Source organism: Rhizobium grahamii CCGE 502 (genome assembly GCF_000298315.2).
Lineage (GTDB): Bacteria > Pseudomonadota > Alphaproteobacteria > Rhizobiales > Rhizobiaceae > Rhizobium > Rhizobium grahamii.
In genome coordinates, this window is record NZ_AEYE02000015.1 from 279,181 (window position 1) to 386,143 (window position 106,963).

Sequence of the window (106,963 nt, forward strand, 5' to 3'; positions counted from 1 at the left end):
GTGGCGGACGCCATCATCGAGCCGGTGCCACTCGCCGTAGGACCATTCAGCCAGCGCGGCTTCGACTTCTCGATCATGCCAACGGACGACGGCTGGCTCCGCTTCAACAACCATGTGCGCGGCATCGCGAAAAGCTTCGATTTCCAGGCGAACCATAGCGACGAGTCCGCAATGGTCGCAACGCATGGCTGGCTGATGCAGGATCCAGCCTCCCCCTTCACAAATGCACTCGCGGTCCTGCGTCACACGGCCGACGGTTATGTCGCGCTTCAGAACGACCGTCTGAGCCATGTGACGGCAACCAGCCTCACCGAGCAGCGTATCACGAGCGCCGAGCATCTCTCCGACACGTTCGAGACCGTATTCGATCTCGATATCCCACAACCCGGCTGCGTCTGGGAGCGCCTCCAGGCCATCAGCCGCGACAAGGCGGCTTGAGCCGATGCGCCGTATCATCCCACATCCGAGGAAAGATCCATGCTTCGCATAACAACATTCGCCCTTGCTCTTGGTTTGAGCACGACGCTCGCCCTTGCCGCCGCCACCGATCCGGCGCCGACCGGGACCTATAAGACCGACCCCTCGCATTCGAGTCTCAGCTGGTCCTTCGACCACTCCGGCCTGTCGCACTACACCGCGCGTTTCACCAAAGTCGATGCGCGGCTCGACTGGAAGCCGGAACAGCCGGAAACCTCCACGCTCTCGGTTGCCATCGATCCGCTCTCGGTCCGCACCGACTATCCCTGGCCGGAGAAGGTCGACTTCGACGCGGAAATCGGCACAGGGGAGACCTTCCTGGCAGCCAAGCCGATCACTTTCGTTTCCAAGACGATCCACGTGACCGGCGAGAACACCGGCACGGTCGAAGGCCTCCTCACCTTTCGCGGCGAGACACACCCGGCAACGCTCGACGTCACCTTCAACGGCTCGATGGCCAAGCACCCAAGGATGGGTGTCCCGAAGATCGGCTTCTCGGCAACCGGCAGGATCCGCCGCAGCGAATGGGGACTGGATTTCGCAATCCCCGAACTCGGTGACATCATCACCATCGCCGTCGAAACGCAGATGGTGCCTGCTGATCACTCATTCTAGTGAAACGAATGCGATGCAGGTCCGGCGGATCTGCATCTCTTCACTGGGCAGGCGCACCTGTCGCCTTGATGGGATCGCCCAGCACACCCGTTTCCGATTCGAAGATAAGAACCGGAGTTTGGTCGCCGGAAAGCTCAAATATCCCTTTCATCAGGTCATCGAGTGGTTTCGATGGTCGCACGATTTGAAGAAAGGACTTCCCATGAGCAAGGAAGAAGACAACAAGGCCGTCGTGGTTCGCTGGTTCACCGAATTCTGGGGCAAGGAGGTCAATCTTGCTGTTATCGATGAGATCGCGGCACCCGACATGCTCCTGCAATATTCCCTGCATGAACCGCGCCGCGGCCGCGAGAACATCAAGGCGTTCATGACCGACTTCCGAGCCGCGTTCCCCGATCTCAACTTCTGGGGCACCGCCGACCTGATCGCCGAGGGCGACTATGTCGTCGGCCAGTGGGAAGGCGGCGGCACGCACACCGGTCCGGCCTTTGATGACTTCCTTCTCGGCGGCTTGCCGGCCGCAACCGGCCGCAAGATGCGCTTCACCGGCAAGACCGTGCTGAAGGTCGTCGATGGCATGATCGTCGAGGAAAATGGTCTCGACGATGGCCTCACTGCAATGATGCAGCTCGGTCTGATCGATAAGGCCTGAAACCTAGCAGCGCTTGCCCACGAGGCTCGCACAGCCCCTGTGCGAGCCTCATCTGCTTTCGCCTCGAAGCGAACCAGGCGCTCTGTCGACAACCTGCGCAAGATCCGGGTGGTTTTTGTTTCATTCGAGAGCAAGGATCGGAGTGTGGCCCCTTGTGGATCCAAGGCACGGTCGATCTGGAACGAATTCGGGTAGAAACCATGAACATGAACATCCGCCCCGCGCCAACCCTTCGCACGTCGCACCCTTTGGTAGCGGACGATCCTCGCTGGGCGCGTATTGTCACTCGCGACAAGTCCGCCGACGGTCAGCTCTGGTACTCGGTTTCGACGACCGGCGTCTATTGTCGGCCCTCGTGCCCGTCGCGCACGGCGAACCCGAAGAATGTCACCCTGCACGAGACGATCGAAAGCGCCCGCGCGACCGGCTTCCGGGCCTGCCGGCGCTGCAATCCCGACGGTCCTACACTCGAACGCGAGAAGGCCGCGCTCGTCGCGAAGGCCTGCCGGATCATCGAGGACAGCGAGGAAGAGCCCTCGCTGGAGGATCTCGCAGCTGCTGTCGATCGTAGTCCGAGCTATTTCCATCGCATGTTCAAGGCATCGACGGGGCTGACCCCGAAGGCCTATGCCGTTGGCCAGCGCGCCAAAAAAGTGCGTGAAGGCCTCGAGACCGGTACGAGCGTCACCGAAGCAATGTACGATGCCGGCTTCAACTCCAGTGGCCGCTTCTATGAGAAATCGAACGGCATGCTTGGCATGAAGCCGACCCAGTATCGTGACGGCGGTACCAACGAGGACATCAAGTTTGCAGTCGGCCAATCCTATCTCGGCGCGATCCTCGTGGCGTCCAGCACGAAGGGCGTGGCCTCGATCCTGCTCGGCGACGACCCGGATGCGCTGCTTCGCGATCTTCAGGATCGTTTCCCGAAGGCGCGCCTGATCGGCATGGACCGCGACTACGAGGCGCTGGTCGCCAAGGTCTGCGGCTTCGTCGAAAACCCCGGCATCGGCCTCGATCTGCCGCTCGACGTTCGCGGCACGGCGTTTCAACGCCGAGTATGGCAAGCCTTGCAGGAGGTTCCGGTCAGCGAGCGCATATCCTATTCGGAAATCGCCCGCCGTATCGGCGCGCCGAGCGCCAGCCGGGCGGTCGCCGGTGCCTGCGCTGCAAACAATATCGCGGTCGCCATTCCCTGCCATCGCGTGGTGCGCAACGACGGGGCGATTTCCGGTTATGCCTGGGGCGTTGATCGCAAACGCGCACTGCTCGACCGGGAAGCGCTGGACGCGGCCTGATCCCCACCCGCGACATCGCCGCCACCATGGACGACGAAGCGCTGATCGAGCGCATGACCGTCATCAAGTGCGGGCCCGCTGCGAGCGCCTGACCTTTTCCGTGTTTTCCCGGGCGAAACTTCGATTTGAAAGCAAGGATCGGAGTTTGGCGATGCGGCCCCGGCGGTAGGTTCGATCATCCGATCAAAGCAAGGAGTAACGGCAGTGAACCTCATCGTCGAAACGCACACGCCGCGGACAAAGCTGCAGCTGAAGCCCGCCTCGCCCCCCACCGATGTCCTATCCTATGCAGTCGCCGCTTGCGACTTCGGCAAGGTGTTGGTCGCACGCAGCGCCAGCCGTGTTTGCGCGACCTTGCTCGGCGACAAAGCGGAGGAGCTGACGGTCGATCTCGCCATCCGTTTCCCACAATCGACACTCGTTGCAAGTGAGGATGCCGTGAAGGACGATGTCGCAAAAGTCCTGCAATATATAGAAAAGCCTTCCGGCGGGCTCCATCTGAAGCTCGACTTGAGAGGCACCCCGTTCCAGCGCCGCGTCTGGGAAACGCTGAAGACCATCCCGGTCGGCAGGAAGGTCAGCTACCGGGAACTGGCGAGTTGGCTCAGCCCGCTCGCCAACGCCCGTGCCGTCGGCAGCGCATGCGCCGCCAATCCGCTCGCGCTGGCCGTTCCCTGTCATCGCGTCGTGCGCGGCACTGGCGCGCTTGCCGGCTATCGCTGGGGCATCGAGCGCAAGCGTGCCCTCCTCGAGAAGGAAGCCAAGGCATGAACAACAACGCGATCGACATGGTACCGGCCTCAACGGATGCATCCGCGGAAGCACGAATTGTCGCCTACGACTGGAAAGCGCTTGCCGGCGAACTCGACGGCTTCGGTTGCGCCGTTCTTCCCGGGCTTCTCACGCCCGAGGAATGCAGCACTGTTGCGTCTTTCTATCCCGACGAAAGCCACTTCCGCAGCCATGTCATCATGGCGCGGCACGGCTTCGGGAAGGGTGAGTATCGCTATTTCAAATATCCGCTGCCCGATCTCATCGGCGGCATCCGCACGGCGCTGTATCCCCACCTTGCCGTTGTCGCCAACGCATGGAACGAGCGGATGGGACTGGAGCAGCGCTTCCCCAGCGAGCACCCCGCATTCCTGCAGCAATGCCACGACGCCGGGCAGACGCGCCCGACACCGCTTTTGCTGCAGTACGTCCCAGGCGACTTCAACTGCCTTCACCAGGATCTTTACGGTGACCTCGCGTTCCCGATTCAGGTGGCGATCCTGCTCTCAGAGCCGGGCCGTGACTTCACCGGCGGCGAATTTGCACTGACCGAACAGCGGCCGCGCATGCAGAGCCGCGTCGAGGTCGTACCGCTTCGCCAGGGCGACGCTGTCGCCTTCGCTGTCCACAATCGACCGGTCCAGGGCACCAAGCGGAATTACCGCGTAAACCTGCGCCATGGTGTCAGCCGTGTGCGCTCTGGCATGCGTCACACCGTTGGGATCATCTTCCACGACGCGCGTTGATTTCACAATTCTGGCGACGCGCTGCCGCAGCGCCGGAATTGAACTTTGATTGGCTCTGCCAGCGCCAGAGGCCATCCCGTCGGCGGGCCATCAACGACAACGATCGCGTTGCCAACGCAAAACGCTGACGTTGACCTTTGCATCTGACTTTCCGCGGCAGAACCCTTTGAATTGCCTATTGCTGCGCTGCAATAATCGCCATAGGGTAGAGGTGCTGAAATGGGAAGGTCCCTATGCCGCCAAGACCACGCAGCAACTCTCGCCCCGCGCGATCCGGCAAAGAGCCAATCGCTATCGATCTCGCCCTGCAGGGTGGTGGAGCGCACGGCGCGTTCACCTGGGGGGTCATCGAGCGGATTATCGACGAGCCCGGACTAATCATTTCAAGCATCACCGGCACATCCGCAGGGGCGATGAATGCTGTCGTCCTTGCCCATGGCTTTGCAGTGGACGGAGAGACGGGTGCAAAACTGGCGCTGGAGGCGTTCTGGAGCCGCGTCGGCGAGGTTGCGCGCTTCAGCCCATTTCAACGCACCGCACTTGACGTCCTGACCGGCAACTGGTCACTCGACAATTCCCCGGCCTATCTTTTCTTCGACCTCATGAGTCGGCTGTTTTCGCCCTATGAGATTAATCCGGGCAATATCAATCCGCTTCGGGATATCCTCGAAGAAAGCGTTGATTTCGAGCTTCTGAAACACTCTCCCATCAAACTGTTCATCAACGCCACCAACGTGCGGACGGGTCTGCCACGGGTCTTTCGCAACGCTGAACTGAATGCCGATGTCGTGCTGGCCTCCGCGTGCTTGCCGATGTTGCATCAGGCGATCGAAATAGACGGCGATCCTTATTGGGATGGCGGCTTTTCAGGCAATCCGCTTCTCACGCCGGTGGTTCGCGAAAGTGCCGCGCGGGATATCCTGCTTGTTCAGGTCAATCCGGTCGAGCGCGCAGGCGTTCCCAAAACCGCGCGTGAAATTCTGAACCGCGTCAACGAAATCTCGTTCAACTCCAGCCTGAAGAAGGAACTGCGAGCGATGGCCATACTTCAGCGGATGCTTTCGGAGAGCGGCGTTGCACCGGATGAGATTGCCTGGGCAAAGGAATGGTCGAGTGTCCGCCTCCACCGTATAGCCACGCCGCCGAGCATGGCGGAATTGAACGCGTCATCCAAGATGAATGGCGAATGGGAGTTTCTATCCATGCTCCGGCAAGAAGGGCAAGCAACCGCGCACGAATTTCTAGCGCTGCATGGGGCAGATATTGGGACGCGGGCGACCTTCGATATTGAAAGTCTGCTCGATACGGTTCTGCAATAGGCGCTAGGAACCGTCATGGATATCGTTGGCGTCCTGGTTGCCCTTGGTGTCTTGGTCGCGCTCGCGTATCGCGGTTGGAGTATCCTTCTCCTGGCGCCGTTTTGCGCGATGCTGGCTGCACTGCTCGCTGGCGAGCCCTTGCTTGCCAATTGGACACAGACCTTCATGCGCAATGCCGCCGACTTCGTGGCCCAGTTTTTTCCGATCTTTCTGCTGGGTGCACTTTTCGGCAAGCTGATGGAAGCCAGCGGCTCCGTTGAGGCGATCGCCGCGACGATGACCGAAAGGCTCGGCGCGGAGCGAGCGATACTCGCCGTGGTGCTTGCCGGAGCCTTCGTCACCTATGGTGGCGTCAGCCTGTTTGTGGCCTTTTTCGTCCTTGCGCCCATGGGGCATGCTCTTTTCAGGGCCGCCGACGTTCCGCACCGATTGATGCCGGCGGCAATTGCTCTTGGCACATCGACGTTCACGATGTCAGCCATGCCGGGCACGCCGGCAATCCAGAACGCGATCCCGATGCCATTCTTCGGCACCAACCCATTCGCCGCCCCGAGACGGAAGGCCAAGCGGGCAGGCGAAACTTATCTTTATGCCGGCGGCAGCGCCGCAGACGCCGTTGCTGGCGATGATACCTTGCGCGAACGCGGGGCGGTCGCGCATGATTTTGATCCTGGCGAAATCGAGCGCGGCGGTCATACTCTGGCTCGACCTCGGTCTATGATCGCGGCTTTGCCGCTGCTGGTCGTCGTCATGACCAATCTGGTGATGTCGTTCGCGATATTGCCGCATGTCGACGCGAGCTTCCTTGCCGAACCAGGCTGGGGCGCTACCTCGCTTTCGACCGTCGCTGGGGTCTGGTCTGTGATCGTGGCGCTCTCGGCAGGCATCGTGACCCTGCTTCTCTTCAACTCTCGCAAACTGGCGGGCCTTCGTTCGCTTATGGATGCCGGCGCCACTGCCGCGGTTTTGCCGATGCTGAGCGTGGCCAGCCTGGTTGGATTTGGGGCAGTCGTTGCCGCACTTCCCGCGTTCGAGCAGGTGAAAAACTGGGTCCTCGGTATCGAAGGCGGCCCGCTGGTCTCGCTGGCTGTTGCCACGAACATCCTGGCAGCACTGACCGGTTCGGCATCAGGCGGCTTGACGATCGCGCTCGATGCGCTGGGGCCGACCTACATGCAGATCGCACATCAGACCGGTCTCAATCCCGAACTCATGCACCGTGTTGCGGTTATCGGCGCAGGAACATTGGACAGTCTCCCGCATAATGGTGCGGTGGTAACGCTCCTGGCGGTCTGCGGCGTTTCGCATAAGGACGGTTATGTCGATCTCGCCATGGCGGCTATCGCAAGTGCGCTTGTCGCCCTTGTCGCCGTGATCACGATCGGAAATCTCTTCGGATCATTCTGACGGCCCGAAAGCAGCAGCGCTAAGCAAATTCGATCGACAATTGGGGGCGCTAAGCAATTCGGTCTAACATCCGCACGATATCTACGGGGTCGTAGGGTTTTGCAAGACGCAAGCAACCTCGGAACTTCTCGGGCATGCTCTCGGCCCCATATCCGCTGAGAAACAGGAAAGGGATGCCCCGTTTTGCCAGTTCCTCGGCAACAGGATACGACCTTTCACCATCCAAATTGATGTCGAGGATCGCGGCGTCGCACGGTTCATCGATGGCTGCACGAAAAGCAGTCTCGAGATCTCGGAACGGGCCAACGGCCACGTAGCCGGCCTCCACCACATCCTGCTCGAGCATCAGGGCGAGGATCGCCTCGTCTTCGACTAGGAGAATTCGCCGTGGTGTATCGCTAGACTTCGGCACAATGCACCTTAACCCACTGCTCGCCGGCGGCTTTGGCGACGATCGCGAACCGGCAGCGACAATGAACACCGAACTCCTTGCTTATCGTAGTCGATGTCCACTTTTCCGTTCAGATCAGCGGCAAGAATCTTTTCTAACAGTAGTCGGCCAAATCCGGACCGCGTCGGTGGATCGACCAAAGGTCCACCATGCTCAGTCCACTGGATCCGCAACCCGTCGTCGTGCAGTTCCCAGTCGACCGAAACATAACCATTCGCGTCACTGAACGAGCCATACTTCGCCGCATTGGTGGCTAGCTCGTGGAATGCGAGGCCAAGTGCCAGAGCGGGCTTTGGCGGTAGGGAAACGAGTGGACCAGCCATACGTATGTTTTGGCCGTCCTCACGCCGAAAGGGTGATAGCTCGTCATCCAGAATGGTCCGCAACGACACGCCGGACCACTCTGTCTCAGCAAGTCTTCCATGTGTCTGCGCAAGTGCCCTGATCCGGGCCTCGAAGGAACGGCAGTCCTCCCTTGCACTGGAGGAGAAAGACTGCCGCGCAATAGCAGTGACTGTAGCGAGCGTATTCTTTACACGATGGCTAAGCTCGGCAACGAGTATCTCTCGCTGCTCTTCGGCCTGCTTTCGCGCAGTAATGTCCATGCAAATGCCACTAAGTTTCTTCAGCGCGCCGTTGCTTTCCTCGAAGCAACGACCAAAGGCTTCAAGCCAACGTTGCTCCCCATCCGGAAGCAGCGCTCTGTAAATGGCGTGATAGGGCTCTCGTTTCGCCGCCGCGGTTTGGATAGCGGACTCGACCTCGGCGATATCGTCCGGATGGATGTCTCGCTTGAAATCAGAGAACGACCCGTCGAAAGAACCAGGCTGACGTCCATGGATCAACTCCAATCCAGGCGACCAGATGATCTTGCCAGAAGTGAGGTCCCATTCCCAAGCGCCCATACCTCCAGCCTCAAGGGCCAACTGCAGTCGCTGCTCACTCTCCCGCAGTCCTGCTTCCGCACGTAGGCGGCTTTGCTCGGAACGAACCCTCTGTATGGCGAAGCCGAGTTGCCGAGCGATCGCTACGGCGACAGTTTCCTCCTCCGTGCTGAACGTATGCGGTTGATCGTAGTAGGCCATGAATTTCCCAGTCACCCTCCCCTCACCGAACAAGGGGATGAATGCGAGCGCCCCAATCTTCTCCGCCTCAATAGTCGCTCGCAACTCCGCTGTTAGATCGGCCTCGTCGAGGGTCGACACATACATCGGCGTCGCATCGGTTGTTTCTGCCGTCCACGGGGAATGGCCGTCGACAGCGTGCCTGTATGTCTGTGACAAGCCCCGCCACGCGACGAAGCGCATCACCTTTTGGTCATCGAAAAGCAAGATCGACGCTCGAGCGCATCCCAATGCGCTAGTGATTGCATCGAGCGCAGCATCAAAGGCAAGCTGCAGCTCTGACCCGTGATACAGGCGGTCCGTCATGCGATGGAGCACCGCCTGCTCCGCCGTTCGCTGCGCCAAAGCTTCCTCGGCCCGTTTCCGATCGGAGATGTCGCGGGCAATCTTCGACGCGCCGATGATCCGACCTTCCGCGTCCTTGAGAGGAGAGATGGTGAGCGAGATGTCGATAGGTGTTCCGTCTTTGTGTATGCGGACCGTTTCATAGTGCTCGATCCGCTGGCCGCTTCGGATGCGGTCGATGATATCCGCCTCTTCAGCAAGCAGCTCGTCGGGGAACAACGTTGTAACCGGTCTTCCGACAATCTCCGCCGCCGTGTAACCAAACAGTCGTTCGGCTCCTTGATTCCAACTCGTAATGACGCCGTCGAGACCCTTACTTATGATTGCATCTTGCGAAGACTCCACGATAGAAGCCAGCCGCCGAGCCGCGAGTTCCGCCTGTTGGCGATGCTCAAGTTCATTTTGAACGGTGCGCAGAAGGCGGGCGTTATCAATTGCCATAGCAGCATGTGCAGCGATCCCAGCCACTATCTCCTCAGTTTCCTTGGTAAAGACACCCGGCCGACTATGGCCGAAAAAAAGACCGCCAAGGACTTCGCTACTGCGTGATACCACCGGAACCGCCAAATAACTGACGACTGGCAGGTGTCCCTTGGGCATGCCGTGATGCGGCTCGTTGTGCCCGTAACGCGCATCCTTCCTGATGTCGTCAGAGCGAACGATACCCTCCCCGCGGAAGGTAGGCTCAAAGACGCTCGTATTCCGCGGCACTCCGAACCTCTCGAACGCTTCGCGCGGCGCCCCTGAGAGCGTGTAAAGCGTCAATCGTTCGCCTTTTGCGTCATTGAGATTGTAGAAGAAGGCGCCGAATTCGGCACCCGAGAGGCTCGTTGCGTTGTCAGTCACTGCCTGGACAACTCGTTCCAGTTCGAGGTCGCTCGACACGATGTGCGCTACGTTGTTGAGCGTTTGAAAGCGTCGCTGTACCGCCTTTTGCCGAGAAATATCGAGAATGCTGACAAGTGAATGCTCGCAGTTTTTGCCCTCCCAGGCGATCGTCAGGAGGATCTCGAGATGCTGCCCTTTGAGCGTACGGACCTGAGCCTCGCTCTCAAAGCGCTTGCGGCCCTCCCAGAGGGCGACGATCTCGTCGAGGAAAACTTCCGACGTTTCCGGGAGGAAAGTTGCGCCCAGATCACCGGTAAGCTCGACTTTGTCGTGAGCCTCGAATAGCTCCATGGCGTAGACGTTGACGTCTCGCACGTGAACCAGCTTGACCGCATCCGCAGTCGCTTCGGGATGCATTTGAAAGTAGCCACGTATGTCATCAACCCCGTCCGCGCGAAGCTCTTCCAATCGTGCTACCAAGCGAGAGAAGTCCTGATCCCACAATGCGACATGGGCACCATCGAAAATCCGACGGTAGTGCGCCTCGCTTTCATCAAAACCCTTCCAAGCGGCGCGCTGTTCCTGGACATCGAGAACCGAGCAAGCCTCCGTAACCATGAAGTCCCCCATCGAAACGATATACAACGCAACTTGCTCCAAATAGTTCCGCAGTCCGTGAGCGAAGGGGGGTCACTCAAGGACTTCATAAATCAGGCGAGAAGTCGGATCGCAATTCCGCGCTGGGCAGCACGGATCAAGCCAAACGACATGTAAGCCAGGACCTCGTAAGCTTCTGGACCATGAGGACCATTTCCTAGCCGACATAGGTGTCGGCCGAAGCTGGTTCGACTGGCACTGCGAAATCGCAACGGTTGCCCCTCCGGCAAAAAATCACCTACAAGCAGGACGCTGTCACAACATCGTCATGAAACAGACGAACAACTCGCTTCGTGTAGGTGGCGGAGGCTCAGATGGATTACTTCAGGCGCTTCACTTTTTTGTTCGCGACACCAGCTTTCGACAGCGAGGATCTGGAAGGGGCACGCTACAACCAGATCGTCGAGGAGATTGAACGCTCGGGTTTTGAGGTGGTGCGCGCGCGCAATCTCGAAGACGCCGAAGTGGCCGTTCAGACCGATGCGGCCATCGGCTGCATGATGGTCGATTGGGGCAAGAAGGGGATGGAGGGAAAGACCGCCTCCCTCATCAATCTGATGCGACGCCGCGGCCTCGAATTCCCCATCGTCCTCTTGATCCGTCGCAAGCGCTTCGAGGATGTGCCGGTGGAAGTGCTCGATTTTATCGACGGCTATGTCTTCTTATCCGAGGAAACCCCCGCCTTTATCGCAAAGAACCTCATCAGCAGACTTAAGCAATATGCCGAGACGATGAAGACACCGTTCTTCGGGGCTCTGGTGGACTACGCCGAGGAAGGTAACCAACTGTGGACCTGTCCCGGTCACAATGGCGGTGTCTTTTACAGCCGCAGCCCAGTCGGCCGAGTTTTTATGGAGCATCTGGGCGAAGCAGTATTCCGCGACGACCTCGACAATTCGGTTCTCGACCTCGGCGATCTCTTGACCCATGAGGGCCCAGCACTTGCGGCGCAGAAGGAAGCGGCCAAGATCTTCGGTGCGGAGAAGACCTATTTTGTCCTCAACGGCACCTCGACCTCCAACAAGGTCGCACTCTCCGCCCTCGTCACAGATGGCGATCTGGTGCTATTCGACCGCAACAATCACAAGGCCGCGCATCACGGCGCGCTGATGATCTCCGGCGGCATACCGATCTACGTGCCAACAGCGCGAAACGCCCACGGTTTGATTGGACCTATGAATTTTGCCGCCTTGAGCGAGAAGGCACTGCGGGAGCGCATCCGCACCCATCCACTCGTCAAGGATCCCGAGGCCTGGCAGAAACCGCGCCCGTTTCGAGTGGCTGTTGTGGAGCAGTGCACCTATGACGGCACGATCCACAACGCTGAGATGATCCTGAAGGCCATCGGGCATCTGTGCGACTACATCCTGTTCGACGAGGCCTGGGCGGGCTTCATGAAGTTCCATCCGCTTTATGCCGGTCGGTTTGCCATGGGTCTTGCCGAACTGGGGCCCGAAGCGCCGGGTATCATCGCCACGCAATCCACCCACAAGCAGCTCGCGAGCTTTTCGCAGGCTTCGCAGATCCACATCAAGGATCGGCACATCACGGGCCAAAAGCGCCGGGTAGAACACCGGCGCTTCAATGAGAGTTTCATGCAGCACGCTTCGACCTCGCCCTTCTACCCGCTCTTCGCCTCCCTGGATGTCGGCGCTCAGATGATGAAGGGTCGGTCGGGCGAAGTGCTTTGGGACGACACGATCCGCCTCGGCATTGAACTGCGTAAGAAGATACGGGCTGTGCGCCGGGAGTTCGAGGAGAAGGAGCTTCGACCGGAACGCCGGTGGTTCTTCGAACCCTTCGTGCCAGATCGGGTGGCGATCCCCGACGTTTCAAGCCCCGGCGCCGTCCACGACGTGCCGTGGGAGAGCATCGCCACCGATCAACTCGCCACCAATCCGGCTTTCTGGCATCTCACCCCTGGCAGCGCATGGCACGGATTTTCCGACATGGCGGCAGGCTTTGCGATGACCGACCCCAACAAACTGACGCTGCTCACCCCCGGATTCGACCGAGTGACCGGCGAATATGCCGAGCATGGCATTCCGGCACCGATCGTCGCGCAATATCTCCGCGAGAACCGGATCGTCGCCGAGAAGAACGACCTGAACTCCCTGCTGTTTCTGCTCACACCCGGCGTCGAGGCAAGCAAGGCGGGCACGCTGATCAGCGGTCTGGTCGCCTTCAAGAAGCTGCATGACGACAACGCGGCACTCGAAGACGTCATCCCAGAATTCTATCGCCGCCGGCCCGGCCGCTACGCTGGAGTACGGTTGCGCGACCTGTGCGGTGATATGCATCGGTTTTTCCGTGACGCCAATGTCAGCGCGCTCCAGGCCAAGCAGTTTTCTGCCATGCACCTGCCCGATATCGCGCTCTCACCTCACGACGCTGCGCGCTGCCTAGTTCGTAACGATGTAGACTACCTGCCGATCGACGCGATCGCTGGGCGCATCGCGACGACGCCATTCGTCGTCTATCCGCCAGGTATCGCAACCGTGGTGCCGGGCGAGCGGCTGACAGAGCGGGCACAACCGATGATCGACTATCTCAAAATGTTCGAGGTCTGCTTCAACACCTTCCCCGGCTTTGACGTCGAGATCCAGGGCGTCTACCGTGAAACGGACGCGTCGGGCCTCGTACGACTACACACCTACGTCGTCGCGGAATAGCGACGGGAATTTTCGGATCCCTCATGCCGCAGGATGCAGCAATCGCAATTCGCCCGTCACGGGACGGCGACGTGGACGCCATGCTGGCAATCTATCGTCGCCACATCCGGCGTGGCATCGAGGAAGGTGTCGACGAAGGCGACACACCTCAGCCGGACGATTTGCGCGAGCGGCGCAAGAACTTGAAGAGCCGCCGCTTTCCGCATCTTGTCGCGATCAAAGACGGCACGGTTGTGGGGTATGCCTACGTCGTCCTGTTTCGCAAGCGACCTGCCTACCGTTACACCGTCAAACATTCGATCTATGTTCACCACGAGCATCTCGGCCAAGGCATCGGTCGTCTACTGATGCGCGGCCTGATCGACGCTTGCGCCGCCGCCGGCTTCCGCCAGATGATTGGCTACATAGACGCCGACAACAATGCTTCACTCGCCCTGCACGAACGGTTCAATTTCGTTCGTGTCGGTCTGCTGCCGGGGGTCGCATATCGTTATGGCCGCTGGGCAGACAGTGTTATGGTACAGCGCTCGCTCGGTCCGGGCACAACCGCGCCGCCACCTCCCCCGCCGCTCTCCACCCGTTAAGGCGCAATGCCAAAGCCGCTGACGGACCGCGACGCGAGCGACGTCGCGGCCTTCCTCGCCCACCACTTGAGCACTTGTGCGGCCAACTTGCAGTCGGACGCCGCTGAGGCGGGGAGCAACCTGATGAAATCCGACGCTCGCAAACAATCCGCCTCTTTATGCCTCTACGAAATCAGTGCCCCGTGTGATCGCCTCCCATGCGTCGATCTCCTCGGCGACCTGATCGATTTTGCTTCGTGCGCGACGCAGAGCATCGCTTCCCAGCAGGAGATGAAGAGGAGGGTTGTCAGAGTTCACAAGTTCCAGGATCGCCTCCGCGGCCAAGACCGGATCGCCGGCCTGCCGGCCATCGGCAGCGTCAAAGGCCGCCGAACTTTTCCCGATTGTTTCAGCGTAGGCTTCACCGGCGGCGTCGCTCTTGCGGATTGAGTGGGCCGACAGGAAATCCGTTCGGAAGGCACCCGGAGCGACCGCGGTGACTTTAATGCCAAAAGGCTTGACCTCCGAGGCAAGACCTGCGGACATGCCCTCAAGGGCTGCCTTGGCGGCGGAGTACATCGCGGTTCCGACACCGGGCGCGCGGCCTGCGACGGACGTTACATTGATGATGTGACCACGTCCTTGCGCTCTCAAATACGGCAGGGAGGCCTTGATGATGCGAAACGGGGCGAAGACGTCGACGGCAAAAAGTCTCGCGACGTCCTCGTTGGCGGCCATCTCGAGCGCACCGAGCAGGCCGTAACCGGCGTTATTGACGACGATATCAATCTGATCCGCGATCTCAAACGCCTGGCGGGTGACAGTCTCCGCGGTCTCACCATCGCTCAGGTCGGCTGAAAGAACGTGCAAACGACCCGAACCGTCTTCTACCGGCCGATCGGTCCCCCGGACCGTGCCAATGACAGTATCGCCCCTTGCCAGCGCGGCGTCGGCCATCGCTTTTCCAAGCCCGCGTGAAATGCCGGTAATGAACCAAGTGGTCATGAAATACTCCTTCGCTTTCGGTAAGAAGGAGCTTGCCACACCGTCCGACGCTGTATAATCCGCAAAAAAGTAAATGTCCTTGTTAGGTGGACTTAACAATGCAAGACATGTTGGCGGACAGGCTCCCGGCGGGGAACGACTACAACCAGATGCGCGCCTTCATCGCCGTTGCCGAATACTTGAGCTTCAGCCGTGCCGCAGAGGTGCTCGGCGTATCACCGTCGGCACTCAGCCAGATGATCCGCAGCTTCGAGGAGCGGGTCGGAATGCGCCTCCTTCACCGAACGACGCGCAACGTGTCATTGACAGAGTTTGGCGAGAACCTCTTCCGACGGGTGCGACCGGCGGCGTTCGAACTGGGGGACGCCCTCGCACAGACAAGGATTGCTGGCGAGCGGCCGGCGGGCACTGTCCGCGTGCACGCGTTCCGCTCGGCCGCACAGAAGCATATCCAACCAATCCTCAAGAGCTTTGCCGAACGCTATCCCGACGTCGTGCTGGACATCACGATCGATGATGAGACGGTTGACATTGTGGCTGGCGGCTATGATGTCGCGGTGAGGATCGGCGAGGTCATCGAACGAGATATGGTCGCCGTCCGTCTGGGGCCCGAATTGCGGCAACTGGCTGTCGCGACACCCGACTATTTCAGCCAGCACGGTCGCCCCGAGCATCCACGTGATCTTGTCCACCACCGATGCGTACGGTGGCGCTGGCCTGGACATCAGTCACCCTATGCCTGGGAATTCTTCGAAAACGACGCGTGGTTCGGCGTCGCCGTCAACGGTCCGCTCATCTTGAACGACAAGGAGACGGCGTTGAATGCTGCTCTTCAAGGGGTCGGAATAGGATTTGCGGTCGAGGACACGGTAGCGGATTATATTGCGCAAGGGCGGCTAGTCAGCTGCCTCGAAGCTTGGTCCGCACCGTTCCCGGGTTGGTTTGTTTGCTACCCGCAGCAGCGGCAGATGGCGCCTGCCTTGCGAGCGTTCATTGATGCCGTCAGATCAGGTCCCGATGCTGGCCTATCAGGAGAAGCAGAGTTTGTCGTTTGAGCAAACGACGACCGCCGTCGAGTGAAGGTAACGCAGACGCATATTTGGAAGTCGATTGCTTCCGAATGTTCGCCCCTAGCGGGACGATTGATCTCGCAGTCAGTCCTCTCTGTGCTCTAACGGCCGGATGACCGCTTCGAACCGAAAGCAGACGCCCGGATCGTCCGCAATCTCAAATACCGAGGCTTGATGGCAGCGGCTAGGAGCCTAGGTTTCGACTATGGGCATCTTTGACGTCGGGGACGGCACGCACCGAAAGGATTTGAGGCAGGGTCTGCGCCGGATCGAACGAGCCGACGGCCGGCAAGCATTTTTGCTACAGGCCGCGTTTGCTCTTGTCGATATCGCTATCCTCGCCTTCTTCATCTTGGGGCCATACCTCCGCTCAGGCCCCTCTTATCTCATTATCGATTACTCTATTGCCGTTTGGATCGCCGTGGAAATGATCGCCCGCGCGATTACGGCGCCGTCCATTCGCCAATGGATCCTTCGCCCAATGACGTGGATTGACGTGATCGTCCTGGCAACCCTCGCCTTCCCGGATTTACTGTTTAACTTCGCGTTCCTCAGAGTCCTTCGACTTTGGGCGATCGGTCGAAGTCCGCTGATCAAAGAAGCTCTCAGCAGGGCTGGTTACGTCCATCTTCTCGATGTTGTGAGAGCGATCATCAATTTCCTGGTATTCCTCTTCCTTATCACCGGCTTCGTCTATACCTCGTTCTTCTACGACAAAGTTGGGGGAGAAGGGTTCGTCGATGCGCTTTATTTCACGGTCGCGACCGTCACGACGACGGGCTTCGGAGATATCACGCTGCCCGGCACTGTTGGAAAGCTCACATCCGTCGTAACGATGATCGTTGGCATCTCGCTGTTCGTCCGACTGGCCCAGGCGGTGGTCCGACCCCATAAGGTCACATATGCCTGCCACCGATGTGGATTGCTGCGACATGACGCGGACGCCGTTCATTGCAAGGCCTGCGGCGAAATCCTAAACATTCCTGACGAGGGCTCGTAAGGCTGCAGGCGATCCAGAACATCCGATGGCGACTGGATCGCGGCCGCGGGATCAAAAAGCGGATGCGCCGCGGCGAAATTCGACTTTTCCTGTAGATCGGTTATACCCCGGAAGGTGTTGGGCCCTACCGCAATCAATAGGCTAGCTTCAGTTCTCGAAGCGGTTCGTTTTGCGCCACTCCTCGTACTCTCCGCGGGCATCGTCATGCAGTGGATAGTAGCGCTGCAACGACCCACCCTCCATAAGCTTCATTCGCGAGAACTCCTCCCAATCGTGATGCTTTTGCGATTCTTCGATCACCTTGGCGGCCATTGCGACTGGAAGCACGACCACCCCGTCGTCGTCTGCGACGATGATGTCTCCGGGGATTACCGTGACACCACCACAGGCAATCGGGACGTTGACGGCATTGGGATAGATGCTGGTCTGCACATGATAGTTGGGCGTCCAGCCGCGCAGCCATAGGGAGAGACCCAGCTTCTCGACATTGGGTCGATCGCGCATGCACCCATCGATCACGATGCCGGCGCCGCCTCTGCCTTTGAAATACGTCGACATCATGTCGCCGAAGACGCCCGAGCTCATGTCGCCGCGGGCGTCGACCACGACCACATCGCCCTCTTGCGCGTGATAGAGCACGTGGCGGTGCAACTGCGTCTCCGGATCGGCATATTCTCCCTCGCTGAAGAGGTCCGGTCGCTGCGGCAAGAATTGAAGCGTCAGGGCCGGCCCGACGATCGATTTCCCGCGGTTCTGCGACACGGGACCGAGCATGTGCGGATTGCGGAAGCCCATGTGGCCAAGTGTGCCGGCAACCGTCGCGGCGCCGATGTCCTTCAATGCGTCGATCAGCTCTTTGGGCGGTCGCGTAATGTCGGGTGTATGCGTCATTTTAGACTCCGGTGGATGAAACTACCAGTTTGTGACGGAACCGTCGCGGCGCTTCAGGTGAGGCGCTTCCCAGAAACGAAAGCTCTCCGCCTTGACCGCCTCTTCGTTGACCTCGACACCGAGCCCCGGCAGATCGCTGACCGGGTAGCTGGGGCCGTCGAGGCGTGGTTGCACGGGGAAGAAGTCGGAGTTATCGAAGCCCAGCTTTGCTTCGGGCGCCCTGGTCTCGAGCCAAGCGAAATTCGGCACCGCTGCAGCGAGATGGATGGTTGCGGCCGTGCAGACTGGCCCAAGGGGATTGTGGGGCATCAGGTCCACATAGTGCGCCTCGCTCCAACCAGCGACCTTCAGCGCTTCGGTGAGCCCGCCCACATTGCAAACATCGAGCCGGTTGAACTGATGGATGCCACGTTCGATGTAGGGCAGGAATTGCCACTTGCTGGCAAATTCCTCGCCGATGGCGAACGGGATGTCGGTCATCGTGCGCAGGGACTCGTAGGCCCCGGGTGTCTCGTCTCGTATCGGCTCCTCGAGAAAATCGAGCACGCCGCGGCCGAGCTTGTTACAGAAGCTCGCCGCCTCGGCCACCGACAGCCGATGATGATAGTCGATGCCGAGGACGACGTCGTTGCCCAACGCCTCGCGCGCCTTGTTCAGCATGGTTGCCGTGGGCCCGATCGACTCGCGCGGCTCAAAGATGTCTTTGCTGCTTTGCCCGATGGGGAAGAAGCGGATCGCCTGCCACCCTTGCGCGCGTAGTTCGCGGGCTCGCTCAATGGCAACATCGCCCTCGGCCTCGTCTCCGGTGGAGGCGAAGGTAGGTATGCGGTCACGCTGCTTGCCGCCCAGTAGTTCGTAGACCGGCACGCCCAGCGCCTTGCCCTTGATGTCGTGAAGGGCAATGTCGATCGCGGAAATCGCCGCCTGCAGAACGCGCCCGCCTTCGAAGTATTGGCTGCGGTAGACTTCCTGCCAGATCCGACCAATCTGCATCGGGTCGCGGCCGATGAGAAACTCCCGATAGTGCTCGATCGCGCCGGCCACGGCCCTCTCGCGACCGCTCAAGCCGCTCTCGCCCCAGCCGAAGATGCCGTTGTCGGTCTCGACCTTGACCAGCATCTGGTTGCGCGTTCCGACCCATACCGGATAGGGCTTGATCGCCGTGATTTTAAGCTTCGTGGTCATCCACGCCCTCGTTTCACACGCATCCGCTTGGTCTCAGTTGGCCTTGAGGGCCATTTCTGTTTCACCGTCGAACAGATGCATCCGCTCCTGATCGAATTCGAGCCAAATCTGTTCATCGGGCGCGACGGCGATGGTCGGCGGCACGCTGACATTGACGATGGCGCCGGACAGAAACGCTTGAACGAAGGTGACATCTCCGGTCGGCTCTACCGTGTAGGCCTTGGCAGGGACGCTTCCGGGCATCGCACTCTTGTGCAGCTTGATCGTCGAGTGACGTGCGCCGAGCACGACTTTCCTGGTTGTTGCCCTTTCGACCTTCCGGGCGTTATTTGGCGAGAGCTCGAGACGCCAGCCCTCCGCGCTGGTCAACACAGTGTTTCCGCTTGCCGTTGAAGCCTCTAGCGGAACAAGGCTCATTGCCGGGCTGCCGACGAAGCTGGCGACGAACATGTTGACCGGGTGGGCAAAGACCTGCGCTGGCGAATCGTATTGCTGGAGGTAGCCGCCGTTCATCACCGCCATCCTGTCGGCCATGGTTACCGCTTCGAGCTGGTCGTGCGTCACGTAGATGATCGTCGCCTCGAGGTCCTGGTGGAAACGCTTGATCTCCGATCGCATCTGCACGCGCAGCTTTGCGTCGAGGTTGGAGAGTGGTTCATCCATCAGGAATACCGCCGGATCGCGAACGAGAGCGCGGCCCAGGGCGACGCGCTGCTGTTGCCCGCCCGAAAGTTCGCGTGGCTTGCGCTCGAGCAGCTGCGTCATGTCGAGCACTCGCGCTGCTTCCTTGACCTTCTTGTCGATCTCGTCCCTTGGCAGCTTGCGCATCTGCAGCGGGAACGCGAGATTCTTGTAGACCGATTTCTGCGGATAGAGCGCGTAGTTCTGGAACACCATTGCGATATCCCGGTCCTTGGGATCCAGGTGGTTGACCACCCGGTCGCCGATGACGATGTCGCCAGATGTGATGGGGATGAGCCCCGCCACAAGATTGAGCGTGGTTGTCTTGCCGCAGCCTGACGGGCCGACAAGCGCAACGAATTCGCCGTCGTTGACCGTCAGCGAAACATTGTTGACAGCTTTGAAGCTGCCATAGGTCTTGACCAGATCTTTGAGGACCACGTGGGCCAACGGCAACTCCCCTAGTGCTTGACTGCGCCTTCCGTGAGGGCGCGTACGAAGTATCGTTGCAGGACGAGAAACAGGACCACGACGGGCACGCTCATCATGAAGCTGGCCGCCATCAGGCCCGGAAAGTCCGTCGTATTCTCCGAGAAGAAGCGCTGGATGCCGACCGGTAGTGTCAACTGCTCGTTTTTGGAGAGGAAGGTGTAGGCGTAGATGTACTCGTTCCATGCGCCGATGAAGGAATAGATCGCCGTGGCAATGATTCCTGGCGCCGAGAGCGGCATCACGATCAAGACAAAGGCCTGGAACCGCGTTGCGCCGTCGATGCGCGCCGCCTGCTCGAGTTGCACCGGGATGTTGTCATAGAAGCCCTTGAGGAGCCAGATTGCCAGCGGCAGGCCGAATGTGAGGTAGGTGAGGATGAGCGACCCATGCGTGTTTACCAGCCCGATCGCGCGCATCAGGATGAAGAGCGGCACGAGAAAGATCACTGCCGGGAACATGTTGCGAAGCAAGACGGCGAAGAACAGAAAGTTCCGCCCCGGAAAGGTAAAGCGTGAAAACGCGTAGGCCGCGGGAACTGCCACGATCACCGAAAGGATGGTCGTGGCGGTGGATACGAAAAGGCTGTTCCAGAAGAAGCGCAGGAAGTCCTGGCCGACGCTGTTTTGCGGATCGAGCAGCTTCTGGTAGCTGGCGAGCGTGGGTTGGTCCGGCCACCATTGCGGCGGGAATTGCATGGCCGCGAAGCCGGACTTGATCGAGGTGATCAGCATCCAGATCATCGGTAATGCAGTGTAAAGCAGCATGAACACCAGGAAGATACGTCCGCCCCACCGCCATCCATCGATGCGCATGCGGCGACGCCCCTGATCTCGATGAGGAGTCTCGGCCATTGTGCTCATTCGCTCGCATCCCTCTGCTCGTTGCCGCTCAGCGCACGGACGTAGAAGTAGCCGAGCGACATCAAGATCAGGAACAGCAGCACCGAGTAGGCCGATGCCACTCCCCAGCGCTGGCGGCCGAAGGCGAGCTCATAAATGTGGGTGATCCAGATATGCGAAGCGTTCGACGGCCCGCCGCCGGTCATGATCCAGGGTATGATGAACGAATTGAAGTTGGCCACGGCAAGCAGAAGGATCGTCACCGTCGAGACGTTTCTCAAGTGCGGAAAGGTGACGTGCCAGAACCGCTGCCATGCATTGGCCCCGTCGACCTTTGCGGCGCGCAGCAACTGGTCAGGAACCGTCTGCAGGCCAGCCATCATCATGATCATGGCAAACGGAAACTCTCGCCAGATATTGACGACGATCAGCGAGGGCAGCACGGTGCTGACGCTGTCGATGAAATTTGGCGGCCGGTCCGCCAATCCGAGGCCGACCAGCACCGCGCCGATGATCCCAAAGTCCGAATGGTAGATCCACTTCCAGATGTAGGACGCGGCGACCGCGCTGATGACCCAGGGAATGATCAGGACGGCGCGCAGGATGCCACGGCCGATAAAGTCACGATGGAGCGCCAAGGCGCAGGCAAACCCCAGGACAAATGAGATGAAAGTGGACCCGAGCGTCCAAATGAGAGTGTTCGAGGTGACCTTCCAGAACACCGGACTTGTGAGGATGGCGATGTAGTTGTCGATGCCGACAAAAATCTTGTCCCGGAGCTGCAGGCCGGGAGGCGTATTGAAGAACGACAGTTCGATCGTGTAGTAGATGGGATAGGCTATGACGATGAGCATCACGGCGATCGCAGGCAGCACGTACGCGTAGTCAGCGCGATGCTCCCAGATCTTTTGCAGCACGCCCGGCCTATCGGGTTGCAGTCTTCGGCGAGTCTCGGCCTTGCCAGTCAAGATCGTCACTGTGCGGTGCCCTTGTTCGTCGGAACAAACCGGCTGCGATTGCGGCGCAGCCGGTCAGATCTTCAGGCTTGGACTAGAGTCCGCCGTCCATCAGGTCTTTTACCTTCTTGGCTGCGTCGTCCGCTGCCTGGTCGACCGTCATGGCTCCGGTCAGGGCATTCTGCAGCATGTCCGGGACGATGATGTTCATGATCTCGGGGGACTGCGGCAGTGCCGGGAACGGGATACCGTATGGCAGCATCGAGGTCGTGACATCGAGGAACTTGATGCTGTCCAGACGTTCCTTCATCCATTTGGTCTTGAAGCCGTTGAGGTTTCCCGGGTTCGAGCCGGCATAGGCCATCTTCAACGACCATTCGGGGCTCGTCCACATGCAGATGATAGCCTTTGCAGCCGGCTCGTCTACCTTGCCGCCCTCGACATATTCGGGCTTCAGGATGTGAATGTTGGAACCGCCAAACACGACGGCGCGCTTGCCGTCCGGGCCAGTCGGAATCAGGCCGTAGCGCATGTTGTCGATGACCGTCTGCGCTTTGACCTTGTCCGTGTCCGTCGCCTTTTTCTGCAGGTCGAGCATGACGTTGTAGTCGGACGGGTGCGAGATCATCATGCCGAGCTGGCCAGCGAGGAAGAGGGGTTGGTTGTCGGCCTGCTGGTTGGTGAGCGCCGAAACCGGAACCGACTTGTCGCGAACATACATGTCGTAGGAGGCTTGCAATGCCGCCTTGCTCTGCGGGCTATTGAGCTCGACTTCCTTGTAGGCCGGGCTGGCGGTTGCTTCGTCGAAGACGCCGCCGCCATAGGCCCACAGCTGCGGCATGAAGCGGTACGGCGTATTGCCGGCATTCTTGCGAGCCACGAGGCCGTAACCTGATATGCCGAGCTTGTCGTGGATCTGCTTAGAATACTTGACGACATCGTCCCAGGTTGCCGGAGCCTTCTCCGGATCGAGGCCTGCGCGCTTGAAGACGTCGGCGTTCCAGATGAACGCCATCGTCTCGTTGTTGGTGGGAATGCCGTAGGTCACCCCATCCCAGGTCACGGCCTTCATTGCGCCTGGCCAGAAATCCTCGGTCGAATATCCTACGTCCTCGGGTTTGAGTGGCTGCAAATAGCCCTTGGAGGCGAACTCGGTACCACCCAGGATTTGCAGGCGGACCGCCATCGGCGCTGCATTGCCAAGGAGCGCGGTCCGGAACTTGTCCAGCAGGTCATTATAGGTGAGGGCTTGTTCCTCAAGCTGGATGTTTGGGTAGGTTTTGCGGAAGGTCTCGAAGAATTCCTTGTAATACTGGCGCAAGAGATCGGGGTCGCCCTCGAACACGCCTTGATACCAGAAAGTCAGTCGCCCCTTGTAGTCGAGCGGGGTGACCTTGGCGCAATCGGCTGCCGTGTCGAAGTTCTGTGTGCCGGCAATGGAGCGCACATATTGCGGCGACCACTGGCTCAAGTCGACCGACGCACCCAGCGCCGACGCGGACATCAACGATACCATCAAAGCAGTGGAGACAGTGCCGCGCAGGACGGCACCTCCGAGTGAAATCCTCGTCATAGGCATCCTCCAGGTTCTCCCATGCCGCTCTGCCTCGAGGCGAGCGGTCTTTGCTCACCGGCCGTGGCGTTTTTCAGCCAATGTATCCGCTCGAGCTAATGATACGTTTTCAGATCACGGATTGCCTGTCAATCGGAGAAATCGTACATTGTTTGTGGAAAGATCGCATGATATCCGAGCAATCTATGTATTGATTGGAGACATCCTTGGCCGAAACGAGCGATTTTAAAGCACAGCCGCCCGACGGGATCGACGCTATCGGGGCCTCCAGCGAGGGCGCCTCGCTTTACCAACTGATCAGGGATGACATCATCGAAGGGCGGCTCGCTGCCAACGAACGGCTTGTCGTCACTGATCTCGCCCGGCGCCACGGCACCTCGACCAACCCAGTGCGCGAGGCTCTGCAACTGTTGCGCGGGGAAGGTTTTGTTACCTTCGTTCCCAACCGCGGAGCGCGCGTCCGGCCTATAGATCAGGACTTCGTTCGGGACATCTACGAGATAGGAGTCTTGATCGAGCCGGCACTGACGCGATGGTTTGTGAATATGGCCACCGTCGAGGACATTGCTGAACTCGAACGCATCCAGGGGCTAATTGAAGAGAACGACTTCGCCGATACGTTCAGGCATAGCGAACTGGACACCGCCTTTCACACCGTAATGTACCAGAGGCACTACAACCGCCACGCCGCTGAGCTTTGGTGGAAGCATCGCGAAGTGCTTCGAGCCGTGAGCCGGCGTTTCGATTTCACGCTCGCCCGGCGGGCCGCGATCCTTCGCGAGCATCGCGAGCTCATCGAGCATGTAAAGGCGGGAAACGCAAACGAGGCGGGCGAACTCATTGCTCGCCATGTCGAAGGCTCCGGCCGACACATCCTGGAACACATGCGTGCGCGTAACGCCGCTCGGGCAGGATAAATACCTGACCCCTGAACATCGCTATCCCGACCACTTCTGACAAAGGCAGTTGAGATGAAAATCACCAGCGTTCGGCCGTGGCTTATCAAGTCCGATGCTTCTTATTGGGGAGAGTTTCTGTTCGTCGAGGTGACGACCGACGAGGGGGTGAGTGGCTGGGGCGAGATCACCACCACGACAAGGCTCGCCAATCGCGCCCTCTGCACGATCCTGCGGCAGATCGGTGCCGCTGTGACGGGCGAGGACCCGGCGCGTATTGAGTACCTGTGGCACAAGATATTCCGCAGCTTCACCTACATGGGCAGTCGCGGGGCCGCGGTCGAATGCGTCAGCGCCATCGACATAGCCCTTTGGGACATCCGAGGGAAAGTCCTGGATAAGCCGATTTACGAGCTGTTGGGTGGGCCGGTACGCGATGAGATCGCGCTCTACACCCACCCGAACCAGGCCAAGTTCACCAGCAAAGAGGCTGTGGTCCGCGAAATTCGAGACATCGTCGAGTCCGGCCACACTGCGCTCAAGTTCGATCCTTTCCCCTACCAAGGCCGCACTGCCGAGGGCCAGCCTCGCGAACAGCGAGACGGATACCTCGATGGCAGCATGTCCCGCAAGGATGAGCGCGAAGCCGCCGAACTCACGGCTCTTATCCGCGAAACGGCGGGCACTGATGTCGACATCCTCATCGATGCGCATGGCCGGTTCGACGTTCCCACCGCCATTCGCCTTTGTCGGAGCCTCGAGGAAGCCGGCCAGATCGATTGGTTCGAGGAGCCCTGTCCGCCGGAGAGCCTCAATGCTCTGAGACAGGTCCGTGAGAAGGTCAGTGCCGCTATCTCGTGGGGGGAGCGCGGCCATACGAAGTGGGATTTCGTGCCGGTGCTCGAAAACAAGCTCGCCGACTACATCATGCCTGATGTCACCTGGACCGGCGGCATCACTGAACTCAAGAAGATTTCTGCCCTATGCGAAGCCTACTACATCCCGGTTTCCCCGCATGACGCCGCAGGGCCGATCAATGTGGTTGCGGGAGCGCAGGTGATGATGACCGTTCCTAATTTCTACAAACTCGAAACGTCGGAGTGGAACCTTGGCAAATACGATCACCTCATCGACCGACCACTCGATGTATCGAACGGCACCCTCAAGGTCACGCCCAAGCCTGGTCTCGGCGTCGAAATGAACCGCGACTACCTTCAAAGCCACGAGATAGAGTTGGACTAGCAACGCTCTACGTCGCCCCAGCGACGAACCCCACGCACCAAAACGAGGATAAATCATGCCAGAGGCAGATGGAGCCGACGAGGCGCTCAATCGGGTGAACACGCATTCCAAGCCGTCCGACCTTCGCATCACCGACATGCGGGTAGCAGAAATTGTCGGCGCGCCGTTCACTTCAGTGCTGCTTAAGATTTACACCAACCAGGGCATTGTCGGGCTTGGCGAAGTGCGCGACGGCGCCAGCGCCACCTACGCGCTGATGCTGAAGAGCCGGCTGCTCGGCGAGAACCCTTGCAACATCGATCGACTGTTTCGCCGGATCAAACAGTTCGGCGGGCACGGCAGGCAAGGTGGCGGCGTATCGGCGGTTGAAATCGCGTTGTGGGATCTTGCCGGCAAGGCCTATGGCGTCCCGGTTTACCAGATGCTCGGCGGTCGGTTTCGAGACAAAGTGCGCGTCTATTGCGATACCGACGCCACCGTGCCGAGCGGCACCGAGACCGGCAAGCGCCTCAAGCAGCGCATGGAGCTCGGCTTCACCTTCCTTAAGATGGATTTGGGACTGATGCAGATTGCGGATGTGCCCGGTGCGGTCGTGTTTCCCGCCGGCTCACTGGAAGGATACCGGGACCATCCCAGTCGCGGACCGTTGAAGACCAATGAAGAGCGGCGTGTGCGCAATGCTGCGTACGATTTGCATAATGTCCAGCACCCGTTTACCGGCCTCCACTTTTCCGACAAGGGCCTCGACCTGCTTGAGCAATACATCGCCGAGGTTCGCGAGGTCATCGGCATGGATGTGCCGCTCGCCATCGACCATATCGGCCATATCTCGATTCAGAACGGCATTCGCCTTGCCCGGCGTATTGAAAAATACGTGCCAGCCTGGCTCGAGGATGTGATCCCATGGCAGTATACCGATCAATACCGCCAACTGCAGGACGCCACCACGGTGCCGATCTGCACTGGCGAGGACATATACCTCAAGGAGGGCTTTGAGCCTCTGCTCAACAGCGGCGGCGTCGCCGTCATCCACCCGGACCTTCTTACCAGCGGAGGCATCCTCGAGACCAAGAAGATCGGCGACATGGCGCAGGACAAGGGTGTCGCCATGGCCATCCACATGGCGGAAAGTCCAATCGCCGCAATGGCCGCGGCACATGTCGCGACCGCGACCGAAAACTTCATGGCGCTTGAATACCATTCCGCCGATGTCGACTGGTGGGACGATATCGTCACGGGCCTTCCCAAGCCGCTGGTGAAGAACGGCTTCATCACAGTTCCCGACAAGCCCGGCCTGGGGATTGACGACGTTGTCGATGAGGTGATCTCGCAGCATCTGCAACCGGGTGTCACCGGCATTTGGCAGCCTACGGATCACTGGAACGATGAATATTCCTGGGATCGCACCTGGAGCTGAGGCAAAAAGGAAAACGAAGATGAGGATCACCGATCTCCGCTGCGCCGTTATCGGGAAACACCCGATCGTCCGCATCGTTACCGACGAGGGCCTCTATGGCTTGGGTGAAGTCGAATTCACCAAATCCTATCTCAAGCCCTGGGTGCTGCATTTCCGCGAGGCGCTGGTCGGCGAGGATCCGACCGATGTCGAGAGAGTAATGCTGAAGATCCGCCAACGCGGCTCTTTCAAGCCGTACGGCGCGGCGGTGAGCGCTATTGAACATGCGCTTTGGGACATTGCTGGCAAGGCCGCGGGCGTGCCCGTCTATAAGCTGCTCGGCGGCAAGGTGCGGGACAAGGTGCGCGTCTATAATGGCTCGATTCGCCAGAAACGCACGGGCGACCGGCCGGAGGATTACGCCGCTGACGTCAGATGGATGATGGAGCAGCCGCAGAACTTCTTCATGGTCAAGCAAGGCATCTCGTTCCACTCCAACATGAAGGACACCATCGAGGGCTTCCACTACGGCGTGACGCAGAAGAAGGCCGGCTATCACGGTGCCATGGACCAGGGCGTTATCAGCGAACGCGGTTTCAATCACATGCTCGACTGCGTGATCGCGATGAAGGAAGTGCTGGGCGACAAAGTCAGCCTGGCGCTCGACTGCGGCCCTGGCTGGATGCTCCCCGATGCGATCAAATTCGCTCGCGCGGTCGAGAAGTACAATTTGATGTGGCTCGAGGACATGCTGACAGGCGACTACGTGCCGTGGGTCAATCCGCAGGCCTATCGGGAACTGACCACTTCTACCTCTACGCCAATCCACACCGGTGAGCAGATCTACCTGCGGCACAATTTCAAGGAACTGATCGAGACGCAGGCGGTGCGCGTCATCGGCCCCGATCCAGCCGATATTGGCGGCATCGCAGAGCTCAAGTGGGTCGCCGAACACGCCTACATGCACTCGATCCTGATGGCACCGCACGGCACCGCCAACGGCCTGCTGGGCCTCGGCGCGTTGATCAATGTCTGCGCTACGCTGCCGGCAAATTACGTCGCCTTCGAATATCCGAGCGCCTCCGACCCCTGGTGGGAGGATCTGGTAATCGGCTTGCCGCCACAGATCGTGAAGGACAGCATGGTGGACCTACTGGAAGCGCCGGGCCTGGGGCTCGATATCGACGCTGAAAGGGCCAAGAGATATCTCAGAGAGGAAGATTCGGGGTTCTTCGACTGAACCTCACTCCACGCGCGCTGAGGCCAAACGTAAAAAGCGCCCTCGAAGCGCATGCGTGAGGAGTTTTCTATGAAGCGACGGGGAGCATCCTGGCGGAGTACCGAATGAAGGATGCACTATGCCGATCGTATCCAGACAGCCTTTTCCCTTGGGATCAAACTCCTGGCCCTGCCAGAGCGCTTAAGGTGTCTCGCCTTATTGCGATTTCACCAGTCCCGAGAAACCGGCGACAGCCAGAAGGCTGAGCGCCCAGCCGATCACCGACTGGAAGAAATAGTACCTCAAAGTGAAGGTGCCGGTTGGTTTCAGGGAGTCCGGCCGCCAGTATTCCTTTTGTCCGATCGACGCCACCGGCAGGAGAACATCAAGCGAATACATCAATGCATTGAATTCCGGGTAGCTGGCTGCCTCCGGCTGATTGCGAAAGCAGGTCAGTTGGTTCTGCCCGACCTCGGCACGTCCGCTCAGATCCTGTCCCGCAGATGGCATGAAGCGGGTTTCGGTTCGTTGCAGATCGCACATCGTCCATTCGGGGGAGCGCAGCACGACCGGGCTATTCGGTTTCATCGCGCCACTTCGGTAGGCAATCGCAAAGACCCCGGCGCCAATCGCCCAGAAGAGCATCAGCCAGACCAGCGCCAGAAGTGGCTGCCGCCCATAGCGCAGCGTGACCGCAAGAATGGCGTCCATAACCGCCAGGACGACCCTCAAGGCCGGGTTCTTGGCACGCGCTCGACGTGCCTTTCGCTGCAGCCGCTCCTTGGTGATGAGGACAGCGCGGGCTTCCTCGTCATGGCCCATTTCCCTAAGGACCTTCGACAGCTGCTCGTAGGGTTGAGGCCAGAAGTCCGCCCCCCAGCGTTCAGGTGTTTGGCGTGCAAGCCAGTCAAGGCGGCTTTCCGCGTCCGCAGGACCACCGATAAAAGCGCCGTATCGGCAGCGGTTTAAAAGCAAGTCGCCGGTTTTCGGCCAACTCGCCATCTCGTCATCAATCGCACCGATTGTCGTGGCTGTCAGGTCGAGTGTGCCCCCGACAGATGCGTTTTGCCGCAAAAAGAACGCACCGTCGATCGTGGTTCGGTTGAGCCGCAATGCGTAGCCCCCCGGCTCCGAAAATGAGGCCGACGTACAATCGATGTCGCCACCGAAACGGGCACCGAGCAGACGAGTCTCGCCGAAAATAGTCGTCCCTCTCAGGGCGAGGTCTCCTGCTGCGACAATCCCGTCACCGTTCAGGACAACCTCGCCCGGTCGTTCCAAGTGAGCGCCGACCGCGTTGACATCACCACCAATGCGAACCGCCGAGAGATTGAGGCCACCACGCACATCGGCACCACGCAGCAGAATGCCCCCGCCGGTTTCCAATCCATCGGCGTCGAGCGCAATGCCGTCAGGCGAGGCAATCGAGATGCCATCCGCTTCAATGCTGCCGCCGATACGCGCACCGGGGAGCCGGATTTCACCAGTTACGATCGCGGCGCGAAGCGAGAGGCAGCCGCGCGCCTCGAGCCTATCAGCCTGCAATCCCGGCAAGGCCGAGCCATCGAGAAACAGATTGTCGATAATGGCGGAACGCAATATGGGCGAGGCTTCGAAGTGGCAGTCCTTAAGGCCAATGTCGCGGGGAATTCTGCATCCCTCCAGGTCGAGGATACCGGTTATCCAAGCCCCGGTCAGTCTCAGTCCTTTTTCGTGAAGACGGTACCCATCGTTGCCGAGAATGAGATGTCGCAAAAGATCCGCCCGCACCCTTCGCTCGGGATCTTCGTTTTCCGGGCGCAGGCCGTCGCCCAACCGATCGAAGTCGCCCGTCTGCAGATGTGCGACCACCTTCTCTTCCGCCATGCTGAACGGGCGATAATCAGCAATGCTAGGTGCGACCGGAACGGCAGATCCGGATTGCGGGGCTTTCTCGTTCATGAAACCGATATCCGTTTGGACCGCACGGCAGCTACTATCGCCACCCGGTGCGTCAGGGGAGCAACCCTGCGCGATCTGTGCATCATCTCATCGACTTGAGAGGCCCGGAGATTCATACGATCGTTCCTTCCAATATGACGCCTACGAAAATTCTCCCCGGCGAGTGTGTCGCCAATCAAATGGGTCGTTCCGGCGTGGCACACACATGTTCCGGACATAAGCCTGATGCGCAGCGTGATTGATTTCGCCGTTTTGAATGCGGGTCAAGAGATGGCACACAAATGCACCCCGGTAAGACGGCATATCGGACAACAGGCATAGTTTCTGGATTCAGTGCCGATCACAGCCCGATGCAGCCGATGCTAATGTATCGCCAGGCAAAGTCGCCGCGACCGGCAAAACGCCGGGTCGGCTCGAGCCGCGGTAGATACATGAACTCAACCCTGCCTACCCGGACTGCGCGCTACTAACCTGAACCCGTTGAAAGCCAGCGCAATGCCAGAAGACCAAGCAACACCCCAACCGCGCCCATCAGGATTGCCACAGGGCGTTGTCCTGCTCGCAAGCTTTCTGTTTGTCGTCTGGCTGGTTGTCAATTCATCGGTCGAAGCCCCGATCGTGGCCATCGGCGCGGTGGTATCTTTCGTCTTGGCATGGATCTTCGCGCGTCGCAGCGATGTCTGGAAGATCACGGTAACGCCAGCCAGGGCCGTGCATTTCATTGCCTATACCGGCGTTTTCCTCGTCGAGTTGGTAAAGGCAAACCTGAACATGCTGCGCTACGTCTACGCGCCGCGCATTGTTATTCGTCCGGGGATCGTCAAGGTCAGGATGCCACTCACATCGCCGATCGGTCGGCTGGTCCTTGCCAATTCAATCGCGCTTACGCCCGGCTCGCTTGTCATGGATCTTAGAGGCGATGCCCTTTTCATTCATTGGCTTGACGTAAAGACCACCGACCCGGAGGAGGCAACCCGGATGATCATCGGTCCTTTTGAGAAGCACTTGGGAGCGGTATTTGGCTGAAATCATCCTGCAGATTGCCGTTGTCCTGATCTTCTTCAGCATCGTCTTTGGTGTGCTGCGGCTGGTCATCGGTCGTACGACAATCGATCGTGTGGTGGCGATCGACATGCTGACCGTCGTTACAATCTCGTTGATAGCGCTCTACGCTCACATTTCAGGGCGCTTTGTCTATATCGACGTTGCACTCGTCTACGGACTACTCAGCTTTCTGGCGGTTCTTGCCATTGCCCGCTTCCTGGAAAAAGGGCCATAGCCGCCATGCTCGAGATGCTCATTCTGTTGGTGTGCGGGAGCATTCTGGTGAGCGGAGTGCTGGCCGTCTTGCTGAGCAATCTCATGGCGGCGATGGTCAGCGCGGGTCTTGCAAGCCTGTTTGCGGCCGCATCCTATGTGCTCTTGGCCGCACCCGATGTCGCCATGGCGGAGGCCGCGATCGGCTCGGGCTTGGCAACGCTGATCTTCCTTTACGCGATCCGCAAGACCAAAGGCGGAGGCCCCACCGATGAATGAGCTCATCGGCAGCCTGACCATCCTCATTGGGGCGTTCTTTCTCTTTTCCGCGGGTATCGGACTGCTGCGCATGCCCGATGTCTTCACCCGCATTCAAGCGGGCACCAAGGCCTCGACCCTAGGCAATATTCTCGTTCTTGCCGGACTTGGCATCTATCATCCGGACTGGTCATTGAAGCTTTTGATCATCGCCTTCTTCGTACTGATGACCAATCCGCTGTCGTCGCATGCGCTGTCGCGAGCCGCGCATGCAATCCGTACGCCGATGGCGGCGGCGACCATTGTCGATGCCCTAGGCGACGAGAACGACCGCGCTGGCAAGGAGGGCTCGGCATGAGACGCGTGTTCAGCCTGCTCTGCGTACTATCATTCGCCGTCATCTTTGCTTCGCTCGTCAGCGACTATGACGAGCACCAGACGCTTTCGGCGCTGGCAGTGCACTATCTGACTGAGGTGCCCGCCGATCTTGGTGCGCCAAACGTTGTGACCGGAATTCTGATTACCTTTCGTGGATTTGATACGCTCGGCGAAGTCGCAGTACTATTCATGGTCGCGGCAAGTGTCGGCCTGCTTCTTGCAGGCGAAGCGGGGGAGAAGGCAGGTTTCGGCAACCGCGGATCCGATGGTACCGACCGTCCGAGCGAACTGGTGCGCAACGGTGCAGAGGTGGTCCTTCCGCTAATCTTCCTGTTCGGCGCCTATGTTGTCATGAATGGCCACCTATCGGCCGGCGGTGGTTTTCAGGGGGGCGCAGTCATCGCCTCCGGTGTCATGCTCCTACTGCTCGCCTATCCCTCCGGATCGATCAATCACGGCTTTCTCAGCACAACGGAATCGCTTGCAGGTGTGTTCTACGTCCTGATCGGCATCGTCGGTATTGCCTTCGGCAGCGGGTTTCTTGACAGCCATATTCTACCGCGCGGCAATTTTGGGACGCTGTTCAGCGCCGGGGCGATCCCGCTGATTTCGGCTCTACTGGGCATCAAGGTTGGCGCGGAACTGAGTGTCATTATCGACCGGTTTCGCAGCTAGACGAGGTGGGAAGCGCATGGGGCTGCCGATATCACACATACTTCTGGCCACCGGATTTCTTCTCATCCTTATTGGTTTCTGGGGGATGCTGAGGCATCGCAACATCCTTCGCATCATCATTGGTTTTTCGCTGATCGACACAGGCATGCACATCGTCCTCGTGGCGACCGGCTATGTCACCGGCGGAACGGCACCGATTATTGACCAGGCGCTCAGCGCTTCAGATGCGGCCAAGCACGCCGTCGATCCGATTCCGGCCGCGCTCGTCGTTACGGCCATTGTCATCGGCTTCTCGGTGACCGCAATCATGCTGTCCTTCGCGATCCGACTCCACGCCGTCAGGAAAACACTCTCGATTGACGCGCTGACGGAGTCCAAATGGTAGACAGCCTTCTGCAGCCGCTGAATATTTTCCTGCTTGGCATTGGCGGAGGATTTCTCATCCCCCTGCTCTACCGTATCGCCAAGCCATTGCCGGCGGTTGGTTTCGTCTTGGCGCTTCTGGGAATGACCGTCATTTCATGCGTTTGCCTTTGGCGCATCCATAATGGCGAGCCGACCTTCGAGATCCTGACGGCTGGCAGTGTGCCACCGTTCTCGATCAACTTGCGATTTGGTCCGTGGGAAGGTTTCTTCTCTGTTTGCGTCAATGTCGTCGCGCTTCTTGGCGCCTGGCATCTCTGGGAGCGGCTGCGCCTAAACTATTCGGCACTTCTGCTCTACCTGATCCTGATCATGGGCATCAACGGGATGGTAATGACCCGCGACCTCTTCAACCAGTTCGTGTTCCTGGAGATCATGTCGATCGGAACCTACGGGCTTCTTGGATTGGAGCGGACCCCGGCAGCGCTTGCCGCCAGCTTCAAGTACATCATGGCGACCGTTCTCGCCTCCTCGTTCTTCCTTTTGGGCGCCGGGCTCCTCTACCATGTGACCGGCACACTCAATATCGACGAGATGGTCACCAACCGGGCGGCGATAACAGGGCCGATCGGGGCGACTGCGCTGCTGTTCGTGCTTGCCTGTCTCGTACTCGAGCTGAAGCCGTTCCCTGCCAACGGTTGGGGGCTCGACGTCTACGAGACGGCCCATAGCGGCATCGCGGCACTTTCCTCCGTCGCAGTGTCGGCCGGCGTGTTCTTTGCTCTTTTCAAGCTGCTGCCGCTCTTTGAAGATCAGCTGGGCATTCTCGCAGTGTCGGGCGGCGTTACCTTCCTGTTCTCCAATCTTGTTGGCCTGAGGCAGACAAGCGTGCAGCGAATGCTCGGCTACTCCTCGATCGCACAGATGGGGCTGCTGGTGCTGGCGCTTGCGCTGCTCCACCAGCTCGAAGCCAAGCAGTCGCTGCCGCTGGTTGTCGGGGGTCTCTTCGTCAATCATCTGCTTGCCAAGGCCGGCCTGTTCTGGCTCGCCGGCATCGTCGAGCGCACCGAGGTCGACGGGTGGTCCGACATTGCCGGAAATCGTCTTTTGCTCTCGATCCTTGCAGTGTTCTTGGTCGCTATTTCCGGGCTACCTCCCTTCCCGGGGTTCTGGGCGAAATGGGAACTCGTGATGCAGGCTGCAGCTGGGGAGCGATCCATCTGGATAGCGGTCATCCTGGTCGGATCGCTGCTTGAGGCAGCCTATATGTTCCGCTGGTTCAAACAGGCGACCCGACCGCCGTCGAGCGCGACAGATAGCAACTCTCCGGCAGGTCTTGCCGCCTCGCTCAGCCCTGCTCCGTCCAGATTGATTCCGGTCGTGACCAGCGCCGTTATGCTGTTTTTGAGCGGTTATGTGGCGGCAGCTTTCGCGGGCGCGGTGTCGCTATGGCTTGTCGCGCCTCTTTGTATCGGTGGCGTTCTTTGCCTCGTTGATGGCCTTCCCGGTAGGATCAAGTGCGTACTAATGCTGGCGGCGGTGCTGGTTGTCGGACTGTGGATCACTGCCGACCTCGAAGGTTTGCCCCGATTGTTTGCCGCACTTCTTCTTGCCGGCGGCCTGGTCATCGCTTTTGCCAGCCTCTATCGCACCGATTCTCGCAGGGGCTTCTATCCAATGATGGCGATCCTGCTTTTGTCGATCACCGGTCTTTTGCGCGCGGCCACCAGCCTGGAGTTTTTCTTCCACTGGGAAATCATCACTCTCTCTTCCTATTTCCTGATCGCGCAACGCCCCGGTGCTCACTCCTACGTTCTGCAATTCCTTCTTTTTTCCTTGGTCTCTGCCTTTTGCCTGCTCGCAGGCTTCGGCGTTGCCACCCATGCCAATGGCGGCACCGCGCTATCGGCGTTCGCCACGGCCGGCCCGGATGCGGCGCGTGCCTTCATGTTCCTCGCGATCGGCTTTCTGATCAAGGCCGGCGCTGTTGGCGTCCATGTCTGGCTACCGGGCGCCTATGCCGAGGCTGACGACGACCTGTCCGCAATGCTTTCCGCCGTGATCAGCAAGGTTGCGGTCTTCGGGCTGTTCATGGTGACATACCTTGCCATTCGCTCTGACGTCGGACTCGAAATGGCGCACGTGATGGGTTGGATCGGACTACTGACGACCATCGCTGGTGCCGTTATGGCGTTCCAGCAAACCGATCTGAAACGAATGCTCGGCTATTCCAGCATGAGTCAGATCGGCTACATCATCACTGCGATAGCGTTGATGAGCCATCTCGGTTGGGTCACGGCCTTCTATCTCGTTGCCAATCACCTGATGGTCAAGGGCGTCCTCTTTCTTGCGGCCGCCGCGGTCATCCTGCGTGCCGGTACCCGGTTATTCGATGAGATCGGCGGCCTTGCCAGAGAAATGCCTGTCACTTTTGCTTGCGTGATTGTTGCCCTTGTCTCTATGTCCGGCCTGCCGCCACTTGCTGGCTTCGGCGGCAAGTGGCTGCTGTTGAGCGCAATGATGGACCGGGGCTGGTACGGTCTCGCGATCGTTGCCGTCCTCGCGACCTTCATCGGTTTCTTATACATGTTCAGATTTGGCTATTCGATCTTCCTTGGTCAGCGAAGGTCCGCAGCTGAGGCTGTGGCGGAGGCGCCCTTGCCGCTTTTGGTCGCGCAATTCGTTCTGATCCTCGCAATTGTCTTGCTGTCGTTCTTCCCGAAGCTGGTAATGGATCCCGTGTCTGCCGCGATCGATCCTTATTTCGCCTCAACTCTGGTCTGGCAGGGGATGTCGCTTGAGACCATCTATGGCTACTGGAATCCTGTCCCCGTCATGGCAGTCACTGTCGCGATCACAGCGGTTCTTTTCGGGGGCTTCCTATTGGTCTATCGAACCGGGCGCGGGCGCTCCATTCCCGTCAGCCCAGCGCATTTTTACGCCTTCTATCGATCGGCGTTTGCACCACTCGTTACCCCAATTGCAAACTTTATCTGGGATGGAATCTGCGATCTGACGATCGGCGCGGCGGGAATAGTGCGAAGGATCTACACGGGAAACGGCCAGACATACGCACTTTATGTGCTCTATTATGCAATCGCGATCTATCTGCTGGGGACGTTCAGGCTTCTTCCAGCTTGATGTCCAGCAGCGGGCCAACAATCTTGGCCCCCATCATCGCTATTGGCCGGCCGCCGCCTGTGCGATCCCACCCAGAATGCGGCTCGGAAGGAAAACTATCAGTGACGCAGCGCCCTCAATCACCGATGCGCCGTCGGCGAGCGTTGTCTGGCGGGCCGGCGCTTGGTCTTCTCTGAGAAGACTGCGCATTAAGGCATCGTTGTTAACCACGTCCATCAGCGTCGGCGAACTGGCAAAGACACTATGCCTCCCACCATCGATGTCCGAGACATCGATAACCGCAATGTCTCTCTTTTGAAGGGCGGCAACCTCGGAGCCGCTCCCGACGCGCGGGTGACCGCCCGCCAATCGTCGGGAAAATCCGAGAGCGCGGTCGCGCTGTGAGACGATGATTGCAAATGGTCGCGGGGTGTCACCAATGTCGTCAATCTGGCTCAGGAAGACGTCGACATCGATATCAGGTGCGGCGAGAACGACGCCACCCAGCCGCTTCAACGTGCTGGTACGTCCCCTGAGGGCCAGATCGCGCAACGCTTCCGTGACGACATAGGCGCCCATGGAATGACCAACCAGGATGATTCTCGTTGCATTGGTCTCTGCGGCGATCTCGATCGTCTCGGCAAGTCCCCGCCGGCCAACGAGGGCACTGTCACGATCGAAGACGTAAAGCGGGATCGACGCTCCTGACGGCCAGGCGTAATGCAGCGAGACCGACTTGATATTGTAGTCGTAGCTGATCTGGGCGTTGCGGAAGACGCTGTCGGCGAAGTTGTTGTTGTATCCATGAACGAAGATGAAAATCTCGCGATTTTCAGGTGCCCGCTGCGCCAGCGCGACATTTAGCTGCCTGATGAAGTCCTGTCGCTCGGCAATCGGCTGGTAGGTCCGTGCTGAAAAATGCCTGCTTGGATCAGGGGTCCGCCCGCTTTTCTCGACGCGACCGGCAACGTGGTTTTGTGGTATCCCAATGTCGAGTTTCGCAAAATTCAACGTCTTCGATCGCTCGGCCGAATACGGCAGCGAAAGATTGTCGGATCGGGCGCGTGTAGTCGCGACGTAGATCGGAACGATTGCCCGCGGTTCTGCTCCTGACGATGATGTCGTGGGAAGGCCAAGCACGGCGCGTGGTCCGCCACAGCCGGCCAGAGCCAACAGGATAATTACAATGACGGACAATCGAAGTGAGGACACGGGCTCGACCTAATTCGCTGGCAAGCTGTTAAAATCGTTCAACAACAAAGACAATCGGTTGGATCGCTCACCCTGGCCACACGCATGAGGCGAAGCACTTCCTTGTTCTAAGCTATCCGCGGCGGGTGCGGTAGCACGAATTCCAGCTGTTGCTCGCAGCGTCCAGATTTTCGTGTCGTCCAGGCGACAGAATGATGCCGAAAATCTTTGCGCCGATTGGCCCCCCTCTGCCACAGACTGCCCAAAATCCGGACTGCAGGCATGTTTGCGGGATTCTATGCTGATCACTTCGCTTCTTGAACCGCTCTATAGTTCTTAACCAGCGCGCCTGCGCCTTCGGGTTCCAAAGACCGCGCAAGCCGAGCCGGAGTTAAAGGAGCACGATCACTTGAGTCCCTACTCAGGACTTCTACCGTTCGCGTTGATTAACGGCACAGATCCAGATGTGTAATGGGCTCATATTTCCGATGCCACGTGACGCATCAAACCCGCCAGAATGCGTTTATCTTATTGAATCTATCTCATTACAGCTGTCTGCGCATGGAGAGACGCCATCGCGCCAGTAGGTATCCGGGGGAACCGCCGATGAAGATGCATCTGGCTACTTCGAAATCCCGCGCAATGTTTGGCGTGTCGGTCGCCATACTGGCGACGATCCTCGTGGCAGGTTGCCGAGACGAGGAGAAGGCTTCTGAGCGTCCTCCAAGACCGGTCAGAACGGTCGCGGTTACATTCAATCCCGAGGATACCTATGGGTCGCTCGTCGGGGAGATCCGTCCGCGCACAGAAACCAGCTTCAGCTTCAGGCAGGGAGGTGAGGTGCGCGAGCGTGACGTCGAGGTTGGCGACCTCGTGGAAATAGACACTGTTCTCGCCCGTCTCGATACCGAAGACGCTCAGGACGCAATGCGAAAGGCCGAAGCAAATCTCTTTGCGGCTCAGGCCCAATTCCAGAACGCAGAGACCGAGCGTGCGCGTCAACAGCAACTCTACCCCCGCACATCCACCCGTCAGGCTTTCGATGCAGCGACCGCCCAGGCGAGCATGGCACAGGCCGGTGTAGACGCCGCACAAGCCGGTCTGCGAATAGCGCAGACCAATCTTGATAACCGCGTCTTGAAGGCAAATGCCGCGGGCGTTGTCACCGCGATCGGGGGTGAAGTGGGGCAGATCGTCGGCGGTGGGCAAATGGTGGTGCGCGTTGCGCAGCTCGGCCCACGTGACGCCGTTTTCCAGGTTCCCGAAGCCACAATCCAGACGACCGGAGGCGATGCCCGCGTAGACGTGCAGCTTCTCAGCAACCCCAGCATCAAGGCGACAGGAACGGTTCGAGAGATTTCGCCGACGGCTGATCCGATCACCCGCAACTTCACGGTCCGTGTCGGGCTTGATACCGCGCCCGACGAATTTCGCTTCGGAAGCGCCGTGCGCGGTACGATCCGGCTTGCCGGTGAGCCGGCGGCGCGGCTGCCGATAACAGCTTTGTTCAGCCAAGGTAGCGAAAGTGCCGTCTGGGTTGTCGATGCGGCCAGCAAGACGACAAAGCTTGTGCCGGTCGAGGTCCATCGCTTTGACACGAAGGATTTCCTTGTGACCAAGGGTCTTTCGAGCGGAGACAACGTGGTGGTTGCCGGAGTGCAGCAACTGCGTCCGGGCATGCCGGTTCGCTTGCTTGAGGGAAGCGTCGAATGAACGAGGGCTTCAATCTATCGCTCTGGGCGATCCAGCGACGGAGCCTTGTCATCTTCCTCGTGGTTCTGAGCGCCATAGCGGGCATTCTTGCCTACATCAATCTAGGACGGGACGAGGATCCAGAGTTTACCTTCAAGACGATGATCGTCTCCGCCGGGTGGCCGGGCGGGACGATCGAACAGACCACGGATCAGATCACCGACCGTCTGGAAAGGACGCTCGAAGAGGTTCCTCATCTCGACAGCCTGCGCAGCCTGACAACGGCCGGCCAAGCAATTGTCTACGTCACGCTCGACGATTCAACGCCGCCCGATCAGGTCGGAGAATCCTGGTATCAGGCCCGCAAGAAAGTCGGAGACATGGTATCGACGCTGCCAGCTGGCGTGCGCGGCCCCTTCTTCAACGATGATTTCGGTGACACCTTCGGCATAATCTATGGCTTTACATCCGATGGCTTTACCGATCGCGAAGTGAGGGACTGGGCCTACGAGGCCCGCACCCGGCTGCTCAAGATCGACAATATCGGCAAAGTCCAGCTAATCGGGACCCAGGACGAGACGATCTATATCGAATTCTCGACCGAGCGGCTCGCAAGCCTCGGCCTCAGCGCTGCAACAGTGATCGGAACCATACAGGCGCAGAACGCCGTCCTGCCTGCAGGTCTCATAACCTCGGCGCAGGATCGAACAATTCTTCAGGTTTCCGGCAGCCTCGCCGACGAGGCAACGCTACGGCAACTGAACATTCCAACAGCATCCGGCTTCGTACGCCTTGGAGATATTGCCAGTGTCGTGCGCGGAACCGTAGATCCGCCCCAGCCACGATTCCGCATCAAGGGCAAGCCGGCTATCGGTATCGCCATCTCCATGGCGTCGGGGGGCGACATCCTGCAGCTTGGCCAGAATATCGAAGCGACGATGCAGAAGCTTGAGGACGATCTGCCAATTGGCATCAACCTCACGCACGTCGCGAGCCAGCCTGCGGTCGTCAAGACAGCGATCCGCGGTTTCACAACCTCGCTCGGTCAAGCAGTCGTCATCGTTCTTGGTGTGAGTTTCCTGGCTCTCGGGATACGGGCCGGCATCGCCGTTGCGGTGTCGATCCCGCTTGTACTTGCCTTGACCTTCCTGTTCATGGACATATCGGGCATTGCCCTGCAGCGCGTCTCGCTGGGAGCATTGATCATCGCGCTGACGCTGATGATCGATGACACGATGGTGACGGTCGAGACGATGATGGCGAAGCTTGAGCAGGGTTACGAGCGGGTTCAGGCGGCGTCCCACGCCTACACGTCAACAGCATTTCCGATGCTGGCCGGCACGCTGGTAACGATCGCCGGCTTCATTCCTGTCGGTTTTGCAAGCAGCTCTTCCGGCGAGTATGCGCGATCCCTTTTTCTGGTGATCGGCTTCGCGCTCATCGTGTCCTGGCTCGTGGCGGTGTTGTTGACGCCGATCGTTGGTCTCGCCGTCCTGAAATCAGGGACTGCCACTGGTCCGAAGGAGGATGGAGCACTCATCCGCGGCTTCAAGAACCTCCTGTACGCCTGCATGCGAATGCGTCTCCTGGTCGTGCTTGCCACCGCCGCTTTGTTTGTGGCTGCTCTCCTTGGATCGTCCGCCATGAAACGGCAGTTCTTTCCAGCCTCTGACAGGCCGGAGCTTATCCTGCAGCTGACCTTGCCGCAGAGCGCGTCGCAGGAAGCAACTGCTGTTGAGGTCTCGAAGGCGGAAGAAGTTCTTGCCGCTGACGAGGATGTGGCTGACTGGAGTTTTTACATTGGTTCCGATCCGGTTCGCTTCTATCTGTCGATGGACCTGCAGGCTCCAGCACCGTCCCGTGCCCAGGCAGTGGTAATCGCCAAGAGCGTTGGCGTACGTGAGGCGCTGCAGGCACGCTTGCAACAGGCACTCGACGAGAAATTGCCCGATATCATCGTGCGCGTTTCGCCGCTGGAAATGGGACCGCCCGTTGGCTGGCCTGTTCAGTACCGGGTCAGCGGACCGGATATACCGGGTGTACGAAATGTCGCCTGGCAAGTCGCCGACGCCATTAGCAAGGTTCCGGGCGTCGTTCAGCCCAACCTCGACTGGAATGAGCCGGTTCGAAAAATCGTCATCAATGTCGATCACGATCGTGCCCGGCTGGTGGGCCTCAATTCCTCTGTGATTGCCCAGACGCTGTTTGCCACGGCATCGGGAATTCCTATCACGCAGGTTCGGGACTCGATCTACCTTATCAATGTGGTAGCCAGAGCAGCAGCCGACGAGCGCATCAACATCAGCACCATCCGCACACTGCAGATCCCCGTAGGCCCCAACAATACGGTGCCGCTCTCCAGCATCGCCACGATCGACTACCAGACCACGCAGCCCGTTATCTGGCGTCGCGATGGTTCAACGACGATTACCGTTCAGGCAGATACTGCGGAAGGCGTGCTGGCAGCCGGTGTCGTCGAAGCTGCAGCCGCCAAGATCGACGAGTTGCGCAACGCCAACCCGCGCTACCCGATCGAGGTCGGCGGTGCAGTCGAGGGCGCAGAAGAGGGCCTCGCGTCGGTGGTTGAGATGCTTCCGGTGATGGCGGTCATCATCCTGATCGTGCTGATGTTCCAACTTCAGAGCGTACAGCGCCTGCTCCTCGTCATCAGCGTTGTGCCTCTGGGGCTGATCGGCGTCGTGCTGATCATGCTGATAACCAATACGCCGGTGGGCTTCATAGCCGTTCTGGGCATGATCGCACTTATCGGCATGATCACCCGAAACTCCGTGGTGCTCATCGACCAGATCGACCTTGCCATTGAAGAAAAGGGGCGGACGTGGCGCAGTGTGATCGACGTTACCGCCCAGCGTCTGCGACCGGTCTTCCTAACAGCGGGATCGACCGTGCTCGGAATGCTACCGATCATCCGCGACCCCTTCTGGTCACCCCTTGCCTTTACCGTCATCGGCGGTCTCGTCGTAGCTGCGGCGCTCACATTGATCTTCCTGCCGGTGCTTTACGTCCTGTGGTTTCGCGTTCCGGCTAAAGCCGAGGCCGAAAATATCGAAACTTCCACGACCAAACCGGCTGCCGCTGGAGTGTGAGAGTTCTCCAGCCGCGCCTCATGGCGGCGTCGTGCTCAAAACCTCACTCGGCGAGACAACGGAGCAGGTTTTGGGTGACGCAATTCATTATCGGGAGCTATATGGAGCCGCGGCTCACCGGTGCCTCGCTGGCAATATCCCCCTTCGCCGTTATTTTTGCAGTCTTTTTCTGGAGCTTTATGTGGGGCACGTCTGGGGCTTTCATCGGCGTGCCTATCCCGATCGCGTTCATTGTTTATAGCGCCGGCACGCCATCGGGAAAGTGGGTCGCAACGCTGCTGTCGGGCGGTTCCAACGCAGACATGGGCCACGGACCGTGAAGCTGGATCTCCGGCGTGCTCAGAGATGAGTTTAAAGCCATCTAAAACAACTTGGAAACGCTAAAAAGACTTCCTCTGATGCTTGTGCATCTGACAGTTGAGAAAGGACGTGGACGGCGCTAGATTACGCTTGGGAGGAAAATCGACTGCCATAGGCGGCTTTGCCGCAAGATAGGGACGAAAGCTGAAAACCAGCTTTCGCCGCGCGAAGTGCTCGCTTCAGTCGCTCGCAAACCACTCCGCTTGCATCATTCAGACATCATCCGGCCCTCGCTCTTGGGCCCAAGAGGAGAGTAAGAATGAATCGCATAAGTGTTCACTCACGCATCCTGTCGAGCAGTGCATACCTAGCACAGAACTTCGAGCGCGAAACGCTCGCCGCGATTTCGAGCGCTGGTTTTCGATGCAAACTCGTGACGCCAACCAGCGCCTCTCACTCCTGCGCGGGCGGCTTCGTCACTAAGCCTGTTACGATACGTTGGAATGACGGCGGCAATATGGTTGCCGGGCATGCGGCGCTTGACGATTCCGTCTTGCCTACGGCCAACTGAGGGTGACGCGATGACAACAGAAGACGTCATGACTCCTGCCAGCTTGCGCGAACGGCAACTGAACCAAATGAGCTTTGTGAGCCCGGATTACGAGGCCGTTGATGCAGAGCCGGACGAAGGTACGCCTTCGTTTTTACCTTCTTTTGAGTTCTCGACCGAGGGGCTCTCGCGGCCGGATCAGTTTGCAGCATGGCGCAATAGCTTCGCACCTATGCTTGAGCTTTCGGATACCGATCCAATGACAGCAAACTTTAGCGGCCGGCAGGAGCTTTGGGATCTTGGCAGTCTCGTCCTTGCCAGGATCAGCACTGACAGCCTCGCCTTTTCTAGCCTTCCAGGACATGTTCGGCGAGATCCGGTCGACCACTGGACTATGACGGTTCTGTTGTCCGGTCAAATAAGCACCAATGCGGCAAGCCACGAGTTTACCGCGGATCCGGGCGAGTTCCAGATCCATTCGCTTGGCCGTTCCTTCACCGGCGTCGTCGACAAAAGCGAGATGCTAATGCTGTTCGTGCCGCGGGATCTTTCTCTCGAAACGGCGGCCACCCTTGGCTCGGCCGAGTTTTCGACACTTAGGTCAGGCATGGGACGACTGTTCTCGGACTATCTGATTGGCGTGAGTAATCGCCTGCCGACGCTGGTTCATGCCGACTTGCCTGGGCTGACCGCAGCGACACAGGCAATGATCCTTGCCTGCGTTTCGCCATCCGCAGACCATATCGAGGCCGCCGAAGGACCGATTGCCAATGTGCTTCTCGAAAGGGCGCGGCAGCTGGTGCGAAGCCGGTTGCTCGATCCGAAGCTCGGCAGTGAACTGATACGCCGAGAACTCGGCATTTCGCGCACGCGTCTATATAACCTGTTCGAGCCTTTCGGCGGGGTGATGCACTACATCCAGCATCGTCGATTGCTTAGCGCCTACGCCGCTTTAACCGACCCCAACGATCGAAGGCTCATATTCCAGATTGCTGAAGAGCGTGGATTCAGCGACGGGGCCGAGTTCGGCCGCGCATTCAAGCGAGCGTTCGGTTACAGCCCGAGTGAAGTCCGGAATCGAAGCGGTGGCGGCATTCCGCTTTGCCCGGACCTCGATGATTGCCCGTCCGAGGAAAGACTTGGTGTGCTGCTGAGGAGGCTACAGGGATAGCTCCCGTGTGCGTGCTGACGGTTGAACACACGGCAGTACGCATTTGTCAGAATCGGCGTCTCCGAGCGTTCTTGATGATCCGTGCTGGTAGGCCCGTGATTTCACCGGACAAGAAAGCCAAGAGCCGCGGCGTTCGCAAGGTCGATAAAGAAAGCCGAAACGAGGGGCAGGATGATGAAGGCGATCGTTGCCGCGCCATGGATTTTGGTAACTGCGGTCATATTCGCGATCGCTGTGGGGGTCGCACCCAGCGAAATACCGCAGAAACCAGCTGAAATCACCGCCGCCTCATAGTTGCGCCCCATGGCCGGAAACACCACAAAAAGTATATAGGCAATCGCAGCGATCGTCTGAATCGCCAGCACGATGACAAGCGCCAGACCGAGCCCACCTAATCCCCACAATTGCATGCTCATCAGCGACATCGCAAGAAACACGTTCAACGAGAGATCTGAGACAAGTGAGAGCGCGCGGCTGCGCGTAGGCCAACGGAGGTTCGGCGCTACAGAAGGGATTGTGTTCGTCATCACAATAGCGACTAGCAAACACACAACGAAGAGCGGAAGATTGATACCCGCGTCCAAGATGATCTCATGGAATGCGTATCCTATGAGGATAGCGATGTTGGTGACGAGAAGAGTGCGCAAAAGGCTGATGTAGCTGACCTCGTCATCGTGCGTGTCGGCAGCTGTGCGTGGGACGCCTATTGTTAGTTCTTCGTCTTTGCGCCCGCTCAGCCGATAACGGGTGATAAGGTACTGTGCGATCGGCCCACCGATCAGACTGGCAATCACAAGGCCAAGCGTAGCGCTGGCAATACCAACTTCCAGTGCGCTCGTAAGCCCGAAACGATTGGTGATGATCGGAGCCCATGCAATGGTGGTGCCATGACCGCCGATCAGGGACGTCGACCCCAGTAGTATCGCCATCCCTGGAGGAAGACCAAGCAGATTGCTGGCGCCGATGGCAATTGCGTTCTGGATGACCAGGAACACAAGCGTGATGGCAAGAAGGATCAGAAGTGGCTTTCCACCTGCCACTAGATCGGAAAGCCTGGCGTTCAGCCCGACGCCCGTGAAGAAGTAGAGAAGCAGCATGTCGCGTGCGGCAAGCGTAAAACTGATCTCGACGGAAAAGAATTCGTAGGCAGCGAGTGTCGCCAACGCCGCGAGAAGTCCTCCGGTGACTGCTTCCGGAATGCTCCACCGAGCCAGCACGGGAATAAAGCGATTGAGATTGGCGCCAGCAAAAAAGACGAGAATTGCGATGGTAAAGGACAATAGTCCCGGGACCTGTATCACCGACATGTGTCACCCTTACTGACATCCTGGCCTTGCAACACTTGCGGTCGACTGTTGTTCCAGCGCGCCTCCGCCTGGATAATCGGCAGCTTAGAACCGCCAGATTAGAGGGACGATGAACACTGACACGACAAAAAACCAGATCAGCAACGGCAATCCCAGTTTCCAGTAGTCGTTGAAGGCATAGCCGCCCGGGCCCATGACCATCAGGTTCGTCGGTGTTGCGATTGGCGTGAGGAAGGCGCCGGCGGCTGCAACGGCCGTGCTCATAAGGACAGGGCGCGGAGAAATACCCATGGCGGTGGCCGCTGCGACGCCGATCGGGATGACAATCAATGCTGTTGCAGTGTTGGAGATGAGTTGCCCCATGATTGCCGTCAGCACAAACAGTCCGGCAAGCAGCGCAACCGGACCGGCGTCACCCACGAGATTCACCAGATGCTCCGCCATCAACTTCGCCGCACCGGTTTCCACCATTGCCGTCGAAAGCGGCATCATCGCGCCAACGAGGATGACAGTCGTCCAACCCACAGCCCGATAGGCTTGTTCGACGCTCATGATCCCCGACAGGATGATTGCTCCTGCAGCAAGCAAGCCAGCCACCGCCGGTGGCACGATACCAGTGGCAAGCAGCAGAACCATCGCAATCAGGATGACAACGGCCTGACGCGCGCCGGGACCCATCGGGACCGCTTGGCGTCGGACAAGCTCGGGCGAATTGACAACCAAAACGTCGGGATCGTTCAGGTGCACATCGAGCGCCTTCCACGTTCCCTGCAGCAGCATTGTATCACCTGCCTGCAGGACGTTACCGCCCGCCTCCTTGGTGGCGCTGCCAGGCGATATCCCGGCGCCGGCGCGCTGGACAGCCAGAACGATCAGATCGCCGCTCTCGGTGACCATGCCGGGAAAAACTGCTTGGCCGATGAGGCCGGAGCGGGGCGGGATGACGACCTCTGCAAGGCCGGAGCTGCGATTGAACAAGGTCTCTTCACCCTGACCGTTCGCCTTGTCGTCGCGAAAGGCCAGGTGCATGTCGGCAGCGTAGGCCGCTGCAACGTCAGGCTCACCGCGCAAGATAAAATGATCGCCCTCAGCGATGGCAGGCCTGCGCAGTGGACCGGCCGTCTCGCCCTCCTGAATGGCGACGAGTTGCAATCCCGGATGGCCCGAAAGATCGAACGCGCTCGCGGCTTTACCGACATAGGGCGAGCTTGCACGCACTCGCATCTGGTAGATCCCGCTTGCAAGACCGTATTGTTCTACCAGTGTCTTGGCATGGCGACTGAAATCGGCCGGCATAGTCGCGCCGTTACGCTCCGGAAGGAGCTGCTTTCCGAAGAGGATGATGATGGCCATGGTGCCAGCCAGGAGTGGGATGCCCGCAAGCGCAAATTCGAAGAAGCCGAACCCACCGACGCCTGCGTCGATGCCTGCTTCTGAAACCAGCACGTTGACCGGTGTTCCGGTCAGGGCCAGCATCGAGCCTGCGTGTGCGGAAAACACCAGCGGCATGAGCAGCTGCGACGAACTGCGCCGAAGGCGGACAGCTATGACGACCACGACCGGCAGCAGGGCCGCGACAGCGCCATTGACGCTGATCAGCGCGGTCAGGAGCGATACAAGTGCCATGGTCAGGAGGAGAAGGCGTGTCCGGCTCTCCTCGCCGGCCCCGCGGATCAGCAGCTGTCCGGCCCAAGCGGTCACCCCGGTGACCTCGAGCCCGGAACTGACGACGAAAAGGGATGCGATGAAGATGACCGCTGGATCACCGAAACCGCCAAGGGCTTGTCCAAGCGTCAGGACACCACTCGCCCACAAGGCAAGTGCCGTCAGCATGGCGACGAAGACGACCGGCAGCTTGTTCCAGACGAACAGTACGACGGCAACGGCGATGATAGTCGCTGTGTATGCTATTGGACTCAATCGCCCTGCTCCCTCTTGCCTGCCCTAACCGTCCAAACTCAAGCCGGCCCCAGCGCAGGCGTTCATGAGCGCCGAGCGACTGCGGCCGACCAAATCAACCTTTCAGAACTCGTCAATCGTCGAGTGTCGCCATGAGTACACCCAAACGGCAGCCCTTCTCGTATTCCTTGAGGTTCACATATTCCTTGATCGTGTGGATCTCGGCTTGCCCGGCTCCGATGGTGATGGTTGGTACACCATGCTTGTCGAGCCAGTTGGCGTCCAATCCCCCGTTCGAGAAGACATACACTGGCTCGATGTCAAGCATTTGCAAGGCCTTTGTCGCGCGCTTCACGATCGACGTGTCCTTGCCCAACTCAAATGGCGGATAGGAGGGCTTGTGGCTGAATTTCACCTCTGCCTTGTCGCCCTGATCGTCGGTCACTTCGCTCTGCGCCTTCGCGAACGCCTCCTTGTAACCGTTGGCAATCTTCGTCGCGAAAGCGGCTTCCGGGCTGCGCGCTTCGCCCTTGATGAAGGCGTAGTCGGTTACGACGTTGGTCGCATCGCCTGCGGGTTTGTTGTCCTTGCCACCGAAAATTCCGACGTTGCTTGTGCCGCGACCGTCTGGTTTGACCACTTTGCCGAACCAGCCGTTATGTTTTGCTTCCGCTAGCGCCATGGCGCCAACCAGTGTCGCCGAAATGCCTTTTTCTGGCGCAACACCGGCATGCGACGCACGACCCTTGATCTCGGCTTCCCAGTTTTCCTGCCCGACAGCGCCGACGATGAGTTCTGAAGCCATCTGGCCATCGACATTGATGCACATTGCCGCACCGTTGAGGTCAGCAGGGTTGAGTTCTCGGGCTCCATGCAGCCCGCTCTCCTCGCGAACGGTAAACAGCAGGGTGATTGGCGGATGAGGCAGCTTATGCTTGATCAGCGTCTCGGCAACCACGACAAGCAGCGCCACCCCGGTTCGGGCATCGCCGCCAAGTGCCGTGGTCCCGTCGGACACGATGCGGTCGCCCTCCCGCTTTGGTTTGGCGCCCGCGCAAAGCGGCACGGTGTCCAGGTGGGTGGAAAAGAGAAGCCGTGGCCCGGGCCGCGTTCCCGGGATATCCACGATCAGATTGCCGGTCTCCGTCGGCAGCGGAATACGTTTGTTGGCATCGTCGAAGCGAATAGCCGATTCCGGGACGCCGATCTTCTTCAAGGCGTCGCAGACGGCAAGGCCGATGTTCTTCTCATACCCGGTGACACCCTCCACCGACAGGAAACGCATCAGATGGTCTTCAGCTGCGGCGACGTCGAGAGGAATTGAGATGTTGCTCATGATGTCCATCCGTTCGTTCGAGTATCTATTGTTTGAGGATTGTCATAGGCCCCATGGCAGTCCGAGGGCCTTCCAGACCGCAAAGAGGCCGGTCCACAACACGAACATCAGCACCACATAAGGAAGCATCAGGGAGACGATCGTGCCGACACCTGCGGACTTGTCGTATTTCTGGGCAAAGCCGACGACGAGTGCGAAGTAGGCATTGAGTGGAGTGATCGCGTTCATTGGGGAATCGCCGACGCGATAGGCGGCAAGGACGGCTTCCGGTTCAACGCCAAGCTTCATGAGAAGCGGGACGAAGACCGGAGCGAAGATTGCCCACTTGGCAATGGCGCCCGTTAGCAGCAGGTCGATGATCGCAACCACGACGATAAAGCCGATAAGCAGCGGCAGCGCACCAATATTGGCGGCCTGCAGCACGCCCGACAGGCTGAGCGCCATGACGGTGCCGATGTTTGTATAGGTAAAATAGGCGACAAACTGGCTCAGAACGAAGAACAGGAAGATCGTGCCGCCCATGTTCTTGATCGACTTCTCGATCGCCGCAATCACCTCGGCAAGCGTTTTCAACGTTCCGGCGCCGATGCCATAGGTCCATCCTGTTACCAGGAAGATCAGCATGATGAGAGCAATCAGCCCGTTCATGAAGGGTGAGTTGCCGATGAGCTCGCCGGTATCGGGATTGCGCAAAGGCGCGCCGCTCGGGATGGTCAACAGTAGGAAAACAACCAGCAGACCGATAAGGCCGTATAGTGCGAACCGCAAGCCGCGCGATTCCTGCTCAGAAAGGGTGGCCCCTTGAGCCTGCACACCGCCTTCCGCCGCTGCCGGGTCATACTCACCAAGCCTGGGCGCGATGATACGGTCGGTGATAAAGGCAACGACAACGGTCAGGAACAGCACCGAGGCGATGGAAAACCAGACATTGGACGCCAGACCGATTGATCGCCCCGGATCAACAAGATGCGCCGCGTCATTGGTAAATTCAACGAGCACGGCATCGAGCGGTTTGATCAACATATTGACCGTGAAGGCACCAGCCACTGCAGCAAAACCAAGCGCAAGACCAGCCAATGGGTGCCGCCCCACAGCCAAATAGGCAACGCCGGCAAGTGGTATCAGCACGAGGTAACCGGCATCTGCCGCAATGCTTGCAAGGATGCCGACGAATGCCAGGATATAAGTCAGCGCCCAACTCGGGGAGACAATGACGAGCTTGCGTATCAGTGCTGTGACGAGACCGGATTCTTCGGCCACGCCCGCGCCGATCATGGCAGCGATCATCAAGCCGACAGCCGTAAAGCTCATGAAGTTGGGAATAAGGGACGAATATAGAAAGCGAATGCCCTCCACATTCAGCAGGCTTCTGATCGATGTCGACGCCTGCTCAACCGCGTGCGTATCGGGATTGATGCGCTCGTAGCTTACGGCAGCTCCGAAGGCGCCAAGTACAGCTGACAAGACGATGACGATGCCAATCAGGATCAGGAAAATGATCACAGGATGGGGAACCATGTTTCCCACTTTTTCGACGCCGTCGAGGAACCTCTGCATCGTGGTCTTTGATGCGGCATTGGCAGTGGCCATGTCTTGCCTCCAGTTGAACCGACGTATGTCGCACCCAATGGGTGGTCAAATGAGCTCGCTTGGTGCGTTGCCTTTACAGTGGTCGGCCTGCGAAATGGCGCGAATAGAACGCTGGGGATCAACCGCTTTTACGCGCCGCCGGCAACTGAACCCTTTGCTGTAACGAACCAATATGATGTTATAATGCAATGGCTAAGCGCTATCCTGTCTGCTGATTCAAGTGTGCCGTTACGGGAGCTAAAATCAGCGTACTCTTTCGGTTACGGGAATGCTGGGTATCGCAAGTCCAGACCGCGTCAGGATTGCTGAGTTCGCCGCACAACCTGCTCACGCGAATGATGCCGCCTGTCTTCATCGCTAGCGCGGGCAGGCTGCGATATATCGCCGACCGTTGCGATCCCGAAACTCGCACTGCCCCGGACGACCGGCCACGTTGCCGATCACGGCGCCGGAGGCTCCACCGATCGCCGCGCCGACGGCCGCACCACGCACATCGTTCGTGACGGCACCACCAACCACCGCACCAGTGGCGGCGCCGATACCCGCGCCTTGTTGCGTCGGCGTGCAGCTCGTAAGCGCTAGGCCCGCCAACGAGAAAATTAGTAACCTCTTCATTAATCTCCCCTTTGCGACATTTTACAAATCCGACGACCGTAGGAGAAAGGCGTTGCTTGCAGTGACTATAGTGTGGCCAAGATGGCTGTGATCAGCATAGAATCCCAAAACCAAGCTCTGAGTTCAAATCTCTGGACGATGTGGCATGGCTTCTCTGGTCCGACGATTGCAAGTGAGAACGCCGCCTGGTGGAGACGGCGGACCGCTTCGGTACCCCATTCTCTCCAACGGGCGGGGGACCTTCACCGCATCGGGGGTGTGCCGGGGAATTCGTCGTCCATTTCCTCGACATGAGGAAGATGAACCGTGACAAGGGTGGGTAGGAGTTCGCCATCTTCCATCTTTTTCAAGTATGTGTAGCTGCCCCAGACCTTTTTTCGCGACGAATCCCAAACACTGCCTCCTGCCATGCTTCGATACTGGCGACCTGGTGCGTCTTCCTCTTTCGCATGGCCCATCCCTCTGGGATCACACGGCGACCGCTCTCCCTGACGGGCAGCTTGCCCTGAAGCCCGATAAGTCGACCTGCATTGAAGAACTCACTGCCTATCCTCGACAATTCACCCCCGATATTGCTGACAATTATGCAACCAAAACACCAATTGCTACGGTTGACTTTCCCCGCGGCATCGAGCTTCTCTTACCCGAATGGGAGTGAATTTCATGACCGAACAACCTGGCCCGTCTGCGCGACAAATTGTCGAGAAAGTCTGGCTATCTATCGCTGAGCGCAGGCTCCGCCCTGGTATTCAGCTCAAGGAAGAGCAACTGGCGGCGATTTTCAACGTCAGCCGCGCCCGCATCCGCCAGGCGCTCACCGTGCTTGAACGCGATGGTCTCGTCACGATCATTCCCAATCGGGGCGCGTTCGTCTCCAAGCCTTCGGTCGAGGAGGCCCGCGATGTCTTCTTCGTACGCCGCACGGTGGAGCGTTGCGTCGTCGAACGCCTGTGCCAGTCGGTCAACAAAGCCGACCTCAGGCGGCTGCGCGACCATGTTGCCAAGGAACGGGTTGCCAATGCCGCGGACGTCACGAGCGACATCATCAAGCTTTCCGGTGGCTTCCACCTACTGCTTGCCGAAACCGTCGGCTCCGACTTCCTGTTCACGACGATGAGGGATCTGATCGCCCGCTCATCGCTGATCACTGCTGTCTACCGCAACACGAACCGCTTCAATTGCGGACCTGACGAGCATGAGGAGATCGTCGAGGCGATCGCCGCCAAGGATGCCAAGAAGGCCACTCACCTGATGGCCCATCACCTAGAGCACGTTGAATCAGAACTCGACCTCAGCGAAATCCGCGACCTTTCCCATGACTTGCGAGCAGCCCTTGCGTAGCTGTATCCTGAAGCAGATGTCGCTGCCTCGATAGCCCTAGGTCGCCTGGGAGTTCACGGGTGGCGTTGTTTGTCGCGGTGATCCGGAAATTCTAGCTCGAGATAGCGGACGTCGATGACCGCCTACCGAACTTCCCCCAGGTCAGCGTCGACCGGATAGCTGGAACCGAAGATCTCCGAGACCGGAGGATTGCCCCAGCTTCGTTCGGGATACTTGGCGATCAGCCCGTCATACTGGGCCTGCGCCCTCACCCGCGCCTTCTCCATGTCGATGCCCGCCAGCTTTCGAGAAAGCATCGAGACGCGGCCGTCGACGAACACAGCGCATGTGACCTTGCCCGAACCACCGGTGACCAAAGTCGTAATAGGATCGATTGACGGCGCCATGATCACGTCGTCGAGGTCGAAGACGGCGATATCGGCGCGAGCCCCGGCCGAGAGATGACCGAGGTCCGACCGGCCGAGCGCACGCGCGCCGCCAAGCGTCGCGGCATCGAACAGATCGGCTGAGCGAAGCCGATCCGGCCCGCCGTCGTTGACGCGGCCCGTGATCAATCCGACGAGCAAGTTCATCCACATATCCGCTGGCGCGGTATCCGTGCCCATGGCGACGTTGATGCCACGCTTGCGGCAGGCCGAGAAGGAATTGAGCGTGCTCCCGCCACGGCCTGAGACCAGCGGGCAATGAACGATGGAAACGCCGTTTTTCGCGTAGAGGGTAAGATCCTCCTCCGTTGCATTGGTGGCGTGAGGCGCGATCAAGCGGTCGCTCAAGAGGCCGGCTTTGGCAAGCCAGACCGGGGCGGTCGAGCCGTGCAGCATGCGAACAGTATCGACCTCCATGGCGCCTTGCGCCATGTGCAGGCGGAACTTGCAACCGAGGTCTCGGGCCGCGGCATCCGTGCGCTGGAGGAGTGCCAGGGTAGACGTCTCGACGCGGTCGGGCGCCAGCATTCCACGGACGAGATCGCCGTGACGACCGTTCTGCCGCTCGATGTAAGCGACAGCGTCCTTCAGGCCCTTCAAGCCGCGCTCCTCATCGAAGACCGGCAGCATGCGTCCCGGCTCTTCCAGCACCATGCCGCCGGAGCGATAGGCCGGGCCGAGGTAGACGCGAAGACCGAGTTCGCCGGCCGCGTCGGCCGCCGCATCGAATTCCTCCACCGTCTCGCCCCACTCGCGGTAAAACAGCGAGGAAATCGGCGCTGCCGTGGTGATGCCGTTCAGCAGCAGCTGACCGAAGGCGAAGCGCTTCTGGAAGGCCAGTTCGTCCCGGCTGTACATCTCATAGGGGCCGGCCTCGACATAGGAGCGCGGCCAGACGCGACCCTTGGCCCAGCCGGGATGATTGTCGATGCCGAGAATGGTCGTGTCGAGATCGGACAGTGCGTCGAGATCGATCAGGCCGGGGCTGATCAGTGCATTGCCGAAATCGATGCGCCGGGCGACTTCCCCGGGGAACCGATGGCCGACGAAGAGAATTTCGTTGTTATCGAATACCACTTCGCCATTGCGCAGCAGGCGGTGGGAGCCGTTCTTGTGGCCGACAACCCAGCTTGCGGTAAGAAGTGTGCGGCCTTCAGGGCGGCGGCCGAGGTCCAGGGATGCTTCCTTCATCACGGCATCTCCACAATCGCCTTGCCCTGTCGGGCAATAACGCGGCCGTTCTTGACGACCAGTGGTCGGGGAGCGGTGTCGACGACGGCGTGCGCAAGTGTCTCCCCGGTCAGAAGCGTGAAATCGGCATTGCAGCCAACATCAAGGCCGTAGCCGTCGATCCGCATGACGTCGGCGCCGCCCTTTGAGACGACGTGCAGAACATGGGCAAGCTCCTGGTCCGTGCGCAGTCCGTTCTTCATGCCGATCACCTTTGCGCGGTCGAGCATGTCGGGCTGCCCCCACGGGCCCCAGGTATCGCGTATGCCGTCGCAGCCACCGCCGACACGCACTTCCGCTTCCTTGAGCCGCATGATCGAGGGCACGTTGACGGAGGGAGCACCCGTCGTCAGGATCGCAACATCGAGACGGGCGATCTCTTCAATCAGCTTGCCAACCCTGACGTAGTCGTTCATGCCGAGCGCAAAGGCGTGGCTGATCGCCACCTTGCCTTCCATGCCGTTGGCGCGAATGCGCTCGAAGATCAGTTCCATGGTGAAGGCGCCGAGATCTGCGGCTTCATGCAGATGGATATCGATCGGAACGCCGTGTCTCACGGCAAGTGTAAACAGGATGTCCAGTTGCCCCTTTGGATCGCGGTCGATGCCGCAGGGATCGATGCCACCCAGCACTTCGCAGCCCTGCGCCAGGGCCTCGTCCAACAACTCCACCGTACCGGGCATGACCATGACGCCCGACTGCGGGAAGGCGACAATCTCGATATCGATGATGTCCTTCAACGCGTCTCGCGTCTTCCACACCCCCTCGACCAGCGACAGTCCGTGCCTGGTGTCGATATCAACATGGCTGCGGATGTGGCTCGCGCCGTTCGCCGCAAGGCCGATCGCATGCCGCATCGATTGCCGGTGTGCGTTGATGCCGATCTCTTGCCGGTTTTCCCTTTCGAAATCGATCCGCCCGCGCAGGATCGCGGGGCGATCGTTGACATGCCAGGGCATGCCCCAGGTCGTCTTGTCGAGATGGGTGTGGGCGTCGATCAGGCCCGGCACGACTATCGCGCCGTTGGCATCCTCCACGGCCATGCCGTCTTCTGGCCGATACGATCCAAGACCCGCGATCTTGCCATGCCTGATCAGGATGTCGCAGCTTTGGCCAGCCATCGGCCTGACATTGCGGAGTAAGAGATCGTGCATGGGTTACCTCCGTTTCGGCTTGTGCGCATCACGTGGGCCAGTTGCCAGGATGCTGCTCGGTCCGTCCGGTAATGGGCGGACAGTTTTGAACAATGACTTCTGGAGTTGGGAGAAAGCCCACACGGAAGGCTGGTCCAGCTCGTTTGCAGCCAGTCCAAGCCGCAACGCCTCGCTACACTGGCAGGGCGAATGCTCCTCCGCGAGCAACCACCTCCCTTGCTCCCGCGTCGGCTATTAAGGCAGCCTTCGAAGCTATGTCAACGTGAATTGTCTACAATCTCTTGCTGAGACAAAAGACTGCGGCCACGCTCCACATGCTTGCACACACGTGTTTCACAGCCGTCAGAACTTCCCCGATCAAAAGACAGGCCATACGTTGTCAACGCGAATAATGTATTGTAGACAATTTTGGAGGCATTATCGTACCCAAGGCAAAGAGGAGTTGCCGACGATAATTCCACCACCAGGACGGAGGAATGAATGAAAGGATTGACTCTGGCCGGCTGCCTCAGCGCAGCTCTCGGCTTTCTGGCCACTGCTGCGATCGCGAACGCCGACACACTCGACACGGTGAAACAGCGCGGCAAGCTGATCTGCGGCGTGTCGCTCGCGACGCCGGGTTTTGCAGCACCGAACGACCAAGGGCGCATGGAGGGCTTCGACGCCGATATCTGCCGCGCAATCGCGGCGGCAGCCTTGGGCGACGGAGACAAGGTCGAATATGTTCCGACCAACATCAACACCCGCTTCCAGGCCCTGCAGTCCGGCGAGATCGACGTGCTCTCACGCCAGACGACGCAAACCTACAGCCGCGAAGCCTCCCTTGGTCTCGATTTCGCGCCCGTCGTCTTCTATGACGGTCAGGGTCTCATGGTGCCAAAGTCGCTCGGCGTTACCAGCGCCGCAGAGCTGAAGGACGCCGCGATCTGCACGCTGCCGGGCACGACGACGGCGCAGAACCTCAGCGATTTCTTCGGCAAGCTGGGCTCCAAGTTCGAACTCGTCGTTTTCGAAAGCCCGGATGAAAACCGTGCTGCCTTCTTCAGTGGCCGTTGCGACGCAATCTCCTCGGACCGCTCTGACCTTGCCTCGATCCGCGCTGTGTCCAACAAGCCAGACGATTATGTGGTCCTGCCGGAGACGATCTCGAAGGAGCCCCTAGCACCAGCTGTTCGCCAGAACGATTCCAACTGGCGCGACATCGTGTCCTGGTCCGTCTGGATGCTGATGGCGGCAGAGGAAAAGGGCATCACAAAGGCCAATGTCGACGAAAAGCTGAAGAGCGACGACCAGGAAATCCAGCGCATGCTTGGTGTCAACGACAACCTGGGCGAGATGCTGAAGCTCGACGACAAGTGGGCCTATAACATCATCAAGTCTGTTGGCAATTACGGCGAAGTCTTCGACCGCGCCCTTGGTGAAAAGACCCGCCTCGCCATGACCCGCGGCCCGAACGCGCCCTGGAATTCTGGTGGTCTGCTCTACGCTCCCCCGTTCCGTTGAGACAACATTGCGCCCGCAGCTTGCGGGCGCAATCACCTCGCGCGGTTTCTCATCGGAATGCTCTCAATGGCTTTCATGAACAACGCGCGCTTTCGCGCGCTCTTTTACCAATGGCTGGCAAGCGGCGTCGTCGCGCTTGTCGCCTGGTCGATGTTTGCGACCGCAAGCAACAATCTTGCCAGACATGACATCACGACCGGCTTTTCCTATTTGTCGCGCCAGGCCGGTTTCGTCATCAGCGAGGCGGCGATCGCCTACGAGCCGGCCGACACTGTTGCTCGCGCCCTCTTCGTCGGCTTTGTAAACACCATCAAGGTTTCGCTGCTGGCCGGCTTGTTTGGAACGATCCTCGGGCTTGCAGTCGGCATCGGCCGTATGTCGCACAATCCATTGCTCCAGCGGCTGATGCTGTCCTACGTCGAGGCGCTCAGGAATATTCCACTGCTGCTCTACCTCTTGTTCTGGTACGCCGTGACCATCAATGTGCTGCCGCCTGTTCGGGCAGCCCTGCCGCTCGCGCCGCATGTCTATCTCTCCAACAGCGGCCTGGTCATCCCCTCCATCAGCTTTGAGCGCGGCCTTGCCATTGCTCTCGGAGCCGTCACGCTCGGCATTGTCTCGGCGCTCCTCATTCGACAGATCGCGTTGCGCCGACGACTTGCCACCGGCACCTCCAACCATGGCGCCCTCGTCGCGTTGATCGCAGCCATTGCGCCGATTGCCCTCGTCCTCTTGCTGGGCGGCGTTGCGATAACCTTTGACCTGCCGGAAAAGGGCCGTTTCCGTCTGACTGGAGGATTGCAAGTCAGGCCGGAATTTGTGGCACTATGGTTCGGGCTCGCACTCAGCGTGTCGGCAAACGTCGCCGAGATCGTTCGTGCCGGCATCCAGGCCGTCCATAAAGGGCAATGGGAAGCATCGATGGCGCTCGGTCTGCCCCGGCGCCGAGCCACGCGGCTTGTCATCCTGCCGCAGGCACTTCGCCTGATCATTCCGCCGCTCACCAACACATATCTTACCGTCTTCAAGAACAGTTCTCTGGCGATCGCCATCGGTTATCCGGACCTCGTGATGGTGTCCAACACGGTCATGAACCAGACCGGACAGGCAATGGAGACCATTGCGATCTTCATGGGCGCCTATCTTGGCCTGTCGATCGCCATCTCGCTCGTCATGAACTGGTATAACAAACACGTTGCCCTGAAGGAGCGCTGACCGTGACGGAACTTCCACTCGTGCTCGGCACAACCACAGGCGACGCCTCTCCCCGGCGGCCGTCCCGCTGGTGGCAAGATTTCTTCGGGACGCCCGGCAACGCGCTGATCACCATCCTTTGCAGCGCAGCCGTCATCGGTATCGGCTGGCTCGCCACCCGGTGGCTGCTCATCGACGCAGCGTTTGCCGGTACGCCTCAGGATTGCAAGGTGGCGAACGGCGCTTGCTGGCCGTTTCTCGGTGCCAAGCTTCGCTATATGGCATTCGGCTTTTATCCGTTCGAGGAACAGTGGCGGCCATTTCTTTCGCTGATTGTCTTCATCGGCGCGGCCGTCGCTTCCATGGTTCCGCGGCTATGGAGCCGCAACCTGCTGCTCTTGTGGGTGGTCGTCATCCTGCCCGTTCTGTATGGACTGATGGCGGGCGGCGTCCTCGGGCTACCCGCGGTTCCAACGACCCAATGGGGTGGCCTGCCGCTTTCCTTCATGCTCGCGTTCGTCGGGCTTTCCCTGGCGTTGCCGCTTGGTGTCCTGCTTGCCTTGTCGCGAGCATCCGACCTGCCGGTGATCCGCGTGCTGGCGACAAGCTTTATTGAAATCGTCCGCGGCGTGCCGTTGATCAGCATCCTCTTCATGGCGACAGTGATGCTGCCGCTGTTCATGCCGGAGGGCGTTACGGTCGACAAGCTTCTTCGTGCCCAGGTCGCCATCATCATCTTTGCCGCCGCCTATATCGCCGAGATCGTACGCGGCGGCCTGCAGGACGTGCCGAGAGGTCAGCTGGAGGCGAGTGCATCACTCGGCATGGGCTATTGGTTGACGATGTTCAAGATCGTGCTGCCGCAGGCAATCAAGAAGGTCATCCCACCGCTCGTCGCGCTCTTTATCAGTTTCTTCCAGGACACAACGCTCGTCACCATCGTCGGCCTGCTCGATTTCCTCGACACCGTCCGCTCCGCGATGCGCGATCCCGCCTGGCAGGGTATTGCGGTGCTCGAAGGCTACGTCTTTGCCGCCGCCGTCTATTTTATCTTCAGCGCGCTGATGGGCGCTTACAGTCGCTTCCTCGAGCGTTATTTCAGGACGACTCATGATTAATTTCATTCACGTCATGAAAAATGCCGAGACGAGCGTGAGCAAAACTTCGAAGACTTAGTTTCTGATTGCCATCTCACCACACGAACGGGAAGGCTCCCTACAATACGCGCCTACTTTTGCGGAAGCACATAACCGCCGCGATTTGCATTCAATGCGATCTTGCGGCTCGTGACATCGATGGGACACTCTGCTTGGAGTTGCGCATGTTCCCGCGCAAACCGCCATTTACTCCACGGGAAGCGCGGCGCGGATATAGCAGCCGAAACGCACGGAGACGTGCAAAACTTGGCCGCTTTTTGGCGACACGCCGCCAATAGCAAAGACAAGCCCTGATATCGGCAAGGTTTCTGGCCTTTCGGCATCGTAAGCAAGCAGTCCGACCCTAGGCGTCGCAACAATAAAAACCCGCTTGCATTGTTTATAAATTTATCTATTACTAAACATATTGCTAAACATGAGAAGTTGAGGAGTTCATGTTTAGCATTTCAGAAATGGGTGAACTTGCGCGGTCGGCGGGGAGCCGGCCTTTGGTTCTGGGAGGAACTAATGCAGAAGAAATCGAAAGCCCTTCTCGGGCTGGCCTCGGCGTTCATCATCTCGTCGGCGCTGCCCAATCTCGCAAAAGCCGATCAACTGACACTCTGCTGGGCCGCTTGGGACCCGGCGAATGCGCTGGTCGAACTCTCGAAGGACTTCACCACCAAGACCGGCACCGAAATGAAGTTCGAGTTCGTCCCCTGGACGAGCTACGCGGATCGCTTTCTCAACGAACTGAACTCCCACGGCAAGCTCTGCGACCTGATCATTGGCGACAGCCAGTGGATTGGCGGGTCGGCTGAGAACGGCCACTACGTCAAGCTCAACGACTTCTTCGACAAGGAAGGCATCAAGATGGATGACTTCGTGCCGGCGACGGTCGTGGGCTATTCGGAATGGCCGAAGAACACGCCGAACTACTGGGCACTGCCCGCCATGGGCGACGTCGTCGGCTGGACCTATCGCAAGGACTGGTTCGAGCGTCCGGAGTTGCAGAAAGAATTCAAGGAAAAGTATGGCCGGGATCTCGCCGCGCCGAAGACCTACGATGAACTGAAGCAGATCGCCGAGTTCTTCCAGAAGCGTGAGATCGATGGCAAGACCGTCTATGGCGCCTCGATCTACACGGAGCGCGGTTCCGAAGGCATCACGATGGGCGTGACCAACGTCCTCTATGACTGGGGTTTCCAGTACGACAACCCCGACAAGCCCTACGAGATGGAAGGCTTCGTCAACTCGCCCGACGCCGTCAAGGGACTGGAATTCTACAAGGCGCTCTATGACTGCTGCACGCCGCCCGGCAGCTCAAACGTCTACATGGTCGAATCCGCCGACGCCTTCAAGTCGGGCCAGGTCGCCATGCAGATGAACTTCGCCTTCACGTGGCCGGGCCTCTACAAGGACGAAAAGGTCGGCGGCGACAAGATCGGCTTTTTCCCCAATCCGGCGGAAAAGAAGCATTTCGCTCAGCTTGGCGGACAGGGCATCTCGGTCGTCTCCTATTCCGACAAGAAGGACGCCGCTCTGCAGTACATCAAGTGGTTCGCGCAGCCTGAGGTACAGGCCAAATGGTGGCAGCTCGGCGGCTACTCGTGCCTGAAGTCGGTCGTCAATGCCCCGGACTTCGCATCCAGCCAGCCCTACGCCCAGGCATTCCTGGACTCGATGGCGATCGTCAAGGATTTCTGGGCCGAGCCAAGTTACGCCACCCTTCTCCAGGACATGCAAAAGCGCGTTCATAACTATGTCGTGGCCGGCAACGGCACCGCCCAGGAGGCGCTTGACGGTCTGGTGAAGGACTGGACCGAAGTCTTCAAGGACGACGGCAAGATCTAGTGTCCGGCTGGACGCACAATATTCTTGCCAGAATGGCGGCCCGGATTGCCAAGACTGCCGGGCCGCCACGTGTCTCACATACGCAAAGACCGGGTGACACCTTGAACATTTCCTCTTCCTCCATGGTCGAGCAGGCAGCGGATGCGACCGCAAGAGCAACGCCGGTATCGGTGGCTCGCCGGGTCCGCGGCCTGTCCGACCGGGCGATCGCCTGGGTGTTTATCGCCCCCACCATCATCCTGCTTCTCGCCATCAACATCTTCCCGCTCATCTGGGCGATCTATCTGTCGTTCACGAATTATCGCGCCAATCGCCCAAATGCGCCGGTTCAAAATGTCGGCCTGAACAACTACGAGCGCGTGCTGACCGACCCCGACATCTGGCAGGCGATGCAGACGACAGCCCACTTCGTGTTCTGGACGATCCTGCTGCAGACCGTAATCGGCTTTACGCTCGCCTATCTGATCGACCGCAAGTTTCGTGGCCACGCCTTCTGGACGACCCTGATCCTGATCCCGATGATGCTGTCGCCCGCTGTCGTCGGCAACTTCTGGCGTTTCCTCTACGAACCGCAGATCGGGCTCTTTGCCTACGCCGTTTCTCTGGTCACCGGCATTCCGACCGCTGATATCCAGATGCTCGGCAGCGTCACGCTTGCGCCTTGGGCGATCATCATTGTCGATACCTGGATGTGGACACCCTACGTCATGCTGATCTGCCTGGCGGGCCTGCGGTCTATTCCCGACTATATTTACGAGGCGGCGGAGGTCGACCGTGCCTCCGCATGGCGCCAGTTCTGGTCGATCACCGTACCGATGGCCCTGCCCTTCATCATGCTCGCGGTGCTGTTTCGCGGCATCGAGAACTTCAAGATGTTCGACATGGTCACGCTTTTGACCGGCGGCGGTCCGGGCTCGACCACCGAAGTCGCCTCGATCACCTTGAAGCGCGCGGCCTTCGAGAGCTGGGCAACCGGGCGGGCCTCGGCCTTCGCCATTGTCCTCTTCGTCGCCGTGTTCGGCCTCGCCAACATCTACGTCAAGGCACTCAACAGGGTGAAGCAACGATGAGTTCCGCCACCTCAGCCCATTCGGTCGTCGAACCGAGCTCGACCAGCAAGCGCATCGCCGGCGCCATCGTCATCGTATACGCCCTGATCACGCTGATCCCGCTCGTCTGGATCTTCCTGACCAGCATCAAGTCGCCGCCCGACTCGATCAGCTATCCTCCGAAGATCGTCTTTACGCCGACGCTGGAAGGCTACTGCAACCTTCTGACGACGAGAACAAGGCAGACGCCGGAATACATCGCTTCCCTGCCCGCGCCGACCGGCACCTGCGACGAGGTTACCCGCAAGCGCAACATGGTGATCGCCGGCCCGTCGAACTTCCTGCCGCGCTTTGCCAACTCGCTGGTCATCGCTTTTGGCTCGACCTTCCTGGCCGTCTCGTTGGGGACGCTGGCCGCCTACGGTTTCTCCCGCTTCAGGGTACCGCTCGCCGATGACCTGCTGTTCTTCATTCTGTCGACCCGCATGATGCCGCCGATTGCAGTCGCCATCCCGATCTATCTGATGTACCGCGAGCTCGGGCTTTCCGACACGGCGCTGGGCATGATCCTGCTCTACACAGCGGTCAACGTCTCGCTCGCCGTCTGGCTGCTCAAGGGCTTCATCGACGAGATCCCCCGCGAATACGAGGAAGCCGCGATGATCGACGGCTATACGCGGCTGCAGGCCTTCTGGAAGGTCGTCCTGCCGCAGGCAACGACAGGCATTGCTGCCACGGCGATCTTCTGCCTGATCTTCGCCTGGAATGAGTATGCCTTTGCGGCATTGCTGACCTCGGGTGAGGCTCAGACGGCGCCGCCCTTCATTCCGACCATCATCGGCGAAGGCGGTCAGGACTGGCCAGCGGTCGCGGCGGGAACGACGATCTTCCTCATCCCGATCCTTGTCTTCACCATTCTCCTGCGCAAGCAGCTCTTGCGTGGCATCACCTTCGGAGCGGTCCGCAAATGACGCACCTGATCGAAACACCGCGCCCATCCCGCCCGAAGCGTCCGTTCTTCCTGCGGCGTGGCCCCATGGAGAATATCGCAACCACCCTGATCGCAATCGGCTTTCTGATGCTCTTCCAGCCGTTCCTGCTGGTTCTCTACACCTATTCGCTGGTGACGCTGCTGGCCGGCACGGCCATGTTCATCATCGTCTCGAAATTCCCGGAGTGAGCCATGGCCGACATCAGGATCGAAAACCTCCGCAAGCAGTTCGGCAGCTTCGTCGCCGTGCAGGATTCGAGCTTCGTCATCCATGACGGCGAATTCCTGGCATTGCTCGGACCGTCAGGCTGCGGCAAGACGACGACGCTGCGCATGATTGCCGGACTTGAGCTGCCGACCAGTGGAAAGATCTATCTGGACGGCGAGGACGTCACATTCAACCGCGCCAGTGCCCGCGACATTGCCTTCGTCTTCCAGCTTTTTGCGCTCTATCCGCATATGAACGTGCGCAAGAACATCGGCTTCCCGCTCCTGTCGCAAGGCATGCCAAAGGCCGAGATCCGTCAGCGTGTCGAGGAGACCGCACGGCTGCTGCAGATCGACCATATCCTTGACCGATCCGTCTCCGGGCTTGCCGGCGGCGACCGCCAGCGCGTGGCGCTTGGACGGGCAATCGTGCGCCGCCCGAAGTGCTTCCTGATGGACGAGCCGCTCGGAACGCTCGACGCGGAATTCCGCGAGGTCATGGTTCATGAACTGCGCGAGCTCCACAACCGCATCCATGCGACGACGGTCTACGTGACGCATGACCAGCATGAGGCGATGGCGATGGCCGACAAGATCGCGGTGATGAACCACGGGGTCATCGAGCAGTTCGGCACCCCGCAGGAAATCTACAGCAAACCAGCCACCATGTATGTCGCCGATTTTATCGGCTCGCCGCCGATGAATTTCATGCGCTTCACCTCAGGCCTTCAGATGGGCGCACGATCGATCTCGCTGCATGGCGTCAACGTCAGTATTCCCGAGGTGCATCAGGATCTGGCGGAAGCCGAATTGGCGCTCGGTGTCAGGCCGGAGCATATCCGCTTCAGCGACGCCTCTCCGTTGCGTGGCGCCGTCTATGGCAGCGAATATCTCGGGACCAATCAGGTGGTGGCAGTCGAGACCTCGAGTGGTGTCATCAAGGCGCGCGTACCTGCAAACCGTAATTTCCATATCGGCGAGACGGTTGGCCTTGAGTTCAACCCGGCCAAGCTGGCGCTGTTCGACTGCAAGTCGGGCCGCGCCATTGCCTCGGCGCTGTATTCGGAGGAACGTCATGGCTGACGTCGCGCTCAAGGGCCTCAACAAGCGTTTCGGCGACACACAGGCACTCGCTGATCTGGACCTGTCGATCCGTGACGGCGAGTTCGTCGTCCTGCTTGGGCCGACGGGCGCCGGCAAGACGACGACGCTGCGTCTTATTGCGGGCCTGGAGCGCCCCGACAGCGGCCGGATCGAAATTGGCGGTCGCAGCGTTGCCGGCGAGGCACCCGCTGAAAGGGATGTTGCCTTCGTCTTCCAGCAATACTCGCTCTACCCGCACATGACGGTTTACGACAACCTCGCCTTTCCGCTGCGAGCGCCGGTGCGCAAGCTCGGAGCCGAGGAGATCGACCGCCGCGTCCGGGAGATTGCCCGCATGGTTAGGATCGACCACAAGCTGGAGAACCGTTCGACGCGCCTTTCGGGCGGCGAAATGCAGCGTGTTGCGATCGGCCGCGCGCTGGTGCGCCGGCCCGCCATCTACCTGATGGACGAACCGCTCTCCTCGCTCGATGCGAAGCTGCGGGCGGAACTGCGCCTGGAACTGAAGCGCATCCAGAAGGAACTCGGCTCGACACTGCTCTATGTGACTCATGACCAGGTCGAAGCGATGACGATGGCGGACCGCATCGGCATCGTCGCGGGAGGCCGATTGCTGCAGGTCGGAACGCCGCGCGAAATCTACGGCAATCCCGCCAGCCTTCATGTCGCTGCCCGTCTCGGCCAGCCGCACATCAACCTGCTGCCCGCCGATCTCCTTCCCGGCGCCAATCCACCACCAGGGACCCGGACGGTCGGGGCGCGAACCGAACATCTTGAAATCATCGTCGACAAGAATGCCAATGCGGAAATCGACTGGATCGAGCACCTGGGAGACCAGAACCATCTGCACATCCGGGTGCGCGACCACAAGCTCGTCACACTTGCAGATCCATATCTTGCAATTCGGCCAGGTGATCGAATCAGCCTGACACTACGCGATCCACTTTATTTCGACGCCAGCGGCCAGCGGCTGTGACACCGAACGAAACAAAACACTTGCATAAACAGACGGGTCTCTCTCCATGAAACACTTCTTCAATCGCCGGGAAACGATCGTAACCGAAGCCCTCGACGGCCTGCTTCTGACGAGCAGCCCCGGGCGCCTTGCCCGTCTGGACAGCTTCCCTGAGATCAAGGTGATCCTCCGCGCCGACTGGGACCGGTCGAAGGTCGCAATCATCTCCGGCGGTGGCGCGGGCCATGAGCCCTCGCATGCCGGCTTCGTCGGCAAGGGAATGCTGACTGCCGCGGTATCCGGCGAGATTTTTGCCTCGCCGAGCGTCGATGCGGTGCTGACCGCAATCCGCGCCGTCACCGGGCCCAAGGGTGCGTTGCTCATCGTCAAAAACTATACCGGCGACCGCCTGAACTTCGGCCTCGCTGCCGAAAGGGCGCGTGCCGAGGGGTTCGCCGTCGAGATGGTGATCGTTGCCGACGACATTGCGATCCCCGGCATCAACCAGCCCCGCGGCGTTGCCGGCACTCTGTTCGTGCACAAGATCGCCGGCTTCCACGCCGAATCCGGAGCTGACCTGAAGACAGTCGCAACACAGGCAGCTGCGGCGGCGCGCGACATCATATCCCTCGGCATGTCACTTTCGACCTGCAGTGTACCAGGCCAAGCGCATGAGGATCGGATGGGGGCCGACGAGGGAGAGCTCGGCCTTGGGATCCACGGGGAGCCCGGCGTCGAGCGCATCGCGTTGCAGCCGGTTGCAGATCTCGTGGCCACCATGAGCGAGCGGCTGGCTGCAAGGATTGATGGCGCGGGCGACTATGGGCTGCTGATCAACAACCTCGGCGCGGTACCGCCGCTTGAAATGGGCGTCATTGCCAACGCCGTGTTGTCCTCTTCTCTTGCCCGCCGCGTCCGGCTGATCGTCGGGCCGGCTCCGATGATGACCGCGCTCAACATGAACGGCTTTTCGCTTTCGCTGATCCGTCTGGATGCCACCCGCGAGGCCGCACTGAAGGCTGCGGTCGAACCGCACGCATGGGCACCCGTCGTCGAACGGCACGAGATCACCGTCATTCCAGCACCAGCTAGCACCTCCGCCCTCGCCGAGGTCACTTCGGTCAGCGACCATAGTGGGAACCGCCAGCTCCTAACTGCAGTTTGCGAGCATCTGATTTCCCTCGAACGCGAATTGAACCACCTGGACAGCCGCGTCGGCGATGGCGATACCGGTTCCACCATGGCAACGGGTGCGCGCAGCATCCTCTCTCGGATCGACGCGCTGCCGTTGAATGACCCCGGCGCCACAATGGCTACAATCGGCGAGGTTCTCAGCACCAGCATGGGTGGCTCGAGCGGTGTACTGCTCTCGATCTTCTTTACCGCCGCGTCGAAAGCCATGGCGGAAAAGGCGGATCTTGCAGCTGCCCTGCTTGCCGGACTTGATCGGATGACGTTCTATGGCGGTGCCGCCGTCGGTGACCGCACGATGGTCGATGCGCTGGCGCCGGCGCTCGCGGCTTTGAGGTCGGGTGGCGTAGCGGCTGCGGCAAACGCGGCGGCGGCCGGTGCCGAGTCGACAAAAGCGATGCGGAGGGCAAGGGCCGGACGAGCGTCTTATATCGGCGAAAAGGATCTGGAGGGAGTGCCGGATCCGGGAGCCGTCGCGGTGGCAGGTGTATTCGAGGTCGCGGCAAGGCTGACATGAGCTGGTGCCACAGTTGGGAGGCTATCAGGTGCAGGCAGAACCGGTTCTTCTCGCGGGATTGATTGAGGCTTGCCGGGCGGCGATCACGGCAAATAGCGATCACCTCTGCGCACTCGATCGCGCGATCGGTGACGGCGATCATGGGACCAATATGCAGCGCGGCTGCGAGGCGGTCAGCGCCGAAGAAGTGACGGTCTCAAGCCTTCCCCTGCCCGAGGCGCTCGAACGCATCGGCCTCACCCTGGTGATGAGCATCGGCGGCGCCGCCGGCCCACTCTACGGGACACTGCTGATGGAGATGGGGCGCGAGCTTCGCAAATCGGACCGGGAACAGGATTTTTCGCTTGCCCTGAAGCAGGCCATCGATGCCGTGGCCCGCCGTGGGCGCTCAAACGCCGGTGACAAGACGCTGCTCGACGTCCTGTATCCCGTGCAGGATGCACTCGCACAACATTCCCCTCTGACGGATATCGTGCGCCGTGCAGAGCTTTCCGCTCGACTAACAGGCGCCATGAAGGCCATGCGCGGCCGCGCCTCCTACCTTGGAGACCGTTCGATCGGACATGTCGATCCCGGCGCTTCGAGTTGCGCCCTTCTGACAACCGCGATATGCCGCTATCTTGAGGAGCACCGCCCGGAATGAATGCGAAGACCCCTAACGTCGGGATCGTGATCGTCTCCCACTCGCCGCTGGTCGCGAAAGGCACCGCCGATATGGTGCGGCAGATGGTGGGTGATAGCGTGCCGCTTGCCTGGTCGGGCGGCAACAGTCGCGGCGAGCTTGGCACCGATGCCGGGGGAATTCTCAAGGCAATTGACGAGGCATGGTCGGAAGCTGGCGTCGCCGTCTTCGTCGACCTGGGGGGTGCCGAAACCAACAGCGAAATGGCGATCGAGATGCTCGGTTCCCCCCGCTCCCAAAAGGTTTCGATTTGCAACGCACCTGTTGTCGAAGGAGCCGTTATTGCCGCTGCCGAGGCCTCCGGTGGGGCGTCGCTGGCCAAGGTGGTCGCGACGGCAGAGGAGCTGTCACCCTGATGAACGGCGGTTTTCGTACTGGGGCCCACGAGGCCGGGCAGATCCATGCCAGTTGCGAGACCGAAGTCGAGGTGAAGCATGGCGTTGGACTGCATGCTCGCCCCTCAGTGACGTTCACGCGGCTGGCAAAGTCGTTTCCGTGCTCGATCGAAGTCGCGGTCAACGGCAACGACGTCTGGCTGAACGGCAAGAGCATCATCAAGATTATGGGCGCCAAGATCCGCAAGGGTTCGGTGCTCAAGATCCGCGCAAACGGCATTCTCGCGGAAGAAGCCATCCGGGCATTGAAGGACCTCATCGAGCGCAATTTCGACGAGGAAAAGAAGCATGGCCGAACCGCTTAGACTGAAAGCCACCAGCGCGTCGCCAGGTCGTGCGAGCGGCCCGGCCTTCGTCGCCGAACCGGTCGAACACGCCGCGTCAATCCCATCAAGCTTATCCGGCCAGGTCGAGCTCGCAAGTGCGATCGAGAAAGCTATTCTCGAACTGCAGGAACTGGCCAACGGGACGGACCCCGAGGGCGGCGATATCGTCGAGTTTCAGATTGAGGTGCTTCGCGATCCGACGCTGACCGAGGCGACTGGCGCGCGCATCGAGGCTGGCGAAAACCCGGCATTCGCCTGGGTCGGAACACTCGATGGATACATCCGGGAACTGGAGTGCTCGGAAGATGACCAATTGCGGGCGCGCGCCGTTGACATCCTCGATATCAAGAACCGCGTCCTGTCCGTGCTCACGGGAACGACTGTCGACGACTTTCCATCCGGATCCGTCTATGTCGGAAAGGATATGGAACCCAGCCGTTTCCTCGCCCACGACTGGTCGGCCGGCGGTGGTATCGCTCTTTACGCAGGTAGCGCGGTCGGTCATGTCGCCCTGCTTGCCAGATCCCGGTCGATACCGATGGTGATCGGGGCCGGCCGCTTCGTAACAGCAGGGGGGCAACATATCGGAGTTGATGGTGACACCGGTATTGTCATTCTTCAGGCAACCAAGTCGAGCGCGACCTCGGCGGGACACGGCGATCCGTCAAAAAGCACTGCTCTGCCACTCGACAACGGAATTGTGTACACGTCGGACGGAACGCAAGTACTCCTGTCCGTCAATGTCAACGCTCCGACAGAAGTGGACGCGGTTCCCGCCGAGGTGACCGCGGGCATAGGGTTGATGCGGTCTGAATTCGCGGTGATGTCGCTCGGTGATGCAGCAAACGAAGAAAAGCAGTTTGCAATCTACCGACACCTCCTGGAATGGGCAGATGGGCGTCCTGTAACAATCCGCATGTTGGATGTCGGGGGCGACAAGCCGCTGCCGGGCATTACCGAGACCTCCTCGCTGCGCGGCATCCGCCTGCTTCTTGCCCGGCCGCAGATTGCGCGGGTTCAGGCGCGTGCGCTCCTTCGAGCAGCAGTCTTCGGTAATCTGCGTATCATGTTGCCAATGGTGACATTCCCTTCCGAAGTTGATGATATGCGGCAAATCTGTCGCGAAGAAGCCGGCGAACTTCGCCGCCGCGGCGTGCCGCACCGCACTCCGCCGATCGGCATGATGGTGGAGGTACCGGCAGCCGCGCTCATGCTCGACGAATTCAATGGCGCTGACTTCTTTTCGTTCGGCACGAACGACCTGACGCAATACCTCGTGGCCTCCGCACGTGACGAGGCCGGCTTCAGCCTGGAGCGAGAGCGAGCCGTACCGGCCGTGCTGCGGCTGCTGACCCAGGCGGTGAAACTCGCCGGCGGCCGACCGGTCAGCATTTGCGGTGACATGGCGGGCGACCCGGTGGCCACGCCCGGTCTCCTCGCGGCAGGCATACGCCATTTTTCGGTGGCGCCAGCTCGACTTGGCGCGATAAGATCGGCACTCGTCGGCTTGAACGCCGATGGGACAAAGGCAGCCGGGGACTAGGGATGGCGCGCGAAGACACCGAAGACGCCATTATCGCCTATAAGGACATTCTGGCGCAGATTATCGACAACCGGCCGTCCGGAACACGTCAGAGGCTGGCAACGGAACTCGGCAAGCATCGCAGCTTCGTCACCCAGATAACCAGCCCCACTTATGCGACGCCTCTTCCCGCGCGTCACCTCGCGACCATCTTCAGGGTGTGCCATTTTAGCCCCGCCGAACAGGACCGCTTTCTGGACGCCTATCAGGTCGCCCATCCCGGCAAGCTGCCGGAGTTTGGCGCCACGGAAAAACTGCGGCATCTTTCGATAATGGTGCCTGACTTCGGCGATGAACGCCGCAACCGGCTTCTGGAAGAGGCAATCACGGACCTGATCCAAAAGATCGCTGAGATTTCGGGGCCGCCTGATTGAACAGGCGGTTCGCGCGTGACGAGCGCTAGATGATCATCGCCTTGGGAGGGGTTTGATGAAGAAATTCATGAATGCAGCGGAAACAATGGTCGCCGAAAGCGTCGAAGGTTTCGTGCGCGCCCATGAGGAGTTCGTTGTATTCGGCGCAGACCGTCAATTTGTCCGCCGTCGCCACCTCGTTCCAGGTAAGGCAGCAATCATCTCCGGGGGCGGAGCGGGCCACGAGCCGATGCATGTCGGCTTCGTCGGTCGCGGCATGCTGGATGCAGCATGCGTCGGGCATATTTTCACGTCCCCCACTCCCGGCCAAATCCTCAACGCGATAGAGGACGTGGACACCGGTGCTGGCTGCCTGCTGGTGGTAAAGAATTATGACGGCGACCTTATGAATTTCGAAATGGCGGCAGAGATGGCGTCGAGCCGCCACAGAATTGAGATGGTGATCGTAAGCGACGACATCGAAACGGCAAGCACGAACGACGGGCGCGGTCGACGAGGCATTGCCGGTACGGTGATCGTGGAAAGGCTTCTCGGCGCCGCCGCGGAAAACGGCATGGCACTCGCTGATCTGAAAACCCTTGCTGCCGGCCTCGCGTCCCGCGTCAGATCGATGGGTGTCGCACTGACCGGTGTCACGGTGCCGCACACGCGGCGATCGACCTTTTCACTCGGCCCCGAAGAAATAGAAATGGGTGTCGGCATTCATGGAGAGCCGGGCCGTTCAAGAGAGCCCTTCTCCAACGCAGACACCATCGTGAGGCATCTAAGCGAGGTAGTTTTCAACGAAGTCGCTCCGGTCTCTGACAAGGCATTGCTTTTCGTGAATGGACTTGGCGGCACGCCGCCAGCGGAACTTTATCTCGCTTACAACGTCGCGCATCGCTTCATGCAGGGTCATGGTTTGCAGATCGCGCGCTCACTGGTTGGTACTTACGCAAGCTCACTTGACATGCAGGGCCTTTCCATCTCGCTCGCTCTCCTCCGTGACGAAGAGTTCACTCTATGGGATTCACCTGTCGCGACGGCTGCATTGCGCTGGGGCTGCTAGGGATGGGTCTGTCGTGGCGACCTCAGCGCGGCGGCTGTAACTCGTCGGACCTAAAGGTTGGAAAATCTTATAGTTTCGGCGTCAGCATCTCGAAACGGTCACGGGTCGTCGAGCAGGTATCGCCGCCAAGGCGCGCGACGGCATCGACTTGCGTCGGATCGACGCGCAGGCCTTCAGGATCGACGACACCGTCGCGATAATGAGCATAGATGATCTCGCCCATGATGATCTGACGGGATTTCCCGAGCTCAAGCGTGACATGACGCCTGCACTCGAAGGCTGCGGGTGCTTCCGCGATCCATGGCGAAGCGACTTTCTGACCCGGCATCGCCGTCAGTCCCGCCTCCTTGAGCTCGTCGACACCACGCGGATATTTTGAGCCGCAGACATGCATCGCTTCGGCAATGGAAAACGAGACAATGTTGACCGTGAAGACTTCCGTCATGCGGATGTTATGGCCCGTGTCCTTGAAAGACATGTCCGGATTGTTCTCGACGCCGAGCGCCAGGATGGGCGGATCGGCGGAGAGGCAATTGAAGAAGCTAAACGGAGCGGCATTGATACGGCCATGTTCGTCGACCGTCGTCACCAGCGCGATCGGTCGCGGAATGATCGTGCCAATCATCAGCTTGTAACGCTCGCGTTCCGAGAGCGCTTCGAAATCGAAGGATATTGTCATCCGTCAGCCCGCTGCTCGCATTGGCGCGAAAGCGCTCATAGCGCCGGTAAAGGCTTTTGCCAGAGGCGATGCGTAAGAACCGCGCTTGCTCGTCGACAATCCGAGCGAAACCAGCGCCTCGGCCTGCTTCACCGCTGCGGCGACCCCATCGACCACGGGCACGCCATAGATATCCTGCAGCTCACGCGCCAGATCAGTCATCCCAGCGCAGCCAAGCACGATCGCTTCGGCGCCATCCTCAGCAAGAGCACGCTCGATCTCGGCCCGGAGCTTGCCGATAGCGCCCGAGGTGGGATCTTCGAGCTGAAGAACCGGAATATCGGAGGCACGCACCCTGGCGCGTCCGCCCATGCCGTAGCGTCGTACAAGATTGTCAATCAAGACACGCGAACGCTCCAGCGTCGTCACGACGGTAAATCGCTGCGCCAGGAAGCCTGCGGTGGCGACCGCAGATTCACAGAGTCCAAGCACCGGCACGTCGGCGAAGCTGCGCGCTGCGTCAAGTCCCGTATCGTCGAAGCAGGCGATGATTGCGGCATCGTATTCGCCAGCCCGCTCCTTGAGTTCGCTGAGAAGTCCCGGGATTGCGAGCGCCCCGTCATAGTGCCCTTCGATCGATACCGGCCCCATGCGTGAGGTCGCGGCAATGATGGCGGTGCCAGACGCCATGACCGCGCGGGCAGCAAGGGCTGCCTTCTCGGTCATGGTTTCAGTCGTATTGGGATTGACCAGAAGAATGCGCATTGGGGGTCAGCTTACCTTTGCCTGACGCCGACGCAGCATGAGCATGATGCCGAGCGCGACGAGGATGATAGTGAAGGAAAACAGCGTCGTTACCGTGCCGAGCGCGTATAGCACCGGCGTCGTGACGTTGGTGGTCATGCCGTAGATTTCGAGCGGCAGCGTGTTGTAGCTGCCTGATGTCATCAGCGTCCGGGCGAATTCGTCGTAAGAGAGCGTGAAGCCGAACAGCCCGACACCGATCAGGCTCGGCGCAATCATCGGCAGCACGACGTGGCGGAAGGTCTGCCAAGAACTCGCGCCAAGATCGCGTGCAGCTTCCTCGTAGGCGGGCGAGAAACGGTTGAACACGGCGAACATGATGAGCACGCCGAACGGCAACGTCCATGTCAGATGCGCGCCGAAGGCAGACGAATACCATGCCGGCTTCAGTCCGCCCTGCTGGAACACCACGCCGATGCCGAGCGAGATGATGATCGACGGCACGACAAGGCTAGCGACAGTCGCGTAAAACAGAAAAGTCGCGCCACGGAACCGGCGGCGGAAGGCAAGGCCCGCGAGCAGCGATACGACGACCGTGACAACCATCACCATCAGGCCGAGCGTAAACGACCGGCGGAACGAGGCGCCGAAATCGCCCACCGCCTGTTTCTCGAACAGATTGTAGAACCAGTGAACGGAAATGCCGTTCAGCGGGAAGGTGAGGCCGCCATCCGGCCCCTGGAACGACAGGATCAGGATCGCCGACAGTGGTCCGTAGAGGAACAGCACGAAGACAAGGAAGAAGGCTGCGAGTACGTAGAATTCGAAGGTGCGCCTCTCGTGGCTCATCTCAAAGCTCCTTGCGGATATCGACGACGCGCAGGATGGCCGCGACCATCATCAACACGACGATCAGAAGCACCACGGCATCGGCGGCAGCGGCCGGATATTGCAGCAGCGACATCTGGTTCTTCATCATCAGCGCCACCGAGGCGCTCTGCCCGCCGGACATGACCTGCACCGTCGAGAAATCGGCCATTACGAGCGTCACTACGAAGATCGAGCCGATGGCGATGCCGGGCTTGGCGAGCGGGATGACGACGTTCCAGAGGATCTGCCAGCCGCTGGCGCCGGCATCGCGTGCCGCCTCGAACAGCGAGCGGTCGATGCGCATTAGCGTGTTGAAGATCGGCGTCACCATGAACAGCGTGTAGAGGTGCACCATGGCAAGCACCACGGCGAAATCGGAATAGAGCAGCCATTCGATCGGCTGCGGGATGATCCCCATCTCGATCAGCGCCGAATTGACCAAGCCATTGCGGCCGAGCACCGGGATCCAGGAGATCATGCGGATGATGTTGGATGTCATGAACGGCACGGTGCAGACGAGGAACAGGATCATCTGCGTCGACGTGCGGCGGATGTGGAAGGCGAGGAAATAAGCGACCCAGAAGCCGATGAAGACGGTCAAAGACCAGACGATGACCGTGAATTTCAGCGTGTTCAGGTAGGTCTTCCATGTGACCCACGAGCCGAGCGTATCGGTGTAGTTCATCGTCAAGAAAGCCGGATAGAGACCGGCGAAGTCGTAATCCCAGAAGCTGACGATACCGATCATCACGATCGGCAGGATGAAGAAGAAACCGAGGATCAGGATGAGCGGTGTCGCCTGGACATATGAGGCGGCCCGCGCCGGAAAACGAAAGCCGGGGCTGCCGACCCGTTCGGCCTTCTCGTTTGTCTCTGCTGAAGCGATCGTCGCCATGTCCTTATCCTTTCGGAAAACGCCTTTATGCCGGCGGTTTGCGAGGAGGCGCCGTTTAGAACGCCTCCCCAACCCTCCCCGAGGGGAGAGCATTTCGGGTCGTAGCCGCCACGCTCTCCCCTCGTTGAGAGCGAAGCGGCACTGACCCTTGGAAGTAAGCTCCTTAAGCCGCGATGAACTCGTTCCAGCGGCGAACCATGTAGCGGTCCTCGTCCATGACGGAGTTCCAGCACGCGACATGGCCCATGCGCTCTTCGAATGAGCCGCCGTCGCGAACCGCACCGGCCTTCTCCATGACCTTGCCCTCTGGCGAAAGGATATCGCCTGCAGCGGCCTTACCTTCGATCCAGTAGCCCCACTCGTCTGCCGTCATGAAGTTCTTGGCCGTGTCCATGCAGGCCGAGTAGTAGCCCTGGCGGTTGAGGTAGCCGCCGACCCAGCCCGACGTGTACCAGTTGATGTACTCGTAGGCCGCGTCGAGCTCGGCGCCCTTGAGGTGCGAGGCAAGGCCGAGACCGCCGCCCCACGAGCGGTAGCCTTCCTTGAGCGGCTGATACTTGCAGGCGATGCCCTTGGAGCGGACGGCCGCGACAGCCGGCGACCACATGGACTGGATCACGACCTCGCCCGATGCCATCAGGTTGACCGACTCGTCGAACGACTTCCAGAAGGCGCGGAACTGGCCGTCCTGCTTGGCCTTGATGAGGAATTCGATCGTCTTGTCGATCTCTTCCTTCGTCATGTTGCCCTTGTCGGCGTACTTGATGTTGCCAAGGGCTTCCATGATCATCGCTGCGTCCATGATGCCGATGGACGGAATGTTGAGGATCGAGGTCTTGCCCTTGAACTTTGGGTCCATGATATCGGCCCACGTCGAGATTTCGCGGCCGACGAGGTCGGGACGAATGCCGAGCGTATCGGCATTGTAGATCGTCGGCATCATGGTGAAGAGTTCTGTCTCGCCCTTGGCGAAGGTCTTGGCGTCCGCGCTCTCAACATAGCCGACCGTGTGCGGCGCCGTACCCTGCGCGATCACGCTATCCGCCTTCAGCTTGCCGTTCTTGAACAGCGGAACGACCTTGTCGTAGTATTTCAGCTTCTTCACATCCATCGGCTGGATGACGCCGGTCGGGTAGACCTTCTTCAGGATCCAGTATTCGATGTCGGCGATATCGTAACTATCGGGCTGCGTCACGGCGCGCTGGGCGGCGGCGTCGGAATCGGTCGCCGTCATCTCGAGCGTGATGCCGAGGTCCTTCTTGCACTGCTCGGCGATGGCGTTGATGTTGGAAACGCCGGTGCCGAACTGGCGAAGCGTGATGTTCGACTGCGCCCAGATGGTCGGGAAGCCGGTGATCAGGCCGGAGCCGGCGGCGGCACCGAGAGCGGCAGCGCCCGTCTTCAGCAGGCTGCGGCGCGACACGCCCTTGTCGAGCAGACCCTTCTTGGTGGTTTTCGTTGTATCAGTCATGTCAGTTCCCTCTGGTTTTTGTGGTAATTGAGATTCATGCCGAAACGCGGCCCAGGAGAACGGCGTCCTCCAGGGCCCAACTCAGGGACACCGCATCGCCGACCGATGCGGGGTTGGCGAAATAATCGCCGTCGGACGCAATGACGGTGAAGTCATCGCTGCCCGCGCCGACCACGGTGATCTTCACCGAGGCGCCGCGATATTCGATGTTGGAGACGATGCCGTTGAAGCCGAGCGTCTTGTCGGTGGTGCTCGCCAAACGAACCCGGTCGGTGCGGATGCCGATATCGATGACCTCGCCGGCGTGCTTGCCGTTGCCGCGCACCGAGAAGGTCTGCCCTTCCGGCACCTCGAGCGTCGTGACGCCGTTTTGCGAAGAGACAACACGGCCGGAGAGAACATTGTGGTCGCCCATGAAGCGGGCGACGAAGGCGGTGGCCGGCTGCTCGAAGACCTTGCGCGGCGTTGCCGCCTGCTCGATCTTGCCGTCGTTCATGATAACGATGATATCGGCGAGCGCCATCGCCTCTTCCTGGCTGTGCGTCACATGAACGAAGGTGATGCCGAGACTCTTCTGCAGCTTTTTCAGTTCGGCACGCATGCGGATCTTCAGGAACGGATCGAGCGCCGACAAAGGCTCGTCGAGCAGCAGCGCTTCCGGATCGGTGATCAGCGCGCGCGCCAGCGCTACACGCTGCTGCTGCCCGCCTGATAACTGTGCTGGCCGCCGCATCGCATAAGCGTCCATCTGCATCAGCGTCAGCAACTCAAGCGCCTTGGCCCGGCGTTCGTCCTTCGCGACACCCTTCATCTTCAGGCTGAAAGCGACGTTGTCGACGAGGTCGAGATGGGGGAAGAGCGCATAGGATTGGAACATCATCGCCGTACCGCGCTTGGCCGGCGGAAAGTCGGTGACGACAGCGTTGCCGAGCCTGATATCACCGGACGAAATGCTTTCGTGCCCGGCGATCATGCGCAGCGTCGAGGTCTTGCCGCAGCCGGAGGGACCGAGAAAGCAGCAATAGGAACCGGCCGGTATCTTCAGGCTGATGGAATGGACCGCCGTGGTGGCACCATACACCTTGGAAACTGATACGATATCGATCTCTGCGGCCTTCGACATTGGTCTTCCCCTGTTCGAGAAGGACAATGCATCCGCCGTGCCAGTTTCTATTGCATGGCATCAAGAGTCGAAAAATCAAACACTTCGCTTTGAGGAGAGGCAAAATATCAAAATTCATGCAACTTCATCATGTGCACATAAAATAGGCTATCGTTCGCAATTCGTGCAAAATATCGTATACAATTTAGCCGTCACTTTGAGCGCACATTTCGTTTAACTTTTACGGGAAACACAGATATCATTTCCCGGTCAAAAGGTATTTTTGCTCATGAAGCCCGCCGCAACCGCCCTGCAGACTGCAGAGGATTCTACCGATACAGGCGCACAACAGATCCGCGACGCGATCCGCGATGCGATCGTCGAGCGGCGCCTGTCGCCGGGAACGAAGCTCTCGGAAAGCGATGTCGGCAACCTGTTCAATGTCAGCCGTACGCTTGCGCGCGCCGCCCTGCAGGCCCTTTCCTATGAGGGCCTGGTCAGCGTCGAAAAGAACCGTGGCGCGTTCGTCGCCTACCCCTCGCCCGATGAGGCCCGCCAGATTTTCGCTGCCCGCCGCCTCGTCGAGCCCGGGATCTTGCGGGAGGCTGCAGCCAGAATCACGCCCTCGCAAATCCAGCATCTGAAGCAACTGCTCATCGCGGAAGGCCGCCTGATGGGCGAGCGTGGCCAGATGGCACGACGTGCCGAGATCAAGGCATCGGGCGACTTTCACCTGACGCTTGCCGCCATATCCGGCAATGCGATCATGCAACGTTTTATGGATGAACTCGTAGCCCGCTCGTCGCTGGTGATCGCCCTTTATGGTCAATCGACCATATCGAGTTGCGGTCATTCCGAGCATGGCGATATCGTCGCCGCGATCGAGAGGAACGATCTCGACGAGGCATGCAGGCTGATGCTGCACCACATCGCGCATATCGAGGCCGATCTTGATCTTCGCGAACGCAAAAGCGTCGGCCTCAAGGAAGCCTTCGAGGGGTGAGGTCAGATTAACCAGAGTTGAAGGCGTTGACCGAGGACTGCTGGTTTCCGCCAAGTCCGCCATGGGCGGAAGGGTATCATCAGATGCCCGACCGCATCGGGATCGCCGAGGCAAATGCGGATAAGATGAAGTTGACGAACTCGACAACTCGATAGGCGGTAGAAACAGAGAACTTTTGGCGCTTAAGCTACGGAGCTCTCTATGAAGAGTGCGGAGAAAGCATGGCATTGCGATCCTTGCGTCCCTTGCCTTGTTCAACGCGGATCAGCATGCGTATCGAGTCGATGTCATCGACCTTGAGATGCGCGACCTCGGAATTTCCTAATTTCCGAAAATGTGAATGGCTCGAGTCCCCTGAAGGCGAAAGCGCTTACTTCCGCTACCGGCGGCGCAAAGTTCTGGTCCGCTTACGGCCTGCCGGGAGCGGACGATAATCGGCACCTCTTTAGCTGGAGGCGGCACAGATAGTCCGACCCTTCCATCAGATACGCGGGAACACCGTCGTCTTCTTGACGGTTGCATAGGCGAAGCTTGTGTCGATCCCCGCGATCCCTTCGATGTTGTGAAGCTGTTGTCTGACGAACTGCTCGTAGTCCTTCAGGCTTTGAACGAGGACGCGGAGGAGATAGTCGGCCTCCCCCGTCATGACGTAGCAGTCCTGTATATTGTCGATGGAGCGGACCTTCCGCTCGAAGGCCGCGATCGCTGCCTCCGAGTGGCGCTCGAGCCTGATGCGGACGAACGCGGTGATTGGAAGCCCGTAGGCCTCCTCATCGACGATAGCGGTGTACCCCTTGATGACACCGTTCTCTTCCAGGAGTCTGAGACGGCGAAGACATGGAGACGGCGAAAGTGCCACTTTCTCGGAAAGCTCCTGGTTCGATAGGCGGCCGTCCCGCTGCAGCGTAGAGATGATCTGTCGGTCCTTCTCGTCCATGGCCCTCCTCCATTGGCAGAATCTGTCAAATATCGCCCCTGATGGGATCAACATAGCAAGAAACTGCCTGAGGAAGAAGCATATCATCTCACTCAATTTGACATTGAGGTTTCTCATGGCCGACATTACTGCGACTTTCCCCAGACCGACGATCAAGTGGAATGAGACTGCCGCTGGAGGTTATGTTGTGTTGGCGCTCGTCGTCCTCATCTGGGCTGGGTTCGCGCTCACCATGCGAGCCATGGGCAAGTCGCCGCTCGCGACTGCGGATGTCGCCCTGATCCGCTTCGCCGTGCCTGTGGTGGCGCTACTGCCCTTGCTGTTCGGCCGCCTGCATCTGCTGCGCCAAGTCGACCGCAAGACCGTCCTGTTGGTGCTGGCAGGTGGCGTGCCTTTCTATTTCATCGCGTCTGCGGGAGCCAAGCTGACCTCAGCGGCCTATGTTGGCGCATTGATCCCAGGTACGACCCCGCTCGCAATGGCCCTGATCTCGCGCGTGTTCATGGGTCGGAGACTCTCTACAAGACAGGCTCTCCCGATCGGACTTATCCTGGGCGGCGTCGTACTGATGATCGCTGGACAACGCCACGCTGTCACCGCGGACACACTGCGGGGCGTCGGACTGCTTCTGCTCGCGAGCCTCATCTGGGCCGGATACACGATCGGCCTGCGGCAGACCGGGTTGGACGCCATCTCAAACGGCCTCCTACTTTCGATCGGTTCCCTGGTGACTATCGTGCCTATGATGCTCGTCGGGCTGGTCGGAAGCAATTTCGGCCACTTCAGCGTCGGTGAGGCGCTGCCTTACGTACTCGTCCAGGGTGTCGGGACCGGGCTGATCTCGACCTTGGGCTACGCGTTCGCGATCTCGCGGCTCGGCGCGTCCCGAAGCGCCACGATCGGGTCCCTGTCTCCGGCGCTGACGTCCCTTTTAGCTATACCCCTGTTGGGAGAGTCGCTCGCCGTCGCGACCGCCATCGCTGTCGTCCTGATGACATTCGGCGTAATCTTGGCGAATCGTACAGGCGAGCGAGTTCCAGCATGACTGCTCGATGCTCTGACTCAATGGGAATAGGCGCCCCACGCCTCGGAGCCGCGTGTCAGCAAGTCCATGGCTGTAAGCGCTTCGTGAACCGCCGTCGTTTAATGCACCTCCCGGACGAGTGCCAATCGAGGTAATGGCGCGCGCTACGCCCTTAGCGACTTGAGGTTTCACGTCACGCCGCCTCAGCCCTTCGACACTTAGGTAATTGCCTTAATATAATTGACAGATGACCTTACTCGCTATAGTAAGGCACATGCCTTATCATTCCGCACCCCTGGATCTCGCCTTTCACGCCTTAAGCGACCCGACCCGCCGCGCGGTGGTTTCGCGACTGTCTGAGGGCGAGGTACCGGTCAGCCTTCTGGCCGAGCCTTTCGACATGGCCCTGCCCTCGTTCGTCCAGCACCTCAAGGTTCTGGAGGATTGCGGACTGATTGCCAGCGAGAAGCGCGGGCGCAGCCGCTGGTGCCGGTTGGTACAAGCGCGGTTCGATGAGGCGGCGGACTGGATGGAGGCAGAGCGCCGACGCTGGACCGACCGGTTGGATCGGCTGGAACTCTATTTGGACAAGACGAAAGAGGATGGTGAAGGCAATGGCAACCCCGTTTGATACATGGTCGCTTGATCGAGAGATCGTACTGGTGAAAGTTCTGAATCACCGACGCGACAAGGTTTTTGCGGCTTGGATGGACCCCGGGGCGCTAGCCGAATGGTACGGTCCGGCCGGCCTGAAGATCGAAAGCTACGAGGCCGACATACGCGAGGGCGGACTCTGGCGGTTCGACATGGTTGGCCTGTTCGAGGGCAAAGAACAGCGTTTCCCGAACCTCATGCGCTTTCTGGAGATCGTGCCGAACGAACGGATCGTGATGGACTATGGCACGCCTGATCCCAACGACCCCGACCGTTTCCGCACCACGGTGACCTTCGATGAGCAGGCCGACGGCAAGACGGTGCTCACCATGCGGCAACTCCATCCCACCCGCCAGCGACGTCAGGTCGTCATCGGCTTCGGCGCGGTTGAGTACGGGCTACAGACGCTGGATGGCCTCGCAGCTTGGTTGGACGGCTGAGTATTTGGCCAATCAGCCCCGTCTGTACGCCTTCCGTCAATTGGGTTTGCTGTGGCTCTGGCGATCGGTCGAAACCGGCGGCAGGAGGGAGGAAGATGAAGCGTTCTCCCAAGTTTGCCCGGCGCAGTCTGCCTGCCTTCCCAGAGCCAGCCCTCGAGAATTTCCTTCGTTCCGAGGATCGGAGTGATCAATTCATGGCTACACGGATCAGTGGGGGATGTTGTTAGTGAGCCGCGATTCACGTAGAAGAGAGCTCCCATCAAGTTCACCCCGGAGCTCCCGTGCATATCGGACCGCAACAGCGGATTTACGTCTGTTTCTTTCTGTTCGCCGTCTCCATGGGCGCCATGCTTTCGCGCCTTCCGGACATTCAGGATGCGCTGCAGATCGATAAGTCCGAGCTTGGCTTGACTCTGATCGGAGCCGCCATTGGCGCCCTGATTTCGTTGACGTTCTCGTCACCGATAGTCGCCCGCCTCGGAGCTCGAACGACCGCCTTCCTGACCGTCTTGGGTACCTCCGCTTGCCTTGCCCTCGTGCCATGGATGAGCGCCGCTCCCCTGGTATTCGGTATCCTTCTTTGCGAAGGACTTCTGGCAGGGGCGCTGGAAATCAATCTCAACGTCGAGATCGATCGGATCGAGGCGCAACTGGGGCGCGGCGTCATGAACCGGGCGCACGGTTTCTGGAGCCTCGGCTTCTTCGTCACCGCGCTGATATCCGCCGCGGTCCGTCAGGCTGGAGTGTCAATGCAGCTCCACCTGGCTTTGACGTTTGGCTTCGTCCTGGTCGTTGGCACTCTGGTAATCGCAGGCATGCGCAATGCTCCAGCCAGATCCGCGCAGGAGCATTCCGACACGGGACGCATCGCGCTGCCGACCATTGCGCTTCTTCCTCTGTGTGTGATCGGTATCGCTGCTTTCCTGGTTGAGGGCGCAGGTATCGATTGGTCTGCAATCTATATGCGCGACGTATTCCAGTCTGAGCCTTTTGTCGGCGGTCTGGGTCTCACGCTTTTCACCTTCTTCATGGCTATGACGAGGATTTTCGCAGATCCGTTCGTCGATCGCTTTGGTTCGCGGGCGGTAGCATTCACTCTGCTGTTGGTGTCAGCGGCCGGCTTGAGCGCAGTTTGGCTTGCCCCGCATCAATTGATCGCCCTTCTCGGGTTTGCACTCATGGGCGGCGGCTGTAGCGTGGTTTATCCGCTTGCCGTTTCTGCGGCGGCCCAACGGTCGGACCGAGCCTCTCATCTCAATGTCGCAGCGCTCGGTCAAATGTCGTTTGTCGTATTTTTCCTCGCTCCGCCACTCCTCGGTTTTGTAGCTGAGCACTTTGGTATACGGACAGCATATCTGGTGTGCCTGCCCGTGATCCTCGGCGCGCTGATATGCGTTCGCGCCCTCTCCGCCCGGCGCCGGTTGGCGCTCGCATAGGTTAGCTGCCAATCGCACCGTGGTTTTCCGATGACGGCAACGCGAATGAAGGTCGGACTTTGAGGTTCGTAGTGACCTATTCTCTCCGTTGCAGGGAGTGGCGGCAACGAACCGACGTCTTGGACGCATCGCTTCTCCCAAATTGCGACCTTAAGTCTCAATTCGCCCGCTAGACTTCCACGAGCCGAGCCGAATTCATTTGCCTAAGAGGCGGAATGGCGGGAAATTGACTGAGGTTGTCTGCTGAGCAACCAAGTGTGGCAACGGCAAGATGACAAGAGCGTCCTCCAGGGAGGAGTAAATGGCCGACGACCATTCAAAGCTCAAGGGACCCGATCTGGCCCTCGGTATTGCGCTTGCCGATCTGGCTGATGGAGGCAAGCTGGTCGGTCATTGCGACGGCGAACCGGTGCTCTTGGTGCGCCGCGGAGCAGAGATATTTGCGGTTTCTGCCACTTGCTCCCACTATGGCGGACCACTGGTAGACGGTCTCGTCGTCGACGATACCGTTCGCTGTCCTTGGCATCACGCCTGCTTTGACCTTCTCACCGGAGAGGCGTTGCGCGCGCCGGCCCTATCGCCACTCGCTTGTTGGTCGGTCGAGCGGCGCGACGAAAGGATCTTCGTTGGCGAGAAGCGCAAGAAGCTGTCCCCCACCGCGCGCGAAAGCAAGACAGGTGCTTCTCCAGAGCGGATCGCAATCGTCGGCGGTGGCGCGGCCGGTTTTGCCGCAGCCGAGAGGCTGCGGCGTGAGCAATATCAGGGCGATATTGTCATGATCAGCGACGATGAGGCACCGCCCGTCGACCGCCCCAACCTCTCAAAGGACTATCTCGCAGGCAAGGCTCCTGAAGACTGGATTCCGCTACGCAACGAAAACTTCTATGCCAAGAATGGCATCGATCTGCGCCTCGGCATCAAGGTTGCCAGTATCGATGTCGGTGCCGGCGAGGTCGCGCTCGCCAACGGAGCACGGTTGGCATTCGACAAATTGTTGCTCGCGACCGGTGCCGAACCGATGCGCTTGACCATCCCCGGCGCCGACATGCCTCATGTCCATACGTTGCGTTCGCTGGCCGACAGCCGCAGGATCATCGCACAAGCTAGCGCTGCGCGACACGCTGTGGTACTCGGCGCGAGCTTCATCGGTCTCGAGGTTGCCGCCGCTCTTCGGACCCGCGGTCTCGAAGTGCATGTGGTAGCGCCCGGTGAACGGCCGATGGAACGGGTGCTGGGACCTCAGATGGGCGACTTCATTCGCGCTCTGCATGAGGAAAATGGCGTCGTCTTCCACCTGGGAGATAGGGCGGCGAGTATTAGTGCGAGCGAGGTCCTGCTGAGCAGCGGCAGCACCCTGGTCGCCGACATCGTCGTTGCCGGCATCGGCGTGCGACCACGGGTCGATATTGCCGAAACAGCTGGCCTCGCCACTGATCGAGGCGTCCTAGTCAATGCCTATCTCGAAACCAGCGCCTCCGGCATATATGCAGCCGGCGACATCGCGCGGTGGCCCGACAGCCACAGCGGCGAAAACATCAGGGTGGAGCACTGGGTGGTGGCGCAGCGGCAGGGTGCTACCGCGGCGCTGAACATGCTCGGACACCGGAAGAAATTCACGGATGTACCGTTCTTCTGGAGTCAACACTACGACGTTCCGATCAATTATGTCGGCCATGCCGAGGGATGGGACAAAATCGAGGTCGAGGGCGACATTGCCGCTAGGGATTGCCTCGTGCGCTACAAGCGTGGTGGGCAGGTCCAGGCAGTTGCCACGATCTTCTGCGATGTCGAAAGCCTCGAGGCAGAACTGGCGATGGAGCGCGGCACGGCCTAGAACGTGACGGGATCATGCAGTATGCATGCGTTTTGCTCAGGCGATCGGCAAAACATCCAGACCGGCCCGGGAGTGGAAAATCTCAGGCGACTGGAAGCGTCCGCTCGGACGATGGCTATAAACGTCCAGTAATCGCAGCACTAGCTCAGCTTGGCGGAGGAGAGCCGCCCCCGTCATTTGCTGGCTAGTTTGAACAAACCGCGGCTTCCCGCTCAAGCTTTCGAGCATACTCGGTAAGTGGGTAGCAAAGCACAAAGAAGATGACAGCGACTAGCCCGTAAACCTTGAAAGGTTCGAACGTCGCGTTGTTGATCGCGTTTGCGGTCCTCATCAGTTCCTCAAAGCCAAGAATGGACGTCAAGGCCGTGCTCTTGATGAGCTGCACGAGAAACCCGACGGTCGGGGCGCGGGTTATCCTGAAAGCCTGTGGGAGGATAATGAGCCGAAGCTCTTGCAGGCGGTGCAGACCGAGACTTGCGCCAGCGTCCCACTGACCGCGCGGGAGCGCCTCGACGCCGCTCCGCCAGATCTCGGCGAGATACGCGCTTGCATAAAATGTCAGCCCACATACGGCAGCCGTCCAGGGCTCGATGCGGAATCCCAACATGGGCAAGCCAAAAAACATCAGGAAAAGCTGCATGAGGAGCGGCGTCCCCTGGAACAGCGCGATGTAACCTGACGCCAGGCGCCGTGGCCAAAAGGCCTTCGATATACGAGCAAAGAGGATTGCCATGCCGACGCTCGCCCCGCCAACAAACGCAGCAATCGACAGAAGAAGCGTCCAACGCGTCGCGAAGACAAGATTGCGCAAAATATCCCAGAACGTGAATTCGATCATGATATCCCCGCTCCAAGGAACCGGCGACCACCAGCAATCAGCAAACGCCTGAGGCTTGCGGACATGGCAAGATAGATCATCGTCACGACAAGATAGGTCTCAAATGAACGAAAGGTGCGGGCTTGCAATAGATCGGCCTCTTGCGCCAGTTCGCGAACGGAAATCTGTGAGACCACAGCCGATTCCAGCATCATGATAACAATCTGACTTGTCAGGGCCGGAAAGATAATCTTGAGCGCCTGGGGCAAGACGACTTTAAAAAATACGTGTCTGGGCTTCAGCCCAAGCGCCCGTGCGGCCTCGCCTTGCCCTTTAGGGATAGCATCAAGTCCAGCGCCTACCACCTCGGTCGTGTAGGCCGCCATATTGAGGGTCATGGCGAGTATTGCCGCGGTCACCGGATTGAGACGGATCCCGAGGCTTGGGAGTCCAAAGAAAATGAAGAACAGCTGGACCAGGAACGGCGTGTTACGGATGACTTCAACGTAGATGCCAACAGCCCGGCGCAACCAGCCGAACCGGCTTCTTCGCGCCGCAGCGCCGAAAACACTGAGTACCGTCCCGAAGACGGTGGTGCAGGCAATCAGCAAAAGCGTCATGCCCGCGCCATATGCAAGCGCTCCCGCGCCGCCCCAAAGCCAATCGAAGCCAAGGCTATAGGTCATCGCCACTCCTTTCACGGCAGGGAGCAGTCATACGATCAATCCTTGAGATTTTCAGGGTTGAGTGGCGTCTTCAGCCAGGCCTTCGAACTAGCGTCGAGTTTCCCCTCCGCGATCATCTTGGCAACCACGTCATTGACGGCGTTCTTCAGGCCATCCTCGCTCTTGCGAAGAGCGATATGTGATGGCGACGTCAAGAGCTGGAACTTTTGTTCCGGTTTCAAGGCGTCCTGACGTGCCAGAACCTGCGCTCCAACATCGTTTCCAACCACCATCAATTGCGTTTGACCCGAGATGAAGGCCTGGATGACGGAATTGTAGTTTTCGAAGCGCTGGATCGTTGCCGATGCGGGAGCGGCTGCCGTCAGGGAGGTGTCTTCGAGCGTGCCGCGGTTCACGGCAATCGTTTTGTCGGCGAGGTCGTCCTTGCCGCTGATGGCGACGGCTGCCGGCCCTATGACCGCGATGTAGTAGGGTGCGTAAGCGGCAGCGAAATCAATGACTTCTGCACGCTCCTTCGAATAGCCGACGCTCATCAGAATATCGACGCGCTTATCGTTCAGATAGGCAATTCGGTTCTGTCCGGTGACGCCTACGAGGTTGAGCTTCACACCAAGACTGTCGGCAATGTTCTGGGCGACATCGACATCATATCCCTTGAGGCTCATGTCCGCGCTGGCCGATGAAAATGGCGGGAAGTCGGAGAAAATACCTACGCTGATTTGGCCGGCAGCCTTGATGTCGGCGAGGTCGTCGGCATGGGCCGACAGTCCGACCAGAGCGAACGCAGCGGCAGTTGCGATGGTTCTTCCTAGTTTGCTGATATTCATTTTATGTTCCCTTTTTCTTGGTTCTGGATGGTGGCGGCGATCCCAACCTCTCAGGCGGCGTTGCGCACGGCGGGGCTGAGCATGGCGAGGCAAAGCAATTCGAATAAGACCTGCGCGGCAATCTGGGCCGTGTTGGTGGTCGCGTCATATTGCGGTGCCACTTCAACCACGTCACCGCCAACAAGATTTACTCCTCGGAGGCCTCGCAAGATGGCGAGAACTTCTCTCGGAAGCAATCCTCCAACCTCGGGTGTCCCGGTTCCCGGCGCAAAGGCCGGATCAAGGCTGTCGACGTCAAAGCTAATGTAAGTTGGACCGGAGCCGACGACCTCGAGGGCACGTGCGATCACGGCCTTGATACCCATCTCCGCGACTTCCTCGGCGTGTATTACCGTCATGCCCGAAGCAAAGGAGAACTCCCAGAGATACTCGGCTCCGCCTCGAATGCCTATCTGGATCGTTCTTCGAGGATCCAGGACACCGGCAAGGACGGCCTCTCGGAACGGAGCGCCGTGGTGGAACTTGGAGCCCTCGTATGGGCCAGCCGTATCGCAATGGGCATCGATGTGAATCATGCCAACAGGGGTGCGGCTCGCAAACCCCTTGAGGATGGCACCGGATATGGAATGATCTCCACCAACCGACAGGGGGATCACCCCAGTATCGGCGATCATGCGGTAGCTGGCTTCGATGTCCGCATGACATCCCGCGAGATCGAAGCGGCTTCTCATCGGAACATCGCCGACGTCGGCGACCTTGAGTTTGCCCATTGGCGCAACCCCGAGAACATGCTCGTAGGGCCCGACGCGTTCGATCGCCCGAACGGCTCTCGGACCCAACCGCGACCCGGCGCGATTGGTCACACCAAGGTCCATCGGCACGCCGATCAAGGCCACATCCAGTGCTGCAAGCACATCCGGTGTAATGCCGCCCTCGATAAAGGACGCGCCAAGGAAGGTCGCCGGATCTGCAAACGGCCACTTGCGGCTGTCGCCATCCTTGAAGACACTTGCCGCAACTTCGCGAAAGTGTGGATCGTGCATTTCGCCGCCGGCGGCATTACCGAAGCGACGGCGAAGGTCCTCCAGAAAGTCCTGGTCAATCGTCAAGATAAGTTCCCCGGTTCTCAGTCTGTGATGGCATCATTCGCCCAGCCAGAATCCTTTACAACCTTGATATTTCGTGAGGGCCTATAACGATTTCTGATAGTCTGGCAGCCTCGACCGCCATTTTCAACGACAGGCCCGTTCAGATAACTTTATAGGGGCATGGGCGATCCCCGGCCCGTTGCCTCGCGGATGCAGATCGTTCAATGTCAAATTTCGCTGTCATGAGCACATTCGGATAGCGCGCCTTTAACGCAACCGAAGACGCTGTCGAATGCTTGATCTCGATTCATATCTTTTACGAGCTTTCCTGACGGTCGCCGAAATCGGAACGGTCAACGGCGCCGCTGCCAAATTGCATCGAACTCAAGCGGCGGTCAGCATGCAAATCCGCAAGCTCGAAGAGCTCGTGGGGGTAACGCTCTTTTCTCGATCCTCCAAGGGACTTGAGCTCACGGCTCACGGCCAGGTCATGGTGGCCTATGCTCGGGAGATCGTGCTGCTCAGCGATGAAGTCGGCCGTCGGCTCACCGGAAAGGTACTCCAAGGGCGCATCCGTCTCGGGGTCGTCGAAGACTTCGCCGCCAGTCGACTGATAAACATCCTTCGCGACTTCAGGGCCCAGAACCCGAAGGTGGATATCGACATAATCGTCGAGCCCAACCGGCGTCTGGCGGAAATGTTCGAAGAGGGAAAGCTCGATCTTGCCGTGTGCGACATCACCGTTCTCAACAGGAAGCCAATCCTGATCTGGACCGAGTACCTGACATGGGTCGTCAGATCGGATTTTGTGGTCGACGCCAGCAGACCGCTCCCGGTCATCATGTTTGACGAGGGTTGCCCCTGGAATCTCCAGACGATCGCCACGCTGTCGCAGCGAAACATAAAATGGAAGACGGCCTGCGTCGCGTCCACGTTGGTTGCCATGGCGACGGCGGTCAGGGTCGGCATAGGCGTCGGTCCCATGCTTGAAGCCACGATTCCCGAGGGATGTCGCGCGCTCGACAAGGCCGCCGACCTACCCGGCGCCGTCCGCATCGAGATTGGATTTTATGCCCAGTCCGAGGCGTCCGAGGGCGCCCGTTATCTTGTCGAGTTCGTGTCGCGACACACAGCGATGACGGACCGCCCATAACATTCCGTTATAGCCGCGAAAAATAAAACGGCCTGTTCAACTGGCGCAGTGGCTGCAATTTGGCCTTGGCAGCAACCGACGCGCCAATTGAAACAGGGAAACCGGCCGATGGCTATCGAGCACGCGTCCGTCGACGAGGCGTCGCCACTTCAAACAGTCCATATCATCGGCCAGACCGCCAATTTCGCCGCCGGGAGCAGCATACGCGCACAGGCTGCCGAGATCCTTGACCGTATCGATGCCCTGCTGGCGATGGAGGGTACAGACAAGTCGGAACTGATCCAAGCCAACATCTGGCTTCGCGATCTCGGGTCTTTTGCCGAGATGAACGCCGCTTGGGAACAGTGGGTAACTCCGGGCATAACGCCTCGCCGAACAACTTTTGAAGAGCATGGTCTACCAGCACTATGCGACCTTCGAGTCGACGTCATCGCCTGGCGAAAGAGCCAAGGGTTTGCGTCGTCGTAAGGTACAATTCAAAGCCGTAGCGCACCCGTACCACGACAAGCGATTGCCTGGTGGAGCTTCACCTCCCGCGTTACCGCCGCTAGTGCGCCACCAACGGAACCGAATTCTTCCGCCCGTGTTGTTGTCTCACCGCAAATATCCCATGGAGGAAGCAAGCGATGAGCATTTTTGACCGCATAAGGAACGCCATTTTGGGCGACGTACAGGCGGCGGCACCTGTCCAACCTGCTTCTCCCTTGACTCCATCACCGGATTTTCCCGCCGATATCGTTCCGCCGCCAAGACCCGGCGCACCGCAGTCGGGTCAGATTGCCGAGCGACCGCCGATTATTACCGATCCGGCGACAGGTGCACCTCCGCCAGCCCCAACTCCTGCAGTGGATATTGAGGACGTACTCGATGAAGCCGTGAGAAACTCGGGACAGAAGCTCGATTGGCGCCATTCGATCGTCGACCTCATGAAGGCCGTGGGGATGGACGCAAGTCTGCAGGAGCGCAGGGAACTGGCTAGGGAACTTGGCTATGCCGGAGACCCAAGCGACAGCGCGAAGATGAACACCTTCCTGCACAAGACACTGATGAAGAGGCTGTCTGAAAACGGCGGGAGGGTACCGCCCGACCTACTTGATTAGCACCTCGACGGCAAGCGACAGGGCATTCCCGCCCACCGCCGCAACATCGATCCAGACAACGCGATAAGCCTCATGGAACTGGGCCTCGACAGTGTGAAAATCGACATCCTTGACCAGCGGATTTCCTTGGCGAAAGCCGGCCACCGCTCAGCCGGCTGGCTGTTGACGAACAACACTTCGAAATAGGGCCGGTGTCCGCCGACCTCGCCCGTGGCAGGCGGTACGCTGGCGGCCAGGTCAAATCAGGGTGGCACCCAGCCTCAGCATGCTGCCCACGCGCCACGAGTCCGGTTCTCCCGGTCAGCCAATTCCACATGACCGCGAAGTTGATATTCGCTCAACAACGGGTACTTGCGAAGGTAAAATACCACAAGATACCACCAAGAGGAGGTATCTTACTCTCCTGCCGCACTGTGCCTCACATCTATTTCAGCCTAAAGAAACCGACATAACGCTTCTTCAACGCCGGTTCATCGGCCACATTGTGGAACGAAATTGTCGCTGGACGCTTCGATATCGGTCGGTCTGGATGATGGCACGGAGACCTGCAATTGATGCTCTTGAAAGACTTGCCTAGTCGGGCCGGCCTCTCCATACGACCGGTCGGCGCCTCTGCTCGCACCCAAAAGCCGATAGGCAGAGTTATTGAATTGTGCCCGCTGTCAACGCCGGGACCATACGAGACCCAGGCGTTGCCAGTGGTCGCAACGGCTGGAATTGCGACCACGAATTTGTCGTTACGCAGTCGCATGGCTAGCTACGCGGCCGTGGAGCTTGCCTGCTCCGCTGCGCCTTTCAGAAGCTTGACGAGGGCCTGTGCACCTGCGGTGGAGGAAGCAGGGTTCTGGCCGGTGATAAGCCGACCGTCGGTGATGGCAAAGGGTTGCCAGTTGTCTTTCTTCTCGAAAAGTCCGCCGAGCCGTTTCAGTTCGTCCTCAACCAGGAAGGGCACGACCTTGGTCAGTTGAACCTCTTCCTCCTCGGTGTTGGTGAAACCTGTGACGCGCTTGCCCTTGACGATCGGCTCCCCCTTATAGGTCACGCGATGCAAGACCCCAGGCGCATGGCACACCGCCGCGACAGGCTTTCCGGCGTTATAGAAGGATTCGATCAAGGCGATTGAGTCCAGGTCCTCGGCAAGATCCCACATCGGTCCATGGCCGCCTGGATAGAAAACCGCGTCGAAATCCTCGGACCGCATGTCCTTCAGCTTCTTCGTCGTCGCGAATACCTTCTGCGCGTCCGGATCCTTCTTGAAGCGAGCCATAGCGGCGGTCTGATTCTCGGGAAGATCGCTTTTCGGGTCGACTGGCGGCTGACCGCCCTTCGGCGAGGCGAGCGTCAGATCGATGCCGGCGTCGCGAAAGACGTAATATGGTGCTGCTCCTTCCTCAAGCCAGAAGCCCGTCTTGCGGCCGGTGCTTCCGAGTATGTCATGCGATGTGAAAACCATCAGGATCTTCATCTGTCGGCTCCTTCCTTTGCCGTTACGCAGCGAAACCGGCTGCATTAGGAAAGTATGCCGACGATCGCCGGGATGCGCACTTGCACGTTGGTATCGGCAACACCTTGGTATTGGGTAACATCGTGTGCTGAAATTCGCGACGCAGGACCTGAAGCGAAGCCATGCGACCGTATCGCGATCCATTGGCCATCGCCGAATCGGAATGATGATGTTCTCAGGTTGACTGGATCGACCCGAACCATAGGAGACCGAGTTGAATGCGAGCACCCAAACGTGCTCTCGATTCCTTAATACGAAGGTGTCGCCGATACCTTAGTTCAATGGCTGTATCTCCTCTTTGGTGACTTGTTATCCGCCAGCAAACTCACACAGGAGGCTCTCATGTCCCAGAATCAGCCGGCGGTTTCGCGTCGCACACTTCTTGCAGTAGCAGCATCAATCAGTGCGTTGGGCGTACTTCCAGAAGCGTTTGCCGCGAGCGGAGACCCAAACGAGATCAAACCATTTCGATTCTCGGTTAAGGATGCGGAGCTATCCGACCTTGCCCGGCGGGTCGCGGCGACCAGGTGGCCTGACCGGGAAACGGTCAAGGATCACTCGCAGGGCGTCCAGCTCGCTACCATCAAGAAGCTCGCCGACCACTGGGCCAAGCACTACGACTGGCGTAAAATCGAAACGAAACTGAACTCTTACCCGCAATTCACCACGAAGATCGACGGATTGGACATTCACTTCATACATGTGAAGTCGAAGCACGCAAACGCCCTGCCGATCCTTGTCACCCATGGATGGCCCGGTTCCATCATCGAACAGCTCAAAATCATCGAGCCCCTGACCGATCCGACCGCGCACGGCGGCAGTGCTGAAGACGCCTTCCATGTCGTGATCCCATCGCTTCCCGGCTACGGCTTCTCCGGCAAGCCGACAGAGCCCGGATGGACCCCTCCTCGCATCGCCAAGGCCTGGGCCGTGCTGATGCAACGCCTCGGCTACGCAAAATACGTCGCGCAGGGCGGCGACTGGGGCAATGCCGTTACCGAACTGATGGCTGTGCAGGAACCTCCGGGATTACTCGGCATCCATACCAACATGGCGGCAACCGTTCCCGCCGACATATCCAAGGCGCTCTCCAGCGGCAGCCAGCCCGCCGGCCTTTCACCTGATGAAAAGCGGGCGTGGGATCAGCTCGACGATTTCTACAAGAATGGTCTTGGCTACGCCATCGAGATGAACAACCGGCCGCAGACGCTTTACGGCATTGTCGACTCGCCGATTGGTCTTGCCTCATGGATGCTCGACCATGACATCCGCAGCTATGACATGATCGCTCGCGTCTTCGACGGCAAAACGGAAGGCCTGACGAAGGACGATATCCTTGACAACATCACACTCTACTGGCTGACCAACACGGCGATCTCCTCCGCCCGTCTGTACTGGGATAACGCGCACTCCCCTTCGGGTGGTTTCTTCGATCCGCGCGGCATCAAGATACCGGTCGGGGTCAGTGCCTTCCCGGACGAGATTTACCAGGCTCCCCAGAGTTGGGCCGAGAAGGCATACCCGAAGCTCATCTTCTACAACCGCCCCCCCAAGGGCGGCCACTTCGCAGCCTGGGAGCAGCCGATGCTTCTCACGGCCGATCTGCGCGCCGCCTTCAAACCGCTCCGCAAATCGATCTGACGGCGGCTGCGGCGTTTCATGATGCCGCAGCTCATTCACCATTCCCATCCAATGGATAAAGGAGAAAGGCAATGTCGGACAACCAGATCGTCGATTCCAGCTTCACGGCCATCATCAACGCACCGATCGAGAAGATCGACATCGCGACGTGGTGCTTCACGCTGCCCGAAAAGGAATACCAGGGCTGCTCGCCCGCCCATATCGCTGCCGGCTTCACGACCGCTCCGGACGGTACGCGCATGTCGATCAACGTCGAAACGATCGGCGGCAGCCTGATGGTGCAGCACTACGTCGAAACGCTCGGCGAAAAGGATCATCTGATCCTTGATTCCGACTCAGATGTGTTCACGCCGACGGGCCGGGTAACCATTCACGTCACCTGGGAACTGAGCGTCAAGGCAATCGACAAGGATCGCTGCGAATTCACCAACCGGGTCCAATCCTTCGCCACCCCGGAGATGCTCGCATCCCTCGATCGGCAGGGCATCCCTTTCGAAATCTTCCGCACACAGCGCCAGCCGATGTCGATCGCCCACAACAAGGGCGAGACGCCACTGTTCGCAGCCAGCATCGAGCGCCACGCGCTTCGCAGCCAACAGCCCTCGAAAGCAGCCTGAAGCCCAAAGGAGCCGATAATCATGCATCTGTCCTACGAGCGCGGTACGACCGGTCTTCTGGTCGTCGACCCATACAACGACTTCATCTCGGAAGGCGGCAAGATTTGGCCACGCATCAAGGAAGTTGCCGAAGCCAACAATTGCGTGCCGCACATGGAGCAAATCCTCAATACCGCACGACAGGTGAAGATCCCTGTCTTCTTTGCCATGCACCACAGGTACCGCGAAGGCGACTACGAGAACTGGAAGTACATTGCGCCTATTCAAAAGCTGGCGTGGAACCGTAGGAGTTTTGAATACGGGACCTGGGGCGGCGAGTTCAAGGCGGAGTTTGTACCGGCGTCCGGTGAGATTGTCGCCTCGGAGCATTGGTGCTCCAGCGGCTTTGCAAATACCGATCTTGACCTTCAGCTCAAGAGGCAGGGCATTCACAAACTCATTGTCATCGGACTGATCGCACACACCTGCATTGAGGCGACCGTGCGTTTCGCCGCAGAGCTGGGATATGACGTGACAGTCGTGAAGGACGCCGTCGCGGACTACTCCGACGAGATGATGCACGCGGCGCTGGTGATCAATATGCCGAACTATGCGAGCGCGATCGTAACCACTGAGCAGATTGTCGCTGCGCTAACGTCCATGGAGCCGGTGGCGCCTGCCGCCTAAGACAACCCGTCATATCGGCTGCCCAAAATATCAACGCTGCTCGTGCGTCGTACGAGACAAAAGGCGACGTCGGTTGGTTCCATCGCACTTCACGCCGTTGATGCCTCGATCAATGCCTTCGCCTCGAGGAGCCTGGGGCTGCTGAGGCCTTCAGTGAATCGCCGATAGAGGGGAAGGAGAACAGTCGGAACGCTTGCCTCGCGGAAGGCACCAAGGCTGACGCCCGCGCTCAACTCCCAATACAGCGCTCCCTGCTTCGATGCTTCCGCCATCGCCTGCTGAAAGAGACCTTCGATCAGGGACGTCTCGCTTAAGCCTTGCGCCCTGAGAACGTCTGCTTTCCGCCTCAGAATTTCGGGCACCATCCAACGGTAGCCTTTCTCTTCTGAGAAAAGCAAAGCGTTGCCGACCTCGTTCAAGGCCTCGTTGAAGCGCCCCATCGACTGTAGCGCAGCCGCGAACTCACAGAGGTAGAACGGATAAAACAACAGGTAGGCCCCATTGCGTAGCTCCGCGAGGCCGGTTCGAAGAGCCTCGATACCAGCGGCCGGGCCACCCGATCGATAGGCGAGACTGCCCTTGATGCACAAGCCGGCGGCATGGAAGGGTTGAAGACCGTGCCTGGATGCCTCCGCCAAAAGCTCCTCACCCCATTCCTGCGCGCGGTCCAGATCGTTAAGCGTCAACGAAACGAAGGAAGCCGACCATGCGAGCGCGACGCATAGGACGAATGGCTGCCGTGTCTCTCGTGCCTCCTGTATGGCAACCTCTGCCGTAAGAATTGCGGCGTCCAGTCGGCCACCTGCGATCAGGTTCACTGTGTTGTGAGCCAAGGACGATGTTCGTACGTCCGCTTCCAATCGCAGCAAGTCTGTCCGGCGATTCTCCAGCGGATAGTGTGTGGCCGCCCATTCCAACCTCTCACCAGCTTCCTGATGGAGCGCCTGATAGGTTTGGGGAATGCCGACAAGCCATGCGGCCGTTGCGCGTCCACGCACGTCCTGCTCGTCAACTGCCCCTTCATATTCGCGTGCATAGGTTAGAGCGTCGCTCAATTCCGCCGAGCGGGCGGAGAAGAGCCATAGGGCGCAGGTTAGGCGCTGGCGATAGTCGTAGTCGTTCAGATCTCTGGCAAGTGCCAGCGCGCCGGTAAGCACTTCCTTTCCGCGCTCGTTCATTCCCTGAGTGTAGATGAGTGCGTATCCTAGAGCACATCGCAAGACCATCTCGGTGCGCGAGCCGGTTTCTTCTCCGATGTTCTCCAGCGCGCGCTCAGCCCAGTCGCCGGCTTCGGAGACCAGCGATATTGCCGTCCAAAAGTCGCTTGACGCGGCAGCAAGCTTCGCGCCGAGCACGCCATTGCCGCTTTCCGAGAACGCCCATCTCAAGGCCGCACGTACGTTGTCGGTCTCCTTTCGGTAGCGACTAATATTGTCGAGCGCCGTCTGAAGGGAACGCTCCTCCGAAAAAGGCTTAAACAGCTTGAGGAAGTACTTCGTAACTCGGCACATTGTTCGCCGGAATTCGTCCCGAACTCCAAGCTTCTCCAGCGAGTAGACCCGCACAGTCTCAAGAAGGCGCCAGCGCGGAGCAGCGTCGAAACCGTCGAATGCTATCAACGATTTCGAGACAAGATTTGATATCGCCAACGCCGTTTCCGCTTCCCCGTCGCCGCTGACGGCTACCGCCGCCTCCAAAGTAAAGCCGCCGGGAAAAGTCGCCAGGCCACAAAGCAATTCCCGCTCGGCGTCCAGCAGAAGGTGATAGCTCCAGTCCAGGGTAGCGCGGAGCGTCTGATGACGAGGCAACGCCGTCCGGCGCCCGCCAGTTAGCAGCACGAAACGATCGTCCAGCCGGCCGGCGATCTGCTGTATTCCCAACGTCGCAGCGCGGGCCGCTGCAAATTCGATCGCCAGCGGTATGCCGTCGAGATGCCGACAAATCCCGGCAATGGCCAAGAGCTTCTCGGGATCGGCCGCGAAATCCCACTGCAGCGCTCGAGCGCGCGCCACAAAGAGCTGGATGGCACTGTGTTCGAGAGTGCCGGTCGCCTCCTCCCTGGCCGGCACCTCCAACGGCGGGACGCGATAAGCGAACTCTCCCTCGATTCTCAGCACTTCCCGACTTGTCGCAAGGACCGTCACATTTGGGCACGTGCGGACGAGTGCCTCGATCATCGTTGCGGCAGCATCGATGACATGTTCGCAGTTGTCGACAACGAGAAGCATCGTTCGCCCGCCAATGCAACGAGCGACGACCTCGGCCGAGATTTCATCACCTTGAAGTTGCAGGTCGAGCGTTTGAGCAAGCGTTGTCGGAACGAGGTTGGGATCCTGGAGCGAAACCAGCTCGATGAAGAAGGCGTCTCCTTCGACGCTGGGCAGAAGACTACGGGCGATTTCGGATGCAAGGACCGTCTTGCCGATCCCACCGGGACCTGTCAGCGTCACGACCCGATAAGCGGATGCGAGCGTAAGGAGCTCAGCCACCGCACTCTCACGACCTATAAGATCAGATATCGACGCCGGAATCTTGGAAACGTAACGGGCGTCGGCTGGAGGAGTTCTCACCGACGACTCCGTTCCGTTGAACGATGCCGCGCCGGATTTCCAGTTGCCAAGAAGTCGATATCCACGGCCTGAGATCGTCTTGAGCAGATTCCGGTCTTTTCCCAAAGCCTTTCGAATGGCCGATATGTGGACCTGGAGTGTATTTTCCTCAACAACGATCCCAGGCCATACGCGGCGCATCAGATCGTCCTTTGACACGGCGTCTCCGTCGGCCACGACAAGGACCTCGAGGATGTCAAATGCGCGGCTTCCGATCGGAACGGGTGCGCCGAGAGCCCGCAGTTCCCGCTTTGCGAGATCCATCTCCCAACCACAGAATTCGAAAAGGCCCCGTTCGATCTGTCCCAAAGCGATCCGATCTCTCTTGCCAATGCCAAATAGCACAGCGGCATCTATAACCGCCGCGGCGATTGTGACGGCGGAGGCGCCGCACCGGATACTTCAGGATATTTCAGATTCTCTCAAGCCACTTAAGTCGCTTCACAGGCGGTATCGGCTTAGACAATAGCCATTCTTATTGGCGAGGTTCGCGCTTCCAGAGCATTTCTGGCACAATCACTATTTAAGCGCGAATTTCTCTTTAAACCGGAGGAGAATGGCATGTACAATGGCGGTCTGCTTCAGACATCCCAAAGTAACAAGACATCAGCATCCGACGCGCCGTGCGTATACGTCTTGAGCAACAATGATGACATGGGCGAGAACCTGCCCGATGAGTTGCGGTCGCGCGGCTGGCGGCCTGAAATTTTCGAATCAGCGGATGAATTTCTCTCCGCCCGGCGCGTATCGAGCTTCGGATGCATCGTTCTCGATGCTGATCTGCCCGATCTGGATGTCCAGACTCTCACCCGGATCATCTGCTTTTATGCGATGCATTGCCCGGTAATTCTGCTAACGAGCCACGACCATCGCGACATGACCATGACGGCATCTCGGTTCAACTTTACAATTATGTCGAAGCCGGTGAACACCGTTGCTCTCCTTGAAGAAATACAGGCCGCCATTGCATCAACCATCAAGGTTAATGAACTCGACCAGCGTTATCGGTCGCTCTCGGTGCGCGAGCGCCAGGTTATGCAGTTCGTGGTGGCTGGGCTACTCAACAAGCAGGTCGCCTATGAACTTAGCCTCAGCGAAATCACGATCAAGGCCCACCGCGGGCAGGTGATGAGGAAGATGCGGGCACGATCGTTGCCAGAGCTCGTAAACATGGCTGCCAAACTCGAACTTGGCGCTGCGCCGCTACACTAAACGCGGATCAAGCCGGGAGCACCATTTGCTACCGGCTCCGATGAGACACCGAGAATTGTCAGCGAAAGAGGTCGGAGGCGTTCTCACAACCAGCGCTCCAGATGTTGAGCATATCAGGCTGGCGGAGTTCGCGGGCAATCTCGAAGGTCCCGGTTTTCGGGATTTACGGCCATGTCCACACGTCATCAACGAGACAGCGCCGACAACCGCCGGCTCTGCTTGGTCATTTGCGTTCGCTAAAGATCAGCCGTTGGTAGTCGGCAAGCATCTTTGGGTCTTCGATCGATCCGTGATGGTGAAGCAGCCGCCAGGCGTCGTCCTTTCGGACAAACCACCGCGTCGTCCGGAAGGCGACGTCGATCATCTCGCGCGGCGTCTTGCATTGGCCTCGTTCGCGACCGACGAAGAGGTGCCAGTCGGCGCCACCCTGGCTCGTAAAGTCGTGAAAGGTGACGTGGACCTCAGCCTGGCCCTCGAAAAGCCTGGAGTAGCCTTCGGAGATCGAAGGCCACCCTCGGCGGATGCCGCCGATGGGATTGTCCATGCTTGGAGCCTCCCCGTCGAACCAGACCGACTCCAGCCCGGTCATGTCGCCGCTGTTGAAGGCTCTATAAAACTCTATCAGAGCGTCGAGAGGACTACCGTCAGCGGCCTTCGCTTCGCTTCCACTGATTTCAACGAAATGCCGTTCCATCGAAAATCCTTTCGTTTCTTCAAGGTAGACGGTTGGGAAATGGAAGCCTTTCCATCAACCTCCCGTGTGCTACCTAATCGCGGCCCCCGTATCAGAAGCGCGATCCGACACACTTCCCAGGCTCAGCCTTGCGTCCGTCCTTCGATCACTTTGAGGGCATCCTCATACAGGCGCCGCGTCAGATCGCCAGCGGACAGCCTCGGTGCGAGCTTCGCCGCCTGCCCTGACCAAAGATTCGTGAAGTCGTTCCCGGACGCCTCCTCCGCTTTCGCCTTGATTGCGGCGAGAGCGGCAGCCGCGGTTGGAAATGGTGGAGCGCTTTCGGTGAGCGGCCCGAGTTCGCGCATGATGCGATTGACCACGCTTCTGGCGGGCCTGCCGGTGAAGACGTTGGTGATCGCGGTGTTGTCGTCGCGCGCATCACCGAGCGCTTGCGCATGGACGGCAGGGATCTTTGCTTCGGGGCAGAAGAGGTACGCGGTTCCGATCTGAACCGCCGATGCACCGAGCATCAGGGCGGCCGCTACGCCTCGCCCGTCAGCAATGCCTCCTGCCGCGATGACGGGGATGTTCACGGCATCAACAACCTGCGGAACCAGCGCCATCGTTCCAACCTGCGTGGACATGTCATGTGTCAGGAAGTTTCCGCGATGACCACCGGCTTCAAAACCCATTGCGACGACAGCGTCGACGCCGTTTTCTTCTAACCAGACAGCCTCGGCGACAGTCGTGGCCGAAGAGATGATCTTCGCGCCGGTCGCCTTCACTCGCTGCACCAACGACTTCTCCGGCAACCCGAAATGAAAGCTCACGATCTCCGGCTTGAACTCCTCCACCACGTCGCAAAAAGCGGAGTCGAAAGGCGCACGTCCAGCTCCCGCCACCGGCGCTGCCGGGTCGAGGCCGCACTCGACGTAGTATGGCGCGAGCAGCGCCCTCCACCGCATCTGCGCGGCTGGATCGGAGGGCGGCGTGTGATGTGCAAAGAAATTCACGTTCAAAGGCGCCTTCGTCGAGTTCCGGATACTCGTCAAGGCCGCCTTTAGCTGATCAACGCTCAACAGCGCGCTCGGCAGTGACCCCAGGCCCCCTGCTTGCGCAGCCGCGACCACCATCTCATTCGTGGTCGAGCCAGCCATGGGCGCTTGAATGATAGGGATTTCAATCCCGAGCAAGTCGAGAATTCGGCGATCAGGCCAGCGCGTCATGTCGGACTCCACGGCAATTCTTGGTCCGACCGTCATAGCTCTGGTGCTCGTTGCGGTCCATTGCACCTTGGTGTCTACGCGCACCAATCGATCCCAAAGTATCGGGGACACCTTGGTACAATAGCGCCTCGAGGAAATCGGCGCGATGGTTGTGGAGAACACAGGGCGTAAGCCCCTTCGGTCCCGGCGTCGCCGGCACCAGCACATCAATTTCGAAACAGGCCGACCTGCCCCCAAGGTGGGGCGAACGGCTCTTTGCGTCAAAACGGAGGCATATATGAGTGTGCAAAAGACCGTCGTGGTAACCGGTGCCTCGCAGGGGATCGGGGCCGGTATCGTGAAGACCTTCCTCGACAAGGGCTACAATGTCGTCGGAACCTCGAGACGCATTAGCGAGACCGCGCTCTTCGAACGCGCCGAGCGCTTGGAACTCGTCAACGGCGACGTCAGCGATCCGGACACAGCAGAACGGGTCGCACAGCGGGCAGTCGAACGGTTCGGATCTATCGATGCCCTGGTCAACAATGCCGGAATCTTCTTCACAAAGCCCTTCCTGGAATACACAGTTGACGATTTCCGGCAGCTCTCCGCGACCAACGTGGAAGGCTTCATCCTTTTCACCAATCATGCGATCAGACAGATGCTTCGCCAGAAGTCTGGCGGAAGCATCGTCACCATCACGTCGTCCCTTACGGATCACCCGATCGCGGGCGTGAACGCATCGCTGCCGATGATCACAAAAGGTGGACTCAACGCGATCACCAAGAGCCTCGCGCTGGAATTCGCCGGCGACAACATTCGCGTGAACGCGGTGTCGCCAGGAGTCGTCGACACGCCGCTGCACGCGTCTAACCCGAAGGACCTTTTGAAATCGCTGTCGCCGATGGGGACGATCACCGCGGTCCAGGAGATCGTCAATGGCGTCGTCTACCTGACGGAGTCCGCAAATATCACCGGGGAGGTGCTGCACGTCGACAACGGCGCACATCTCGGCAAATGGTAGCCCGCGGCCCAGAAGCGCGACTGGAGGAACTGGCCATTGCCTTGCCTCCTGCGCCTACACCTTTCGGCGCCTATGTCGAAGCTGTGCAGTGCGACACCCTGTTGTTCCTCAGCGGCATGTTGCCAGTGGTTGGACACGATCCGGTTTATCACGGGCGCGTCGGCGAGGAATTGTCTGTCCTCGAAGGTTATGACGCGGCGCGCACGGCCTGCCTCAGCGGCATTGCCGCAGCCAAGGCGCAGCTCGGATCGCTGGATCGCATTCGCTGCATCGCCAAGCTCGGCGTCTACATCGCTACGCCGGGAGATTTCCGTGAACATCCGAAGGTCGCCGACGGCGCCTCGGAACTGCTGCTCGATGTGTTCGGTGCGGATCGGGTCCCGCCGCGTATCGTCCTCGGCGTCGCCAGCATACCGCTGGGTCTGCCGGTCGAAGTCGAACTCGTTTTCGAGATCGAGCCCTAGCAAACCTTTCTCTTCCAATCTCACCGATGGAGCAAGTCATGAAGATCAAGCCAACGAATGCGAGAAACGCCGTCATTGTCTCGTCGAAGTTTTTGACGGCCACCGCCCTTCTGGTGCTGCCCGCTCTCGCGCTTTCCGGCCAAGCAGTCGTCGCCGAAAAGACCACCCGTCCGGCGGGCGAGCAAGCTCAGCCCGCAAGCGAGCAGACGCAGATCAAGGTCGACAAAAGGACCCCGGCGTACTGGCGGGTGACTTTCGACAACCCGCCCTTCAACATCTTCGGGCCGGAGACTATTCCGCAGATGGAGAAGGTCGTCGCCGAGATCGAGTCGGATCCCGACCTGCGCGTCGTTGTCTTCGATAGTGCTGTGCCGGGCTTTTTCCTGACCCACTACAACTTCACGCCCCCGCTTTCCGAATCCACCAGCCTGCCGTCAGGGACGACGGGACTTCATCCGCTTCCGGACATGTTGGTTCGCATCAGCAAGGCGCCGGTGGTTTCCATCGCACTGATCCGCGGACGCGCAACGGGGGTCGGTAGCGAACTTGCGCTGGCGAGCGACATGCGCTTTGCGAGCCGGGAGAAGGCAATCCTTTCCCAATGGGAGGTCGGCGCAGGCTTCGTACCCGGTGGTGGTCCTATGGCCCGGCTTCCCCGTCTGATGGGCCGGGGCCGAGCGCTTGAGGTTCTGCTCGGCTCCGACGACATCAATGGCGATCTTGCCGAGGAGTACGGCTACGTCAACCGGTCGTTCCCCGACGACAAGCTTGACCCGTTCGTAGACGCCCTTGCCACTCGCATCGCCGGCTTCGACCGCCAGGCAATCACTGACACCAAACGTCTCGTCGACTATGCAAGCCTGCCGTCCGACCCCGAGATCGGCGCCGGGTGGGACGCGTTCATCACGTCCGTACAGCGCCCGGTCGCACAGAAGAACATCGGCAAGCTGATGGATATGGGCCTGCAGACCAATCCTGATATCGAGGCCAGACTTGGCCACTACACGGGAACCTTGGCAGGCAAATAGCTGTAGCGGGTGTTCGGAGAGACGTTGGCTGGTCGTAGGGACACCTCAAATGACCGCGCACAAAGCAGGACGAACATGATTAGGAAGCGCGCACCGATTGCTCGCCGAGATCAAGCCGACCTTCCAGGTCGAGGCGATACACCCATGACGCGCTTGAAAGCGGTGCTAGCCGCCGCCTCGGAACCATATCCAACCGAGGCAGCTACCCGAGCCACCAAACTGCCCTCCTGGCGACACCATTGGATAATGGACGGTCCCCCGAGGCGAGCGCATCGTGTGCCTGGTCGCGGGAAGTTCCCCGCAGCAATTTTACCGAGGGATGACAAGATGACTATTCAGGAGCGTAGCAGGACCGCGACAAAGACAGTGAAGGATGTCGACATGAAACTGGAGGTCGTCGTGATCCCAGTTTCGGACGTCGACCGCGCCAAGGCATTCTATACCGGACTTGGATGGCGTCTCGACGCCGACGTGCCCGGCAAGGACGGCTTCCGCGTCGTTCAAGTCACGCCGCCGGGATCGCCCTGCTCTGTGATCTTCGGATCGAACGTCACATCCGCGGTGCCGGGCTCCGCTCAGGGACTGCATCTTATCGTATCAGACATTGAGATGGCTCACGCGGCACTGGCCTCACATGGTGCTGAAATGAGCAGCGTCTTCCACGACGTCGGTGGCGTCTTTCACCACCAAAACACCGATGGACGGCTGCCCGGCCCACACCCTTCGCGCGCCAGCTATGGATCGTTCGCATCCTTTAGCGACCCGGACGGCAACGGATGGCTCCTCCAGGAGATTACGACGAGGCTACCGGGTCGGATAGAGACCAACGGTGCGACGTTGGCCTCCGGCAGCGATCTGGCAGCAGCCCTTCGGCGCGCTGCCGCTGCCCATGGCGAGCATGAGAAGCGAAACGGGGGCAAGCATGACGATGACTGGCCCGATTGGTACGCCGCATACATTCTTGCCGAGCAAGCAGGGGCCGATCTTCCGGAATGACACGATCAAACTGCGCGCGCTTGCCGGCCCAACGGACTAGGTGCCCTTGGCGGCGGCGAGCTTCCGATATTCCGCGGTCGGCAGCCCACCCCATCCCCAGTTGTCGAGGTCCACTGCCTCGATAACCATGTAGGTGGGCGACTTTGAGGACCTCGAGCAGCACCTGGCTGACGCCCGCGGTAGCCCTCCAGTCAGCTATTACCGTTCCAGCTCTCCCCTGATCCGCCCGGCAGCTATACGCACACAAGGATCGCTTTTGGCATCAAACCGCACGCCGCGGCCGAAAACCGCGAGGGCGATCGAGTAAGCCTTCAAATGCTCGCCTCGACCTGCGAGGGTCTCCTCGACGATGAAGGACCGGAAATTTGAGGACCGCTTGGGTAGTCTGCATTCCTCGCTGGCCAAAATACGTGCAAGCTGCTCCCCGGACCGCTTGAGGTGACGGTTCCGCCTGTTGCATCACTCCTGTGCCGGCACTTGTCATCGGGCCTCTCGATCCTGATTAAGTACGCTTGCAGCAGCTATGAGCAGTGTAATCGCAACCAGGTACAAGCGGCAACATAATCTGCCAATACATCGATGGGATCGTCGCAACTTGATTCCAATCAAGGTGGCGTGATTTCTTCCTGCGCTTGGTCTTGAATAGCGCCCTAACGGTAGAGGTTACTCGAAGTTACGCCCGCCTTGCCTTCGAAACGAGTATGGTTGTCGGTGCCAGACTGGCGACGGCGGACAGTGCGGCAATGGGCACACCTCTCTTTGTTGGTCAGGATATCGGCCGCTCCTACCGAACGGGCATCCCCAACCGTCCTGAACGCTTTAGTGACGTCATGACCAATACTGGCCTTGGAAGAGGCGGACAGGGGCAATGAGGTCAAGTCCTGTCGTCGCTACCAGCAGCAGCCATCAATCAGTCGTTCCGGATGTGCGCGAGTATCCTTGCGCCTTCGGTTTCGCCGACAAACTCAGCCGCAAGCGCCACCTTTTTTTGCATGCATGCTGCAACACCATTTGGGGCACGCTAGCGGCAGGTAGGTATGGACTGGAGCAGCATGCGTGGCGTGGCGTGGCGACGCACTACCCTTTGCAGTTCATATGAAGCGACACATCGAACCGCGCGGACGGTCAATATGGTTGGCCACCGCCAGAGACTCTCTGTAGATTACCCGATACTACGAGAAAGATGCGTGGGTTCTCTGTAAGGTAAGAGTAGCGCGATTTGAGTTTTTCAGCCTGTTCTAACCCCCATGAAGGAAGTCCCGATGGCGCAAGATCTCCATCCGGCAGCTGTTGAGCATTTGCCATTCTTCATCACGCCGCCCGGTCAGACCGACTACCTGTTCGTCGGCGTCGTTGTCTTCCTGATCCTGATGATCCTGATTGTCGGCAATCTTTACTTTCAGCTTCACGCTGTTCCCGAGCGCATGGCGCATCGCACCAGCAAGGTCCAGATGGAAGTGGTCGCGGTCCTGGCGCTGATTTCGCTCTTCACGCACAACCACCTGTTCTGGATCGCGGGTTTGCTGCTCGCCTTCATACACATCCCCGACTTTTCGACGCCGCTCTACTCGATCGCTCAATCGCTGGGGAAGCTGTCCGGCCGCACGGTTGAAACGACCGACGACCCCGCCTTGGTTCGCGACCAGCCTCCTAAATCCGTCGAATCGCATGCGATGCCTGAAGAGCCCGCCAAGAGCGAGGCCCAGGGCGACGTGAAGGTATCTGCCCATGTTTGAATTGATGCTTTGCTCGCTTCTCACGATCTTCCCGGACTACCTCTACCGGCGCTATGTCCAGGGAAAGCGAATTGGCTATGAGATCAACCTCTATACCATGTGGTACGAGTTGCGCTGGGGCATTTCGGCGTGCCTCATGCTCACCATTTCGCTGATCACATTGATCTTCTATTTTCATCCGTCGACGAAAAACGTGACGGCGGTGTTCCGCACGGTGACGATCCTGCCGGAAACGGTCGGGCGCGTCGATGAGGTCTTTGTCGGCATCAATCAGAAAGTTGAAGCTGGCGCGCCGCTTTTCCGGCTGGATGATTCACAGCAAAGGGCAGCGCTTGAGACGGCGCGGCGGAAAATCGCGGAACTGGATGCCGAAGCCAAGGTTGCGCAGACGGACTTGGTGACAGCGGATGGTCAGATCCAGGAAGCCCAAGGTGCGCTTCAGGTTGCCATCGACGAATATGAACTGAAGGCCCAGCTCTTGACCAGAGATGCTGTTGCCCGTCGCGAGGTCGATCGCCTCGCCAACACGGTCGAAAGCCGCAAGGGCTCGCTCGGTTCTGCAATCGCCAAGAAGGATACCCTCCTGGCCAAGATCGCAGACCTCCTGCCGTCACAGAAAGCGAGCGCGGAAGCGGCGCTTGCGCAGGCACAGGTGGAGTTGGACAAGACACTGGTGCGTGCCGGAGTCGCCGGCACTGTTCAACAATTCACTCTGCGGCCAGGTGATGTCGTCAACACCATGATCAGACCCGCTGGTATTCTCGTGCCGGCAACAGCGGGCAAAGGCACGCTGATCGCAGGCTTTGGACAGATCGAAGCACAGGTCATGAAACAAGGGATGATCGCCGAGGCCACCTGCATCGGAAAGCCGTTCACCATCATTCCGCTTGTTGTGACCGAGGTGCAGGATGTCATCGCGGCTGGGCAATTGCGGATTACTGATCAGCTTGTTGATGTTCAGCAACTGGCGCGGCCGGGAACGCTTACCGTCTTCCTGCAGCCGCTGTTCGAAGGCGGGCTGGATGACATTCCGCCCGGCAGTAGCTGCATCGCGAACGCCTATACGAATAACCACGACGCACTCGCCGACAAGAATATCGGCGCCATGCAATGGGTCTTTCTGCATGTGGTGGACACCGTCGGTCTCGTGCACGCGATGATCCTGCGCATCCAAGCTTTGCTCCTTCCTGTACAGACCCTGGTGTTTTCGGGGCATTGATCGCGCCGGTGGCTTGAAAATGTCGGCGAGAGCTACGCCCTCGGCGGGCGCGGCTGGTCTGCGGGTGAAATGGTAATCGAAGCGTAGCCGGCCCATAGCCGCCATTAAGGCAAGTCCGCAATGCGTCAATTGCGGACATGACGGGGTCGATTTTTCCCTCATCGCGCAGCCGGAAAACGTCGGGACATGTAGCGCGGAGACAGAAATGACTCCTCAGACGGCAATGGTATCAACTGAAGCGGTGTCACG

97 protein-coding genes and 2 pseudogenes (1 of these 99 cut by a window edge) are annotated in these 106,963 nt (G+C 59.5%); 64 read left to right on the plus strand and 35 right to left on the minus strand.

From position 1 onward, the window contains the following. The 8 genes from RGCCGE502_RS15595 to RGCCGE502_RS15630 form a co-directional block, all read left to right on the plus strand. Nucleotides 1-438 carry the 3' portion of an arylamine N-acetyltransferase family protein gene (locus RGCCGE502_RS15595; RefSeq protein ID WP_016555133.1) on the plus strand. The gene continues 408 nt to the left of window position 1, outside the view, so the window shows 438 of its 846 coding nt (coding positions 409-846); its start codon lies off the left edge, out of view; its stop codon occupies nucleotides 436-438. Between the two features lie 39 nt (nucleotides 439-477). After that, the gene (locus RGCCGE502_RS15600; protein WP_016555134.1) at nucleotides 478-1,092 is read left to right on the plus strand and encodes a YceI family protein; all 615 of its coding nucleotides are present in this window, start codon (nucleotides 478-480) and stop codon (nucleotides 1,090-1,092) included. Nucleotides 1,093-1,294: 202 nt separating this feature from the next. Then, nucleotides 1,295-1,744, plus strand: coding sequence for an ester cyclase (locus RGCCGE502_RS15605; RefSeq protein WP_016555135.1), 450 nt, complete (start codon nucleotides 1,295-1,297; stop codon nucleotides 1,742-1,744). 200 nt (nucleotides 1,745-1,944) lie between these two features. Further along, nucleotides 1,945-3,042 carry a bifunctional DNA-binding transcriptional regulator/O6-methylguanine-DNA methyltransferase Ada gene (gene ada, locus RGCCGE502_RS15610; protein WP_081647254.1) on the plus strand — a complete coding sequence of 366 codons (1,098 nt, stop codon included), beginning with the start codon at nucleotides 1,945-1,947 and terminating at the stop codon, nucleotides 3,040-3,042. A gap of 204 nt (nucleotides 3,043-3,246) precedes the next feature. Continuing rightward, entirely contained in the window at nucleotides 3,247-3,813 is a 567-nt protein-coding gene (locus RGCCGE502_RS15615) for a methylated-DNA--[protein]-cysteine S-methyltransferase (RefSeq protein WP_016555137.1), read from the plus strand. Further along, complete coding sequence (locus RGCCGE502_RS15620; protein WP_016555138.1) at nucleotides 3,810-4,559, plus strand: 2OG-Fe(II) oxygenase; 750 nt, start codon at nucleotides 3,810-3,812, stop codon at nucleotides 4,557-4,559. The genes RGCCGE502_RS15615 and RGCCGE502_RS15620 overlap by 4 nt, the downstream gene beginning before the upstream one ends. A gap of 233 nt (nucleotides 4,560-4,792) precedes the next feature. Continuing rightward, nucleotides 4,793-5,878, plus strand: coding sequence for a patatin-like phospholipase family protein (locus RGCCGE502_RS15625; protein WP_016555139.1), 1,086 nt, complete (start codon nucleotides 4,793-4,795; stop codon nucleotides 5,876-5,878). A gap of 15 nt (nucleotides 5,879-5,893) precedes the next feature. Then, complete coding sequence (locus RGCCGE502_RS15630; protein ID WP_016555140.1) at nucleotides 5,894-7,285, plus strand: GntP family permease; 1,392 nt, start codon at nucleotides 5,894-5,896, stop codon at nucleotides 7,283-7,285. A 49-nt stretch (nucleotides 7,286-7,334) separates the two neighbouring features. Here RGCCGE502_RS15630 and RGCCGE502_RS15635 read toward each other — a convergent pair whose 3' ends face one another. Together RGCCGE502_RS15635 and RGCCGE502_RS34510 are read right to left on the minus strand one after the other, a co-directional pair. Next, the gene (locus tag RGCCGE502_RS15635; RefSeq protein WP_071224919.1) at nucleotides 7,335-7,631 is read right to left on the minus strand and encodes a response regulator; all 297 of its coding nucleotides are present in this window, start codon (nucleotides 7,629-7,631) and stop codon (nucleotides 7,335-7,337) included. Nucleotides 7,632-7,705: 74 nt separating this feature from the next. After that, the gene (locus tag RGCCGE502_RS34510; protein WP_141652337.1) at nucleotides 7,706-10,678 is read right to left on the minus strand and encodes a PAS domain S-box protein; all 2,973 of its coding nucleotides are present in this window, start codon (nucleotides 10,676-10,678) and stop codon (nucleotides 7,706-7,708) included. A 326-nt stretch (nucleotides 10,679-11,004) separates the two neighbouring features. On the opposite strand from RGCCGE502_RS34510, the gene RGCCGE502_RS15645 reads away from it, so the two are divergent. Next, nucleotides 11,005-13,362: an Orn/Lys/Arg family decarboxylase gene (locus tag RGCCGE502_RS15645; RefSeq protein WP_016555143.1), complete on the plus strand. Its 2,358-nt coding sequence runs from the start codon at nucleotides 11,005-11,007 to the stop codon at nucleotides 13,360-13,362. A gap of 23 nt (nucleotides 13,363-13,385) precedes the next feature. After that, nucleotides 13,386-13,946: a GNAT family N-acetyltransferase gene (locus RGCCGE502_RS15650; RefSeq protein ID WP_016555144.1), complete on the plus strand. Its 561-nt coding sequence runs from the start codon at nucleotides 13,386-13,388 to the stop codon at nucleotides 13,944-13,946. Nucleotides 13,947-14,102: 156 nt separating this feature from the next. Here the strand turns inward: RGCCGE502_RS15650 and RGCCGE502_RS15655 are convergent, their stop codons facing one another. Continuing rightward, a complete protein-coding gene (locus RGCCGE502_RS15655) occupies nucleotides 14,103-14,930 on the minus strand; it encodes an SDR family NAD(P)-dependent oxidoreductase (RefSeq protein ID WP_016555145.1) in 828 nt (275 codons plus the stop codon). A 98-nt stretch (nucleotides 14,931-15,028) separates the two neighbouring features. On the opposite strand from RGCCGE502_RS15655, the gene RGCCGE502_RS15660 reads away from it, so the two are divergent. Both RGCCGE502_RS15660 and RGCCGE502_RS15665 read left to right on the plus strand, forming a co-directional pair. Next, the gene (locus tag RGCCGE502_RS15660) at nucleotides 15,029-15,985 is read left to right on the plus strand and encodes a LysR family transcriptional regulator (protein WP_016555146.1); all 957 of its coding nucleotides are present in this window, start codon (nucleotides 15,029-15,031) and stop codon (nucleotides 15,983-15,985) included. A 220-nt stretch (nucleotides 15,986-16,205) separates the two neighbouring features. Beyond that, on the plus strand, nucleotides 16,206-17,000 hold the full coding sequence (locus RGCCGE502_RS15665) for a potassium channel family protein (RefSeq protein WP_016555147.1): 795 nt from the start codon (nucleotides 16,206-16,208) through the stop codon (nucleotides 16,998-17,000). A gap of 147 nt (nucleotides 17,001-17,147) precedes the next feature. On the opposite strand, the gene RGCCGE502_RS15670 is transcribed toward RGCCGE502_RS15665, so the two are convergent. From RGCCGE502_RS15670 to RGCCGE502_RS15695, 6 genes are all read right to left on the minus strand, one after another. Further along, on the minus strand, nucleotides 17,148-17,891 hold the full coding sequence (locus RGCCGE502_RS15670; RefSeq protein ID WP_016555148.1) for a ribonuclease activity regulator RraA: 744 nt from the start codon (nucleotides 17,889-17,891) through the stop codon (nucleotides 17,148-17,150). 21 nt (nucleotides 17,892-17,912) lie between these two features. Further along, a complete protein-coding gene (locus tag RGCCGE502_RS15675; protein ID WP_016555149.1) occupies nucleotides 17,913-19,076 on the minus strand; it encodes a mandelate racemase/muconate lactonizing enzyme family protein in 1,164 nt (387 codons plus the stop codon). A gap of 33 nt (nucleotides 19,077-19,109) precedes the next feature. After that, nucleotides 19,110-20,207: an ABC transporter ATP-binding protein gene (locus RGCCGE502_RS15680; RefSeq protein ID WP_016555150.1), complete on the minus strand. Its 1,098-nt coding sequence runs from the start codon at nucleotides 20,205-20,207 to the stop codon at nucleotides 19,110-19,112. 11 nt (nucleotides 20,208-20,218) lie between these two features. Beyond that, a complete protein-coding gene (locus tag RGCCGE502_RS15685) occupies nucleotides 20,219-21,109 on the minus strand; it encodes a carbohydrate ABC transporter permease (protein WP_016555151.1) in 891 nt (296 codons plus the stop codon). Next, nucleotides 21,106-22,065 carry a carbohydrate ABC transporter permease gene (locus RGCCGE502_RS15690; protein WP_016555152.1) on the minus strand — a complete coding sequence of 320 codons (960 nt, stop codon included), beginning with the start codon at nucleotides 22,063-22,065 and terminating at the stop codon, nucleotides 21,106-21,108. The genes RGCCGE502_RS15685 and RGCCGE502_RS15690 overlap by 4 nt, the downstream gene beginning before the upstream one ends. Nucleotides 22,066-22,138: 73 nt before the next feature. Beyond that, on the minus strand, nucleotides 22,139-23,617 hold the full coding sequence (locus RGCCGE502_RS15695) for an ABC transporter substrate-binding protein (RefSeq protein ID WP_016555153.1): 1,479 nt from the start codon (nucleotides 23,615-23,617) through the stop codon (nucleotides 22,139-22,141). 206 nt (nucleotides 23,618-23,823) lie between these two features. Between RGCCGE502_RS15695 and RGCCGE502_RS15700 the strand changes: the two genes are divergently transcribed. From RGCCGE502_RS15700 to RGCCGE502_RS15715, 4 genes are read left to right on the plus strand one after another with little or no spacing between them, the layout of a single operon-like run. Further along, nucleotides 23,824-24,534, plus strand: a complete 711-nt coding sequence (locus tag RGCCGE502_RS15700) for a GntR family transcriptional regulator (protein ID WP_016555154.1) — start codon at nucleotides 23,824-23,826, stop codon at nucleotides 24,532-24,534. A 54-nt stretch (nucleotides 24,535-24,588) separates the two neighbouring features. Beyond that, complete coding sequence (locus RGCCGE502_RS15705) at nucleotides 24,589-25,755, plus strand: mandelate racemase/muconate lactonizing enzyme family protein (RefSeq protein WP_016555155.1); 1,167 nt, start codon at nucleotides 24,589-24,591, stop codon at nucleotides 25,753-25,755. 55 nt (nucleotides 25,756-25,810) lie between these two features. Then, nucleotides 25,811-27,172 (plus strand): mandelate racemase/muconate lactonizing enzyme family protein, encoded by a 1,362-nt coding sequence (locus RGCCGE502_RS15710; RefSeq protein ID WP_016555156.1) that lies wholly within the window; start codon nucleotides 25,811-25,813, stop codon nucleotides 27,170-27,172. Nucleotides 27,173-27,191: 19 nt separating this feature from the next. After that, on the plus strand, nucleotides 27,192-28,391 hold the full coding sequence (locus RGCCGE502_RS15715) for a mandelate racemase/muconate lactonizing enzyme family protein (RefSeq protein ID WP_016555157.1): 1,200 nt from the start codon (nucleotides 27,192-27,194) through the stop codon (nucleotides 28,389-28,391). A gap of 195 nt (nucleotides 28,392-28,586) precedes the next feature. Here RGCCGE502_RS15715 and RGCCGE502_RS15720 read toward each other — a convergent pair whose 3' ends face one another. After that, a complete protein-coding gene (locus RGCCGE502_RS15720; protein WP_016555158.1) occupies nucleotides 28,587-30,311 on the minus strand; it encodes a hypothetical protein in 1,725 nt (574 codons plus the stop codon). A gap of 495 nt (nucleotides 30,312-30,806) precedes the next feature. Between RGCCGE502_RS15720 and RGCCGE502_RS15725 the strand changes: the two genes are divergently transcribed. The 7 genes from RGCCGE502_RS15725 to RGCCGE502_RS15755 are packed head-to-tail and all read left to right on the plus strand — an operon-like array spanning nucleotide 30,807 to nucleotide 36,383. Further along, a complete protein-coding gene (locus RGCCGE502_RS15725) occupies nucleotides 30,807-31,337 on the plus strand; it encodes a Na+/H+ antiporter subunit E (RefSeq protein WP_019280008.1) in 531 nt (176 codons plus the stop codon). After that, complete coding sequence (locus RGCCGE502_RS15730) at nucleotides 31,330-31,590, plus strand: MrpF/PhaF family protein (protein ID WP_016555160.1); 261 nt, start codon at nucleotides 31,330-31,332, stop codon at nucleotides 31,588-31,590. Before RGCCGE502_RS15725 ends, RGCCGE502_RS15730 begins: the two co-directional genes overlap by 8 nt. A gap of 47 nt (nucleotides 31,591-31,637) precedes the next feature. Then, nucleotides 31,638-31,847 carry a hydrogenase subunit MbhD domain-containing protein gene (locus RGCCGE502_RS15735; protein WP_244441705.1) on the plus strand — a complete coding sequence of 70 codons (210 nt, stop codon included), beginning with the start codon at nucleotides 31,638-31,640 and terminating at the stop codon, nucleotides 31,845-31,847. Further along, entirely contained in the window at nucleotides 31,840-32,184 is a 345-nt protein-coding gene (gene mnhG / locus RGCCGE502_RS15740) for a monovalent cation/H(+) antiporter subunit G (RefSeq protein ID WP_016555162.1), read from the plus strand. The genes RGCCGE502_RS15735 and mnhG overlap by 8 nt, the downstream gene beginning before the upstream one ends. Continuing rightward, a complete protein-coding gene (mbhE, locus tag RGCCGE502_RS15745) occupies nucleotides 32,181-32,879 on the plus strand; it encodes a hydrogen gas-evolving membrane-bound hydrogenase subunit E (RefSeq protein WP_016555163.1) in 699 nt (232 codons plus the stop codon). Before mnhG ends, mbhE begins: the two co-directional genes overlap by 4 nt. A gap of 16 nt (nucleotides 32,880-32,895) precedes the next feature. After that, complete coding sequence (locus RGCCGE502_RS15750) at nucleotides 32,896-33,264, plus strand: sodium:proton antiporter (protein WP_016555164.1); 369 nt, start codon at nucleotides 32,896-32,898, stop codon at nucleotides 33,262-33,264. Beyond that, on the plus strand, nucleotides 33,258-36,383 hold the full coding sequence (locus tag RGCCGE502_RS15755; RefSeq protein ID WP_016555165.1) for a complex I subunit 5 family protein: 3,126 nt from the start codon (nucleotides 33,258-33,260) through the stop codon (nucleotides 36,381-36,383). Before RGCCGE502_RS15750 ends, RGCCGE502_RS15755 begins: the two co-directional genes overlap by 7 nt. A gap of 39 nt (nucleotides 36,384-36,422) precedes the next feature. Here RGCCGE502_RS15755 and RGCCGE502_RS15760 read toward each other — a convergent pair whose 3' ends face one another. Then, on the minus strand, nucleotides 36,423-37,574 hold the full coding sequence (locus tag RGCCGE502_RS15760; RefSeq protein ID WP_040674646.1) for an alpha/beta hydrolase: 1,152 nt from the start codon (nucleotides 37,572-37,574) through the stop codon (nucleotides 36,423-36,425). Nucleotides 37,575-38,159: 585 nt separating this feature from the next. Between RGCCGE502_RS15760 and RGCCGE502_RS15765 the strand changes: the two genes are divergently transcribed. The 5 genes and pseudogenes from RGCCGE502_RS15765 to RGCCGE502_RS15785 all read left to right on the plus strand — a co-directional run bounded on the left by RGCCGE502_RS15765 (nucleotide 38,160) and on the right by RGCCGE502_RS15785 (nucleotide 44,373). Beyond that, nucleotides 38,160-39,266: an efflux RND transporter periplasmic adaptor subunit gene (locus RGCCGE502_RS15765; protein WP_016555167.1), complete on the plus strand. Its 1,107-nt coding sequence runs from the start codon at nucleotides 38,160-38,162 to the stop codon at nucleotides 39,264-39,266. Beyond that, entirely contained in the window at nucleotides 39,263-42,352 is a 3,090-nt protein-coding gene (locus tag RGCCGE502_RS15770; RefSeq protein ID WP_016555168.1) for an efflux RND transporter permease subunit, read from the plus strand. The genes RGCCGE502_RS15765 and RGCCGE502_RS15770 overlap by 4 nt, the downstream gene beginning before the upstream one ends. 80 nt (nucleotides 42,353-42,432) lie before the next feature. Beyond that, nucleotides 42,433-42,672 (plus strand): annotated as a pseudogene (locus tag RGCCGE502_RS15775) (AI-2E family transporter); the annotation flags it as partial. 299 nt (nucleotides 42,673-42,971) lie between these two features. Beyond that, nucleotides 42,972-43,223 carry a hypothetical protein gene (locus RGCCGE502_RS15780; RefSeq protein WP_016555170.1) on the plus strand — a complete coding sequence of 84 codons (252 nt, stop codon included), beginning with the start codon at nucleotides 42,972-42,974 and terminating at the stop codon, nucleotides 43,221-43,223. 10 nt (nucleotides 43,224-43,233) lie between these two features. Continuing rightward, nucleotides 43,234-44,373: a helix-turn-helix domain-containing protein gene (locus RGCCGE502_RS15785; protein WP_019280010.1), complete on the plus strand. Its 1,140-nt coding sequence runs from the start codon at nucleotides 43,234-43,236 to the stop codon at nucleotides 44,371-44,373. 101 nt (nucleotides 44,374-44,474) lie between these two features. Here RGCCGE502_RS15785 and gltS read toward each other — a convergent pair whose 3' ends face one another. The 5 genes from gltS to RGCCGE502_RS15810 form a co-directional block, all read right to left on the minus strand. After that, nucleotides 44,475-45,680, minus strand: a complete 1,206-nt coding sequence (gene gltS, locus RGCCGE502_RS15790) for a sodium/glutamate symporter (RefSeq protein ID WP_016555172.1) — start codon at nucleotides 45,678-45,680, stop codon at nucleotides 44,475-44,477. A gap of 84 nt (nucleotides 45,681-45,764) precedes the next feature. Then, nucleotides 45,765-47,600: an SLC13 family permease gene (locus RGCCGE502_RS15795; protein ID WP_016555173.1), complete on the minus strand. Its 1,836-nt coding sequence runs from the start codon at nucleotides 47,598-47,600 to the stop codon at nucleotides 45,765-45,767. A gap of 112 nt (nucleotides 47,601-47,712) precedes the next feature. Continuing rightward, the gene (locus tag RGCCGE502_RS15800; RefSeq protein ID WP_439332340.1) at nucleotides 47,713-48,915 is read right to left on the minus strand and encodes a M20/M25/M40 family metallo-hydrolase; all 1,203 of its coding nucleotides are present in this window, start codon (nucleotides 48,913-48,915) and stop codon (nucleotides 47,713-47,715) included. Nucleotides 48,916-48,957: 42 nt separating this feature from the next. Continuing rightward, on the minus strand, nucleotides 48,958-50,505 hold the full coding sequence (locus RGCCGE502_RS15805) for an AbgT family transporter (RefSeq protein ID WP_016555175.1): 1,548 nt from the start codon (nucleotides 50,503-50,505) through the stop codon (nucleotides 48,958-48,960). 357 nt (nucleotides 50,506-50,862) lie between these two features. After that, nucleotides 50,863-51,120 carry a YMGG-like glycine zipper-containing protein gene (locus tag RGCCGE502_RS15810; RefSeq protein ID WP_016555176.1) on the minus strand — a complete coding sequence of 86 codons (258 nt, stop codon included), beginning with the start codon at nucleotides 51,118-51,120 and terminating at the stop codon, nucleotides 50,863-50,865. A gap of 663 nt (nucleotides 51,121-51,783) precedes the next feature. On the opposite strand from RGCCGE502_RS15810, the gene RGCCGE502_RS15820 reads away from it, so the two are divergent. Next, nucleotides 51,784-52,461: a GntR family transcriptional regulator gene (locus RGCCGE502_RS15820; protein ID WP_016555177.1), complete on the plus strand. Its 678-nt coding sequence runs from the start codon at nucleotides 51,784-51,786 to the stop codon at nucleotides 52,459-52,461. A gap of 122 nt (nucleotides 52,462-52,583) precedes the next feature. Here RGCCGE502_RS15820 and RGCCGE502_RS15825 read toward each other — a convergent pair whose 3' ends face one another. After that, nucleotides 52,584-54,077 (minus strand): amidohydrolase family protein, encoded by a 1,494-nt coding sequence (locus RGCCGE502_RS15825; protein ID WP_016555178.1) that lies wholly within the window; start codon nucleotides 54,075-54,077, stop codon nucleotides 52,584-52,586. Continuing rightward, the gene (locus RGCCGE502_RS15830) at nucleotides 54,077-55,270 is read right to left on the minus strand and encodes an amidohydrolase family protein (RefSeq protein ID WP_016555179.1); all 1,194 of its coding nucleotides are present in this window, start codon (nucleotides 55,268-55,270) and stop codon (nucleotides 54,077-54,079) included. Before RGCCGE502_RS15830 ends, RGCCGE502_RS15825 begins: the two co-directional genes overlap by 1 nt. A gap of 480 nt (nucleotides 55,271-55,750) precedes the next feature. Between RGCCGE502_RS15830 and RGCCGE502_RS15835 the strand changes: the two genes are divergently transcribed. The 16 genes from RGCCGE502_RS15835 to RGCCGE502_RS15910 all read left to right on the plus strand — a co-directional run bounded on the left by RGCCGE502_RS15835 (nucleotide 55,751) and on the right by RGCCGE502_RS15910 (nucleotide 71,378). Beyond that, on the plus strand, nucleotides 55,751-56,773 hold the full coding sequence (locus tag RGCCGE502_RS15835) for an amino acid ABC transporter substrate-binding protein (RefSeq protein ID WP_016555180.1): 1,023 nt from the start codon (nucleotides 55,751-55,753) through the stop codon (nucleotides 56,771-56,773). Between the two features lie 66 nt (nucleotides 56,774-56,839). Continuing rightward, complete coding sequence (locus RGCCGE502_RS15840) at nucleotides 56,840-57,988, plus strand: amino acid ABC transporter permease (RefSeq protein WP_016555181.1); 1,149 nt, start codon at nucleotides 56,840-56,842, stop codon at nucleotides 57,986-57,988. A gap of 2 nt (nucleotides 57,989-57,990) precedes the next feature. Next, the gene (locus tag RGCCGE502_RS15845; RefSeq protein ID WP_016555182.1) at nucleotides 57,991-59,085 is read left to right on the plus strand and encodes an amino acid ABC transporter permease; all 1,095 of its coding nucleotides are present in this window, start codon (nucleotides 57,991-57,993) and stop codon (nucleotides 59,083-59,085) included. A 546-nt stretch (nucleotides 59,086-59,631) separates the two neighbouring features. Then, a complete protein-coding gene (locus tag RGCCGE502_RS15850) occupies nucleotides 59,632-60,957 on the plus strand; it encodes an ABC transporter substrate-binding protein (protein ID WP_016555183.1) in 1,326 nt (441 codons plus the stop codon). A 101-nt stretch (nucleotides 60,958-61,058) separates the two neighbouring features. Continuing rightward, nucleotides 61,059-62,027, plus strand: a complete 969-nt coding sequence (locus RGCCGE502_RS15855; protein ID WP_176705700.1) for a carbohydrate ABC transporter permease — start codon at nucleotides 61,059-61,061, stop codon at nucleotides 62,025-62,027. Continuing rightward, entirely contained in the window at nucleotides 62,024-62,977 is a 954-nt protein-coding gene (locus RGCCGE502_RS15860; protein ID WP_016555185.1) for a carbohydrate ABC transporter permease, read from the plus strand. The genes RGCCGE502_RS15855 and RGCCGE502_RS15860 overlap by 4 nt, the downstream gene beginning before the upstream one ends. Further along, nucleotides 62,974-63,186, plus strand: coding sequence for a hypothetical protein (locus RGCCGE502_RS15865; RefSeq protein WP_016555186.1), 213 nt, complete (start codon nucleotides 62,974-62,976; stop codon nucleotides 63,184-63,186). The genes RGCCGE502_RS15860 and RGCCGE502_RS15865 overlap by 4 nt, the downstream gene beginning before the upstream one ends. Before the next feature lie 3 nt (nucleotides 63,187-63,189). Next, nucleotides 63,190-64,287, plus strand: a complete 1,098-nt coding sequence (locus RGCCGE502_RS15870; RefSeq protein WP_016555187.1) for an ABC transporter ATP-binding protein — start codon at nucleotides 63,190-63,192, stop codon at nucleotides 64,285-64,287. After that, nucleotides 64,280-65,284, plus strand: a complete 1,005-nt coding sequence (locus RGCCGE502_RS15875) for an ABC transporter ATP-binding protein (protein ID WP_016555188.1) — start codon at nucleotides 64,280-64,282, stop codon at nucleotides 65,282-65,284. The genes RGCCGE502_RS15870 and RGCCGE502_RS15875 overlap by 8 nt, the downstream gene beginning before the upstream one ends. Nucleotides 65,285-65,330: 46 nt before the next feature. Beyond that, on the plus strand, nucleotides 65,331-66,971 hold the full coding sequence (locus RGCCGE502_RS15880) for a dihydroxyacetone kinase subunit DhaK (protein ID WP_016555189.1): 1,641 nt from the start codon (nucleotides 65,331-65,333) through the stop codon (nucleotides 66,969-66,971). A 28-nt stretch (nucleotides 66,972-66,999) separates the two neighbouring features. After that, nucleotides 67,000-67,614 carry a dihydroxyacetone kinase subunit DhaL gene (dhaL, locus tag RGCCGE502_RS15885; RefSeq protein ID WP_019280012.1) on the plus strand — a complete coding sequence of 205 codons (615 nt, stop codon included), beginning with the start codon at nucleotides 67,000-67,002 and terminating at the stop codon, nucleotides 67,612-67,614. After that, complete coding sequence (gene dhaM / locus RGCCGE502_RS15890; protein WP_016555191.1) at nucleotides 67,611-68,009, plus strand: dihydroxyacetone kinase phosphoryl donor subunit DhaM; 399 nt, start codon at nucleotides 67,611-67,613, stop codon at nucleotides 68,007-68,009. The genes dhaL and dhaM overlap by 4 nt, the downstream gene beginning before the upstream one ends. Continuing rightward, entirely contained in the window at nucleotides 68,009-68,353 is a 345-nt protein-coding gene (locus tag RGCCGE502_RS15895) for an HPr family phosphocarrier protein (protein ID WP_016555192.1), read from the plus strand. The genes dhaM and RGCCGE502_RS15895 overlap by 1 nt, the downstream gene beginning before the upstream one ends. Further along, nucleotides 68,337-69,917 (plus strand): putative PEP-binding protein, encoded by a 1,581-nt coding sequence (locus RGCCGE502_RS15900; protein WP_016555193.1) that lies wholly within the window; start codon nucleotides 68,337-68,339, stop codon nucleotides 69,915-69,917. Before RGCCGE502_RS15895 ends, RGCCGE502_RS15900 begins: the two co-directional genes overlap by 17 nt. A 2-nt stretch (nucleotides 69,918-69,919) precedes the next feature. Further along, nucleotides 69,920-70,330 (plus strand): hypothetical protein, encoded by a 411-nt coding sequence (locus RGCCGE502_RS15905; protein WP_016555194.1) that lies wholly within the window; start codon nucleotides 69,920-69,922, stop codon nucleotides 70,328-70,330. Nucleotides 70,331-70,385: 55 nt separating this feature from the next. Next, the gene (locus RGCCGE502_RS15910; protein WP_016555195.1) at nucleotides 70,386-71,378 is read left to right on the plus strand and encodes a dihydroxyacetone kinase subunit DhaK; all 993 of its coding nucleotides are present in this window, start codon (nucleotides 70,386-70,388) and stop codon (nucleotides 71,376-71,378) included. Between the two features lie 67 nt (nucleotides 71,379-71,445). On the opposite strand, the gene RGCCGE502_RS15915 is transcribed toward RGCCGE502_RS15910, so the two are convergent. The 6 genes from RGCCGE502_RS15915 to RGCCGE502_RS15940 all read right to left on the minus strand — a co-directional run bounded on the left by RGCCGE502_RS15915 (nucleotide 71,446) and on the right by RGCCGE502_RS15940 (nucleotide 77,139). Next, nucleotides 71,446-72,057: a flavin reductase family protein gene (locus RGCCGE502_RS15915; protein ID WP_016555196.1), complete on the minus strand. Its 612-nt coding sequence runs from the start codon at nucleotides 72,055-72,057 to the stop codon at nucleotides 71,446-71,448. A gap of 3 nt (nucleotides 72,058-72,060) precedes the next feature. Next, nucleotides 72,061-72,801: an aspartate/glutamate racemase family protein gene (locus tag RGCCGE502_RS15920; RefSeq protein ID WP_016555197.1), complete on the minus strand. Its 741-nt coding sequence runs from the start codon at nucleotides 72,799-72,801 to the stop codon at nucleotides 72,061-72,063. A 6-nt stretch (nucleotides 72,802-72,807) separates the two neighbouring features. Continuing rightward, the gene (locus tag RGCCGE502_RS15925) at nucleotides 72,808-73,629 is read right to left on the minus strand and encodes an ABC transporter permease (RefSeq protein ID WP_016555198.1); all 822 of its coding nucleotides are present in this window, start codon (nucleotides 73,627-73,629) and stop codon (nucleotides 72,808-72,810) included. A 1-nt stretch (nucleotide 73,630) separates the two neighbouring features. Then, nucleotides 73,631-74,545: an ABC transporter permease gene (locus tag RGCCGE502_RS15930; RefSeq protein ID WP_016555199.1), complete on the minus strand. Its 915-nt coding sequence runs from the start codon at nucleotides 74,543-74,545 to the stop codon at nucleotides 73,631-73,633. A gap of 163 nt (nucleotides 74,546-74,708) precedes the next feature. Further along, complete coding sequence (locus tag RGCCGE502_RS15935; RefSeq protein ID WP_016555200.1) at nucleotides 74,709-76,016, minus strand: ABC transporter substrate-binding protein; 1,308 nt, start codon at nucleotides 76,014-76,016, stop codon at nucleotides 74,709-74,711. 34 nt (nucleotides 76,017-76,050) lie between these two features. Beyond that, complete coding sequence (locus tag RGCCGE502_RS15940; RefSeq protein WP_016555201.1) at nucleotides 76,051-77,139, minus strand: ABC transporter ATP-binding protein; 1,089 nt, start codon at nucleotides 77,137-77,139, stop codon at nucleotides 76,051-76,053. Nucleotides 77,140-77,407: 268 nt separating this feature from the next. Between RGCCGE502_RS15940 and RGCCGE502_RS15945 the strand changes: the two genes are divergently transcribed. Next, nucleotides 77,408-78,121 carry a GntR family transcriptional regulator gene (locus tag RGCCGE502_RS15945; protein WP_016555202.1) on the plus strand — a complete coding sequence of 238 codons (714 nt, stop codon included), beginning with the start codon at nucleotides 77,408-77,410 and terminating at the stop codon, nucleotides 78,119-78,121. 481 nt (nucleotides 78,122-78,602) lie between these two features. On the opposite strand, the gene RGCCGE502_RS15950 is transcribed toward RGCCGE502_RS15945, so the two are convergent. After that, nucleotides 78,603-79,058, minus strand: coding sequence for an Lrp/AsnC family transcriptional regulator (locus RGCCGE502_RS15950; RefSeq protein ID WP_016555203.1), 456 nt, complete (start codon nucleotides 79,056-79,058; stop codon nucleotides 78,603-78,605). A gap of 115 nt (nucleotides 79,059-79,173) precedes the next feature. Between RGCCGE502_RS15950 and RGCCGE502_RS15955 the strand changes: the two genes are divergently transcribed. From RGCCGE502_RS15955 to RGCCGE502_RS15975, 5 genes are all read left to right on the plus strand, one after another. Next, on the plus strand, nucleotides 79,174-80,103 hold the full coding sequence (locus tag RGCCGE502_RS15955; protein WP_016555204.1) for a DMT family transporter: 930 nt from the start codon (nucleotides 79,174-79,176) through the stop codon (nucleotides 80,101-80,103). A gap of 253 nt (nucleotides 80,104-80,356) precedes the next feature. After that, entirely contained in the window at nucleotides 80,357-80,713 is a 357-nt protein-coding gene (locus tag RGCCGE502_RS15960) for an ArsR/SmtB family transcription factor (RefSeq protein ID WP_016555205.1), read from the plus strand. Continuing rightward, nucleotides 80,697-81,176: an SRPBCC family protein gene (locus RGCCGE502_RS15965; protein WP_016555206.1), complete on the plus strand. Its 480-nt coding sequence runs from the start codon at nucleotides 80,697-80,699 to the stop codon at nucleotides 81,174-81,176. Before RGCCGE502_RS15960 ends, RGCCGE502_RS15965 begins: the two co-directional genes overlap by 17 nt. Before the next feature lie 281 nt (nucleotides 81,177-81,457). Then, complete coding sequence (locus RGCCGE502_RS15970; RefSeq protein ID WP_016555207.1) at nucleotides 81,458-82,612, plus strand: MFS transporter; 1,155 nt, start codon at nucleotides 81,458-81,460, stop codon at nucleotides 82,610-82,612. Between the two features lie 301 nt (nucleotides 82,613-82,913). Then, nucleotides 82,914-84,446, plus strand: a complete 1,533-nt coding sequence (locus tag RGCCGE502_RS15975; RefSeq protein WP_016555208.1) for an FAD-dependent oxidoreductase — start codon at nucleotides 82,914-82,916, stop codon at nucleotides 84,444-84,446. Between the two features lie 184 nt (nucleotides 84,447-84,630). Here RGCCGE502_RS15975 and RGCCGE502_RS15980 read toward each other — a convergent pair whose 3' ends face one another. The 4 genes from RGCCGE502_RS15980 to speB are packed head-to-tail and all read right to left on the minus strand — an operon-like array spanning nucleotide 84,631 to nucleotide 87,885. After that, nucleotides 84,631-85,284, minus strand: coding sequence for an amino acid ABC transporter permease (locus tag RGCCGE502_RS15980; protein WP_016555209.1), 654 nt, complete (start codon nucleotides 85,282-85,284; stop codon nucleotides 84,631-84,633). After that, a complete protein-coding gene (locus RGCCGE502_RS15985) occupies nucleotides 85,281-85,949 on the minus strand; it encodes an amino acid ABC transporter permease (protein ID WP_016555210.1) in 669 nt (222 codons plus the stop codon). Before RGCCGE502_RS15985 ends, RGCCGE502_RS15980 begins: the two co-directional genes overlap by 4 nt. Nucleotides 85,950-85,984: 35 nt before the next feature. Then, nucleotides 85,985-86,776, minus strand: coding sequence for a transporter substrate-binding domain-containing protein (locus RGCCGE502_RS15990; RefSeq protein WP_016555211.1), 792 nt, complete (start codon nucleotides 86,774-86,776; stop codon nucleotides 85,985-85,987). 50 nt (nucleotides 86,777-86,826) lie between these two features. Further along, complete coding sequence (speB, locus tag RGCCGE502_RS15995) at nucleotides 86,827-87,885, minus strand: agmatinase (RefSeq protein ID WP_016555212.1); 1,059 nt, start codon at nucleotides 87,883-87,885, stop codon at nucleotides 86,827-86,829. Between the two features lie 271 nt (nucleotides 87,886-88,156). Here speB and RGCCGE502_RS16000 point away from each other — a divergent pair, with 271 nt between their 5' ends. From RGCCGE502_RS16000 to RGCCGE502_RS16010, 3 genes are all read left to right on the plus strand, one after another. Further along, complete coding sequence (locus RGCCGE502_RS16000) at nucleotides 88,157-89,017, plus strand: LysR substrate-binding domain-containing protein (RefSeq protein ID WP_016555213.1); 861 nt, start codon at nucleotides 88,157-88,159, stop codon at nucleotides 89,015-89,017. 108 nt (nucleotides 89,018-89,125) lie between these two features. Further along, nucleotides 89,126-89,485 carry a Rid family hydrolase gene (locus RGCCGE502_RS16005; protein WP_016555214.1) on the plus strand — a complete coding sequence of 120 codons (360 nt, stop codon included), beginning with the start codon at nucleotides 89,126-89,128 and terminating at the stop codon, nucleotides 89,483-89,485. 158 nt (nucleotides 89,486-89,643) lie between these two features. After that, nucleotides 89,644-90,117, plus strand: a complete 474-nt coding sequence (locus tag RGCCGE502_RS16010; RefSeq protein ID WP_016555215.1) for a DUF3597 domain-containing protein — start codon at nucleotides 89,644-89,646, stop codon at nucleotides 90,115-90,117. Here RGCCGE502_RS16010 and RGCCGE502_RS37290 read toward each other — a convergent pair. Beyond that, on the minus strand, nucleotides 90,106-90,261 hold the full coding sequence (locus RGCCGE502_RS37290) for a hypothetical protein (protein WP_019280017.1): 156 nt from the start codon (nucleotides 90,259-90,261) through the stop codon (nucleotides 90,106-90,108). The genes RGCCGE502_RS16010 and RGCCGE502_RS37290 overlap by 12 nt on opposite strands. Before the next feature lie 613 nt (nucleotides 90,262-90,874). Then, nucleotides 90,875-91,582 carry a type 1 glutamine amidotransferase domain-containing protein gene (locus RGCCGE502_RS16015; protein WP_016555216.1) on the minus strand — a complete coding sequence of 236 codons (708 nt, stop codon included), beginning with the start codon at nucleotides 91,580-91,582 and terminating at the stop codon, nucleotides 90,875-90,877. A 381-nt stretch (nucleotides 91,583-91,963) separates the two neighbouring features. On the opposite strand from RGCCGE502_RS16015, the gene RGCCGE502_RS16025 reads away from it, so the two are divergent. The 3 genes from RGCCGE502_RS16025 (at nucleotide 91,964) to RGCCGE502_RS16035 (ending at nucleotide 94,545) form a co-directional block, all read left to right on the plus strand. Continuing rightward, nucleotides 91,964-93,262: an epoxide hydrolase family protein gene (locus RGCCGE502_RS16025; RefSeq protein ID WP_016555217.1), complete on the plus strand. Its 1,299-nt coding sequence runs from the start codon at nucleotides 91,964-91,966 to the stop codon at nucleotides 93,260-93,262. Nucleotides 93,263-93,333: 71 nt separating this feature from the next. After that, nucleotides 93,334-93,879, plus strand: coding sequence for a hypothetical protein (locus RGCCGE502_RS16030; RefSeq protein WP_016555218.1), 546 nt, complete (start codon nucleotides 93,334-93,336; stop codon nucleotides 93,877-93,879). A 21-nt stretch (nucleotides 93,880-93,900) separates the two neighbouring features. Continuing rightward, nucleotides 93,901-94,545 (plus strand): cysteine hydrolase family protein, encoded by a 645-nt coding sequence (locus RGCCGE502_RS16035; protein WP_016555219.1) that lies wholly within the window; start codon nucleotides 93,901-93,903, stop codon nucleotides 94,543-94,545. 89 nt (nucleotides 94,546-94,634) lie between these two features. Here RGCCGE502_RS16035 and RGCCGE502_RS16040 read toward each other — a convergent pair whose 3' ends face one another. Continuing rightward, a complete protein-coding gene (locus RGCCGE502_RS16040) occupies nucleotides 94,635-97,463 on the minus strand; it encodes an ATP-binding protein (RefSeq protein ID WP_016555220.1) in 2,829 nt (942 codons plus the stop codon). A 252-nt stretch (nucleotides 97,464-97,715) separates the two neighbouring features. Between RGCCGE502_RS16040 and RGCCGE502_RS16045 the strand changes: the two genes are divergently transcribed. Beyond that, nucleotides 97,716-98,366 (plus strand): response regulator transcription factor, encoded by a 651-nt coding sequence (locus RGCCGE502_RS16045; RefSeq protein ID WP_016555221.1) that lies wholly within the window; start codon nucleotides 97,716-97,718, stop codon nucleotides 98,364-98,366. Between the two features lie 223 nt (nucleotides 98,367-98,589). Here RGCCGE502_RS16045 and RGCCGE502_RS16050 read toward each other — a convergent pair whose 3' ends face one another. Continuing rightward, entirely contained in the window at nucleotides 98,590-99,060 is a 471-nt protein-coding gene (locus tag RGCCGE502_RS16050) for a YybH family protein (RefSeq protein ID WP_016555222.1), read from the minus strand. A gap of 122 nt (nucleotides 99,061-99,182) precedes the next feature. Continuing rightward, on the minus strand, nucleotides 99,183-100,268 hold the full coding sequence (locus RGCCGE502_RS16055) for an NAD(P)H-dependent flavin oxidoreductase (RefSeq protein ID WP_040674707.1): 1,086 nt from the start codon (nucleotides 100,266-100,268) through the stop codon (nucleotides 99,183-99,185). Nucleotides 100,269-100,545: 277 nt separating this feature from the next. On the opposite strand from RGCCGE502_RS16055, the gene RGCCGE502_RS16060 reads away from it, so the two are divergent. From RGCCGE502_RS16060 to RGCCGE502_RS16075, 4 genes are all read left to right on the plus strand, one after another. Beyond that, on the plus strand, nucleotides 100,546-101,271 hold the full coding sequence (locus RGCCGE502_RS16060; RefSeq protein ID WP_016555224.1) for an SDR family NAD(P)-dependent oxidoreductase: 726 nt from the start codon (nucleotides 100,546-100,548) through the stop codon (nucleotides 101,269-101,271). Then, nucleotides 101,265-101,735 carry a RidA family protein gene (locus RGCCGE502_RS16065; protein ID WP_016555225.1) on the plus strand — a complete coding sequence of 157 codons (471 nt, stop codon included), beginning with the start codon at nucleotides 101,265-101,267 and terminating at the stop codon, nucleotides 101,733-101,735. The genes RGCCGE502_RS16060 and RGCCGE502_RS16065 overlap by 7 nt, the downstream gene beginning before the upstream one ends. A gap of 38 nt (nucleotides 101,736-101,773) precedes the next feature. Continuing rightward, nucleotides 101,774-102,763: an enoyl-CoA hydratase/isomerase family protein gene (locus RGCCGE502_RS16070; protein ID WP_016555226.1), complete on the plus strand. Its 990-nt coding sequence runs from the start codon at nucleotides 101,774-101,776 to the stop codon at nucleotides 102,761-102,763. A 327-nt stretch (nucleotides 102,764-103,090) separates the two neighbouring features. Then, entirely contained in the window at nucleotides 103,091-103,759 is a 669-nt protein-coding gene (locus RGCCGE502_RS16075) for a VOC family protein (protein ID WP_019280019.1), read from the plus strand. A gap of 36 nt (nucleotides 103,760-103,795) precedes the next feature. On the opposite strand, the pseudogene RGCCGE502_RS39075 reads toward RGCCGE502_RS16075, so the two are convergent. Next, a pseudogene (locus RGCCGE502_RS39075) lies at nucleotides 103,796-103,937 on the minus strand (tautomerase family protein); the annotation flags it as partial. A 1,084-nt stretch (nucleotides 103,938-105,021) separates the two neighbouring features. Here RGCCGE502_RS39075 and RGCCGE502_RS16085 point away from each other — a divergent pair. Both RGCCGE502_RS16085 and RGCCGE502_RS16090 read left to right on the plus strand, forming a co-directional pair. After that, nucleotides 105,022-105,495: a hypothetical protein gene (locus RGCCGE502_RS16085; RefSeq protein WP_016555229.1), complete on the plus strand. Its 474-nt coding sequence runs from the start codon at nucleotides 105,022-105,024 to the stop codon at nucleotides 105,493-105,495. Next, nucleotides 105,488-106,714: an HlyD family secretion protein gene (locus RGCCGE502_RS16090; protein ID WP_016555230.1), complete on the plus strand. Its 1,227-nt coding sequence runs from the start codon at nucleotides 105,488-105,490 to the stop codon at nucleotides 106,712-106,714. Before RGCCGE502_RS16085 ends, RGCCGE502_RS16090 begins: the two co-directional genes overlap by 8 nt. Nucleotides 106,715-106,963: the final 249 nt, after the last annotated feature.

Coding starts and splice junctions, on each gene's coding strand:
- RGCCGE502_RS16015 (WP_016555216.1), bottom strand. CDS start 91,582: ATGAAGATCCTGATGGTTTTCACATCGCATGACATACTCGGAAGCACC.
- RGCCGE502_RS15800 (WP_439332340.1), bottom strand. CDS start 48,915: ATGAGCAACATCTCAATTCCTCTCGACGTCGCCGCAGCTGAAGACCAT.
- RGCCGE502_RS15990 (WP_016555211.1), bottom strand. CDS start 86,776: ATGAATATCAGCAAACTAGGAAGAACCATCGCAACTGCCGCTGCGTTC.
- ada (WP_081647254.1), top strand. CDS start 1,945: ATGAACATGAACATCCGCCCCGCGCCAACCCTTCGCACGTCGCACCCT.
- RGCCGE502_RS15820 (WP_016555177.1), top strand. CDS start 51,784: ATGACCGAACAACCTGGCCCGTCTGCGCGACAAATTGTCGAGAAAGTC.
- RGCCGE502_RS15625 (WP_016555139.1), top strand. CDS start 4,793: ATGCCGCCAAGACCACGCAGCAACTCTCGCCCCGCGCGATCCGGCAAA.
- RGCCGE502_RS15935 (WP_016555200.1), bottom strand. CDS start 76,016: ATGACTGATACAACGAAAACCACCAAGAAGGGTCTGCTCGACAAGGGC.
- RGCCGE502_RS15765 (WP_016555167.1), top strand. CDS start 38,160: ATGAAGATGCATCTGGCTACTTCGAAATCCCGCGCAATGTTTGGCGTG.
- RGCCGE502_RS15605 (WP_016555135.1), top strand. CDS start 1,295: ATGAGCAAGGAAGAAGACAACAAGGCCGTCGTGGTTCGCTGGTTCACC.
- RGCCGE502_RS15655 (WP_016555145.1), bottom strand. CDS start 14,930: ATGACCACTTGGTTCATTACCGGCATTTCACGCGGGCTTGGAAAAGCG.
- RGCCGE502_RS15895 (WP_016555192.1), top strand. CDS start 68,009: ATGAACGGCGGTTTTCGTACTGGGGCCCACGAGGCCGGGCAGATCCAT.
- RGCCGE502_RS15635 (WP_071224919.1), bottom strand. CDS start 7,631: ATGCTCGAGCAGGATGTGGTGGAGGCCGGCTACGTGGCCGTTGGCCCG.
- RGCCGE502_RS15860 (WP_016555185.1), top strand. CDS start 62,024: ATGAGTTCCGCCACCTCAGCCCATTCGGTCGTCGAACCGAGCTCGACC.
- RGCCGE502_RS15710 (WP_016555156.1), top strand. CDS start 25,811: ATGCCAGAGGCAGATGGAGCCGACGAGGCGCTCAATCGGGTGAACACG.
- RGCCGE502_RS15805 (WP_016555175.1), bottom strand. CDS start 50,505: ATGGCCACTGCCAATGCCGCATCAAAGACCACGATGCAGAGGTTCCTC.
- RGCCGE502_RS15695 (WP_016555153.1), bottom strand. CDS start 23,617: ATGACGAGGATTTCACTCGGAGGTGCCGTCCTGCGCGGCACTGTCTCC.
- RGCCGE502_RS15940 (WP_016555201.1), bottom strand. CDS start 77,139: ATGTCGAAGGCCGCAGAGATCGATATCGTATCAGTTTCCAAGGTGTAT.
- RGCCGE502_RS15785 (WP_019280010.1), top strand. CDS start 43,234: ATGACAACAGAAGACGTCATGACTCCTGCCAGCTTGCGCGAACGGCAA.
- RGCCGE502_RS16070 (WP_016555226.1), top strand. CDS start 101,774: ATGAAGATCAAGCCAACGAATGCGAGAAACGCCGTCATTGTCTCGTCG.
- RGCCGE502_RS15840 (WP_016555181.1), top strand. CDS start 56,840: ATGGCTTTCATGAACAACGCGCGCTTTCGCGCGCTCTTTTACCAATGG.
- RGCCGE502_RS15620 (WP_016555138.1), top strand. CDS start 3,810: ATGAACAACAACGCGATCGACATGGTACCGGCCTCAACGGATGCATCC.
- RGCCGE502_RS15905 (WP_016555194.1), top strand. CDS start 69,920: ATGGCGCGCGAAGACACCGAAGACGCCATTATCGCCTATAAGGACATT.
- RGCCGE502_RS16005 (WP_016555214.1), top strand. CDS start 89,126: ATGGCTATCGAGCACGCGTCCGTCGACGAGGCGTCGCCACTTCAAACA.
- RGCCGE502_RS16035 (WP_016555219.1), top strand. CDS start 93,901: ATGCATCTGTCCTACGAGCGCGGTACGACCGGTCTTCTGGTCGTCGAC.
- RGCCGE502_RS16050 (WP_016555222.1), bottom strand. CDS start 99,060: ATGGAACGGCATTTCGTTGAAATCAGTGGAAGCGAAGCGAAGGCCGCT.
- RGCCGE502_RS15600 (WP_016555134.1), top strand. CDS start 478: ATGCTTCGCATAACAACATTCGCCCTTGCTCTTGGTTTGAGCACGACG.
- RGCCGE502_RS16055 (WP_040674707.1), bottom strand. CDS start 100,268: ATGACGCGCTGGCCTGATCGCCGAATTCTCGACTTGCTCGGGATTGAA.
- RGCCGE502_RS15955 (WP_016555204.1), top strand. CDS start 79,174: ATGGCCGACATTACTGCGACTTTCCCCAGACCGACGATCAAGTGGAAT.
- RGCCGE502_RS15930 (WP_016555199.1), bottom strand. CDS start 74,545: ATGGCGACGATCGCTTCAGCAGAGACAAACGAGAAGGCCGAACGGGTC.
- RGCCGE502_RS15660 (WP_016555146.1), top strand. CDS start 15,029: ATGCAAGACATGTTGGCGGACAGGCTCCCGGCGGGGAACGACTACAAC.
- RGCCGE502_RS15960 (WP_016555205.1), top strand. CDS start 80,357: ATGCCTTATCATTCCGCACCCCTGGATCTCGCCTTTCACGCCTTAAGC.
- RGCCGE502_RS16030 (WP_016555218.1), top strand. CDS start 93,334: ATGTCGGACAACCAGATCGTCGATTCCAGCTTCACGGCCATCATCAAC.
- RGCCGE502_RS15835 (WP_016555180.1), top strand. CDS start 55,751: ATGAAAGGATTGACTCTGGCCGGCTGCCTCAGCGCAGCTCTCGGCTTT.
- RGCCGE502_RS15910 (WP_016555195.1), top strand. CDS start 70,386: ATGAAGAAATTCATGAATGCAGCGGAAACAATGGTCGCCGAAAGCGTC.
- RGCCGE502_RS15825 (WP_016555178.1), bottom strand. CDS start 54,077: ATGAAGGAAGCATCCCTGGACCTCGGCCGCCGCCCTGAAGGCCGCACA.
- RGCCGE502_RS15945 (WP_016555202.1), top strand. CDS start 77,408: ATGAAGCCCGCCGCAACCGCCCTGCAGACTGCAGAGGATTCTACCGAT.
- mbhE (WP_016555163.1), top strand. CDS start 32,181: ATGAGACGCGTGTTCAGCCTGCTCTGCGTACTATCATTCGCCGTCATC.
- RGCCGE502_RS15880 (WP_016555189.1), top strand. CDS start 65,331: ATGAAACACTTCTTCAATCGCCGGGAAACGATCGTAACCGAAGCCCTC.
- RGCCGE502_RS15770 (WP_016555168.1), top strand. CDS start 39,263: ATGAACGAGGGCTTCAATCTATCGCTCTGGGCGATCCAGCGACGGAGC.
- gltS (WP_016555172.1), bottom strand. CDS start 45,680: ATGTCGGTGATACAGGTCCCGGGACTATTGTCCTTTACCATCGCAATT.
- RGCCGE502_RS15755 (WP_016555165.1), top strand. CDS start 33,258: ATGGTAGACAGCCTTCTGCAGCCGCTGAATATTTTCCTGCTTGGCATT.
- RGCCGE502_RS16075 (WP_019280019.1), top strand. CDS start 103,091: ATGACTATTCAGGAGCGTAGCAGGACCGCGACAAAGACAGTGAAGGAT.
- RGCCGE502_RS15715 (WP_016555157.1), top strand. CDS start 27,192: ATGAGGATCACCGATCTCCGCTGCGCCGTTATCGGGAAACACCCGATC.
- RGCCGE502_RS15725 (WP_019280008.1), top strand. CDS start 30,807: ATGCCAGAAGACCAAGCAACACCCCAACCGCGCCCATCAGGATTGCCA.
- RGCCGE502_RS15980 (WP_016555209.1), bottom strand. CDS start 85,284: ATGATCGAATTCACGTTCTGGGATATTTTGCGCAATCTTGTCTTCGCG.
- RGCCGE502_RS15685 (WP_016555151.1), bottom strand. CDS start 21,109: ATGAGCACAATGGCCGAGACTCCTCATCGAGATCAGGGGCGTCGCCGC.
- RGCCGE502_RS15865 (WP_016555186.1), top strand. CDS start 62,974: ATGACGCACCTGATCGAAACACCGCGCCCATCCCGCCCGAAGCGTCCG.
- RGCCGE502_RS15965 (WP_016555206.1), top strand. CDS start 80,697: ATGGCAACCCCGTTTGATACATGGTCGCTTGATCGAGAGATCGTACTG.
- RGCCGE502_RS15985 (WP_016555210.1), bottom strand. CDS start 85,949: ATGACCTATAGCCTTGGCTTCGATTGGCTTTGGGGCGGCGCGGGAGCG.
- dhaM (WP_016555191.1), top strand. CDS start 67,611: ATGAATGCGAAGACCCCTAACGTCGGGATCGTGATCGTCTCCCACTCG.
- RGCCGE502_RS15950 (WP_016555203.1), bottom strand. CDS start 79,058: ATGGACGAGAAGGACCGACAGATCATCTCTACGCTGCAGCGGGACGGC.
- RGCCGE502_RS15780 (WP_016555170.1), top strand. CDS start 42,972: ATGAATCGCATAAGTGTTCACTCACGCATCCTGTCGAGCAGTGCATAC.
- RGCCGE502_RS15925 (WP_016555198.1), bottom strand. CDS start 73,629: ATGAGCCACGAGAGGCGCACCTTCGAATTCTACGTACTCGCAGCCTTC.
- RGCCGE502_RS15645 (WP_016555143.1), top strand. CDS start 11,005: ATGGATTACTTCAGGCGCTTCACTTTTTTGTTCGCGACACCAGCTTTC.
- RGCCGE502_RS15705 (WP_016555155.1), top strand. CDS start 24,589: ATGAAAATCACCAGCGTTCGGCCGTGGCTTATCAAGTCCGATGCTTCT.
- RGCCGE502_RS15900 (WP_016555193.1), top strand. CDS start 68,337: ATGGCCGAACCGCTTAGACTGAAAGCCACCAGCGCGTCGCCAGGTCGT.
- RGCCGE502_RS15810 (WP_016555176.1), bottom strand. CDS start 51,120: ATGAAGAGGTTACTAATTTTCTCGTTGGCGGGCCTAGCGCTTACGAGC.
- RGCCGE502_RS15630 (WP_016555140.1), top strand. CDS start 5,894: ATGGATATCGTTGGCGTCCTGGTTGCCCTTGGTGTCTTGGTCGCGCTC.
- RGCCGE502_RS16090 (WP_016555230.1), top strand. CDS start 105,488: ATGTTTGAATTGATGCTTTGCTCGCTTCTCACGATCTTCCCGGACTAC.
- RGCCGE502_RS15920 (WP_016555197.1), bottom strand. CDS start 72,801: ATGCGCATTCTTCTGGTCAATCCCAATACGACTGAAACCATGACCGAG.
- RGCCGE502_RS16000 (WP_016555213.1), top strand. CDS start 88,157: ATGCTTGATCTCGATTCATATCTTTTACGAGCTTTCCTGACGGTCGCC.
- RGCCGE502_RS15850 (WP_016555183.1), top strand. CDS start 59,632: ATGCAGAAGAAATCGAAAGCCCTTCTCGGGCTGGCCTCGGCGTTCATC.
- RGCCGE502_RS16045 (WP_016555221.1), top strand. CDS start 97,716: ATGTACAATGGCGGTCTGCTTCAGACATCCCAAAGTAACAAGACATCA.
- RGCCGE502_RS16025 (WP_016555217.1), top strand. CDS start 91,964: ATGTCCCAGAATCAGCCGGCGGTTTCGCGTCGCACACTTCTTGCAGTA.
- RGCCGE502_RS15975 (WP_016555208.1), top strand. CDS start 82,914: ATGGCCGACGACCATTCAAAGCTCAAGGGACCCGATCTGGCCCTCGGT.
- RGCCGE502_RS15665 (WP_016555147.1), top strand. CDS start 16,206: ATGGGCATCTTTGACGTCGGGGACGGCACGCACCGAAAGGATTTGAGG.
- RGCCGE502_RS15830 (WP_016555179.1), bottom strand. CDS start 55,270: ATGCACGATCTCTTACTCCGCAATGTCAGGCCGATGGCTGGCCAAAGC.
- RGCCGE502_RS16085 (WP_016555229.1), top strand. CDS start 105,022: ATGGCGCAAGATCTCCATCCGGCAGCTGTTGAGCATTTGCCATTCTTC.
- RGCCGE502_RS15675 (WP_016555149.1), bottom strand. CDS start 19,076: ATGACCACGAAGCTTAAAATCACGGCGATCAAGCCCTATCCGGTATGG.
- mnhG (WP_016555162.1), top strand. CDS start 31,840: ATGAATGAGCTCATCGGCAGCCTGACCATCCTCATTGGGGCGTTCTTT.
- RGCCGE502_RS16060 (WP_016555224.1), top strand. CDS start 100,546: ATGAGTGTGCAAAAGACCGTCGTGGTAACCGGTGCCTCGCAGGGGATC.
- RGCCGE502_RS15650 (WP_016555144.1), top strand. CDS start 13,386: ATGCCGCAGGATGCAGCAATCGCAATTCGCCCGTCACGGGACGGCGAC.
- RGCCGE502_RS15870 (WP_016555187.1), top strand. CDS start 63,190: ATGGCCGACATCAGGATCGAAAACCTCCGCAAGCAGTTCGGCAGCTTC.
- RGCCGE502_RS15750 (WP_016555164.1), top strand. CDS start 32,896: ATGGGGCTGCCGATATCACACATACTTCTGGCCACCGGATTTCTTCTC.
- RGCCGE502_RS15915 (WP_016555196.1), bottom strand. CDS start 72,057: ATGACAATATCCTTCGATTTCGAAGCGCTCTCGGAACGCGAGCGTTAC.
- RGCCGE502_RS16010 (WP_016555215.1), top strand. CDS start 89,644: ATGAGCATTTTTGACCGCATAAGGAACGCCATTTTGGGCGACGTACAG.
- RGCCGE502_RS15720 (WP_016555158.1), bottom strand. CDS start 30,311: ATGAACGAGAAAGCCCCGCAATCCGGATCTGCCGTTCCGGTCGCACCT.
- RGCCGE502_RS15670 (WP_016555148.1), bottom strand. CDS start 17,891: ATGACGCATACACCCGACATTACGCGACCGCCCAAAGAGCTGATCGAC.
- RGCCGE502_RS16065 (WP_016555225.1), top strand. CDS start 101,265: ATGGTAGCCCGCGGCCCAGAAGCGCGACTGGAGGAACTGGCCATTGCC.
- RGCCGE502_RS15875 (WP_016555188.1), top strand. CDS start 64,280: ATGGCTGACGTCGCGCTCAAGGGCCTCAACAAGCGTTTCGGCGACACA.